The 112,776-nt window shown below is 35.8% G+C and carries 78 protein-coding genes, 1 rRNA gene and 1 riboswitch (1 of these 80 cut by a window edge); of the genes, 45 read left to right on the top strand and 34 right to left on the bottom strand.

Translation table 11 applies throughout. The features are described 5' to 3' along the window. Nucleotides 1–12 precede the first annotated feature (12 nt). Both rrf and E4T88_RS13930 read left to right on the top strand, forming a co-directional pair. Nucleotides 13–123: ribosomal RNA gene (rrf, locus tag E4T88_RS13935) — 5S ribosomal RNA — on the top strand. Between the two features lie 699 nt (nucleotides 124–822). Then, nucleotides 823–1,857 carry a hypothetical protein gene (locus tag E4T88_RS13930; RefSeq protein ID WP_135106444.1) on the top strand — a complete coding sequence of 345 codons (1,035 nt, stop codon included), beginning with the start codon at nucleotides 823–825 and terminating at the stop codon, nucleotides 1,855–1,857. Between the two features lie 96 nt (nucleotides 1,858–1,953). Here E4T88_RS13930 and dnaK read toward each other — a convergent pair whose 3' ends face one another. Next, the gene (gene dnaK / locus E4T88_RS13925; protein WP_135106442.1) at nucleotides 1,954–3,858 is read right to left on the bottom strand and encodes a molecular chaperone DnaK; all 1,905 of its coding nucleotides are present in this window, start codon (nucleotides 3,856–3,858) and stop codon (nucleotides 1,954–1,956) included. 402 nt (nucleotides 3,859–4,260) lie between these two features. On the opposite strand from dnaK, the gene E4T88_RS13920 reads away from it, so the two are divergent. Continuing rightward, the gene (locus E4T88_RS13920) at nucleotides 4,261–5,529 is read left to right on the top strand and encodes a replication-associated recombination protein A (RefSeq protein WP_135106440.1); all 1,269 of its coding nucleotides are present in this window, start codon (nucleotides 4,261–4,263) and stop codon (nucleotides 5,527–5,529) included. A 142-nt stretch (nucleotides 5,530–5,671) separates the two neighbouring features. Further along, a complete protein-coding gene (locus E4T88_RS13915) occupies nucleotides 5,672–6,949 on the top strand; it encodes a type IX secretion system plug protein (RefSeq protein ID WP_228093922.1) in 1,278 nt (425 codons plus the stop codon). A 76-nt stretch (nucleotides 6,950–7,025) separates the two neighbouring features. Here the strand turns inward: E4T88_RS13915 and speA are convergent, their stop codons facing one another. The 12 genes from speA to nusB all read right to left on the bottom strand — a co-directional run bounded on the left by speA (nucleotide 7,026) and on the right by nusB (nucleotide 17,807). Continuing rightward, on the bottom strand, nucleotides 7,026–8,918 hold the full coding sequence (gene speA, locus E4T88_RS13910; RefSeq protein WP_135106438.1) for a biosynthetic arginine decarboxylase: 1,893 nt from the start codon (nucleotides 8,916–8,918) through the stop codon (nucleotides 7,026–7,028). 23 nt (nucleotides 8,919–8,941) lie between these two features. After that, a complete protein-coding gene (locus E4T88_RS13905) occupies nucleotides 8,942–9,409 on the bottom strand; it encodes a GyrI-like domain-containing protein (protein ID WP_135106436.1) in 468 nt (155 codons plus the stop codon). Between the two features lie 2 nt (nucleotides 9,410–9,411). Continuing rightward, on the bottom strand, nucleotides 9,412–9,921 hold the full coding sequence (locus tag E4T88_RS13900; RefSeq protein ID WP_135106435.1) for a flavin reductase: 510 nt from the start codon (nucleotides 9,919–9,921) through the stop codon (nucleotides 9,412–9,414). Nucleotides 9,922–10,041: 120 nt separating this feature from the next. After that, a complete protein-coding gene (lepA, locus tag E4T88_RS13895) occupies nucleotides 10,042–11,829 on the bottom strand; it encodes a translation elongation factor 4 (protein WP_135106433.1) in 1,788 nt (595 codons plus the stop codon). 243 nt (nucleotides 11,830–12,072) lie between these two features. After that, nucleotides 12,073–12,333: a hypothetical protein gene (locus tag E4T88_RS13890; RefSeq protein ID WP_135106431.1), complete on the bottom strand. Its 261-nt coding sequence runs from the start codon at nucleotides 12,331–12,333 to the stop codon at nucleotides 12,073–12,075. A 109-nt stretch (nucleotides 12,334–12,442) separates the two neighbouring features. Continuing rightward, on the bottom strand, nucleotides 12,443–13,228 hold the full coding sequence (locus E4T88_RS13885; RefSeq protein ID WP_135106429.1) for a metal ABC transporter ATP-binding protein: 786 nt from the start codon (nucleotides 13,226–13,228) through the stop codon (nucleotides 12,443–12,445). Nucleotides 13,229–13,231: 3 nt separating this feature from the next. Beyond that, nucleotides 13,232–14,128 (bottom strand): metal ABC transporter solute-binding protein, Zn/Mn family, encoded by an 897-nt coding sequence (locus tag E4T88_RS13880; protein ID WP_135106427.1) that lies wholly within the window; start codon nucleotides 14,126–14,128, stop codon nucleotides 13,232–13,234. Between the two features lie 19 nt (nucleotides 14,129–14,147). Further along, a complete protein-coding gene (locus tag E4T88_RS13875; RefSeq protein WP_135106425.1) occupies nucleotides 14,148–14,798 on the bottom strand; it encodes a carbonic anhydrase in 651 nt (216 codons plus the stop codon). After that, nucleotides 14,799–15,389, bottom strand: a complete 591-nt coding sequence (gene coaE / locus E4T88_RS13870) for a dephospho-CoA kinase (RefSeq protein WP_135106423.1) — start codon at nucleotides 15,387–15,389, stop codon at nucleotides 14,799–14,801. A gap of 11 nt (nucleotides 15,390–15,400) precedes the next feature. Further along, nucleotides 15,401–16,387, bottom strand: coding sequence for a YbbR-like domain-containing protein (locus E4T88_RS13865; protein ID WP_135106421.1), 987 nt, complete (start codon nucleotides 16,385–16,387; stop codon nucleotides 15,401–15,403). A 34-nt stretch (nucleotides 16,388–16,421) separates the two neighbouring features. After that, entirely contained in the window at nucleotides 16,422–16,760 is a 339-nt protein-coding gene (gene yajC, locus E4T88_RS13860) for a preprotein translocase subunit YajC (RefSeq protein ID WP_006844470.1), read from the bottom strand. 120 nt (nucleotides 16,761–16,880) lie between these two features. Next, a complete protein-coding gene (gene nusB / locus E4T88_RS13855; protein ID WP_135106419.1) occupies nucleotides 16,881–17,807 on the bottom strand; it encodes a transcription antitermination factor NusB in 927 nt (308 codons plus the stop codon). Between the two features lie 207 nt (nucleotides 17,808–18,014). On the opposite strand from nusB, the gene cmk reads away from it, so the two are divergent. The 3 genes from cmk to pfkA all read left to right on the top strand — a co-directional run bounded on the left by cmk (nucleotide 18,015) and on the right by pfkA (nucleotide 20,663). Next, on the top strand, nucleotides 18,015–18,707 hold the full coding sequence (cmk, locus tag E4T88_RS13850; RefSeq protein ID WP_135106417.1) for a (d)CMP kinase: 693 nt from the start codon (nucleotides 18,015–18,017) through the stop codon (nucleotides 18,705–18,707). After that, complete coding sequence (locus E4T88_RS13845) at nucleotides 18,708–19,583, top strand: 4-hydroxy-3-methylbut-2-enyl diphosphate reductase (protein WP_006844467.1); 876 nt, start codon at nucleotides 18,708–18,710, stop codon at nucleotides 19,581–19,583. A gap of 99 nt (nucleotides 19,584–19,682) precedes the next feature. Then, nucleotides 19,683–20,663 carry a 6-phosphofructokinase gene (pfkA, locus tag E4T88_RS13840; RefSeq protein WP_135106415.1) on the top strand — a complete coding sequence of 327 codons (981 nt, stop codon included), beginning with the start codon at nucleotides 19,683–19,685 and terminating at the stop codon, nucleotides 20,661–20,663. Between the two features lie 96 nt (nucleotides 20,664–20,759). Here pfkA and E4T88_RS13835 read toward each other — a convergent pair whose 3' ends face one another. Then, nucleotides 20,760–21,692, bottom strand: a complete 933-nt coding sequence (locus E4T88_RS13835) for a cation diffusion facilitator family transporter (protein WP_135106413.1) — start codon at nucleotides 21,690–21,692, stop codon at nucleotides 20,760–20,762. A 95-nt stretch (nucleotides 21,693–21,787) separates the two neighbouring features. Then, a complete protein-coding gene (gene rho, locus E4T88_RS13830) occupies nucleotides 21,788–23,629 on the bottom strand; it encodes a transcription termination factor Rho (protein ID WP_135106411.1) in 1,842 nt (613 codons plus the stop codon). 496 nt (nucleotides 23,630–24,125) lie between these two features. Here rho and E4T88_RS13825 point away from each other — a divergent pair, with 496 nt between their 5' ends. Continuing rightward, complete coding sequence (locus E4T88_RS13825; RefSeq protein WP_135106409.1) at nucleotides 24,126–25,793, top strand: formate--tetrahydrofolate ligase; 1,668 nt, start codon at nucleotides 24,126–24,128, stop codon at nucleotides 25,791–25,793. 82 nt (nucleotides 25,794–25,875) lie between these two features. Here E4T88_RS13825 and E4T88_RS13820 read toward each other — a convergent pair whose 3' ends face one another. Next, on the bottom strand, nucleotides 25,876–28,089 hold the full coding sequence (locus E4T88_RS13820) for a glycoside hydrolase family 3 C-terminal domain-containing protein (RefSeq protein WP_135106407.1): 2,214 nt from the start codon (nucleotides 28,087–28,089) through the stop codon (nucleotides 25,876–25,878). Between the two features lie 81 nt (nucleotides 28,090–28,170). Next, nucleotides 28,171–29,904, bottom strand: a complete 1,734-nt coding sequence (locus tag E4T88_RS13815) for a phosphoenolpyruvate carboxykinase (protein ID WP_135106405.1) — start codon at nucleotides 29,902–29,904, stop codon at nucleotides 28,171–28,173. A 244-nt stretch (nucleotides 29,905–30,148) separates the two neighbouring features. Here E4T88_RS13815 and E4T88_RS13810 point away from each other — a divergent pair, with 244 nt between their 5' ends. Then, nucleotides 30,149–31,207, top strand: a complete 1,059-nt coding sequence (locus E4T88_RS13810) for a class I fructose-bisphosphate aldolase (RefSeq protein ID WP_135106403.1) — start codon at nucleotides 30,149–30,151, stop codon at nucleotides 31,205–31,207. A gap of 132 nt (nucleotides 31,208–31,339) precedes the next feature. On the opposite strand, the gene E4T88_RS13805 is transcribed toward E4T88_RS13810, so the two are convergent. The 7 genes from E4T88_RS13805 to E4T88_RS13775 all read right to left on the bottom strand — a co-directional run bounded on the left by E4T88_RS13805 (nucleotide 31,340) and on the right by E4T88_RS13775 (nucleotide 39,589). Further along, the gene (locus E4T88_RS13805; RefSeq protein WP_135106401.1) at nucleotides 31,340–32,902 is read right to left on the bottom strand and encodes a flotillin family protein; all 1,563 of its coding nucleotides are present in this window, start codon (nucleotides 32,900–32,902) and stop codon (nucleotides 31,340–31,342) included. 53 nt (nucleotides 32,903–32,955) lie between these two features. After that, nucleotides 32,956–33,531 (bottom strand): NfeD family protein, encoded by a 576-nt coding sequence (locus E4T88_RS13800; protein WP_135106399.1) that lies wholly within the window; start codon nucleotides 33,529–33,531, stop codon nucleotides 32,956–32,958. A 164-nt stretch (nucleotides 33,532–33,695) separates the two neighbouring features. After that, entirely contained in the window at nucleotides 33,696–35,177 is a 1,482-nt protein-coding gene (locus E4T88_RS13795; RefSeq protein ID WP_135106397.1) for a TolC family protein, read from the bottom strand. A gap of 24 nt (nucleotides 35,178–35,201) precedes the next feature. Next, complete coding sequence (locus E4T88_RS13790) at nucleotides 35,202–36,317, bottom strand: efflux RND transporter periplasmic adaptor subunit (RefSeq protein WP_135106395.1); 1,116 nt, start codon at nucleotides 36,315–36,317, stop codon at nucleotides 35,202–35,204. 37 nt (nucleotides 36,318–36,354) lie between these two features. Then, nucleotides 36,355–37,611 (bottom strand): ABC transporter permease, encoded by a 1,257-nt coding sequence (locus tag E4T88_RS13785; RefSeq protein WP_135106393.1) that lies wholly within the window; start codon nucleotides 37,609–37,611, stop codon nucleotides 36,355–36,357. Nucleotides 37,612–37,626: 15 nt separating this feature from the next. Then, nucleotides 37,627–38,880: an ABC transporter permease gene (locus E4T88_RS13780; RefSeq protein ID WP_135106391.1), complete on the bottom strand. Its 1,254-nt coding sequence runs from the start codon at nucleotides 38,878–38,880 to the stop codon at nucleotides 37,627–37,629. A 13-nt stretch (nucleotides 38,881–38,893) separates the two neighbouring features. Next, nucleotides 38,894–39,589, bottom strand: coding sequence for an ABC transporter ATP-binding protein (locus E4T88_RS13775; RefSeq protein WP_135106389.1), 696 nt, complete (start codon nucleotides 39,587–39,589; stop codon nucleotides 38,894–38,896). 456 nt (nucleotides 39,590–40,045) lie between these two features. On the opposite strand from E4T88_RS13775, the gene E4T88_RS13770 reads away from it, so the two are divergent. From E4T88_RS13770 to E4T88_RS13720, 11 genes are all read left to right on the top strand, one after another. Next, nucleotides 40,046–40,405 carry a MarR family winged helix-turn-helix transcriptional regulator gene (locus E4T88_RS13770; RefSeq protein ID WP_135106387.1) on the top strand — a complete coding sequence of 120 codons (360 nt, stop codon included), beginning with the start codon at nucleotides 40,046–40,048 and terminating at the stop codon, nucleotides 40,403–40,405. Between the two features lie 47 nt (nucleotides 40,406–40,452). Then, nucleotides 40,453–42,909, top strand: a complete 2,457-nt coding sequence (locus E4T88_RS13765; RefSeq protein WP_135106385.1) for a DsrE/DsrF/DrsH-like family protein — start codon at nucleotides 40,453–40,455, stop codon at nucleotides 42,907–42,909. A 340-nt stretch (nucleotides 42,910–43,249) separates the two neighbouring features. Further along, nucleotides 43,250–44,611: an MATE family efflux transporter gene (locus tag E4T88_RS13760; RefSeq protein WP_135106383.1), complete on the top strand. Its 1,362-nt coding sequence runs from the start codon at nucleotides 43,250–43,252 to the stop codon at nucleotides 44,609–44,611. A gap of 53 nt (nucleotides 44,612–44,664) precedes the next feature. Beyond that, nucleotides 44,665–51,762: a type I polyketide synthase gene (locus E4T88_RS13755; RefSeq protein ID WP_135106381.1), complete on the top strand. Its 7,098-nt coding sequence runs from the start codon at nucleotides 44,665–44,667 to the stop codon at nucleotides 51,760–51,762. A gap of 7 nt (nucleotides 51,763–51,769) precedes the next feature. Beyond that, nucleotides 51,770–56,140, top strand: coding sequence for a type I polyketide synthase (locus tag E4T88_RS13750; RefSeq protein WP_135106379.1), 4,371 nt, complete (start codon nucleotides 51,770–51,772; stop codon nucleotides 56,138–56,140). Continuing rightward, the gene (locus E4T88_RS13745; RefSeq protein WP_135106377.1) at nucleotides 56,128–56,433 is read left to right on the top strand and encodes an acyl carrier protein; all 306 of its coding nucleotides are present in this window, start codon (nucleotides 56,128–56,130) and stop codon (nucleotides 56,431–56,433) included. The genes E4T88_RS13750 and E4T88_RS13745 overlap by 13 nt, the downstream gene beginning before the upstream one ends. Further along, nucleotides 56,411–57,169 carry an alpha/beta fold hydrolase gene (locus tag E4T88_RS13740; protein WP_135106375.1) on the top strand — a complete coding sequence of 253 codons (759 nt, stop codon included), beginning with the start codon at nucleotides 56,411–56,413 and terminating at the stop codon, nucleotides 57,167–57,169. The genes E4T88_RS13745 and E4T88_RS13740 overlap by 23 nt, the downstream gene beginning before the upstream one ends. Further along, nucleotides 57,166–58,365: a glycosyltransferase gene (locus tag E4T88_RS13735; protein ID WP_135106373.1), complete on the top strand. Its 1,200-nt coding sequence runs from the start codon at nucleotides 57,166–57,168 to the stop codon at nucleotides 58,363–58,365. The genes E4T88_RS13740 and E4T88_RS13735 overlap by 4 nt, the downstream gene beginning before the upstream one ends. A 17-nt stretch (nucleotides 58,366–58,382) precedes the next feature. Continuing rightward, the gene (locus E4T88_RS13730; protein ID WP_135106371.1) at nucleotides 58,383–59,576 is read left to right on the top strand and encodes a glycosyltransferase; all 1,194 of its coding nucleotides are present in this window, start codon (nucleotides 58,383–58,385) and stop codon (nucleotides 59,574–59,576) included. A 109-nt stretch (nucleotides 59,577–59,685) separates the two neighbouring features. Next, the gene (locus E4T88_RS13725) at nucleotides 59,686–61,176 is read left to right on the top strand and encodes a glycosyltransferase family protein (protein WP_135106369.1); all 1,491 of its coding nucleotides are present in this window, start codon (nucleotides 59,686–59,688) and stop codon (nucleotides 61,174–61,176) included. Nucleotides 61,177–61,181: 5 nt separating this feature from the next. Further along, complete coding sequence (locus E4T88_RS13720; RefSeq protein ID WP_135106367.1) at nucleotides 61,182–62,063, top strand: 3-hydroxyacyl-CoA dehydrogenase; 882 nt, start codon at nucleotides 61,182–61,184, stop codon at nucleotides 62,061–62,063. A gap of 68 nt (nucleotides 62,064–62,131) precedes the next feature. On the opposite strand, the gene E4T88_RS13715 is transcribed toward E4T88_RS13720, so the two are convergent. The 6 genes from E4T88_RS13715 to E4T88_RS13690 form a co-directional block, all read right to left on the bottom strand. Next, nucleotides 62,132–65,020: a fimbrial protein gene (locus E4T88_RS13715; RefSeq protein ID WP_135106365.1), complete on the bottom strand. Its 2,889-nt coding sequence runs from the start codon at nucleotides 65,018–65,020 to the stop codon at nucleotides 62,132–62,134. Nucleotides 65,021–65,065: 45 nt separating this feature from the next. Further along, nucleotides 65,066–68,167, bottom strand: coding sequence for a fimbrial protein (locus E4T88_RS13710; RefSeq protein WP_135106363.1), 3,102 nt, complete (start codon nucleotides 68,165–68,167; stop codon nucleotides 65,066–65,068). Nucleotides 68,168–68,251: 84 nt separating this feature from the next. Then, the gene (locus tag E4T88_RS13705) at nucleotides 68,252–69,190 is read right to left on the bottom strand and encodes a FimB/Mfa2 family fimbrial subunit (RefSeq protein ID WP_135106361.1); all 939 of its coding nucleotides are present in this window, start codon (nucleotides 69,188–69,190) and stop codon (nucleotides 68,252–68,254) included. 136 nt (nucleotides 69,191–69,326) lie between these two features. Further along, nucleotides 69,327–70,439, bottom strand: coding sequence for a hypothetical protein (locus E4T88_RS13700; protein ID WP_135106359.1), 1,113 nt, complete (start codon nucleotides 70,437–70,439; stop codon nucleotides 69,327–69,329). Between the two features lie 70 nt (nucleotides 70,440–70,509). Beyond that, nucleotides 70,510–71,031, bottom strand: coding sequence for a DUF3575 domain-containing protein (locus E4T88_RS13695; RefSeq protein WP_228093920.1), 522 nt, complete (start codon nucleotides 71,029–71,031; stop codon nucleotides 70,510–70,512). A gap of 460 nt (nucleotides 71,032–71,491) precedes the next feature. Beyond that, nucleotides 71,492–72,370, bottom strand: coding sequence for a helix-turn-helix domain-containing protein (locus E4T88_RS13690; RefSeq protein WP_135106355.1), 879 nt, complete (start codon nucleotides 72,368–72,370; stop codon nucleotides 71,492–71,494). Nucleotides 72,371–72,848: 478 nt separating this feature from the next. Between E4T88_RS13690 and E4T88_RS13685 the strand changes: the two genes are divergently transcribed. The 25 genes from E4T88_RS13685 to cbiD all read left to right on the top strand — a co-directional run bounded on the left by E4T88_RS13685 (nucleotide 72,849) and on the right by cbiD (nucleotide 107,855). Continuing rightward, entirely contained in the window at nucleotides 72,849–73,391 is a 543-nt protein-coding gene (locus E4T88_RS13685) for an RNA polymerase sigma-70 factor (protein ID WP_135106353.1), read from the top strand. Between the two features lie 66 nt (nucleotides 73,392–73,457). After that, a complete protein-coding gene (locus tag E4T88_RS13680) occupies nucleotides 73,458–74,441 on the top strand; it encodes a FecR family protein (RefSeq protein WP_135106351.1) in 984 nt (327 codons plus the stop codon). Between the two features lie 35 nt (nucleotides 74,442–74,476). After that, a complete protein-coding gene (locus tag E4T88_RS13675; protein ID WP_135106349.1) occupies nucleotides 74,477–77,746 on the top strand; it encodes a TonB-dependent receptor in 3,270 nt (1,089 codons plus the stop codon). 12 nt (nucleotides 77,747–77,758) lie between these two features. Next, nucleotides 77,759–79,219: a RagB/SusD family nutrient uptake outer membrane protein gene (locus tag E4T88_RS13670; protein WP_135106348.1), complete on the top strand. Its 1,461-nt coding sequence runs from the start codon at nucleotides 77,759–77,761 to the stop codon at nucleotides 79,217–79,219. 12 nt (nucleotides 79,220–79,231) lie between these two features. Continuing rightward, on the top strand, nucleotides 79,232–80,593 hold the full coding sequence (locus E4T88_RS13665) for a DUF5016 domain-containing protein (RefSeq protein WP_135106346.1): 1,362 nt from the start codon (nucleotides 79,232–79,234) through the stop codon (nucleotides 80,591–80,593). Between the two features lie 76 nt (nucleotides 80,594–80,669). After that, the gene (locus E4T88_RS13660) at nucleotides 80,670–81,641 is read left to right on the top strand and encodes a TolB family protein (protein WP_135106344.1); all 972 of its coding nucleotides are present in this window, start codon (nucleotides 80,670–80,672) and stop codon (nucleotides 81,639–81,641) included. Nucleotides 81,642–81,657: 16 nt separating this feature from the next. Further along, nucleotides 81,658–84,165: a family 20 glycosylhydrolase gene (locus tag E4T88_RS13655; RefSeq protein WP_135106342.1), complete on the top strand. Its 2,508-nt coding sequence runs from the start codon at nucleotides 81,658–81,660 to the stop codon at nucleotides 84,163–84,165. A gap of 1 nt (nucleotide 84,166) precedes the next feature. Next, nucleotides 84,167–85,756, top strand: a complete 1,590-nt coding sequence (locus tag E4T88_RS13650) for a beta-N-acetylhexosaminidase (protein WP_135106340.1) — start codon at nucleotides 84,167–84,169, stop codon at nucleotides 85,754–85,756. 8 nt (nucleotides 85,757–85,764) lie between these two features. Further along, nucleotides 85,765–86,925: an acyltransferase family protein gene (locus E4T88_RS13645; protein WP_135106338.1), complete on the top strand. Its 1,161-nt coding sequence runs from the start codon at nucleotides 85,765–85,767 to the stop codon at nucleotides 86,923–86,925. A gap of 178 nt (nucleotides 86,926–87,103) precedes the next feature. Further along, on the top strand, nucleotides 87,104–87,790 hold the full coding sequence (locus E4T88_RS13640) for a response regulator transcription factor (RefSeq protein WP_135106336.1): 687 nt from the start codon (nucleotides 87,104–87,106) through the stop codon (nucleotides 87,788–87,790). Beyond that, the gene (locus E4T88_RS13635; RefSeq protein ID WP_135106334.1) at nucleotides 87,787–89,133 is read left to right on the top strand and encodes a sensor histidine kinase; all 1,347 of its coding nucleotides are present in this window, start codon (nucleotides 87,787–87,789) and stop codon (nucleotides 89,131–89,133) included. Before E4T88_RS13640 ends, E4T88_RS13635 begins: the two co-directional genes overlap by 4 nt. Before the next feature lie 74 nt (nucleotides 89,134–89,207). Then, complete coding sequence (locus E4T88_RS13630; RefSeq protein WP_135106332.1) at nucleotides 89,208–90,497, top strand: TolC family protein; 1,290 nt, start codon at nucleotides 89,208–89,210, stop codon at nucleotides 90,495–90,497. A 5-nt stretch (nucleotides 90,498–90,502) separates the two neighbouring features. Then, nucleotides 90,503–91,594, top strand: a complete 1,092-nt coding sequence (locus E4T88_RS13625; RefSeq protein WP_135106330.1) for an efflux RND transporter periplasmic adaptor subunit — start codon at nucleotides 90,503–90,505, stop codon at nucleotides 91,592–91,594. Nucleotides 91,595–91,596: 2 nt separating this feature from the next. Beyond that, nucleotides 91,597–94,695: an efflux RND transporter permease subunit gene (locus E4T88_RS13620; RefSeq protein ID WP_135106328.1), complete on the top strand. Its 3,099-nt coding sequence runs from the start codon at nucleotides 91,597–91,599 to the stop codon at nucleotides 94,693–94,695. A 126-nt stretch (nucleotides 94,696–94,821) separates the two neighbouring features. Beyond that, nucleotides 94,822–95,646 carry a helix-turn-helix domain-containing protein gene (locus tag E4T88_RS13615; protein WP_135106326.1) on the top strand — a complete coding sequence of 275 codons (825 nt, stop codon included), beginning with the start codon at nucleotides 94,822–94,824 and terminating at the stop codon, nucleotides 95,644–95,646. A gap of 70 nt (nucleotides 95,647–95,716) precedes the next feature. Beyond that, nucleotides 95,717–96,064: a YciI family protein gene (locus E4T88_RS13610; RefSeq protein WP_135106324.1), complete on the top strand. Its 348-nt coding sequence runs from the start codon at nucleotides 95,717–95,719 to the stop codon at nucleotides 96,062–96,064. 253 nt (nucleotides 96,065–96,317) lie between these two features. Then, nucleotides 96,318–97,646 (top strand): Na+/H+ antiporter NhaA, encoded by a 1,329-nt coding sequence (nhaA, locus tag E4T88_RS13605; protein WP_135106322.1) that lies wholly within the window; start codon nucleotides 96,318–96,320, stop codon nucleotides 97,644–97,646. Nucleotides 97,647–97,788: 142 nt separating this feature from the next. Then, nucleotides 97,789–100,158, top strand: coding sequence for a TonB-dependent receptor (locus E4T88_RS13600; RefSeq protein ID WP_135106320.1), 2,370 nt, complete (start codon nucleotides 97,789–97,791; stop codon nucleotides 100,156–100,158). Between the two features lie 130 nt (nucleotides 100,159–100,288). Next, nucleotides 100,289–101,083, top strand: a complete 795-nt coding sequence (locus E4T88_RS13595) for a DUF6597 domain-containing transcriptional factor (protein WP_135106318.1) — start codon at nucleotides 100,289–100,291, stop codon at nucleotides 101,081–101,083. Nucleotides 101,084–101,254: 171 nt separating this feature from the next. Then, nucleotides 101,255–101,659, top strand: coding sequence for a RidA family protein (locus E4T88_RS13590; protein ID WP_135106316.1), 405 nt, complete (start codon nucleotides 101,255–101,257; stop codon nucleotides 101,657–101,659). Between the two features lie 11 nt (nucleotides 101,660–101,670). Further along, nucleotides 101,671–101,872, top strand: a riboswitch (cobalamin riboswitch). 281 nt (nucleotides 101,873–102,153) lie between these two features. Further along, nucleotides 102,154–102,861, top strand: a complete 708-nt coding sequence (locus E4T88_RS13585) for a precorrin-2 C(20)-methyltransferase (protein ID WP_135106314.1) — start codon at nucleotides 102,154–102,156, stop codon at nucleotides 102,859–102,861. Nucleotides 102,862–102,866: 5 nt separating this feature from the next. Further along, nucleotides 102,867–103,997 (top strand): ABC transporter substrate-binding protein, encoded by a 1,131-nt coding sequence (locus E4T88_RS13580; RefSeq protein ID WP_135106312.1) that lies wholly within the window; start codon nucleotides 102,867–102,869, stop codon nucleotides 103,995–103,997. Beyond that, complete coding sequence (locus tag E4T88_RS13575; RefSeq protein WP_135106309.1) at nucleotides 103,998–105,029, top strand: iron chelate uptake ABC transporter family permease subunit; 1,032 nt, start codon at nucleotides 103,998–104,000, stop codon at nucleotides 105,027–105,029. A gap of 4 nt (nucleotides 105,030–105,033) precedes the next feature. After that, the gene (locus tag E4T88_RS13570) at nucleotides 105,034–106,035 is read left to right on the top strand and encodes an ABC transporter ATP-binding protein (protein ID WP_167755462.1); all 1,002 of its coding nucleotides are present in this window, start codon (nucleotides 105,034–105,036) and stop codon (nucleotides 106,033–106,035) included. Then, the gene (gene cbiD / locus E4T88_RS13565) at nucleotides 106,032–107,855 is read left to right on the top strand and encodes a cobalt-precorrin-5B (C(1))-methyltransferase CbiD (RefSeq protein ID WP_135106306.1); all 1,824 of its coding nucleotides are present in this window, start codon (nucleotides 106,032–106,034) and stop codon (nucleotides 107,853–107,855) included. Before E4T88_RS13570 ends, cbiD begins: the two co-directional genes overlap by 4 nt. 7 nt (nucleotides 107,856–107,862) lie before the next feature. Here the strand turns inward: cbiD and cobM are convergent, their stop codons facing one another. The 4 genes in view from cobM to E4T88_RS13545 are tightly spaced (at most 10 nt apart) and all read right to left on the bottom strand, a layout consistent with a single transcriptional unit that may run on beyond the window. After that, complete coding sequence (cobM, locus tag E4T88_RS13560) at nucleotides 107,863–109,680, bottom strand: precorrin-4 C(11)-methyltransferase (protein WP_135106304.1); 1,818 nt, start codon at nucleotides 109,678–109,680, stop codon at nucleotides 107,863–107,865. After that, nucleotides 109,677–110,870, bottom strand: a complete 1,194-nt coding sequence (gene cbiE / locus E4T88_RS13555) for a precorrin-6y C5,15-methyltransferase (decarboxylating) subunit CbiE (RefSeq protein WP_135106302.1) — start codon at nucleotides 110,868–110,870, stop codon at nucleotides 109,677–109,679. The genes cobM and cbiE overlap by 4 nt, the downstream gene beginning before the upstream one ends. Before the next feature lie 10 nt (nucleotides 110,871–110,880). Further along, nucleotides 110,881–112,290, bottom strand: a complete 1,410-nt coding sequence (gene cobJ / locus E4T88_RS13550; protein WP_135106300.1) for a precorrin-3B C(17)-methyltransferase — start codon at nucleotides 112,288–112,290, stop codon at nucleotides 110,881–110,883. A 1-nt stretch (nucleotide 112,291) separates the two neighbouring features. Continuing rightward, a protein-coding gene (locus E4T88_RS13545; RefSeq protein WP_135106298.1) for a PepSY domain-containing protein crosses the window boundary here: on the bottom strand, nucleotides 112,292–112,776 show its final stretch. The gene runs 1,018 nt beyond the window's last position; 485 of the gene's 1,503 nt are visible here — the last part of the coding sequence; its start codon lies off the right edge, out of view — the gene reads right to left on this strand; it ends in the stop codon at nucleotides 112,292–112,294.

Here is a 112,776-nt window from a genome sequence, read left to right as displayed (position 1 = left end):
CCGTAACGATATTCAGGTGGTTATAACACCGGGGCTCCACCTCTTCCCATTCCGAACAGAGAAGTTAAGCCCGGTCGTGCCGATGGTACTGCGTAAAAGTGGGAGAGTAGGTTACCGCCGTTTTAAATGCAAAGTCCGTATACATCTAATTGTATGCGGACTTTTGCTATTGATACAAGCATACAAAGGATAATAGAAAGATACAAATACATACAAAGTAGAAGGATCTCATAATACCAATGAGATTCTTTATTTAGATGATGGAAATAAATACTAATATATTCATCTTTAAATTATTCTTATGTTACATCCTCTATTTTACCTTTTTTAGAAACCTTAATATAGTTTCAAATAATTAAAAGATAAATTCTCATATTTTTTTCTAACTTTGCACGCTCTGCATTATCATAAATATGCAATAATCAAACTATTAAAAGTTTTATAACGCAAACTAATGAAGCTATATTAAGCTCCAATGAATTTTATGCATATGTTTGATATTGAAAAAATTGTTCAGAAAAGAGGATTTATTGATCATTTTATTGAACAGATAATGTATTGATTATCTTTTTAGGAGGATATACCACCTAATTATAATTTAGACATAAAATAAAAATATTATATATTTTGCTATTTCTGAATATATTAGGATATATCATTGAATAAAGGAGACAGAAAATCAAGCAAAGAAGTATAATATATTGTATATGATTTCAGAGACTTTTACAAGATTATAATAAGACCGATACAAACGAATTAGAAAAGTACAGGAGAACTATACTTATATTTGATCATAAACAAACAACAATAAAGGGTAACAATATGCTTAATCCTATAAAGAAGAGAATGGGTAATTTGGTAGGTAGTAATAAGATATCAATAGCTCATTTGCAACAAACAGAGGGTAATTATGCAGATGCGATTCGTGATTTTAATAGTGGGAGATTTACTAATTTCAGCTATGGTTTATTGCCTCCTAGCAAAGGTGAAAAATCATCATGTGATCTGAAAATCAAAGAAAAAAATGGAGATAAAATAGAAATAGAGTTGAAACAATGTAATGCTATTACCTCTAGAGGTGGTCGTATAGATATAAAGCCTGTTAATCATTCTGACTTTGTGCGACTAGAATATGATTTTAGTCAAGAGATTGAAGATAATAAACATTGGAATGTTGTTTTAGTTGTAGAACCATTTTATAATAAGCGTCAAGGTATTGTAAACACTCAAGAAACATCATCTAATTATAAACAAACCTATAATTTGTCTATACAACCAATAAGACAAATTCCAGAAGAAGAATTCGGTATATATAATCTTATTCTAGGACGGATTATTAAAGAAGATAATAATTACGGTATGGATTCGAACTATATTCCTCCAAGCGTAATGATGAGCAGCCATCCTGATCTCGAAAAATATTATGAACTATTTGGAAAATACCTTAATGAGATCGAAATTTCATCTCAAAGTATTATTCAAAAAATACAAGATAAAGACAGTGATTCTGATCTAACAAATAATATGATATTTCTATGCGAAAAGATACTCATTTATATTGCAGAGATTCGTTTTAACTATACTAATAGAGGACGTTTTTATCAACCTATAGAAATAGCCAATATATTTTCTACTTTTGCTCGTGTGTGCATTGTTTTCATTGATTCTATATCTTCAGAAAAAAAAGAAGAATTGTTAAATTCTTTTCATGAATGGGGCGGTATTCAACCTAATATGTTTTTAGAGCTTCTTTCCAATTTGGGAGAATGCGAATACGACCATCAAAATATAAGAAGTGCAATGGCTCGAATAGAATCATCTTTAGCTTTATTTTCTGAGTTGTGGAGCAAAATTTAATGAATAAAGGGACTCTATATACAATACAAAAAAGCTCATTATACCTAATATAGGATAATGAGCTTTTTAATAAATATACTATCTGTTTCTATTTGCTTATTTCACTTCTTCAAAATCTACATCAGTTACATTATTGTCGCCTCCATTAGATTGGCTACCAGTATTACCTCCGGCTTCTTGTCCCGGATTAGTACCTGCTTGTTGCTGATTGTATATATTTTGACTCAACTCCTGCATTAATTTAGTTAATTCATCCATAGCAGAATCAACAGCCGGAATATCTTGAGCTTTGTGAGCATCTCTTAGCTTATTTAAAGCACCTTCGATAGAAGCTTTCTGATCGGCTGGAATTTTATCTCCAAGATCTTTCAATTGATTTTCTGTTTGGAAAATAACTGAATCTGCCTGATTCAACTTGTCTATCTTTTCTTTTTCTTTCTTATCTGCTTCTGCATTAGCTGCTGCTTCATCCTTCATTCGTTGGATTTCTGCGTCAGTAAGACCCGATGAAGCCTCTATACGAATAGATTGTTCTTTGCCGGTCTTTTTATCTTTTGCCGATACACTAAGAATACCATTGGCATCAATATCAAATGTAACTTCAATTTGAGGCTCACCACGACGTGCAGGTAATATACCGTCTAAGTTGAAGACTCCTATTTGTTTATTATCCCTCGCCATTGGACGTTCTCCTTGAAGTACAACAATCTGTACAGACGGTTGATTGTCGGCAGCGGTAGAGAATGTTTCGCTCTTTTTCGTAGGAATAGTTGTATTAGCATCAATTAGCTTAGTCATCACATTTCCCATTGTTTCTATACCAAGAGAAAGCGGAGTAACATCAAGCAACAATACATCTTTTACTTCTCCTGTTAATACAGCACCTTGTATAGCAGCACCTACAGCAACAACTTCATCAGGGTTTACACCTTTCGATGGTGTCTTTCCGAAGAACTTCTCAACTTCTGCTTGTACAGCAGGTATACGTGTAGAACCTCCGACTAAGATCACTTCATCTATATCGGATGGAGAATATCCTGCATCTTTCAACGATTGACGACATGGTTCGATACACTTACGGATAAGTGAGTCTGCCAATTGCTCAAATTTAGCACGAGTTAGATTTTTTACCAAGTGTTTTGGAATACCATTAACCGGCATAATGTATGGTAAGTTAATTTCAGTAGAAGTTGTGCTTGATAGCTCTATTTTCGCTTTTTCAGCAGCTTCTTTCAAACGCTGTAAAGCCATTGGATCTTTACGTAGATCTAAGCCTTCTTCATTCATGAATTCTTCAGCCAGCCAATTGATAATTACCTGGTCGAAATCATCACCACCAAGGTGAGTATCCCCATTGGTCGACTTAACTTCAAATACACCGTCTCCTAATTCTAGGATAGAGATATCAAATGTACCACCACCAAGGTCGAACACTGCAATTTTCATATCCTTGTGAGCCTTGTCAAGACCATAAGCAAGAGCAGCAGCAGTAGGCTCATTAACGATACGTTGAACTTTAAGACCTGCAATTTCTCCGGCTTCTTTTGTTGCCTGACGTTGCGAGTCGCTAAAGTACGCAGGTACAGTAATAACAGCGTCTGTCACTTCTTGTCCAAGATAGTCTTCAGCTGTCTTCTTCATCTTTTGAAGGATCATCGCCGAAATTTCCTGAGGAGTATAAAGACGTCCGTCAATGTCTATACGTGGTGTATTGTTATCTCCTTTCACGACTTTATAAGGTACACGGGTTACTTCGGTTTGAACTTGATCCCATGTTTCACCCATAAATCTTTTTATGGAGTATATTGTTTTTTCCGGATTTGTGATAGCCTGACGTTTTGCAGGATCACCAATTTTGCGTTCATTTCCCTCAATAAAAGCAACAACAGAAGGTGTTGTTCTTTTTCCTTCGTTGTTTGTGATAACGATAGGTTCGTTACCTTCCAACACGGCAACACAAGAGTTTGTGGTACCTAAGTCAATTCCTATTATTTTTCCCATCTTATTATATTATTATATTGTTTCTAATTAATTTCTATTATTATTTCTTTCAATTCATATTTCAATGACATTAGCCTTTGTTCAAAAGCTATGCCAAAATATAGGATGACAATAAAAAAAATAAAATATGACGATTTGTCAGAATTGATGGTGATTCTATTAGATGTGTTTAATGTTTTTATTTATACGTGTTTATTTGTCTTTTTTCTGTTTTATATATATTTTAGTGACTACTATAAACTACATATAATTATAATATAGCAAGATACAAATAAGAAAATATTTAATAATAACTTAATCAAGCTTTAATACATTTCTGTTCCGTTGGATAGCAATTCGACTTGTTATTAAATCAAACTTTTTGTAGATTTGAGGATATTTAGAGCTTAAACATATATATCAATGAGCCAACCTTTAGCAGAGCGGTTACGTCCGCGTAATCTCGAAGAGTATATAGGACAAAAACATTTAGTAGGAGAGGGTGCTATTCTTCGAAAGATGATAGAATCGGGCAGAGTCCCTTCATTTTTACTATGGGGTCCTCCCGGAGTGGGCAAAACTACATTGGCTCAGATAATAGCGAATACACTTGATACGCCTTTTTATACTCTTAGTGCTATAAACTCCGGTGTAAAAGATGTGCGTGAAGTAATTGAATTGGCTAAAAAGAATCAGTTTTTTAATACCAAAAGCCCCATCTTATTTATTGATGAAATCCATCGCTTTTCCAAATCACAGCAAGACTCTTTGCTCGGAGCTGTAGAAACAGGAGTAATAACATTGATCGGTGCTACTACAGAGAATCCCTCATTTGAGGTTATTCGCCCGCTGTTGTCACGTTGTCAGGTTTATGTCTTGCAATCGTTAGGTAAAGAGGATTTGGAAGAGCTGGCTCATAGGGCTTTAACGCAGGATATAATACTTAAAGATAGGGATATCGAACTTAAAGAAACGGATGCTATATTGCGTTTTTCGGGAGGTGATGCCCGTAAATTATTGAATATACTTGATTTAGTAATTTCTTCCGAAGTAAACGATAAGATCACAATAACCGATAAACTGGTAACAGAACGTTTGCAGGAAAATCCGGCAGCATACGATAAAGGAGGCGAAATGCATTATGACATTATTTCTGCTTTTATAAAGTCGATACGAGGGAGTGATCCTGATGCTGCTATTTATTGGTTGGCACGGATGGTGTCTGGAGGTGAAGATCCGAAATTTATAGCACGGCGTCTTGTTATTTCTGCTGCAGAAGATATTGGATTGGCAAATCCGAATGCTTTATTATTAGCTAATGCTTGTTTCGAGACGTTACATAAAATAGGTTGGCCGGAAGGACGTATTGTCCTGGCTGAAACTACTATATATTTGGCAACATCTCCTAAGAGTAATTCGGCATACATGTCGATAGATGAAGCCATCGCTTTAGTCAACGAAACAGGAAATCTACCTGTACCATTACATTTGCGTAATGCGCCTACAAAGTTGATGAAGGAATTGAATTACGGAAAGGAATACAAATATGCACATAGCTTTGAAAATAATTTTGTACAACAAGATTATGTACCTAAAGAGATAAAGGGGAGACAATTTTGGAAACCCCAGCAGAATGCATCTGAAAGTAAAATAGTGGAATGGCTCAAAAAACTCTGGAAAGATCGATATTAAGAGCTTGCTCAAGTATTATTTTTAAGAATTTAAATTATCTAATAATAGAATTGTAGTTTACTTTTATAGCTAAAGAGTGACATGAAAAAATAGGCAATTACCTGTTACTTTTGTCACTTTTTGAAAAAAAGACTATGCAACAATGAAGTTTAGAATAATGAATAATAATAAACTATTGCTATCTATAATCTTTTACCTAACGAGTATATATACTTTTTCGCAAGCGTATCATACACACGCAATATCTGATGATATATATACGGTACAGGTATATAAAAATAACGATTGGAGTTCATATCCCATCATAGTATTGAATGGTAATGATTATGTACATATTAGTTTCGATCGTATTTCTGAAGACTCAATGAATCGTTTACGTTATCGGATAATCCATTGCGATGCATACTGGAAAAGAAGCAGTGGCATATCCGAGATAGATTATCTAAGTGGATTCAATGATAACCCGATAGATGATTATACCTCCTCTTTAAATACAACCGTAGAATATACCCACTTTGCTATTGATATTCCTAATAATGATGTAAATGTTAAATTATCAGGAAACTATGTTATTGAAGTCTACGAAGATGGTATGCCTGACGAAGTTTTACTTACTGCTTGTTTCTCTGTAGTAGAACCACAAGTAAGTATAGCTCCAAGCATAACATCTAATACGGATATTGATACAAATAAAGGTCATCAGCAGTTGTCCTTTAGTATATTGCATCAGAATCTTAATATAAGAGACCCTTTTATTGAATTGAAAATCTTTGCTTGGCAAAACAACCGCCTTGACACTGAAAGGCATCAAATAAAACCTACTTATGTTAGCTCCGATAGACTAATATATGAGCACAATCGAAATCTGATATTTGAGGCTGGAAATGAATACCGTCGATTTGAAACGTCAAGTTATAGATACAATGGGTTGAATGTAGAGCACATTGAATATAATCGCCCTAATTATACGATGTACATCGTTCCTGATAAAATCAGAGCCGGTAGGTCATATAGTTATGATCAAGATCAAAATGGAAGATTTTATATTAGAAGTAACGATACGAATGATAGTGAGGTACAGTCTGATTATTTTAATACAGTATTTACTCTGCCAATGGACAGCCCGATAGGCGAGGATATTTTTATTAATGGAAATTTTACTGATAATAACTTTACCGACAAATACAGAATGAAATATGATGAAGAGCACAGACAATATTATATAGCTCTGCTTTTAAAGCAAGGTTTGTATAATTATCAATATCTGACTAAGGCGGGAGCCAGTTACTCAACAGCAAAAATAGAAGGTAATTATTTTGAAACAGAAAATGAATATCAGATATTTGTCTACTATCGCCCTTCCGGACAACGTTACGACAGCCTCATTGGCGTACAAAATATTCAATCAAGAAGTAAATAAGGTGATTAACCTAAATAAAAAATCCTCTTTATGCAAATGCGTAAAGAGGATTTTAATATATATGTTTATACTTTAATTATTCAAGGTAAGTGTATCCATAAAGGCCTGAACGATAGTTTGATAGGAATTCTTTTCCTTCTTCTACTGTTATTGTCCCTTGTTTAACACTCGAAGTAACCCATGTTTCAACTGTACGAACAAGCTTCTTCGCGTTGTATTGGGCATAGTCTAATACTTCTGCTACGGTTTCGCCGTCTATCATTTGTTCTATCTTGTATCCGTCTTTATCAACTGATATATGAACCGCATTTGTATCTCCAAACAGGTTATGAAGGTCGCCCAATATCTCCTGATATGCACCCACTAGGAATACTCCGAGGTAATATGATTCGTTCTTTTTCATGCTATGTACCGGCAAGTATGATGACTGATTACCATTAGAGATAAAGTTATCTATCTTTCCGTCAGAGTCACAAGTTACATCCTGTAGTGTTGCTGTTCTATCCGGCTTTTCGTCCAATCTATGAATTGGTATAATCGGGAAAATTTGGTCAATAGCCCAAGAGTCCGGTAATGATTGGAATAGGGAGAAATTACAAAAATATTTGTCCGGTAATAATTTTGATAATTGTTTCAACTCTTCAGGAGCATGTTTTGCTCTGCCTGCAATTTGGAATATTTCGCGGGCAATAGAGAAGTAGAGACGCTCTACCTGCGCTCTCGTTTTCAATGTTAGCATTCCTAAGCTAAATAAGTCAAGAGCCTCTTCACGAATCTGTTGTGCATCATGCCAAGCTTCTAACATACGCGATTGGCTAAGATCGTCCCATATTTGATAAAGCTCTTTAACGAGTTCATGGTCATCTTCTGACAACTCTTTATCTTCATCCCACTCAGGCAAAGTAGCTGTTTCCAATACTTCAAATACCAGAATAGAGTGATGTGCCGTAAGCGATCTACCCGATTCTGTTATAATATTAGGGTGTGGAATGCCATTCTTATCAGCTGCATCTACCATTGTAGCGATAGAGTCATTCACATACTCTTGTATGGAGTAGTTTACACTACTTTCGTTATAAGAAGAACGTGTGCCATCGTAGTCAACGCCCAGTCCTCCGCCAATATCGACAAACTCCACCTTAAAGCCCATTGCATGTAGCTGTACATAGAATTGAGCGGCTTCACGTAAAGCTGTTTTTATGCGGCGAATTTTGGTAATCTGGCTTCCGATATGGAAGTGAATAAGACGTAAAGAATCCTGCATATTTGCTTTTTCAAGATATGCTAAAGCTTCTAACAGCTCACTCGAATTCAATCCGAATTTGCTTCCATCACCACCAGATTCTTCCCATTTACCACTACCCGAGCTAGCTAGTTTGATACGAATACCAATATTAGGTGTTATTTTTAGTCTTTTAGCTATTTTGGCAATTAGCGGTATCTCATTCAGTTTCTCAACTACAATGAATATATGCTTACCCATTTTTTGAGCCAATAAGGCTAACTCAATATAGCTTTCGTCCTTATATCCATTACAGATTATAAGCGAATCAGAATCGGTGTTGATTGCTATAACGGCATGAAGTTCCGGCTTAGAACCGGCTTCCAGTCCGATATTGAATTTTTTCCCATGGCTGATAAGTTCTTCTACTACCGGGCGCATTTGATTTACCTTGATAGGGTATATTATATGGTTTTGCCCTTTATATTCATATTCTTCGGCAGCCTGTTTAAAGCACGTGGAAATTTTCTCGATACGATTATCCAGGATATCCGGAAAACGAATCAAAACAGGAGCTGACACATCGCGAAGCTGCAATTCGTCCATCAGTTCTTTTAAATCAACAGCCACCCCGTCTTTTCTCGGAGTTACAACAACGTTACCTTTCTCATTAACAGAAAAGTAATTAATACCCCAGCCTGCGATGTTATACAACTCAGCTGAGTCTTCGATGCGCCATTTTCTCATTCTTTGTGTAAAGTGAAATTTATTTAAATAGATAAATATGTTGTTATTTTAGCATTTTTAGGGTCTTTCGACTCCTCACCATAGATGTCGAAATCTGCTAAATAACGTCTTTTTATATTAGACTGCCAAATATGTGCCCAAGTTTTACCTATGGCATAAGGCAGTTCACCTTCCGAAAGGTACTTATAATATTTCGATTCCGGTATTTCTTTGAAAGTCAATCCCAAATTTGTAGGTATCCCTTCAACACTGGAAACTTTATAACCTAATACAGTCGTGTATTCTCCTGTATAGTCACTCTCATAATCAGTATAAATGCAATAGATATCGTTAGATACCTTATTCGGCATCAGTTGCTGAATGTAAGCATTACGGAAAAAAACTTCCCATAGTTTTGCAATATCCTCTTGCGATTGATGATTCTGATTCGTAGTACGGACAGATATTCCAACAACCACAAACTTAGTCAGAGTGACTTCTTCACGATTCATCCTTATTTCCTCTTTAAGATATTTGTTACTTCTGCAATATACAAGTAATGAAAATCCTTTTCGGGATACCATCTTTCGATGATGTCTTTCTCTAAAAAAGCATCTTCTTGAATGCGCTGGACAAAGAGCTTTTTGACAAAAATAGCTGTTTCCGCTTCCATAAAATATGGTATATTCTTATCGAAAGCAATATTTAGTCCGGCTTTTGAGATTTTATCTTCATCACGTCCCGATACTTTACCTAAATAACTTAAGTCCTTTAAGTATTTTTTATCAAAGAAAGTAAGAGAAAAAGATTCAGTACTTTCTACAAACTCCCTCGTGTATCTTTGAGGACGTATAACAACAAATACGACCTCCTTGTTCCACATCACACCGTACCCACCCCAACTAGCAGTCATTGTATTCACTGTTCCATCGGGCTTAGATGCAGTAACGAGCATCCATTTGTGTTTTAACCCAAATGAATCGGGAGTAAAATCTTTTATATCTATTTTTTCAAAGGATGTCATGATTTAGCAATTGTCAATATCGTTTTCAATTAAAAAGTAACAAAAGTAACAGTTTTTATACTGTTTCTAGATGTCACTTTTTTATTTCTAAACTAATCTAATGGTCTGTATAAAGATAATTTAATCGAGTTTCAATACAGCTAAGAAGGCTTTTTGAGGAACTTCTACGTTTCCTACCTGCTTCATGCGTTTTTTACCTTCTTTTTGTTTTTCGAGAAGTTTACGCTTACGAGAGATATCACCACCATAACATTTCGCCGTAACATCTTTACGTACGGCCTTGATCGTTTCACGGGCTATAATTTTAGCACCGATAGCAGCCTGTATTGCTATATCAAATTGTTGACGGGGAATAAGTTCTCTCAATTTTTCACACATGCGACGTCCGAAGTTTACGGCATTGTCAACATGAGTTAGTGTAGAGAGGGCATCTACAGATTCACCATTTAATAGTATATCAAGTTTTACAAGCTTCGATTCACGATAGTCGTGCATATGATAATCGAAAGAAGCGTATCCTTTCGAAATACTTTTCAGCTTATCGTAAAAGTCGATAACAATCTCACCTAATGGTATATCATATATAATCTCAACACGATCTCCTGAGATATATTCTTGTTTGATAAGGATACCTCGTTTGCCGAGACATAAAGTCATAATAGCCCCTATATAGGTGGTATTGGTGATTACCGAAGCACGTATATAAGGTTCTTCTATATAATCTATCAGGGTAGGGTCAGGGAGTCCTGCCGGATTGTGAACCTCTTTCGTGTTCCCTTTCTTGTCGTGAACTATATAAGATACGTTCGGAACAGTTGTGATCACATCCATGTTGAATTCCCGGTCGAGGCGTTCCTGTATAATCTCCATATGTAATAGACCTAAGAATCCGCAACGGAAACCAAATCCTAAGGCAACAGATGATTCCGGCTGAAATGTAAGAGAGGCATCATTCAACTGAAGTTTCTCTAACGATGAGCGTAGGTCTTCAAAGTCTTCGCTATCGATAGGATAAACTCCGGCAAAAACCATTGGCTTTACTTCTTCGAAGCCATCAATAGCCTTGTCGCACGCTCCTTTTACATGTGTGATAGTATCTCCTACTTTTACTTCTTTCGAAGTTTTAATCCCTGAAATTATATAACCAACGTCGCCACATCTAACTTCATTGCGCGGAGACATATCCAGTTTTAGTACACCTACTTCATCAGCGTCATATTCTTTACCTGTTGCAAAGAATTTTACGAGATCACCTTTCTTAATTGTTCCATTCACTACTTTATAATAGGCAATGATACCACGGAAAGAGTTAAAAACTGAATCGAAAATAAGTGCTTGCAATGGAGCTTCGGGGTCTCCTTGTGGTTCCGGTATTCGTTCTATAATCGAATCCAGTATGGTATAAACGCCTTCTCCTGTTTTACCACTGGCTCGTATTATATCTTCTTTTTTTATACCTAACAGTTCTATTATCTGATCTTCAACTTCATCAGGCATAGCACTTGGCAGGTCTATTTTGTTCAGAATAGGAATAATCTCAAGATCATGCTCAATTGCCATATACAGGTTTGATATTGTTTGTGCCTGTATACCTTGTGCTGCGTCTACGATCAATAAGGCGCCTTCACATGCTGCTATAGAGCGCGAAACTTCATACGAAAAGTCAACGTGTCCGGGAGTATCTATCAGATTCAGAATATATTTTTCGCCTTTATATACATATTCCATCTGGATAGCATGGCTTTTTATCGTGATGCCACGCTCACGTTCCAGATCCATGTTGTCAAGTACCTGAGCTTGCAAGTCTTTGCCTTCAACAGTCTTTGTATATTCTAAAAGCCTGTCAGCAAGGGTACTTTTACCATGATCAATATGAGCTATAATGCAAAAATTTCGTATTTTATCCATTCTATAATAAATCTTCTTTTTGGTGTATCGATTTGAAGTAAATATACTACCCCAAATTAGGCTGCAAATATACAAAAAAGATATAAAATACAGGGCTATTAGAGAAACAGAATTCTGTGACTTTAAAGAAAGATTAAATCATGAGAAATAAATGCATTATCATTCTTTATATAAACTATGTCCATATATAATAAAAATAGGATGCACCATTGATACATCCTATTCCTTTATTCTGATATAATTTTATTTTTCTGTTTCCTTATACCATTTATTTAGCTGTCCATTAACAAAAACAAAGTACCAGTGGTTTTTAAATTTATCTACATATTCTAAAGTCTGGTCTCCATTACTTCTTTGGTCGACAACTGAATATTTATCACCCATAAGTGAGACGATCTCTCGCTGTGTCATTCCCAGTTCTACTTGTTTTAGTTGTGTATTGTAAACTGGTCCGCAAGCTGCAAGTGTAAATGCAACAAGGCATGCAAAAAATATCTTTTTCATAATATAATTGTTTTATAACCTATTTAACGTTCTAAGCATGTGTTTAGTTCTCAGATATAGAGTAATATCAATTTATAGTCATTTTTAAAAAAAAGGAGATAATGAATTGCTAATCTTCTTTGCAACAGTCACAACCCTCATGTTTCTCTAAAACTCTGTGAGGAAAATCTCCATGTCCAATTATTTCTATAGGACACGAATTGTATGATTTTTCAAGCCAGTCGGTCGAGATATTCGTGCCTGAATGATAATGCAGTCCTTCGTTTACGCATGCTATATTCTTCACGAGTGAAATAACGGTTCCAACATCATGAGATACCAGTATGATAGCCGTATCCAGATTTATCTCTTCGAGCAATTTGTAGAAATTACTTTCAAAACGTTTATCCACATAGGAATTCGGCTCATCAAGAACCAACAAATCGGGGTCATCGATAATTGCCCTTCCTAGTAATGTACGTTGCAACTGTCCCCCTGATAACGCACCTATCGAACGGTGTATAAGCTGTTCCAACCCCATTTTTTCGGCAATGACGCTCACCTTTTCTTTTTGTTCCTTTGTATAAGAAGAGAAAAGGCCTTTTTTTACGGTTAACCCAGACAAGATAACATCAGATACAGATATTGGAAATTTTTTATCAATCTGGTTGATCTGAGGTAAATAACCGATGTTTATTTTATCAACCTTTATATTATTCCTGTAAAAAGATATTTTACCTGAAGTCGGTTTGACCAACCCCATGAGAGTTTTCAGAAGAGTTGTTTTACCTCCTCCGTTTGGGCCGATAATACCAAGAAAATCATTCTTGGTAACGTCCAGATTGACATTCTTCAATACATAAGGATTGCCGTCGTATCCTACAGAAAGATCTTTTATCTCAAGAATTTTACTCATTAATCAATCTTCTAAAGCCATAGCTCTAGCTATTTTAATCATTTCTTCACTCCAATTATAAGACAGCAGATTGATAGGTATAGCTTTTCCGCCAATAGCTTGGGCTACTGTTTCAGCATTCTTTGTGTCAAATTCTTTTTGAATAAAGACAACTTTTAGACTTTCAGTTTTTGCTTTGTCTATCAGTTCTTTCAATTGAGCCGGAGAAGGGTTCTTTCCTTCATGCTCAATGGAATACTGTGTCAGCCCATATTCTTGAGCAAAATAGCTAAGCGCAGGGTGGTAAATGATAAAAGCTTTGCTTGGTGCTTTTTCTAGATACGATTTTATTATACTATCGGTCTTGTCTATTTCAGAGAGAAGTTTATCGTAATTTGCTTTGTAATCAGCTTCATTTACTCTGTCTATTTCAATAAGCCCTTTGTACATGTTTTCTGCAATGATTTTAGCAGAAACGACAGAACTCCATGTATGTGGATCTCCTCCTACATGTCCATGATGACTATGATCATGCCCTTCGTGATGATTGTGGTCTTCACATGTTGATTCTATGCCATCCGAACAATCAATTACTTTAAACGCAGGATTACTTGCCGCAACTTTATTTATCAGAGAGTTCTCTATACCAAGATAACCCACCTTGAAATAAGCTGTACTTTTGTCAAGATTCATCATCTGTGAAGGAGTAAAGTCTGCACTTTCCGGATTCATTCCGGGAGAAATAATGCATTCTACTTTAAAGTGATTCCCGACAAGAGCCTCTAAAAAATACTTCTGCGGTTCTATCGTGACCATCAGTATTTTAGAGTCTTCAGCTTTTGTTGAAGGTTTACAACCTTGTAATAAAGCAAGTGTAAGTATTCCCAAACATAAAGCTATATATGTATGTCTATGTTTCATTATTTAATATAGTCTTATTTTACTTTTCCTTCGTTAGGTCGTATATTTTACGAATGTGATCAAGTTCTTTCTTGAAGTCAATGTTCAGGTCTATCAAAGTGCCATCGTTAAGATCATACACCCAACCTGCTACACGTGGATATCCTGATTCCAAATATGATTTTTGCACTTCTGCTGTTTTTATAACATTCAGACACTGTTCGTATACATTAAGTTCTACCAAGCGATTGTAGCGGTCTTTCATATCAGGAATAGCATCTAGCTCTTTTTCGTGTAAACGATATACATCTCGTACATTTCTTAACCATGGATTCAGGATACCTAAATCTCTCGGCTGCATAGCTGCTTTTATTCCGCCGCAATTATAGTGGCCGCAAACAATTATATACTTTACATTCAAATATTCTACAGCATAGTTAATAACAGACAATACATTCAGATCATTATTTACAACCATATTGGCTATATTGCGATGAACGAATACTTCTCCCGGTTGCAATCCCATTATTTCATTTGCATGTACACGACTATCCGAACATCCTATATATAAATAGTCAGGGTTTTGCTCTTTTACAAGATGGGTAAAGAAATTTGGATTTTCTTTGTTCTTATTCTCAACCCATTTTTTGTTTTCTGCAAAAATTTTCTGATATGATTCTTGTATTTGCATCTAGTTTTTTGAGGTTTTAAGTTCTTGTATTATATTCGTTACCTGTTCGATCAATGATTTTGTGTTATCATTAACAATTACAAAGTCAGAAAGTTTAGCTTTTTCTTCATCCGACATCTGATTTTGTATGCGCTCCATCACCTTTTCTTTAGGGAGGTTGTCTCTTAGCATTGTTCGCTCGATTCTTATGTCTAAAGGTGTATATACCATCAACACCTTATCCATCATTCTGTTAAATCCAGATTCAAAGAGTATAGCAGCTTCATGCGCTACAATGTCACATTGTGCATGTTTTTTAACCCATTCAATAAAATCACGTTCTACTTCGGGGTGAATAATTGCATTTACTGTTTCCAGTTTTTTCTTATCATTAAATATATGAGAAGCAAGCAATGGTTTATTTAGTACTCCACCACTATATAGTTCTTCACCAAATAGATTGATTAGTTTTTTTCGAATTGTAGGAGATGTGGCAACTAACCTTTTACTTTCTATATCAGCAATGTAAACAGGCACACCACTAAGTGAAAATATCTGAGAGACAGTTGATTTTCCACTGCCTATGCCACCGGTTATACCTAGTTTGATCATAATAATTGTTATTATTGTTCGAGTACAAACTCTACCTCTGAAGGTACAGGTGTCATTGTGCGTATATAATCAGGACTATCGGTTATACGTACAGGTATAGTTGCATCTCTCAGCTCTTTTATATCGTTGTAGTCTATAGTAACTTCGAAATTACTACTGGTTATATTATCTGGTCTTCTCTTGCCTACAAAAAATTCAATTTTGACAGCAGACGGAAATAGTTTTATTTCTAAGTTGCTTGGTAAATTGATACAGGTAATAGGTACTTCAACTTCCTTTTTTATAAACTCATCGATTGGAATGTTCAATTCTACTTCACTCGGAACATATTTGACTCCTAGTATAGGCTTCATCTTTATTTTTACCTTCTTTGCCGATTTGATATTCCTTAATGTATCCGATTCCGTATAAGCAAAGAAAATGGTGTCTAATGAAGCTTTACTGCCGTATACCATAACAGAATCCGGCTGAGTTATCAAGTCTCCGTCGAGCATATAACCGGCATCGAGACTTACACTGCCGTTAAAAATAACAGGTAACTTCTTGCTTCGTAATAAGGCATATGAATATGACACCCGAGTGGGAGAGTAGCTAATTAGTTCGGATGTGACGAAAAGCTTAGAACGTATCAATTGCTCAAAATTACGTCCTTGGATAACCTTGTCCGGTGAATTCTTTATAACCTCTCTGACATCAACCACCAGTGAGTCTTTACGTCTGGTCAGGTAATATCGGAATAGGGTAGCACCATCATCTTTGATTCGGGCATAAACCGTAGTTGGCAGTTCATTCTCAAAGACTATACTATCCGGCTCATTTATGTATTTAACAGGTATAGCAAGGGTTGCCTCGTATTTTTGGCGATACACTTGCATCATCCAGAAAATAAAAGATAAAAGCACAAAAAACATGAAGGTCAAAATCTTTTTCCACCGAATTGTCTTGAAAAAAGCTTTGACCTTTTGTGCAAATATTTCCTTATCGTAAGTATCGCTCATAAGCTATACCCGGATATTTACCGTAATAAAAAAATTATTGTTTCTTAGTATCTTCGGCTGAAACATATACAGAAGATTTTTCAATCTTAATTTTTACTCCCTCTGCTATTTCAAGAATAAAATATGTATCACCCACTTCTTTCACTTTTCCGTGAACACCTCCGGCTGTAACCACTTTGTCACCTACCTTAATGGCGTTTCTTGCTTCTTGTAGAGCTTTTTGTTTCTTCTGCTGTGGTCTGATCATAAAGAAGTACATAATTCCGAAGAGCAGTACCATCATTATAATCATGCCGGTACTTCCGCCTAATAAACCTCCGGCAGGAGAAGCTCCACCATCTGCAGCTTGTAACAATACATTTAATAAAGTCATAATTGTTCTTTAATATTGATTTATATTATTCTTACTTCAGTTACTTTTTTTTGAATAAGTTTTTACAAATATAAGTGAATATTTTGAAATAGGCTTTATGCGAAAATATGATAAATGCTATTATTTCTTAATTATCTTTTTTTCTTCTTTCAGCTCTTTTACAATTGCATCCAAAATTCCATTTATAAAAGAAGCACTTTTTATAGTACTATATGACTTCGCTATATCGATATATTCATTTAAGGAAACACTAATTGGGATAGATGAGAATTCGATGATTTCGGCTATTGCAATCTGCATTATAACCATATCCATCAGAGCAATACGTTCCGACTCCCAATTCTTAGTGTATTTATCAATCAGCTCTTTATATTCTTTTCCGTTGAATAAGGACTCTCTCAATAATTTTACTGCAAACTCTTTATCCGTTTCATCCTTAAACATAGGAAGCAACTCTTGTTCTGTTCCTTTGTTTTCTTCAAAGCGTTTAATTGTTTTTAAAACAAAAGATTGGATGATTTCGATATCGTCGTTCCAATAAAGACTTTCATCCTCAAGGATGGAATATAAATCTTCAGTCGTGCATATAATTTGCTTGAAAACTTTACGCCAAAACTCACGATCGTCAGTATATTCTTGAGATTGATTTTCTGTATATTCTTTATATATGTCAGAGTTTAAGATATTATCCAATAGGTTGCGGATAAAAGCATCATGTTCTGCCCATGAGAAAGGCCTATCGTTCAGGTATTTTATCAGTTCTGTGTTTTGACTGAGTTGAGATATGAATTTATTATTCAACAACTTTGTGTTTGGGCTCATATCCTCTTTAGTGGGCAATAGCTTCGATTTACGACTATCTACTCTCTGAGCATAAGTATTAGTCAACTCTACCATCAACGATAACAGATAAAAGTACAAATCATATGATTTTTGTAGGCTAAGCATTAACTCACTTTCTGCCTTTCTCAAATCTGTGGTTTCACTATGACTGCATGAGAACAGTATTTGAACAACCCTGATACGAATAAGAACGCGATTTATCATTTATATATAAAAATGTTTCAGGCTGCAAAAATACACATTTTTTTGTAATACAATAGTTTTTTTCGCCAACATCTTTCTTGTTATAAAACGAAGGAGGATTTAGAATGAAAAATTAGAATTATCTTTGCCGTATCTTTATTAGGAATATAATTTATAACGAATCAACATAAACATTTATATCGCTTAGATGTTTAATAGAAGTAAGTAATGAAAAAAATAGTTATCGCAATAGATGGGTTTTCATCGAATGGTAAGAGTACTATGGCCAAAAGTTTGGCAAGGGAGATAGGGTATGTCTATATAGATAGTGGAGCCATGTATAGGGCTGTAACGCTATATTGCATACAACATAATCTCTTTAATGGCGAAACGCTGGATGAAGAAAAATTGCATAACGAAATAGAAAATATAAAGATACAGTTTCACTTAAACAAAGATACAGGAACTCCTGAGACATACCTGAATGGACAGAATGTTGAAGGTCTGATACGCAGTATGGAAGTATCGTCAAAAGTGAGTATTGTTAGTGCAATTCCTTTTGTACGCCATGCAATGGTGGCCCTCCAACAAGAAATGGGTAAGGCGAAAGGAATTGTAATGGATGGGAGAGATATAGGAACTGTTGTTTTTCCTGATGCCGAGATGAAAGTTTTTGTGACTGCAAAAGCTGAAATTAGAGCACAGAGACGCTTTGATGAATTGCAGTCGAAGGGTGATACGAAAACGACATACGAAGAAGTGCTGGAAAATTTAAGAACCAGAGATAATATGGATCAGACGCGGGCAGAAAGCCCTTTAATCCAAGCGCATGACGCCATTCTTCTGGATAATTCATATATGACCATTGACGATCAGATGCAATGGTTGGTACAAAAGTTCAAACAAATAACTACAAATTAAATGAGTAATATAGAAATAGATGCTAAGTCAGGTTTTTGCTTTGGGGTAGTTAATGCCATAAAGAAAGCAGAAGAAGAATTGGCCAAAGGAGGCATGCTTTATTGTTTAGGAGATATCGTGCACAATAACCTAGAAGTAGACAGGTTGGAAAAACTTGGAATGAAGACTATTAATCATGAAGAGTTTGCAAAACTGAAAAATGCAAGAGTTTTACTTAGGGCTCATGGCGAGCCACCTTCAACCTATCAAACGGCGAAGGAAAACAATATCGAGATCATAGATGCGTCATGTCCTGTTGTTTTACGTCTTCAGAAAAAGATACACGACAAATATGATAGTGAAAGAGATAACAATACACAAATTGTTATTTATGGTAAAAACGGGCATGCCGAAGTGAATGGGCTACTCGGACAAACTGAATCGAGTGCTATTGTTATTGAGAAGAAAGAAGATCTCGAAAAACTCGATTTTTCTAAAAATATTTGTTTATTCTCTCAGACAACAAAACCGCTGGATGGATTTCAAGAGATAATTGATATTATTCAAGGCAGAATGACGGGAGATGCTAAGTTTGAATTTTTTGATACTATTTGTCGTCAAGTGTCAAACCGTATTCCTAACATCAAAGAATTTGCTCTGAATAATGACATCATATTCTTTGTGGCAGGAGAGAAGAGTTCGAATGGAAAGGTCTTATTTGCTGAGTGTAAAAAATATAATCCCAACTCGTATTTTATCACTACACCATCAGATATAAACCCTGATTTAGTAAGCAAAACAGCCTCAATAGGTATTTGTGGTGCAACTTCTACTCCAAAATGGCAAATGGAAGAAGTAGAAGCAAAAATAGAGGAAATAAGATCGGTGTTAATTTAACCAAATTGACATATTGAGATTAGCCTTATCAGTGAATTTATTCTTATTTTTGTAATTCATTTTGAAAAAGGGACTTTAAGAATAAATATAAATAACATTATGGCTAACATTAAGTGTATTGGTATCCTTACTTCCGGAGGCGATGCTCCGGGTATGAATGCTGCTATTCGTGCAGTAACTCGTTCAGCTATCTATAACGGAATAGAAGTTAAAGGTGTTATGCGTGGTTATAAGGGATTGGTATTTGATGAAATTATACCATTCAAAACAAATAGTGTAAGTAATATTATACAGCAAGGAGGTACAATTCTTAAAACAGCTCGTTGTAAAGAGTTTGAAACAACAGAAGGTCGTCAGACAGCATACGAAACACTTCAACGTGAGAATATTGATGCTTTGGTTGTTATAGGTGGAGATGGTTCACTTACTGGAGCCCGTATTTTTGCACAAGAATATAATTTTCCTATAGTTGGTCTACCGGGAACTATCGATAATGACTTGCAAGGAACAGATTTAACGATTGGTTATGATACAGCGTTGAATACAATCATGCAAGCTGTAGATAAAATTCGCGATACAGCCAGTTCGCACGAACGTTTATTTTTTATTGAAGTGATGGGTCGTGAATGCGGTATTCTTGCACTTAACGGAGCGATTGCCTCTGGAGCAGAAGCTGCTATTATCCCTGAGAGATCAATGCAACAAGACCAATTGGCGGATTTGATATCTAATGGATTTCGTAAAAGTAAAAATAGTAGCCTTGTTCTTGTAACAGAGGGTGATATCACCGGTGGTGCAATGGTAATGGCCGAGCGTGTAAAAAAAGAATTTCCTCAGTACGATGTACGAGTAACTATTCTTGGGCATGTACAACGTGGAGGTTCTCCTACTGCAAACGACCGTATACTAGCTAGCCGAATGGGTGCTTCCGCAATTGATGCTCTGCTTGATGGTCAACGCAATGTAATGATTGGTATTCAGAATGATGTGATTGTATATGTTCCATTTTCCAAAGCAATCAAAAAGAATAAACCAATTCAGCCGGATTTAGTAGAAACATTGAAGGTTCTTTCAATTTAGAAATAGAATAAAATATAGATACTAAATAAAAAACGACGAAATCATCATCCGATTTTGTCGTTTTTTTTGTTTGATTATTTCCCTTTGAAAAAAACTTTAATTACAAGAGTCTTCAGACAAACAAATATTCTTTCCTTCTAACTGAATTGTGGCATGCTTAATTCCAAATCTTTCATGAATAGAGCGCTTAGCCTTCTCTAGGATTAGGTCACGATCAACATGTGGTTTTACTATTAGATGAACTGTTAATACCGAAAATTCAGACGTTATCATCCATATATGTAAGTCATGTATATCTTCTATGCCTTCTATTGACTTCAACGCATTTACAACTTCATCAGAATCTATCTCTGATGGTTTAGCTTCCATCAATATGTTAACAGATTCTTTAAGGACGTGCCATCCACTATAAAGAACTAGGAGTGAAACAATCATACTTGCTATTGGGTCGGCTATATACCAGCCAAATAACATGATGAGTATTGCTGCAGCTATAGCCCCAACAGAACCTAACAAATCGCCTATAACGTGCAGAAAAGCACTTCTTATATTTAAGTTTTCTTTGGTCGAGCCTTGTGAATGCAGGATATATGCGACAATAATATTAATAATAAGCCCAATGACTGATATGACCATCATACCCGGGCCTATTACATGAGGCGGTTCTGAAAGTCGATGTATTGCTTCTTTGAATATAAAAACAGAAATCAGGACAAGTACAATGCCATTTAATAACGCAGCTAGGATTTCAAAACGTTTATATCCATACGTTTTGGATGGGGTTGCTGCTCTGGAGCCGAAAATAAGAGCACTTAAACTTAACCCTAGTGCAACGGCATCACTTAACATATGCCCAGCATCAGATATTAAAGCTAAGCTATTCGTTAAATATCCTCCGATGAATTCAACAAACATAAATCCTGCTATCAGAAAGAAGCTAATCGTTAAAGCCTTCTTATTGGCATTATGTGCATGGCTATGCCCGCTATGTGAATGTTCGTGGGTGTTATGATTATGATCGTGTTTCATACGTTCTTATTTAGAATTATTTAAAATAAAAAAGCAAGGGTAAAGTTACTTCTTTTTCCCTTGCTTCTGTTATCTAGAATTATAATTCTTCTTACCTAGTCATTCATTGAGATAAGGAATTCTTCATTATTTATTGTTTTTCTTAATCTTCCGTCAAGGAACTGCATTGCTTCTACAGAGTTCATGTCAGATAAGAAGTTACGAAGAACCCACATTCTGCTTAGTGTATCGTTGCTCAGTAGTAAGTCATCTCTACGAGTACTTGACGCAATAATATCCACTGCTGGGAATATGCGCTTGTTAGACAATTTACGATCGAGCTGAAGTTCCATATTGCCTGTACCTTTAAACTCTTCGAAGATAACATCATCCATTTTAGAGCCGGTCTCAGTCAATGCTGTTGCAATGATTGTTAGAGATCCTCCATTTTCGATATTACGTGCTGCTCCGAAGAAACGTTTTGGCTTATGTAATGCATTTGCGTCAACCCCTCCGGTTAATACTTTTCCTGAAGCCGGTTGCACAGTATTGTATGCACGAGCTAGACGAGTGATGGAATCCAATAGGATAACTACGTCGTGTCCGCACTCTACCATACGTTTTGCTTTATTCAATACTATTTCGGCAATCTTCACATGGCGATCTGCCGGTTCGTCAAATGTAGATGCTATAACTTCAGCATTTACACTACGTTCCATATCGGTAACCTCCTCAGGGCGTTCATCGATCAGAAGAACGATCATGTACACCTCAGGATGGTTATCTGCAATCGCATTTGCTATATCTTTTAGCAATGTTGTTTTACCGGTCTTCGGTTGAGCAACAATCAAACCACGCTGTCCTTTACCAATCGGAGAGAATAGATCTACAACACGGCATGATAGATTGTCATTACGTCCTTTTGTTAGTTTAAATTTCTCATCTGGAAATAGCGGCTTCAAATGATCAAACGGAACGCGGTCACGTACTTCATCCGGTGTGCGTCCATTGATTCTATCTACCTTAACTAAAGGGAAGAATTTTTCAGACTCTTTCGGTGGACGTATTGGTCCTTCCACAATATCCCCGGTTTTTAAGCCGAATAGGCGTATTTGAGATTGGGATATATATATATCATCAGGAGACGACATATAATTATAATCGGATGAACGAAGGAATCCGTAGCCTTCCGACATAATCTCTAAAACACCTGTAGCTGATAATATTCCTTCAAAATCAAAAGATTTTTCCTGATTCTGATTATTTTGTTTTTGATTTTGTTGATTGTTTTGTTGCTGTGCCGGTTTATTTGTTTTAGCTGGTGCTTCAGTAATAATTTCCACAGCCGGAACCTCTGCATCAACTTCTAATGGAGATAGGAGAGGTAATCCCGGAACAGGTTCTTCTGGTTGAGCTTCTCTTACTTTGTTAGAGCGAAAAACCAGTTGAGTCGGCTTTACAGCTGTTGGCTGTTGTTTTACATTGCTGACAGGCTTAGCTTCCTTCTCTTTTTCTTCCACTTTCTTTACCACCTCTTTTTGTGGGGCTTTTTCTTTTTCTTCAATGACTACTTTCGGTTCATTTTTCTTTTCCACAACAGGAGCCTCTTTAGGTGTTACTTTTACCTGAGGTTTTGGCTCTTCTTTTTTAGGGGAGGCATCAGCAGGTTTAGAGTCTTGTTTTTCTGTTTTTTTCGCTTGCGGTTGGTTCTTGGGTCTTTCTAGTTTGTTCTTAGCTGCAGACTGGGATTTTCTTTGTTGTTGTTCTATCCGATCTTCGCTTTGATAGCTCTCAGAGTTTTTGTTTTTTGCTTCTAAGATAGCTTGTTCATCAAGAATTTTATAGATTAACTCATCTTTCTTATAAGCATCAGGACGTCGTATCCCAAGCTCCTTTGCGATGGTTCTAAGTTCGATAGTGAGCTTCTCGTTAAGCTCAAGAATGTTGTATATACGCATGTATATCTATATTAAAATATTGATTTTTGAGAATTTTTAATAAATTAGAGTAAAGCCTTTTCTGTAAAACTTTATAATAATAACTTTAATGGAACTTAACTTTAGGGAGATAATAATTTAAGGTTATTATCTAAGATTTAAATAGTTAGTTTGTTGGCTGGCTATCTGTCGGGATGATATTCAACCCCTAATCTTTTTTGTTTACAAGAGAAAATAATTATTTTATTTTTTTGCTAGACAAAGATAGATTTGCAATAAACCTGTGCAAAGATAATAAAAGAAATCTATTTTACAACATCTATTCTGTTATTGTTTTTTCTATTTCCTTCATAATAAAGACATATAAACTGGTTCTAAATAATGGAATATGAACATATATGTGAGGACGGGTGTTAATTAGGGACTACAGTGTTGAAAAATCTTTATTGATTCTTTAATTTAAAGATTTATCTTTGCTCCCCGTAAAATTATTAATATCATTAAACCCAATAATAACATGATTACAGATATTGAGATTGCAAGAAATATAGAGTTAGAAAATATAAATATTATAGCCAAGAAGCTCGGAATATCTCAAGAGCAACTATATAATTATGGTAAATATATAGCTAAAATACCTGTATCTCTAATCAATGATCAGAAGGTGGCTAATAGTAACCTCATATTAGTTACAGCAATAACTCCCACTAAAGCAGGAATAGGGAAAACAACAACTTCTATTGGATTAGCTTTGGGTTTAAACAAAATAGGTAAAAAAACAGTTGTTGCATTGAGAGAACCATCATTAGGGCCTTGCTTTGGAATGAAAGGAGGTGCTACCGGGGGAGGTCATGCTCAGGTTTTGCCTATGGAAGATATTAATCTGCATTTTACAGGTGATTTTCACGCAATAACATCTGCGCATAATATGATAACCGCTTTACTTGATAACTATTTGTATAGAAGTAAGGGCACAAAAGGTTTTTTGAAGGAAATAACATGGAAGAGGGTACTGGATGTAAATGATAGGAGCTTAAGATATATCGTCACTGGATTGAATGGAACAACAAATGGTATCCCCACTGAGTCCGGATTTGAAATTACTCCGGCTTCAGAAATAATGGCTATTCTATGTTTATCGAAAGATATTGATGATTTAAAGCGAAGAATAGGAAATATCATTCTGGGATATACCGTCGAAAATAATGCTTTTACAGTTAATGATCTCGGTGTTTCAGGTGCTATTGCTGTTTTATTGAAAAATGCGATAAACCCCAATTTGGTACAAACTACAGAACATTCTGCGGCTATTATACACGGTGGGCCTTTTGCAAATATAGCTCATGGTTGTAACTCTGTAATTGCTACCAAAATGGCAATGTCTCATGCTGATTATGTAATAACTGAGGCCGGCTTTGGTGCAGATCTGGGTGCTGAAAAGTTCTTTAATATTAAATGTCGTAAGGCCGGTATAACACCTAAGCTTACAATAATAGTGATCACTACTCAGGCATTGAAAATGCATGGAGGAGTAGCATTGGAAGATATTAAGAAGAAAAATATAGATGGGCTGCTGAAAGGTTTTGAAAATTTGAACAAGCATATCGAAAATATGAAATCTTTCGGACAGACCGTTCTTGTATCTTTAAATAGATATGGTTTCGATTCTGATGAAGAAATTTCATTGATAGAGAAATGTTGTGATAAAATGGGAGTTGGATTTGCCTTGAATGATTCTTATGTAAAAGGAGGCGAAGGAGCTATAGCATTAGCGAAGAAAGTTGTCGAACAAATTGACTTAAATCCTTCCAGAAGTTTAACTTTTACATACGATGATGAAGATGCTATTGATACTAAGATAGATAAAGTTGCAAAGAAAATATATGGTGCAGCCTCTGTTGTATTTAGCAATAAAGCTAAAAGAAAACTGGATACGATTAAGAAAATGGGCATAACTCATTATCCGATTTGTATCGCAAAAACGCAATATTCTTTTTCTGACGATGCCAGCCTGTATGGCACTCCCAAAGATTTTGAATTTACAATAAATGATATTGTGATTAACAATGGTGCTGAATTTATTGTTGCTATAGCCGGAGATATCATGCGAATGCCGGGGTTACCCGCAGAGCCGCAAGCAAAGCATATTGATATTGTAAATGGTATGATTGAAGGACTTAGTTGATAGGTATTTCATGATTTAAAATAAACAAAAAAGCCTCTGAATATTTCTTCAGAGGCTTTTTTTATAATCAATCTAATCAAACTTATTCTACAATAAAATCACTTCCTTTTATATCAAAATCTTTCTCAACGAGTGGAAGTTTTTCTGAATGGGTTGGGGTAGGAGAGCTTCCTCCGATAAATATCTTTCTTTTTCCCGCACTAACTTTTAATATGCCAGCATCATCTACTAAACCGAGCTCTCTTGGCGATAGATTGAATTCTACAGTTTTAGATTCTCCAGCTTTGAGTGATACCCTATTGAAGCCTTTTAAAGCATATAAAGGTTTCTGTCCTTTCGTATCAGGGTAAGAGATATAAAGCTGTACAACCTCTTCTCCTTCTACTTTTCCTGTATTCTTAATGCTGACAGATACTTTAGCATTGTTTCCTGTATCTATTGTTGACGGTACTTGGATCGGTGAATATTCAAATTTAGTATAACTTAAGCCATATCCAAACGGATATAAAACTTCTCCGTTGAAATATCTATATGTCCTGTTTTTCATTTCATATGAATTGAAGGCAGGCAAATCACTATCTTTTGCATAGAATGTAACAGGAAGCTTTCCTGAAGGATTATAGTCTCCAAATAGTACATCAGCAATAGCTGTACCTGCATCCTGGCCACCATACCATGCGTTGACAATGGCTGGAATGCTTTGTGATTCCCATTCTGTTGCAATTGCGCTACCTGTCATCATTACAAACACTGTAGGGATTTTTTCAGCAACAAGGGCTTTCATAAAATCTGTTTGTATTTTAGGTAGCTTGATAGAAGTTCTGTCACCCCCGGTAAAGCCTTCAATTTTAACAGGCATTTCTTCTCCTTCTAACTCGGGAGTGATTCCACCTACAAAAATAACTATATCTACACCTTTAAGACGTTTTAATAATGTAGAAACTTCTTCTTGACTGTTTGCTGAAGGAGTAACAAAGTCTATTCCTTTTTCATAAATAACTTCTGCCCCTTTCAATTTTTGTTTTATAGCTTCGTATGGCGTTACTATCTCGGTTGGGAAACCATTATAATTACCCAAAACAGAAACTTCATTATTTGCGTTAGGGCCTACAACTGCTACTTTCTTTAGCTTTTTACTTAGAGGTAATGTATTATTCTCATTTTTTAGAAGTACAATAGATTCCCTTGTTATTTTCAATGCTAAATCTTTATGTTTCTGAGATTCAAGAACAGATGTCGATATCTGAGAGTATTTAACATTTTCGGCAGGATCAAACATGCCTAGTCTGAATCTTATCGTAAACAAGCGTTTAAGAGATATATCTATTTGCTTTTCTGTAATTATACCGGCCTTTACAGCATCTACAAGAGCCTTATAGGCTTCGTTACCACAATCTATATCCGTTCCGTTGTATACGGCATCAGCTGCTGCATATTTGGCATCAGGATGCGTTTTGTGATGTTGATAGAAATCGTCAATTGCACCACAATCCGATGTTACATAGCCCGTGAAGTTCCATTTCTCGCGTAGTATCTCTTGCATCAGAAAATTATTACCACAGCAAGGTTCTCCATTATATGCATTGTATGCACACATCACTCCTGCAACTTTGGCATCCACTACTAAATTCCGAAATGCAGGAAGGTAAGTATCCCATAAATCATAGTCAGTAACAAATGTATTGAATGTATGACGTGTATTTTCGGGGCCGCTATGTACAGCATAATGTTTGGCACAAGCAGCAGCTTTTAGATATTTAGTATCGTCTCCTTGCAATCCGGCAACAAAAGACTTTCCCAATGCCCCGGTTAAGAAGGGATCTTCGCCATAAGTCTCTTGTCCACGTCCCCAACGAGGATCTCTAAATATGTTAATATTAGGAGTCCAATATGTTAATCCGTAATATATTTCTCTATTGTCTTTTGATGTGGCATCATTATATATAGCACGTCCTTCGTCTGATATAGCAGAAGCAACCTCTTTCATCAACTCTTTATTCCAAGCTGCGGCCATACCTATAGCCTGCGGAAAAACCGTTACTTTATAATCTGTTCTGCCTATTCCATGCAGACATTCGTTCCACCAATTGTATGCCGGAATATTGAGCCGCTCTATTGCAGGTGTATTATTTAACATCTGGGCAACCTTCTCTTCTAATGTTAATTTTGACACTAAGTCGTTGACTCGTTCATCAATAGAGAGGTTGGTGTTTTGGAAAGGGTAATTTTGTCCAAGCAGTGAAAAACAGGATAAAACATAGATAGAAAGGATCAACGTTAACTTCAGTTTTTTCATGATTTCTTTTTGATTCTGAATTATAAAATATACACAAAGCCTCTGATAATGAGTCAAGAGGCTTTGTAAATATATAATTTATTATTCATTAATCAAAGAGAAAAGCTCTTCGGCTGCCTCGCGCGGGCCATCTTTTGCTTTACCTTCAATTGCCAGAGACGTGTGTATTTCGCCGATTTTAACTCCGGCTTTTTTCATATCACTAAAATATAAGCGTACAAGCTTTTCGGTCGCTTCTCGTTCTTGAACCGGTCCAAATGGATTTGCAAAATAAGATTTTACAAGTCCTTTTTCTGTTGTCGTTCCTTTTGCTTTACGTGCTCCATCTTCAAATATTGGAATAGCTTTATCCAAATCGTTATACAAGAGGATTTTCTTTTCGGCCTCATTGTAATTATTGGCATATAGGAAATAATCTATCGGATATCCTCTGGATATAATTTCATATGTCGATATCGGAATTGTAACACGAGCATTTACTCTATCCATATTGGTATAAACACCTCTATCCAATTGAGCGAAGGCATAAGCCGGATCGAGATCATCTACCCTTACAAAGGCTCCAATCTCGGTTCCATATGCTTTGATAGTACCATCTTCTTCTTTCTTAAGATAACCCATATCATCAAAAATGACACGCATATGACGGATATAGTTTTCATTTAAAGTTCTGAAAGCCTCAAGGCTTTCAGATTTTCCCGCACCACTGTCACCCATGATGATTATATTGGATTCTTTTCCATTACGAAGAACAATGTTCACCATAGCGCCGTGTATAGGTAGTCTTTCATTCTCAATTTGCTTCACATTATGCAATGTAAGAAGCATTTTCTTCATATATCCGAAATAATCTATATCGTCGCAATAGTTTGCATATCCAATCAGTATATCATTCTTTTTATCTTTGTAATAGAAAGTACGTTTTTCTTCATGACCATCAGGATAACCGAATATGTAGATCATATCTGGTTTTTTTCCTATATATTCATTTTCTGTCGCTATTTCAAAAAGATTAGAGAGCCCTACACCATGTACCATAAAATCTTTATGGAAATAAACGAAGGTCAACATGTTACCCACTTTAGCAGGAAATACGAACCAGTCGTCTTCGTTTAACACAAGATTTTCAATCGGATTTTGTTGATGCTCTTGGAAAATGCCATCACGTGTATTTCTCTTAGTATAAGAAATATATGGAGGATGGAATACTACTGTACTAATAAAAGGTATTGATGTTAACCCTTTATATTCGATCGGACAATTCCAGTTTACATCGTTTAATGTCAGGCCGGCATTAGCTCCGGCTATAGATTGACGAAAAATACGGGATTCCCTTCCTACTACTGTCGTTTGTATTCTACGCCCTGTTGATAATATGAGATCGTTAAACATATCATTGGCCTGAATAAAACGAACATTTTGCAGACCTTCACCCAGCCTGTTATTTCTTACGATTGTATATCTCTCAAGTCTTTTCCAATATTCAAAAAGCAATTCTGTAACTTCTATAAATAAGTCTTTATCTTCAAAGAATTTTGAATACTTGTTATCCACAGCTACAACTTCTTCAATTTCAAATACAGTAAGTAGTTTAAATACTTCGATAAAAGCATCTACAAGATTGTCTTCTGAGCCAAAATGTTCAATATAATAATCGAAAATCACAACCTCTTCTTTCTTAAGAAATTGTTTTATAAAAGAATCAACTACTCGTCGAAAACCATAGCTATTAAGAAGTTTTTGCTTTGTGTCGCAATATTTTAATGTAAAATTGATCATTGCTCTTCCTCTGGAAAGCGTAAATTCATGTAGCATAATGTTTTATATATGGTTAAATTAATACAAAAAGAGAGTGTTTCTTGATACGAAACAAACAAAGATAAAGATTAAATTTAAGTTTTTAGTTAATATGATAAGGTAGATATGGTTTATGTATGTTAAATAATCTTTTGATACGGTATACATATGTGTCGCATTTTTAAACATAATCTCAATCGGGTTGTTCTATATAAAGTAACATGATTGATTATTCATAATCTAAATACAAAACTTATATATTATGGCTAATTCAAAAATTATAAACATTTTAGGCGATCAAAGTGAGTTTCTTCTTGGGCATGTAAGCAAGACAGTTGACAAATCTCTTATACATGCGCCAAGTCCAAATGCGATAGATAATGTTTGGATAGATTCGGATCGTAACATTCCTACATTAAACAGTTTGCAAAGACTATTCAGTCATGGCAGGCTTGCTAATACGGGTTATTTGTCTATTTTGCCGGTAGATCAGGATATTGAACATACGGCAGGGGCTTCATTTGCTCCAAATCCTATTTATTTTGATTCGGAGAATATAGTAAAACTTGCTATAGAATCGGGATGTAGTGCTGTGGCTTCTACCTATGGAGTATTAGGGTCAGTAGCCCGAAAATATGCGCATAAAATACCGTTTGTGGTAAAAATTAATCATAATGAACTGCTAACATATCCCAATACATACGACCAAGTGCTTTTTGGTACGATAAAAGAAGCATGGAATATGGGAGCTACAGCTGTAGGCGCGACAATATACTTTGGTTCGGAAGAAAGCCGCAGACAAATAGTAGATATTTCTAAAGCCTTTGAGTATGCACACGAATTGGGTATGGCAACCATCCTTTGGTGCTATCTTAGAAATAGCTCTTTCAAGAAAGATGGTGTTGATTATCACAGTGCTGCAGATTTATCATCTCAGGCTAACCATATAGGAGTTACGATAAAAGCAGATATCGTTAAGCAAAAACTTCCAACGAATAACGGTGGATTCAAAGCCATTAACTTTGCGAAGTGGGACGAACGTATGTATACCGAGTTGTCTAGCGATCATCCTATCGATTTATGCCGTTATCAAGTTATAAATGGCTACATGGGACGCGTTGGTCTAATTAACTCCGGTGGTGAATCGCATGGAGCGTCAGACCTTAAAGATGCAGTCTATACAGCAGTAGTTAATAAGCGAGCAGGGGGTATGGGCTTAATTTGTGGTCGTAAAGCTTTTCAGCGTCCAATGAAAGAAGGTATTGAATTGATAAATACAATACAAGATGTATACTTGGATAAAGAAATAACTTTAGCGTGAGCTAAAATCTAGTGTTTTTTATTATAGTTGCTAAGCAGCCCTTATGTATATAAAGCACAGGGCTTCTTTTTTAGAATAATAGATTAAAAAATAAAGACCATTCTATGATTTAAGAATGGTCTTTATTTATTTTTATTTCTTCGTATCTTCCTTTTCGTTCTTGTTTTCATCTTCTATAGGATGCGCAAGAGGGATGGTAATTCCGGCTTTCTCTGCATCGCCTTTCAGATACGAAGGAAGATTCATTCCGGCCATCTTGAATAAATCATTGAGTGGAGGAACAGACTTCATAAGACCTGAAACAAAATTAGCTGTAGTTGTTTGACCATTGCTATTGTTACCTGACGAATCCCAAACAGTAATCTTATCAATTTTAAGATTCTTGATCGCTTCAACCTGAGTTTTCACCAGTTCAGGAAGCTTTTCTATCAGTAGTAACTGATATGCTGCTACAGGATCGCCTCCGGCTGCATTTACAACACCTTTATAACCTTCCGCTTGTTTAGATAGTATTTCATACAATCCTCGAGCTTCTGCATCCATTTTGGCAAATATAGCATCAGCCTCACCTCGAGCTTGTTCTCTCAACTGTTCAGCCTTAGCTTGAGCTTCAATAATGATTTTTTGTTTCTCTATCTCAGCAGGAATTACAACGTTAGCTATTTGAGTAGAACGTTCTCTTTCAGAACGAGCCAACTCGGCTCTTTGTTCTGCCTGATACGCTTCTTCCAAAGCTTTTGCTTCTTGTACTTTTTCGGACGAAACAGCAAGTCTCAAGGCTTCTGCTTCCTTTTCACGACGAAGAGCATCGGAGCCTGCAATTTCTATTTTTGCAATATTCTCTCCTTTTACTGCTACAGCATTTGCTTCAGCCGTTTTTACACGAGTATCTCTCGTTGCTTCAGCTTTACCAATCGACTCATCTCTGAATGCTCCGGCAATGCTAACCTCTTTGTCCTTCTGAGCTATAGCTATCTGCACATCTCTATCCCGATGTGTTTCGGCTATTTGTACATCACGAAGTCTATCGGCTACAGCCTTTCCTGTTTCACCCATTTTTTCTTGTTCAGCTACACTCACTTTCGCCTCATTGATGGCTTTAGCAGCAGCTTCTTTCCCTAGAGCTTCTATATACCCTGATTCATCATTGATATCAGTTACGTTTACGTTGATTAACTTAAGACCAATTTTACGTAATTCGGTATCTACATTTTTAGAAATATTATCCAGAAATTTATCACGATCCGAGTTGATTTCTTCAATCATCATTGTGGCAATCACCAAACGAAGCTGACCGAATAAGATATCTTTCGCCAATTCTTGTATTTGCGAAGTGGTCAAGCCTAATAATCTCTCTGCCGCATTATTCATATTCTCCTTCTCTGTAGAAATCGCAATAGTAAATCGACATGGTACATCGACTCTAATGTTCTGTTTACTCAATGCACTAGTCAGATTGGCCTCGATAGATATCGGCTTCAAGTCTAAATAAGCAAAATCTTGTACTACCGGCCAGATAAAAGCACCTCCACCGTGTATACATTTGGCTGAAGCTCCTCCTGTTTTGCCATATACAACTAATATTTTGTCCGACGGACAACGCTTGTACCTAGATACCATTGTCATAATGAGGACAAATATTACAATTATAGCCACTACAAAAAGAACTCCTGTTCCTTCAAATAATCCTTCCATAATAAGAGTTTTATTTTAAAATTTATTGTATTTGTTCAATCAAAGAATAGTTGTTAGAGAGTTAAAGGAGTAACAATTAATATATCTCCTTCTATACCTACAACCTTCACTAATGAGCCGTTTTTGATTTCATCAACGCTGTTGGTGATAGCTGAAAGTTCATGAGTAGAACCCCTAACACTAATAAAGACCTTACCTTTTCCTGTTTTTGCCGCAGGAATAGAAAGATAAACATCTGCGGTTTTACCTATTGTATCTTCTATTTTAAAGCTATTATCTTCTGATAGTTTTAGTAACGCTCGCATGATAAAGAAAAAGAATGCAATGAAGAGTACTCCTACCAGAAACGCGACAATAGCTAAAAGAATATTGTTTTCTATAACATTGTAAAGTGATACTCCAGCCCATCCAAATCCGAGAAGAAAATTAATTAGGTTTCGAAGAGAAAAAAGCTGAAAAGGAGAATCTCCGCCATCTAGATTTCCATCAAAATCTGCATCAACACCTGTATCCGCATCGGCTCCAACAAAGGTCATTATTGTTTGTATAATAAATATTACACTCGCTCCGATGGCTATATACCAATAAAACTGTTGAGTGCCATCCATATTAGCAAAAAACTCTTTCATTATAGGTTTTAGTTAATGGTGTTAATTATATTTAAGCTTTATACAAATATATAATTTTTTCGCTAGAGAATTGACTCTAAAGGCATGTTTTTAAAATAAAAATTCCGTGAAACTTAAGATAATTTCACGGAATCTGATAACACTTGATTCTACATTAAACTCAATTATTCCAAATGTATAGGCTTTCCTTGGTAGAAATCTAATATTTTACTTCTAAAAAGGAAATCATACTTCGCCTGAATCTGTTCTGATCTACTTGTCAATAATTTAGTTTTCGCTTCATTAAATTCAAAAACAGTAGATTTTCCTATTTCATATCTTTCTTGTGCATACTTGAAAGATTCTTCCGCTGCATCGTAGGCCTTATCTGTAGAGCCGTATTTAGCCTGAGCAGCGACAGCACTCTGATATGCTTGTTGTATTTCCTTGTATAGAGCAAGTTTTACATTGTCTAAAGCTAGAGTTTGGTTTTCTATGCTTAATCGCGCGCTACGCACTTGATTACGTGTTTGGAAGCGATTGAAGATCGGGATATTCAGAGAGAATCCTATATATTTAGTCTGATTTTGACTAAGTTGTTTAGATATGCTTTCCTGATCTACCCCTTTTTTATAAATACGATCAAATCCCGTACCATAGCGCATAGTCATATCTAAAGTAGGATAGTATCCTGACTGAGCAACCTTTAATAATTTCTGAGAGCTTCCTAGCTTATATTGAGCCTCTTTAACATGGGGTTTTGTTTCTAATGCCATAGTGTAAACCTGATCGGGTGGTATTATACTAGAAATATTATCATATACAACATCTCCTAAATTAGGTTCTTCTATGTCAAAATCTTTAGTTGTTGGCAAATTTAGTGATTGTAACAGATTTAGAAGAGATAAATCAAGGTCGTTATTTGCCATAGTCACATTCAGTTCATCTTTAGCTAACTGCGCTTTGATATCGTACAATTGTGATGACGGAACCTTTCCAGCTTCAAGTAACAACTGTGTGCGCTCTACTTGCTGAGAACTATAAGATACTTGGTCTTTATATGCCTTTAGGATTTCTTTTTTGAAAAGTACATCTAGATATAACGATACTACTTGTAGTTCTAGATTTTCTTTTGCTTTTTTCAATCCTTCGACTGCAGCTTGCAAATTCAATTCATCCGATTTGATTTGATTTGGAATACGGAATCCTGTAAATAGAGGTACAGATGTTGATATACCAAAGCTGGTAGACCCTGTATTTCCTGTTCCTACAGCATTTGTTGTGGTTCTGATAGAACGACCAAAGTTAAAATCTTGTCCAATATTTCCGTTTAAATTTGGAAGGCGACTATTCTTTGATGTGCTCAAATCTATTTCTGCACTTTTTACATTCAGAGATTGTTGTCGAAGGTCAATATTATTCTCTACTGCATAATCAACACACTGTTTCAATGTCCACTTCCCGGTTCCTTGAGAAAAAAGTGGAGTTTTTACTTGTACAGGTTCTACCGAGCGTTCTTCTGATATTTTAGTTGAATCTGCCGTCTCATCTAAGGTCTTTTCAGAACGAGGTTCAGCCTTTTCTACATATGTCCTTTTTCTTACCGTTTGTGCTTGTATTGTAAAACAGAAACTTAATAGGACACAGAGTGTTATTGTTTTTTTCATAATTGTATATATTATCCTATCGGTCTATTTTTGAGCCGTTTTTTTAGATTTATCTGAAATTTCGTTTCCTCTGATCTTATCTCCCTTCTTCAACCCGGATTTTACTTCTACTTTTATTCCGTCAGATAATCCTGTAGTAATTAGTTTTTTATCAAATAATTGTTCTATAGAATCTTTTAGCACATAAACATACGCAGAGTCATTACTGAATGTTATTGTACTTTCCGGTATAGATAATACTTTCTCAGCCTTAGATAATACGATTTCAGCATTTGCACTGTATCCGGCACGAATAAGTACTGTATCAGGTATACGAGCAGCAGCTTTTATTTCAAACAAAATCGCTCCGTTTTCTTCAACTCCTTTTGGTGCAATATATTCCAGAACAGCATCAAATTTTTTGTTTTCTATAGCACCTACAGATAGTTTCATGGGCATACCCGTATGTATACGTCCGACTTCGGTTTCGTCTACTTTTCCAATAAAGATCATATCGTTCATGTTGGCTACACTAGCTATAGTAGTACCATCATTAAATGTATTGGCCTGAATAACAGAGTTTCCGACTTTAATAGGAACATCTAGTATCATACCAGTAATAGTAGATCTGATCTGAGTATTACTATATTGTGCTGTTTTTTTAGAAATCCCATTTTTTACAATATCTAAATTATCTTTAGAGTTATCGAGTTCTTCTACAGCTTTTTTGTAGTCTGCCTCCGATTTATCCATCTCTTCCTTGGCTATTACACCTTTACCAAAAAGCTGTTTCTGTCTGTCGTATTCCGCTTTTATCTGGTTCAGGTTGATGCGAGCAACATTAACTCTCGATTCTGCACTATTCAACTGAGAAACCTCTGGTATTACTTTTACCGTAGCGATAATTTCCCCTTCTTTTACAAAATCACCGGCTTCTTTCAGCACCTCCGATACAATCCCGGAAATCTGAGGCTTGATAAGAATTTCATCACGGGGTGATACCTTACCTGTTGCTACAGTAGTGTTTTCTATATCTCCCGATTCTACAGTTGATATTTCATAAACAATCTTCTTCGGTTGTGATTTTCTAAAAAGAAAATATAATGTACCAACGAAAATTAATCCGATAAGTACTAGTCCAATAATTTTTAAAGCTTTCATATTATTTAATTTTCTATTTTTTATTCTTTACAGTAAATTATTCTTCTCTGATAGCATCGATTGCTTTTATGCGCAGTGCTCTCATTGCAGGCATCAATCCCGAAAGTATACCCGATACGATCAATACTCCTAATGCAGCTATTGCTGTCCAGAATGAAACTAGCGGTGGTATGAGAAATACGTCATCACTTATATTTTTGCTCATGACGTAGCTGATGATTTCTATGAGTGCTATTCCTGCAAAGAAGCCTGCAAATCCGGCGATTGTCGTTAAAACAAAGCTTTCACTTAAAATTTGCTTCACTATTGTTATTGGCTTCGCTCCGATAGCACGTCGCACTCCAATTTCGCGGGTTCGTTCACGTACTGTTACCAGCATAATATTACTGATACCTATAATGCCGGATAACAAAGCTCCTATTCCCACAAACCATATAAGGAAATCAATACCTAAAAATAAGTTGTTGAAAATCTGAAACTGTTTTTCTATATTAAAGCTACCTACGGCTTTTTCATCGGTAGGAGATATGTCATGTGCTGTTTTTATTATCGCTGTAACCTCTTCTTCTACCACAGAGGCTGGATAACCTGGTTTAGCCGTACATGCCATAAAATATACTTTGTCTCCTTGGTTAAAGGCCTGTTGCATTGTAGAGAATGGAATAAAAACCGTTGATTCTACATCTCCGCCGATCGACATGTTCGACTTAGGACGAATCACTCCAATTACTTGAAAGTATATTCCATTTACTCTAATATATTGTCCTTCGGGATTTTCCCCCGGCTGAAATAATGTTTCATAAACCTCTCGTCCGATTACGCATACTTTGCGAGTGCCCGCTATATCCAATTCGTTGAATACCCGTCCCATGAGTATGTGCTGTTGTTCTATATTGAAATGATCGGGATATATACCTCTTGTTCCATACGATCCTGATTTTCGTCCACGTACAACATTTTTATCTCCGCTATTTCCAAAGAGTACAGGAGAAATATATTCCACAGATTGGGCTTTCTCTCTGATCAGCGTAACATCTTTTCTGTTCATCGACCAGAAACGTCCTTTACGGAATCCTTTATACGGTTCACTGGTGACATCTGTCCAAAAGAAGCAGGAGTTGGATGCAAATCCGCTTACGTTTTTCATGATACCACCTTGAAAGCTATATCCGATACCTATAAGGATAATAAGCATAAAAATACCCCACGAAACGCCTATGCAAGTAAGAAAACTTCGAAGCTTATTTCGAGTGATCGTTACCCATATTTCTTGTAAATTATCTAAATCAAACATGTTCTGGTTTTTTTATTATTCGGCTCTCATCGCTTCTATTGGACTCACTTTTGTCGCTTTCAGGGCAGGTATAAGACCAGCAATTGTTCCTGCGACAATCAGAACCACTGTTGCCCATATTACAGTGGATAAATCTACTGTAGGATCTTTGAATATTGAAGGACCATCCGATGGTGCGTTTGCCATAATTGTACTAATTCCTTCTGTTATACCAACCCCAATGACTATACCAATATAGCCTGCTACGGTAGTGATCAGTATAGATTCAAAGATAATGAGCTTGAGTACAGAGAAAGGAGTAGCTCCTATTGCCTTTCGAATACCGATTTCTTTAGTTCGTTCTTTTACCGTTATAAGCATGATATTTCCTACACCAACAATTCCCGCTAATAATGAAGCAATTCCGATGACAATGATAAAAGCAGTGATAATAAAGAATATACTTTGTGCTTCCAACATGTCTTCTGCCGTATTGCGAACATACAATGCAGATCTGTCGGCCGCGTCAAAATTATGGAGTGTTCCCATTCGTTGGCGGAGCCTTTCTACAAATTTCTCGTTTGCTTCTTTGGTTGGCAATCCGACTACGGTAAAATCAATCCTGCGAAAACCATAACCTTTGTTATATAGCATCTGGGCTGTTGTGAAAGGAATATAGCCCGGAGGGTTGTTGTCATAGATATCTTCATTATCGTAAACCCCAATCACCTGATAAGCTATATTATTATCAGCAATCACATATTGGTCTATAGGATCTTTATCTTTAAATAATACCTTTTTCATATCGGGGCTGAGAACTATCACTTTGCGGCGATTGTCAACATCCATTTTATTGAGAAATCGGCCATTTCCATTTGCAACTTTCAGATTATTGATAATAGAAGCATCCTGTGACACGCCGTCTATATCCCACGAACCATACTCTTTTTCATAAGATAGAGTTACTCTTTGGCTCAACCTAACAGAGACATATTCTACCTCTGGTATCTTATTTCGTATTAGATCATAATCTTTTTGATCAAATTTTATTTGTCTATTCGTCGGAAGGCCCTTGTAAGCCATTGAAGTCCATCCGGGCCACAATGTAACAGAGTTTTGTGCCCTGCGTGAAAAGTTTGAAGTAACACCATTTTTCAACCCATTACCTGCAGCCAATAAGATTATAAGCATAAAAATACCCCATGCTACAGCAAAACTGGTCAAAAAAGTGCGTAACTTATTTTTGCCGATTGTAGAAAATATTTCGCGTATAGAATCAAAATCAAACATAAGTAATCCGGGTTTACATTGCTATTATTGGGTTCTCATTTACTTCTATCGAACCTATAATTCCATCCTTTATATGGATAACTCGATCTGTAGCATCAGCCACAGATTGCTCATGGGTTACAATAAGCATGGTTATACCGTCGTCGTTATTGATCTGTCGAAGTAATTGCATTACATCTCTTGAGGTCTTACTATCCAAGGCTCCTGTAGGTTCATCGGCCAGTATTATCTGGGGTTGGGCTATTAGAGCCCGGGCAATTGCGACACGCTGTTTTTGTCCTCCTGAGAGTTCATTAGGCATATGGCTCGCATGTGACGCTAGTCCCATCTTATCCAGATATTCCATAGCTATACTATTACGTTTTTTTCGAGAAACTCCCTGATAATATAGCGGTAACGCTACGTTTTCTACAGCATTTTTGAATGTAATCAGGTTGAAGGACTGGAATATAAAACCAATCTTCTTATTTCTCAACTCAGCTGCTTGGGTTTCACTCAAATTTTTGATTAGGACATTATCTAAATAATATTCACCGGTATCATAGGTATCCAGAATGCCGAGAATATTAAGCAAGGTGGATTTCCCGGAACCGGAAGCTCCCATTATAGAGACTAACTCACCTCTTTCCACATCCATATTAATCCCTTTCAATACATGTAAAGGCGATTTTCCCCAATAAGTTTTGTTTAAACTATTTATTCTTATCACGTTCGCTGTTGTTTATTATATTTGAAGAACCTACTGCCACACAGAATTAACTTTTGATAAAGTTTCACGACATTGTATCTAGAAACATTTACTATATATGTCGTTAAAAATTAAAAAAGGTTACACCTTTTTGATATTTTAACATTAAAAAATTATATAATTCTGTAATTAGATGATATAAAGATGAATAATTAAATTTAGAAAATACAACTTTTGCTTATAAATTTATTTTTTTGATATGCTTAGGGAGCCTTGTATTGCTAATTTTTTTCAGAAGAAAGCATATTTGAAATAAATCATAGAATCATATATTAAATAGAAAGATAGCAGGCATGGTATGCGATAAAATTGGAGTATTTTCATCTTTTAAAAAATCTAGAATATTATTCATATACATTTTGTCAATAGAAAAATATTATTTTTCTTTGCAAATATTTTCCAATAGCAAATATTTTAATGGAGTCAATTTGTAAACTAAAAAACATATATAAGTCTCTTTATACTTTTGAGAAAGAGTTTGCCGAAAAGAATAATATAACCATTAACGAAGGGATGGTTTTATGTTGCATGAAGGATGAGAAGCCAAGAACAGCAAATGAGATTTGTGAATTTGTGGGGTTGTCTAATTCCAGAGTATCACGTATAATAAATACTGTAGAAACAAAAGGGTATATATTGCGAGAAATGGGTTCTATAGATAAAAGGCAAATGATTTTTTCCTTGACAGAGGAAGGGAGAAAGAAAATAAAAGAAATGATGAAACATGAAATTAATTTATCTGCATTGATAAAAGAACTGGTAGAAATATCAGCATAATTTTTTAATCACATAATTGCTAATAACAAATATTTACAATATAAATTATGAAAATACTTATAATTGGAGGTGTGGCAGGTGGTGCAACAGCAGCTGCACGACTCAGAAGAATGGACGAAAATGCTCAGATTATACTCTTCGAAAGAGGAGAGTACGTATCGTATGCCAACTGTGGACTTCCTTATTATATTGGCGGTACAATTAGTGAACGAGACAGGTTGTTTGTACAAACAGTAGATGGTTTCATCAATCGTTTTAATATAGATATCCGTGTAAGATCCGAAGTGACAAGTTTCGACCTGAAAGATAAAACAGTAAAAGTCCATGATATTGCAGCCAATAGAGATTATACAGAAAGTTATGACAAACTAATAATATCTACAGGAGCAGAACCTATCAAACCTCCAATGCCGGGCATAGAAGACAGTCGTATATTCTCCTTAAGGAATGTACCTGATATGGATAAAATAAAAAGCTATATAAACCAACATAAGCCCCGAAGGGTTGTGGTAATAGGCGGTGGTTTTATAGGCTTGGAAATGGTAGAAAATCTACATGATGCAGGATTAGATATAACGTTGATTGAAAAGAGTAACCAAGTAATGGCTCCAATCGATTTTTCTATGGCTTCTATTGTACACCGGCACCTTATTCAAAAAAATGTATCTCTTTTGCTCGAGGAGGGTGTTGCACAGTTCGAATCAATTGAGCATGGTATAAACGTCGTATTGGAAAGTGGAGGAAGTGTTACTGCAGACATGGTTATATTAAGCATCGGAGTTCGTCCCGAAGTAAAATTAGCTAAAGACGCAGGCTTGCAACTTGGCTCTATGGGAGGCATCAAAGTTGATGACTATATGCAGACGTCAGATAGTAGCGTATATGCTCTAGGTGACGCTACTGAAGTGTTTAATCCGATTATTAATAAACATACTTTAGTTCCGCTAGCCGGTCCGGCAAATAAACAAGCTCGTATAGTGGCCGATAATATTTTAGAAGGGAATAAGTATATATATAAGGGTACTATAGGAACTTCTATCGCTAAGGTTTTTGATCTGACTGTCGCAGCAGCAGGAGCTTCTTCAAAATTACTAAACAGAGAGAAAATAGAGCATATATCATCATATACGCACGGAAGTTCGCATGCAGGCTATTATCCGGAAGCACTACCATTATCGATCAAAATAATTTTTTCTCCTAAAGATGGCAAATTGCTGGGAACTCAAGTGGTCGGTTATGATGGTGTTGATAAACGTATTGACCTATTTGCTCAGATTATAAAAAAAGGAGGTACAATTTATGATCTTCAGGAGATAGAACACGCTTACGCTCCTCCATACTCGTCAGCCAAAGACCCCGTAAATATGGCCGGATTTGTAGCAGAGAATATTTTAAAAGGGAAAGTAAATATTATACAATGGCGTGACATCCTCAACGTAGATAAAACAGAAGCTATGATCATAGATTCACGTACAAAGGAAGAATATGATTTTGGACATATTGAAGGTGCAATTAATATACCAGTCGATGAGATTAGAAGTCGTCTAAATGAAATGCCGAGAGATAAAAAGATTATAGTTTATTGCGCTGTTGGATTACGTGGGTATATTGCCTCGCGGATTCTTATGCAGCACGGTTATACAGACGTTTATAACCTTTCGGGAGGATATCGAACTTACTCTTGTGCTATTGCTGATAATACAACGAGTGAAGGTCTTTGTGATACACTTATTAAAGATGATGGAGAGATGGAAAATAAAGAAAGTGCAATGATTAAAACAATCAAAATAGATGCTTGTGGATTACAATGTCCTGGTCCGATTATGCAATTGAAGAAAAATTACGATGAAATAAATTTAGGCGACCGCCTCGAAATCAGCGTTACAGATCAGGCTTTTGGTGAAGACTTAAATGGCTGGTGCCGTATGGTTGGCGCAAAACTAGTAAGTATGAATAACTCCGGTGGGGTAATAACTGCTATTGTAGAAAAGATAGCAAAAGAAAATGCTTCTTACACCACACCAGCTATCGCTAGAGATAATAAAACGCTCATAGTATTTAGTGACGATTTGGATAGAGCTCTAGCTTCATTTGTGATAGCTAATGGTGCAGCAGCTACGGGTAAAAAAGTAAGTATCTTCTTTACATTCTGGGGTCTTAATGTAATAAAAAAGGAGAAAAAGCCTACTGTAAGAAAAGACTTTATGGGAAAAATGTTTGGCATGATGTTGCCATCCAGCAGCAAAAAACTAGGCCTATCTCAAATGAATATGGGAGGGATCGGTAGTAAAATGATGCGTAGTATCATGAAAAATAAAAACGTAGATAGCCTTGAAAGTCTTATGCAACAGGCTTTAGATAATGGTGTCGAATTTATTGCATGTTCTATGTCGATGGATGTAATGAGTATAAAAAAAGAGGAATTAATAGATAATATTACGATTGGTGGTGTTGCCGCTTATCTCGATAGAGCAGAAAATGCAAATGTAAATCTATTCATTTAATATTTTTATATATATAAGACAAAACCCGAATTGCTCTTCTCTCACCTGATCTATTTATTCTGGTGAGAGGGGAGTTCTTTTTATGTTTTTGCACCTATACAAAAAGAAAGTAGATATAATATCCTTAAATTAAAAAACAATAAATTTCATAGATTTAGATTCCTTCTCAGATAATTTGTAGGGGCTTTATTCTTTGTTCAATAATTATTTTTATTTGTTTAGTATAATATATTTATATAAGTTTGTGGCTTGAGACTATAAATATATTTTTTCTTTAACATTGACTTTACATACATTACTAATGTTTTGCCTGGATAACATTTAGTAATCAGATAAAATAATGGGGTCTATACTAAATAGATTAGAATCAGAACAAACGACAAAACTACTGAGAGAATATTCCATTTCGGCTATTATCGGTTCCTTAGTTGTTGCCATCTACAATATTGTGGATAGTATCTATATTGGACATGGGCCTAATTTAGGAGATCATGCAATTGGTGGGCTAGGAATCGTTTTTCCTATAATGACATTCTTTACTGCATTAGGAGCATTCGTCGGTACAGGTGCTGCCACTCGTTTTGCTATTTATATGGGTGAAGGTTGCAAAGATAAGATGGATAGAGCACTAGGTAATGCTCTGGTTTTGATAATACTATTAACAGGATTCTTCGTTCTTTTGACCTATATCTTTATCGATCCACTATTACATATAATCGGAGCAACACAAGACACTTATCATTTTGCTCGCGAGTTTTTAATCTATTATCTACCGTGTTGTATCTTTCTTAATTTAGGGTTCGTATTGAGCAGTGTTATGCGTGCTTCGGGTTATCCTCAAAAAGCAATGTATATTATGCTGCTTGGTGTTATTCTAAATATCATCCTTGCACCTATTTTCATTTTTATATTCGAATGGGGGATGAGAGGTGCTGCAATTGCCACTTCAATAGCAGCGTTTATCTCCTTCGTTATCTTTATGATTCATTTTCTTGAAAGAAATAACACATTAACACTACATAAGCATAAGTTAAATCTAGATAAAAAAATTGTATGGGCTATAATGAGTATTGGTGTCTCTCCATTTCTTATGCAAGTAGCAGCTTCCATTGTTGTCTTTTTTATAAATAACAGATTAAGTACTTATGGAGACAGCATTGCCATAGAAGCATATGCCATAGCCAATAGATTAAATCTTATTATTGTACTTATTATTGTTGGTTTGACACAGGGGATGCAACCTATAGTTGGGTACAATTATGGAGCTAAAAAGATAGAAAGAGTTATATCTACAGTAAATCAGGCCATAAAAGCCGGCGTCGGTATCGGATTTCTCGGTTTGATAGGTGGATTATTCTTTTCAGATATTGCAGTCAGGCCATTTAACCCTACTTCTGCATTGGCGAGTAAAGCTTCCGGAGTTTTAAAAATAATAACGATTGTATTACCTCTTAGTGGGTTACAAATGGTCATTTCTAATTTTTTCCAATCTATAGGAATGCCCACGAAAGCAATCATGCTAAGTCTAACACGGCAATTTCTTTTTCTAGTACCGTTGTTGTTTATTTTACCTCTTTTTTTTCAATTGGATGGGGTCTGGATTTCAATACCATTAGCTGATGTTGCATCAACAATATTAGCTGTTATTATTTATATTGGGCAAATACATAAACTTAAAGAAAAATATATATATATGCAATAGATTAGATAATAAAACAAGAAAGACAAACAAAAACAAACTACAACTATTTAATAATGCAACATTACAAAGAGCTACTTATCGTATCTCCTTTCGAGATACCGAATACTACTTTAGCTTTAGATACGATCAAGACCGGTGCATATCCCGTATTGCATCTTGGTCGGAATCTGCAAAAAGCACAAGAATCCTTAGATATTATGAGTGAATCTACAACAGAATCTTTTGGGGTTTGTTTTGTAGATGATACTACATTAAAATTAGACCTTCCACCGAATGTAAGCAGAGTGATTTTTCCTGCTGGTATGGATATATCTGTAAGCGAAAATATAGAAAAATTATGTCAGGTACATTCTTTAGATGAAGCTGCAAGAGTAATAGATAGCGGTATCAGTAATATTATCGTAAAAGGAAATGAAGGAGCGGGAAAAGTGTCAGCGCAGTCCGCATTCATCCTTTTCCAAAGTATAGCGAATAAATATTTAAAAAAAGGAATAAATATTTATATACAAGGAGGAGTCGGTATACATACTTCTGCCGCTTGTTTAGCTTTAGGAGCGAAGGGGGTTATTCTGGATAGTCAGATTTCCTTATTTCCTGAATGTGGATTAACCAAAGATCAGAAAAATATTTTTAGTAAACTGAGTGGGAGTGAGACTACTGTAATTGACAATTTCAGAATATTGTTGAGGAAAAATTCTCCTAAATTACCTGTCAACACTAAATATTCGGATATTATACCATTATTGGGAGGATTAGATATTAATAAGAATATCTTACCTATGGGACAAGATATTTCATTATCTATTGACTTTGTAGAAAAATATAAAAACCTTAACACTTTCGTTTCTAGTTTCTATGAGGCTATATACGGTCATATACAGCAAGCAAAAAGACTGCAAACAATCAAATCAGATAGTAAACTCGCAAAAAGTTTAGGTATAAAATACCCAATAGCACAAGGTCCAATGGCCAGAGTAAGCGATGTCCCTGAATTTGCTTGTAGTGTAGCTGATGCGGGAGCATTACCTTTTATAGCCATGAGTATGACGACCGGAGATGCTGCCCGCAGCCTGATAGCAGAATCTAGTCGGTTACTCAACGATAAAGTCTGGGGCGTGGGGCTACTCGGCTTTATTCCTACAAAACAACGCGAAGAGCAAACGAAATATATATTGGAGTACAGACCACCCGTGGTACTTATCGCCGGAGGAAGCCAAGCTTTGGCAAAACCATTTGAAAAAGAAGGTATCAAAGCTTTTATTCATGTTCCATCTCAAACATTGTTGGATATATTTCTTAAGGAAGGGGCGAAGAACTTTGTATTCGAAGGACGTGAAAGTGGGGGACATATAGGCCCTCTTTCCAGCTTTATCTTATGGGAAAGACAGATATACAGATTACTAAAAGAAGATAATCTGTCTGCATTTAGTGTCTTTTTTGCGGGTGGGATACATAATGCATTTTCTTCTGCGTTCGTATCTATAATGTCTGCCACACTCGATGCTAAAGGTGCTAAAATAGGGGTGTTAATGGGGTCTTCATATCTTTATACAAAAGAAGCCGTAGAGACAAAAGCCATCCTCCCTGAATTCCAAAAGTTGGCGATTGAAGAAAATGCAACAGTTATTCTGCAAGCTGCCCCCGGACAAGAAACACAATCTCTAAAATCTCCATTTACAGAATATTTCGGTAAGGAAAAAGAAAAACTACAACGGCAAAACCTAGATAGTAAAGAAATTTGGATCAGATTAGAGGAGCTTAATCTTGGTCGTTCAAGAATTGCAACCAAAGGCATTGAACGTATAGGGACTGATCTTGTAAAATTGAACGAGGAAGAGCAAAAAGAAAAAGGTCTTTACATGATAGGACAAATAGCAGCTCTCAATCAAAAAGAAATGACTCTGTATGAATTGCATAAGCATGTAGCTGTAGATAATAACGAGCTACTTTCTCAACTGCCCGATATTGCTTTGCCAACATCAAATACACAACCATTAGATATAGCGATTGTCGGAATTTCGGGTATTTTCCCCGATGCGCATAATATTGAAGAATATTGGAGAAATATCGTTCTTGGCAAAAATTGTATCACAGAGGTTCCCGATAGCCGCTGGAATAAAGATCTATATTATGATTCAAATTCTACTGATACAGATAAAGTGGTCTCGAAATGGGGCGGATTTATCCCATCGATAGATTTTGATCCTCTTGAGTTCGGAATGACACCTCAATCACTTGCGTCTATAGAACCGACACAATTACTGAGCCTTTTGGTGGCTAAGCAAGCATTAACAGATGCAGGATATGAAAACCTGTCCGAAATTGATTTAGAAAACACTTCCGTTATATTCGGTGCAGAAGGAGCAACAGAACTAGCGGCAAGTTATGGTTTCAGAGCCTATGCAAAACAGGTTTTTGGAGAATTACCAGATGTATTGAAAAATTCCCTACCTCGCCTTAATGAAGATTCTTTTGCAGGAGTATTATCAAATGTAATATCTGGTAGAATAGCCAATCGCTTAAATCTGGGGGGACGTAACTATACAGTAGATGCAGCCTGCGCTTCTTCTCTTGCAGCATTGGATCTGGGCTGTCAGGAGTTATTCTCCAATCGCTCTGATATGGTACTTTTAGGTGGAGCCGACTTACATAACGGAATCAACGACTTCTTAATGTTTTCATGTACGCATGCATTATCCCGTAAAGGTTACTCTGCCTCATTCGATGCAGATTCGGATGGTATTGCCTTGGGAGAAGGCATTGGCGTTTTAGTGCTGAAACGGTTAGCTGATGCTGAGTGTGATGGAAATAAGATATACGCTGTTATCAAAGGAATGGGAGGTAGTAGTGATGGAAAAAGCCTGGGAATGACCGCTCCAAACAGAAAAGGACAGATAAAGGCATTACAAAGAGCTTATCAGAATGCAGGAATTTTACCATCACAGGTAGAAATGATAGAGGCTCATGGCACGGGAACAGTAGTAGGAGACCGAACAGAACTGCGAGCATTAACAGATATGTTTCTTGAATCAGGCGCCATTAAAGGTCAAACATTACTAGGTTCTGTAAAGACACAAATAGGACATGCTAAATGTGCTGCAGGTATTGCTGGCGTTATCAAAGCAGCCCTGTCTATCTACTATAAAGTTCAACCGCCGACATTGCACCTGAATAAACCAAATCCTTATTATGATAAGGACAGCAGTCCTTTTGTGTTTAATTCTCACTCGGGATATTGGGACAGTGAAAAAAGAATTGCAGGAGTTAGTGCTTTTGGTTTTGGCGGAACCAATTTCCATGTAGTGATGGAAAATCATAAAAAAGAGGAAGAACATAATAGCAGTTTACCTCTATGGTCATCAGAACTATTTGTATTTCGCGGGGATTCACTAATAGAAGCTAAACAACAATTACAGAAAATAAAAGAACTGCTAAGCTACAATGATACAATCAATATTAAAAATATCGCTTACAGTTTGGCTGTAAACAGCAAGAAAGAAGTTCAAGTATCTATAATTGCTAGTGATTGTAAAGAATTACAAAATAGAATTGATGCAGCACTTGCCGCAAAAGAAGAATATGGGATTTATTTTAAAAATGCGAAAGAAGGAAAGATTGCATTTATGTTTTCCGGACAAGGTAGCCAAAGAGTAAATATGGCTCGGGATATGTTTGTTGTCTTTCCCGCAATGCGTCGCTTACTTACTAAACATAAAGAATATGAGAAGATACTATTTCCATACTCAGCCTTCGATGAAGAAACGCGTAAAGAGCAAGAGGAAGTTATCACCGATACACGAAATGCCCAGCCATTATTGGGTATTGTAGATTTTGCTTTTGCTGAGTTTCTTAAATCACTAGGTATTATTCCTGATATGGTAGCAGGTCATAGCTATGGAGAATTGGCGGCTTTATGTTTTGCCGGTGCTTTTGATGCAGAAGAGCTAGTACCATTAAGTCATAAAAGAGCTTTATCTATATTAGATGCAATAGAAGAAGACAAAGGAAAGATGATAGCCGTTAGTCTTCCCGAAACAGAGATAATTACGCTACTGGATGGTGAAAAGGATGTATGGGCTGTGAACTTCAATTCTCCGAAACAAATAGTCCTAGCCGGTTCTACCGAAGGAATCAATTCTTTTATGCGAAAACTAAGTAATAAAAATATTGCGTATAAAGAACTTAATGTTGCATGTGCATTTCATAGTCCTCTTTTGCATAAATCAAGAGAGTTGTATGCCGATGTGTTACAGAAGGTTGACTTTAAGACTCTAAATATACCTGTATGGTCTAATACAACAGCAGAGTATTACCCTACAGGAAAACAAGAAATAAAAAACCGATTATCGGAGCATCTTATTAAACCTGTACTTTTTACCCGGCAAGTTGAAAATATGTACAATGAAGGAGCACGTATATTTATTGAAGTTGGACCGGGTAGAGTTCTTACTGGACTTGTACAATCCATCTTAGGGGATAAAGTCTCTGCTTTTGAAACAGAAAATAAAAGTTTCAATGGAGTAACTTTCATCTTGCATACTATTGCAAAATATTTGTCGACAGGAAGATCTGTTGACGTTGAAAAACTCTTTGAAAAGCGCAATACATCGATAGTAAACATTGATAAGCCTGAACAATATAAGAAGAGTCCTATTGTTTGGCATATTAATGGTCATAATGCTATACCTACTGATGGACGAATGCCTTCAACAGGAGCATATCCGATAACACAACCTATAATGAACTTAGAAAACATGACGAATAATCTAAATAATAATTCCACTTCAGGACTTTCATCCTCTGATCAAGTAATATTAGAGTATCTGAATAGTATGAGAATGATGCTGCAAAGCCAGCGTGATGTTATGCTGGGCTATTTAGGTCATACTCCCAATAATATATCAACTCCAATACAAACGAACTCTGTACAACAAGTACAAGTGTTACCGATGAACACTTCTTCACAACAGGTAGAGCAGAGACAAGAACCTGTGGGCATAAATACTTCTTCTTCTAAATCGGCTGGAACATCAACACAAGCCTTATTTATAGACGATATTAAAGGTCTATTACTCGAGACCGTTAGCGAAAAAACGGGCTATCCGATCGAAATGTTAGGTCTTGACTTAGACTTAGAAGCAGATCTGAGTATAGACTCTATCAAACGAATGGAAATTATTGGATCATTGAGAGAAAAACTTAATATATCAGGGAGCATGGAAGATGCTGAAGATACAGTAGAAAAGCTTGCCTCTGTAAAAACTCTTAATGGTTTGATCGATTGGATTAAGGAATTAGCCAATCCAAGTATCAGTCAGACACAAGGTGCAATTATACCAGATGTAGTTCATTCTGTTGCTCCTATTCAAACTCAAGCCGTGACAATTGATGACATTAAGACTTTGCTTCTTGAAACCGTTAGTGAAAAAACTGGTTATCCAGCCGATATGCTTGGTTTGGATTTGGATTTGGAAGCTGATCTAAGTATTGATTCTATCAAACGTATGGAGATTATAGGCTCATTGAGAGAAAAACTAAATATATCCGGTAGTATTGAGGATGCTGATGATACAATTGAAAAACTAGCTTCAGTAAAAACTCTTAATGGATTAATTGATTGGATAAGAGAGTTGGCTAATGGTGTTGAGAATAAAGATTCTATATCCCAGTCTCAAATAGAACAGATAGCAGTAAAAGAAAGTGATACCATTGAGGGTGAATTGATAAGAATGAGTTTTGAACTTGAAGAAACAACCCTAAACTCCGAAAATAATAAAATACAAGGAAAACGGTTTGCCCTTACTGATGATGGTTGTGGATATGCTCAAAATATAAAAGCATCAATAGAGGGAAATGGAGCTATTGTTGACTTGATACAAGGAGATGAGAATCTTACTCAGTATGATGGCCTGTTGATATTCAACTCTTCGACATCACCTCGAAAATACAGTATCAAAGAAGTGTTTAGTATGATCAAGAATGTAGATCTTGCTAGGATTAAATGGGTGTATACATTCAGTGATGTACTTGGTAATATTAAAATGACCGAAGGGGTATCTAAGTTGAAAGAAATTCAAGGCTTCCCAGGACTGATAAAGAGCCTTGATCATGAGTTCCCAACAATTAATTTCCGGGCAATAGTATCACATTCTATATTCGAACCAAATCTTCTATCTCAAATTGCTGTAGATGAATTATTAACACAAGATGATGCTTATACAGAAATAATCTATAAGGATAATAAGAGATATTTTGCAAAACCTAAACCTGTCACTCTTGTCAAAAATGGAAGCTCTCATTTTTCTCTCGACAAAGATGCTGTAGTTGTTGTGTTTGGCGGGGCACAAGGGATTACGCCGGAGTTGATTAGCGAACTATCAAAAGAATATCCCTGTAACTATATTCTTGTAGGACGTTCAGATGTTCCTACAGAAGAGTTTGATAAGTATAAATCATTGGACTCGAAGGATAAGATACGCAGATATCTGATCACTGAAGAAAATATGAAATCTCCCGGCGAAATAGAGAAGAAAGTACAAAAGATATTCAAGACTAATCAGATAAATCAAAATGTTGCAAAAATAGAACAAAACGGAGCGAAAGTAAAATATATATCCTTAGATATAAAAAATGAAGAAGAACTGAGAGATTTTATCAAAAAAACATATGATACCTATAACAGAATAGACGGAATATTTCATGCTGCAGGTTTGTTGGACGATAAATTATTTATACATAAAACCTTTGAATCTTTCTATAAAGTGTATTCTACCAAAATTACTCCACTGCATGTCTTATTGGATGAACTACGTTCCGACCTGAAACTTTTTGTAATGTTTAGTAGCGTTGCATCAGCTTATGGAAACAAGGGACAATCGGATTATGCTTCAGCAAATAGTGTTTTCGATCATATTGCTCCGATCTTGAATGATAAAATTGAAGCCAGGATACTAACTATCAATTGGGGACCTTGGAAAGGAACCGGGATGGTGAATGAAACACTAGAAGTTGAATTCAAGAAGCGTGGTGTTTCGTTGATCCCTCTCAAGAAAGGAGCTGAATATTTTGTAAATGAGCTTAAATATGGAAAAGAGAGCCATATACTGGTAATGGGTGGAGCAGATGATGTAAAAAGCTTTTTAAATAATTGACTCAGAAGTGGAAAATAAAAAAGATATAGCAATAGTAGGAATGTCTTGTTTTGCTCCTGAAGCAAGTAATTACACTGAGTATTGGAACAATCTTATCAATGGGGTAGACTGTATTAAGGATGTTCCTGCAGATAGATTGGATCCTAGATATTTTGATGAGACAAAGACTCCGGCTGTAGATCGATTCTACTGCAAACGAGGAGGTTTTATTCCGGATATATTATTTGATCCCATGCAGTTTTCTATTCTACCATTGGCTGTAGAAGGAATGGATACGGCGCATCTTTTAGCATTAAAAAGTGTTTATGAAGCGTTGGAAGATGCATCGGTCTTTGAAAAAAATATATCCTTAAAGAAATGCGCATTGGTAATAGGAAAAGGAGCGTATGTGGGATCTGCTATATGGCGAGCTATGGATATTGTTCATGTCAGTCATCAAATAACAGAAGCAGTAAAAAAAGCATTACCCGATTTGTCTGATGAAGAACTCGACAAAATAAAAGAACAGTATCAAGCGTCACGAGGGCGTTATCAGGCGGATTCTATGCCCGGGCTTATACCCAATCTGATAGCATCCCTTATTTCTAATAAGTTAGATATGCAGGGACCGTCATATGTAGTTGATGCAGCTTGTGCCAGCTCTTTGATTGCATTGGATCATTGTGTGAAAGAATTAGAAAGTGGAAGATGTGATATTGCAGTTGCAGGGGGAGTTCATGTTGGTCATAATGCTCCGTTTTGGAGTATTTTCTCACAACTTGGAGCTCTATCTCATAAACAACAGATCTGTCCATTCAGCGAAAATGCGGATGGTCTACTGATTGGTGAAGGTAGCGGTTTCGTTGTTCTAAAAACGCTGGATAAGGCTATTGCAGACAAAGATCGTATTTATGCAGTCATCAAAGCGGTAGGAGTGAGTAGTGATGGATCAGGAGTTGCCGTAATGGCTCCATCAGTAAACGGACAAAAACTTGCTATAGAAACAGCCTGGGCTAATAGAGATTTAGACAAATCTAAAATTGGTTATTTAGAAGCACATGGCACTGCTACAATGATAGGGGATAAGACAGAGTTACAAACTTTATCAGAAGTGTTTCCAAAAGAAGAATGTGACAAAGATGTACTGATCGGTTCTGTAAAATCTAATATTGGTCATGCTATGCCTGCCGCAGGTATTCTTGGTCTGATTAAAACAGTTTTAGCTTTATATACTAGAAAAATTCCTTCAACATTACATTGTGAGCATCCATTAAAAGGGATAGAAAATACCCGTTTCAGACCTGTACAGCAACTACAGGATTGGGATGAAAATAATTACCCATTAGTTGCTGGGGTAAATGCTTTTGGTTTTGGAGGAATAAATGCACATGTGATCTTAGAAGCATATGGAGATAAACGATCTTTAGACGATGATGTTGAGAAAAGCCCATTTCATGATAAAGTAATAGCGATTAGCTCTACCTCCAAAGAAGAGTTAATAAAGACTTTACGTAATGGACAAACAGCATCTTTTAATCAAGACGGTGACTACCGTTTGGTTCTATTCAACCCAACACCTGATAGGATAGAAAAAGCTATAAAGTTTATTGAAAAAGATTTAATATGGAAAGGGCGTCAAGATATTTGGTTTACAAATAAACCACTTATAAAGAATGGAGGAAAGATTGCTTTTATGTATCCGGGTTATGATCCCGGAGTGAATCCTGAAATAGAGAGCCTGATTAACTATTTTAAATTTTCTTTACCTGAAGAGGAATACAAATCAACAGAAAGTAAAATTATAGACAATGTCTTAAGATTGTATCGTATCAACAAAGCGATGGATATGTCGTTGAAGGTATTAAATATAAAATCAGATATGAATGTCGGACACAGCTTAGGTGAATGGTTCGGCGTGGAAGCATCAGGTATGGTATCAGGTAAATCAATCAAAAAACTTATCAACTGCTTAGATGCGAGTCAATATAAAATAGATGGTGTTTTCTTTATTGCTGTCAGTGTAGGGCGGGAGAGGGTTAAGAAGTATCTAGACTCAATACCTAATCTTTACTTGTCTAATGATAATTGTCCGAATCAAGTATTATTATGCGCTACCGAAGATGCTCTTAATAAGTTGTCCGAATCTCTTAGACAGGAAAAGATTTTCTTTCAGGTTTTACCATATCAATCTGGATTTCACACTCCTTTCATAAAAGACAGGCTTGATCTGCTTGAGGATTCGTTTAAACATCTCGAATTCCTTGATCCGAGTGTGCCAATGTGGTCATCGAATACATTGGAACCTTATCCAACCGAATCTCATTATATTAAAGCATTATCAGTCAAACATCTTATAGAAAGTGTAAGATTTAGAGAGCTTATTGAAAAACTCTATGATGAGGAAAATGTGCGCGTATTTATTCAGGTCGGAGGAGGAAGCCTTGTCGGATTTGTTGATGATATATTGGTAAACAAACCCTATAGTTCTATATCTGAGGTCAGCACACAAAGAACTACATTAGAGCAATTGAGACGCGTGATGGCATTGCTTTATATAGAAGGTCGGAATGTTGATATGTCTTTTCTTAATGTAGAGAAACTGAATAAGAAAAAACAGAAAAAAGGAATGAATCTACAAATGCTCATGGGCTTTCAATCAGACTTTCCTCTTTTGAGTGGACATGTCCGAAATCGTCTACAAAAAACGACTTCTGTTGATTTTGACTCATTAGCAATGGAAACTTCTCATCCGATAATGTCAGCTCTGAATGAGAATATCAAAGAGATGGCACAAATGCAGATGGAACTAGCCGGACTATTAAAGGAAAGGAATATAAACTATAAAAATATCTCTGCTAATACTCAATCTCAAGTCACGAATACCATTTCTCCTGTTATCGAAAAAGATTTAAAACCTACCATTATAAGAAATGGGGCCAAGACAGGATCAACATTTGAAGAAGATTTATACGTATCATTAGATACACACCCTACACTAATAGGGCACTCATTAGTTAAGCAACCGGCAAATTGGAACTATGTGGAAGACTTAAACCCTGTAATTCCAATGACTATGACCTTTGAGTTGATAGCTGAAGCTGCACATAGACAGGATTTGTCAAAAAAGATTGTAAGAATTGGACCTATCAGTGTTTATCAGTGGATGGAAGTTCATACACCCTTTGTCCAGAAAATAAATGGTGTGTGGAAGTCTGATGAATTACTTTCTTTAAACATCAAGCATTATGCATCGGGCGAGGTTACATTAAGAAACTCATTTTCTAAGCCTGATTCATATTATGAAGATTATATTGATCTGGGAGAAGATATCAGACCATTACCTACACCAGAGCAAATATATGAAAAGTATATGTTTCATGGAATTGAATATCAGGGAATAGAAATGGTTACAAATGTCACAGAAAAAGGTATAAGATCTTATATAAGAAAAAAGGCAGGCAAAGGATCTCTCCTTGATAATATGGGGCAAACTTATGGTTTGTATTTACATCTTATTCTGGATATAAACTATATAACCTTTCCTGTAAAAGTTCAGGAAATTACTTTTTATCAAGATATGCGTGATCAAGAAGGATTATTTGAATGTATCTGTTTGAGTAAAACTATTGATAAAGACTTTACGACAGCAGAAATGATACTGAAAAGAGAAAGTAAAGTATGGTGTATTGTCAAAGGCTGGCAAAACAGACGATTTGAGTTTGATAGTTTGCTATGGGAGATGACTTTGAATCCTGGAAAAAATTTTATATCGCAACAAATCGCACCTGGAGTATTTTTATCGGAAAGTATATATAATAAAACAGGTGTTTTAGAATTTCTTAGAAAAAGATACTTAAATCAGCCCGAAAAGAAACGACAAGCTTCTCTGCCTCTAAATAAGCGGAAAGATTATCTTACTAGCAGGATTGCTCTTAAAGATAGTTTAAGGTGGTATGTTCAGAATAAGAGTGGTAAATTAACATACCCAATTGAATACTTTATAAAATATGATGATTATGGCAAGCCTTATGTGTATGGTCTAGAAGAAACAAAAGGATTAGAGATTTCTTTAGCTCACAAAAATGGAGCCAGTGTGAGCATTGTTTCAGAAAAATCTGTTGGTATTGATATTGAAACAATAGAGGAACGTACAAAAGACTTTTTGGAAATTTCATTCACCCCTTACGAACTCGAATTGATTAAAGATAAGGATATCACAGAATGGAGCACTCGTTTTTGGGTAGCAAAAGAAGCTTATGGAAAAATGTTAGGCGTGGGACTTCAAGGGAACCCTAAACGATATGAAGTAAAAAGAATAAATGAAGACATTCTTTTTATTGAAGATTGTGAAATAAAGATATTTAAATATAAAAACTACATAATAGGATGGACACAATAATCGTAAAAGAAGAAAAAGATCTGGTATTTGAAGTTTTGCATCAGTTTATTTCAGATATAATAGGTGCAGATATAGCAGAAGAACTTGATATAACTCAAAATAGTAAATTTACAAAAGATCTGGAGATGGATAGTATTGAGCTTGTGGCTTTTGCTGAGAAAGTTAGAATTAAATACGGGACGGATATAGACTTTACAAAATGGTTGTTAGCAATGGATCTTGATCAGATTGTAAAGTTGAATATAGGAGATATTGTAAACTTTATTGTTGATGGCAATCATTCAGATAAATAACAAGAAAATCCATGTATTGGAAATGAATCGTGAAGCATCTCAGGCTATTGTGATGATTCATGGTATGTTTACCAATATGTCAGTATTCTACTTTAACATAGCCCCCGAACTGGCTAAACATTTTCATGTTGTATTATATGATTTGCAAAGTCACGGTCTGAGTGAACGTGTTGACTGTGGATATAATCTTGAGGCGATGTCTGATGACTTGATAGCTCTACTTGATGTTCTGAACTTAAAGAAAGTACACTTGATTGGATACAGCTATGGTGGTCTTATAGCCTTAAAAACGGTAATGCTTTACTCTGATAGGGTGGAAAAACTAAGCCTGATAGAGTCTCCCAAGCCGGACGAAGGTGATGCTCCTGAAGTACTCCAAAAATATGGGAATAAATTTATAGATCAGTATTTGAATAACTATGCTGAGTCCACATCTTTACAGCCCGGAAAAAGGCAGATTGAAAAGAATAAAAAACTCTATGAATACTTATTCAACCATACTTCAATTAAGGAAGATTTTGATATAGATAATAATTTGTTTGATATATTATCTACCAATTCTATTAAAGTGCCAACCTTATTATTATATGGCTCTGATTCGGATTGTTTATTAGCCGGAAATCTATTGAAAGAAATTATTCCAAATTCTTATTTATTAGAAGGTAGTGGCGATCATAACTTGCCTATTCAAAAACCACAATGGATTATTGAGAAACTATTAGAATTTATCAAATGAAAGGCAGATTTTTATTTATAGTTCCGCCACTTACAGGTCACGTTAATCCTACCTTAGGTTTGGGGACTGAATTGCTTAAAAATAAACATGATGTGGCATGGATAAGCATTGATCCTCAATTAGAAGAAAGAATACCCAACGGCGGCACATTTCTTTTACTCGATGCTGATATAAGTGAAGCCGATAAAGAACAGATAAAAAATGAAATTCTGAAGCTAGGCAAAAAAGCTGTTTATGGTCTTGATAGCTTGAAGTTCCTCTATGATGAGGTATTAATTCCAATGAATGCGGGCATGCTTGATGGCATAAAAAAACTTATTGATGCTTATAAACCTGACATCATTATTAATGATCATCAGATATTTGCTGCAGCAGTAGCTGCAATACAAAAGAATATACCTTATGTAACATCTGTAACTGCTCCGGCGGCAATAAAGGTAAACGAAGCTTTACCGACGATTCATGAATGGGAAGGAGATCAGATTATAAAGTTTCAAAAGAGTGTAGGGCTTAATAGCGATAAGCGTTTAGATTGCTCCAAATTACTTACAATTGTATATACTTCTAAAAAATTATTTGGAGAATCTAACTTAGATAATTATTACCAATTCGTAGGTCCAGTAATCAATAGAGGAGATTTGACCGATGATTTTGATTGGCATAAACTTCAATCAATGAATGATCTTCCTAAAATACTAGTCACAATAGGAACAACATTTGATCACAACCTCAAACGACAATTTCTAAGGAAAGTGACAGAGGCTTTCGAGAATGATATGATAGGAATCGTAATTGTTTCCGATCCTGAGTTGTTTGACTATATGCCTCAAAATTTTATAGTATGTAGACGCATTCCACAACTTAAACTTATCCCTCTAATGGATGTTTTAGTATGCCACGGAGGACACAATACTGTTTGTGAATCATTGTCATATGCCAAACCTTTGGTTGTTTTACCTATTGCCTATGACCAATCCTATGTTGCAAGCACAGTTGTAGATAGCGGATCAGGAATACGATTAAACTTCAATCGATTTAAGGCACAGCAATTGAAAGATGCTGTCAACGAAATTCTCCATGACAAGAAATATTCAGAAAATGCCCAGGCAATACAAAAATCATTTGAAGAAGCGGGAGGCGTTGCTAAAGCAGTAAAATTATTAGAAAATATACTTACAAAACAAATAGGTCTATAACCTTAAAATAGAATTAAATGTCTAAATTTTTATTTGTAATTCCTCCTTTCTGGGGGCATATAAACCCCACATTAAGTATAGGAGGCACTCTCTTAGAAAGAGGCCATGATGTTGCTTGGGCGGGTATGACCAAACTCAATATGAAACTCTTTCCTTTAGGAGCAAAATACTTCTATATGGAAAAAACAGAGAGTAAAAACAAAAAAGAGATAGAACGAATAATCTTGCTGCAAAATAAGGGCGCTAATATGCCGGCACTTGAAGCTCTTAAGTTAGGATTGGAAGATACCTATATTCCTTTTGCTAGGATGATGATAGACGAGTTTAATGAGATTGTAGAGCAATATAAACCCGATGTAATAGTGAATGATTGTATTACTTTTGTTGGTGGACTGTCCGCTCAATTAAAAAATATTCCATTTGCCACTATAACGCCTATTACACCTAATGCTCTGAACGACCCTCAAAGTGCACCTAAAGTTACAGAATGGGTACATAAATCAATCATTGATTTACAACGTTTTGTTGGAATAGATGGGGATGAAGAGTTTGTGCAGTCTAAGCTATTGAATATGTACTATACCTCACAGCTATTTTGCGGTTTAGATAATGCTTCTGTACCACCCTATATGAAGTTTATAGGGGCATTGACAGGTAGACCGGATAATACTCCATTCGATTGGAAAAAGCTTGAGGCAATGGGTGACCACCCTAAGATATACATTTCGATAGGAACAGTATTGGTCCAAAGTCGGAAAGATTTCTTTAGCCGCATGATTGACGCGTTAAAAGATAAGCCTGTTACTGTTATAGCGGCTGCAGATCCTAACATATTGGATGAATGGCCTGAGAACTTTATAGTGCAAGGATATGTTCCTCAATCGGAATTATTGAAACATATAGATGTTGTAATCGGGCATGGTGGGTTAAATACAACTTGCGATACTTTTATGAATGGTATACCTATGCTCATTATTCCGATGGCCTTCGATCAATCGCATACAGCACAACTAATTCAAAACTACGGCTGTGGTATTCGCATCAAATATAGTCGTATGCGCGTTAAAGACATCGAACATGCTGTAGATGAGCTATTATACAATCCTACATATAAAAAAGCGGCTAAAGAGATTCAACAATCTTTTATAGAAGCAGGTGGCAATAAAAGAGCTGCCGAATTATTGGAAGAAATTATAACTGTAAAACAGTAATTAAAAAGAATATAATTTGAGCATGAGCGTTTTTAACTCACTGACCGAAAGTAAAATAATAATACTTCTCGGTTGTTATGTCTTTTTTCTATTAATCATCTGTTCTCACATGTCTCCTTTGTATTATTCAAATGAATGGGCAGATGTAAATATTTACTTTAATGTAGCAAAAGCTATGTTTAATGGCAGAACCCTTTATACTGAAACTTTTGATCATAAAGGGCCTCTTATTTTCTTTATATATGGTCTGGGATATCTTATATCAAATAATTCTTTCTTCGGAATGTTTCTGATTCAATGGACTGCATGGTTTATAATGGTTTATTATATCTATAAGCTATCTAAATTATATTTGGATAATGCTTTTGCATATATAGTAGCTATTATTTTCCCTGTCTTTATACTGAAAATAATGAAAGCGGGAGGATCAGCAGAAGAGTTTATTCTTGTTTTCGAATGTATTAGTTTATATTACTTTGTCAGATATTTTAAAGGAAAAGGTGTATCTATCCATAAGCCGTCAGTAATGTTTATACATGGAATTATGTGTTCTATGGTACTTTTCATAAAACTCAATTTGTTGGCTTTTTGGTTCTTTCCTTTAGCTGCTATATTTTTTAATCTTTTACGGAAGAGAGCGTTCAAAAATTTTGCAGTAAATATGGTTGCATATATTGCAGGACTTTTGATTATTGCAACTCCTATTCTTTTGTACCTCTATGTTAATGACGCACTCCAAGAAGCATACTCTATTTATATTGAATTGAATAGAAAATATGCTGAATTACAGACGATAAGCAGTTCTGTACAATTAGTATTGCTCCGTGTTGTATACCTGTTTATGGATCCTTTTGCACTTTTCTTTATGGCACTTATTGGAGTTTTCTATTTTCCAGTAAAACATATTAAGTATACTTTAGGTAAATATGCTTTACTATTATCCGGAGTCGCTCTTTACATTATTATATTTATGTCTCCGGTTTTTCAAATGTATTATCCTGTTGTATTTCTTATTTTTAGCTTATTGGGCGTACTAAGTTTGTTTATATACATATCCGGTTTTATAACGATAGTAAAATATATTACATCTGCTTTTTTACTTATCATTACAAGTTGTATGATATATATAGGCTATAGTCAGACTGATTTGGGGAATAGTAAGATCGCCGGGACTACAGTTTCTTTGAAGCCGGGATTACTTACACAGAAAATTCATGATGAAATTGTTAAGGAACCAAAACCAACACTCCTAAATGTTGGTTTTGGTCTGGGTAATAGTTTATTTACAACATGTAAAATCGTTCCTAATATTCGTTATTTTGTTTCACCGAATCTAACATATGAGTCATATCCTCAAATGCGTGATGAACAGACAAGGTATATTGAAAATAAAGAAATCAAGTTTATAGTTATGCCCTTGCCTCTATTGGATATAGATGGAAGCACAAAAGTGCAGAAGAGACGGAAAATTGGAAATCAAGAATATTTTTTAAATCTGCGTGCTTTCAAAGAAAATTACACTTTAATTTTAACAGACACGATTATCAATACGATAGATGAAAAAAATATAGAGATACTTCAACTATACAAACTAAAATAAGGAAGATGAATAAAATGTCCAATGTAACTATTCTAGGGGGAGGTAATATGGGCTCTCAAATTGCATTTCAGACAGCTTTTAAAGGATTCAATGTCACGATATATGACATCAATGTTGACTTATACAGTCAAGGGATTGAAAACCTTGAGTTACTAAGGAACATATATCTGAGAGAGGCTCATGCTACCGAAGAAGAAATGGATGCCGCTTTTAATAATATTTCGTATTCTTTTAATCTTTCTGAAGCTGTTCAAGATGCTGATCTTACAATAGAAGCTATACCCGAGAATATCGAAATAAAACAAAAATTATACACAGAGCTAGGAAGAGTTGCTCCTGCAAAGACAATTTTCACCACTAATTCATCAACAATGTTACCCAGCGATCTGATGGAGTTTACAGGACGTCCTCATAAATTTATGGCATTACATTTTTCAAATTTATTATTTCACTGCAATATTGCTGAAATTATGAAATCTTCAGAGACTGATGCTGATTCGTATAATACTGTTATAGAATTTGCAAAAGCGATTGGAATGATTCCTATCCTTGTAAAGCAAGAGCAACGTGGTTATATCTTAAATTCATTGTTAATGCCTTTTATGGCAGCTGCTACCGAACTCTACCTAAAGGGTGTTGGCGATATTGAAACCATCGATAAAACATGGCGTATCGCAACAGGCTCACCTGTTGGTCCTTTTGAAATATATGATATAGTTGGTATAAATACAGTATATAATATAGCCGCTAATGGAGATCTGAAAGCAAAATTATTTGCACAATATCTAAAAGACAATTTTATAAAACAAGGAAAACTGGGATATCTCTCAGGAGAAGGATTTTATAAATATCCAAAAGAAATAAACATCACTAAAATAAAGAAATGACAAAAGGGATAGATATGTAGGATTAAAGCCTATATATCTTCCCTTCAAGTTATAACTGTTTTTAAAAGTTATTCTTCTACTACACAACGCACACAAAAGCCTAAAGTACGAAAAAGTTCATAATTGGTTGTTATCAAATTGCCATTAGCAAAAGTCATGGCATAGTTATTGGCTCCGTTAGCGGATGAAGACCAATACATTCCATTTGTTCCGATTTGAACAAGACTATTATTTGTATCTCGATATCCTGATGCTGGGAAAAATGGAGAACCTGTATCTAACTTATTATATCCTCTGTCGAAAGACTGAGTTCCATCAGCTAGGGTAGAGGTATATGATACAAACGGACCCACTATTGAATAACTCGATACATCATTAAATTCGTTAGAAGTAGGCATTCGCCATTTTTTACCCGGAGGCGCCCATCCTTTTTCCGTTAAGTATCTGCAAATATCGCCAACTCCTGTAGATGCATTCGTTATTTCATAGAGGTATGCACGGTCAAGATTTGTTTTTCCCGAAGGAGGATTACTGTTTACATTAGTTATAGGATATGGAATTGCAGACCATTCTATATTTGATGTCGTTCCCCCCAAAGGAGGATATAATACTGTTGCCAAAGAATAAATACCTATCGGTGAAATAGCATATAAGCTACCTCCTTGAAAGTATACTCCCTGATAAGTCTTGTGTGTGGTTACACCGACATCATCGAAAGTCAAATGCCCTGAAACAAGATCGTAATATATATTACTGCCAGCCCATCCTTTATGAGCTTTAGGATAATATTCATTAGTTATATTTAATACAAGAGTTGCATCATTGAACTTTTTGGGAGAGTCGGTACTTTCAAAAACTACTGTTACCTGTCCTGCAATACTTATGGCATTCCCTACTACTCTAAAATTAACAGCAGTACCTGTTCCTGTATTAGCGGAACCAACTGCTCCAACCTTTAAGTTGTCTGAAGCTTGCAGATTCAAAAGAGAACCACTACCTGTCGTTATATTTTCAGTGATGGCTTTTATACGCCAACCGGCATTACTTCTCACATTAAACGTATATGTATTTCCATTTGTCCAGTACGAACTGCTAACATTGCTGAACACAATGTTGTAAGTTGATTGCCTTAAGAATATACTCTCAGTTATATTATTAGTACCATTGGATACAGTGAAATCTATTTTTGATATTTTCACAAGAAACGGATTATCTAAAAGCTCGGAATCAGAAATGCCTGGGGGTTGTATTGTAAATAATATCTCTCCTGATGGATCACTTATACTAGACTGCAAACCAACGGAAGGCAAACCTGAAGAAACGTCTAACGAGAGCCCTGTACTACCTATCACATAATGAGTTGCTGTAACAGATGAAGATTCTGGAACCCACTTTATTTTAAATTGTTGGGCATCTGGTTGAGTATTTATTGGTGCTGCAAATATCAATTCTGTGATTTTTCGAGTTCCTGCAGTATTTTTTATACTTAATGCTATAGCTGCATTTATATCTTGCGTCACTTTGATTATATAAGTAAGTCGCCCTGCTTTCAAATGGATAAAACCAATACGGACTAAGCCACTTACATTTTCCGTCAGACCAACTTTAAGGTTGGAAATTACACCCGAAGAACCAGATGAAACAGAAGTTCCTGATGTGGATAACAAACTTACCCAATTAATATTGTTGCCTTGCGCATCTACTATTTTATCTACAGTCCACCCTGAAGGATTATCAGTTGTAACTGCAAGCGTATTGTTTTCATCACTAGCTGTTTGAATATCTCTGGGAAAAGAGAATTCTCCGGCGGAAACTCCGAGCATGTATTGTCCGTCAAAAACAACGTCACTCATCAGAGCATCATTCCATTGGATAATTTCAGCTTTAATATTAACCGGACGAGAATTGAAAGCATCTGTTGGAGTCGCCAATCCAGAACCGCTAATTTCAGATATATTTACTTTATAATGATGATTTCTGAGTAAAGCAAGATAGGTGGTAACGCCTGAAGATGTTTGTGTAAAATCGATCCGATAATAAGTCGGTTGGGCGTCGCCCGTATAAGTTCCGCCGATAACCAGGCAGGTATTATCTTGTAAAGATGATGAACTTCCGGCTAATGCTTCAAAAGTGTAGATTTCTCCTATGCTAGAAATCCCCGGTGTTGTAATGGCATCTTCATCATACACAAGTGGGTTCAGTGACGCATTTGCAGGTTTCTGTGCAGAAGCAGGAACCGAAGGGGATGTTACTTTTCCTTGTAATGCATTCCAATTTGACGATACAGGAGCAATTCCACCTTTATTATTATAGTTATAAAGGCGTATGCTTTCCAGTACAAATTTACTTGTGGCATCTACATGAGTAAGTGCTACATCTATTTTGGAAACCATACGAACCAGATTGACCGGATTATTAATGACTGTATTGCCATCTACAGAGAGTGATGTCAATTCTCCCCACATTGGTATGGGAACGTATCCTCCGGATAGAGGATCGGTGTTCCATTTTCCCGCATTCGACAATAGTAATTTTTCCATAACCGAAGATTTTTCCTCACCGTCACTTATGCTGCTTAAAGCATTAGCCAGGCTCTGTCTGGAATTTGCCAGAATTACTACATTATAATTTCCTTCCGGAATTTTTACAGAAAAAGTCTTAACCTTACTGTCTGTAGGATTAGTATTTATAACATTACTATACAAAGGTTGATATGTGTATTTTCCGTCTAGGTCGAACAACAAAACTTCTATACTTCGCACATCATTCTCATCATCTTCACCCAAAGAAGATTTAAGACCCGATGAACCTGGAACTACTACTGAAAATAACATATCCATGACATTCTTATTTTCTGTCGATACATATTCGGTATCACTGCATGAAGGCATAGAGATGCCTAATAATAACAAAACAAGTATAGCTCCATATATAATCAATTTGATAATTACTTTCATAATTTATTCGTGTTTATAATTTCTAAGCCGATACCTCTAGGCTATTTATTGTTCGGATACGCATCGAATACAAAAACCTCCGGCACGGTAAGTTGGTTGCCCAATCCATAAATTTGTACTATTAAATTTCATATTGAATCCGTATACACCAGTAGCTGTGGCAGCCCAATATATTCCGTTGTAACTAACGTTTGTCAAACTTCCACTTCCATCCGTCCGATAACCTGCCGCAGGATACCAGTTTCCGTAGCCAGTCCATGTCATTCCCGAGGTATCCCATGTAGTACCATTTTGTCCCATAGTAAAATTACTACTGCCCCATGTTCCTTGTTGAGGTACACGCCATCCAACAGGGCATGGATCATAAACTGTTTTAGTTGCTGGTCCCCAAAGAGCATTGTTTTGCGCTGTTCCATTAGTATACCAATCAAAATTGGGTGTTGCGCCATAGTAGAAAGTTAATGGATATGCTATAGAATTGGCCAAGTTGTTGGATTCTGCTACCTGTATTTTAGATACTGATGTGGTGCCTGATGACGTATATAGAATAGGTTCATCGGTTCCTGTTAATGTTGACGAATTCGGGAACGGATCTTTACGTCCCCATTGATATAATAGACCTTTTGCTTCCACTGTGTTTGAGGTGTTCCCCAAGGCTCCAAGGTTACGATCCATAAATTTGCCGGTACCTAAGGCTGACGGAGTATAGTTAGTTACCCATATATGCCATGACCAAAGTGTTTTGTTTGAAGCATTTTTAATCTCTACAACTGCATTTCCTTGGATACTTCCCGGTTTCACTAGAACATAGCCCGATGCACCTGTGCCAACAGCCTGAAGGATGCTTATATTTGAATTAGATGCTATTTTATTTGTATTATCAGTCCAAAGAAGTCCCGCCGTAAAACTATCTGATGTACCAAGTTGAATGCCGGCAGCAGATTCGTTAGCTCTACTTACAGGGATTAGTATTCCTGTACCTCCCGGACTTACAATATAGGAATTTGATTTAGGCTGTATGATACCGGCATAGCAAGGCAAAGTAATATCTGTATCTGCGAAACGTCCTTGTGGGCTCTTAATTGTCAGCACTACATCTCTATTATAAAGTGTAGGATTCGTTATATCATTGATTATGTTGAAATATACTCTCGTCCCATTCGTATTGCCCCCTCCAGAGGTGGTTGTTAAAGTTTGTAATACATTATCAGGGTTACTTTTGATTTCAACAGTGAAATTTGTATTAGACTTAATGGTAAAATACTTCTGAGTCCCATCCATCAGATAATATGTATCTTTTTCTGTAGAGATATTGTATTTTACCTGTCTAAGAAAAATACTTGCAGTTAAAAAAGTGTATGGGTCACCTATTCTGAAATCGACAACAGATACTTTTTCCAGAAAAGGATTTGTTGCATATTCAGCAGACGTAATAGCTGTAGGGCGTACTGTAAAAGTTTTTTCGCCTGAAGCATCATTGATCAAGGTAAATGCTCCCGAACCAGGCTGATCTGATGACCCATCGAATGAAAAGCCCACATTATAAAGATCAGTACGACTTGATGAAACTGTGAATACCGAAGGATTCCATTTGAGTTTGAATTGTTGTGCTGCCGGCTGAACATCAGCAGATGAGATAAATACCAGCTCGGAAATTTCTTTTCCAGACATATCAGTAATCGTAAGTTCCAGGTTTAGTTCGGCTTTTTGAGTTATCTTTACAGTGTGAGTCAACCGCCCTGCACTAAGATGAATAAAGGCAATGCGATCTAATCCGCTAGTATTTTCTGTCATATTAAGCTTAAGATCACTTACATTGCCCGAAGTTCCTGCCGTTACCGGAGTTCCTATCATAGACACTACACTTAGCCAACTTATAGAGCTTCCTCCTGCATCGGTTATTTTTTCGATCTTCCATCCCGAAGGAAAATCTGTTGTTATAGAAAATGTATTATCTGTACTCGAAATAGTTCGTACTTTACGGGTAAAGGTCATTTCTCTTTGTGACACTCCCAGCATATATTGTCCATCAAAAACTATATCACCTATTTTTGCATTATCCCACATAATGACATTAGCCTCTATATTTACCGGCAGAGAATTGAACGCATCGGTTGGGGTTGTCCAACCGCGTCCACTAACTTTCGTTATATTCACTTTATAATAATGGTTTCTGAGTAGAGGTAGGTAAGTGGTGACCGATGAAGAAGTACGGGCAAAGTCTACACGGTAATATGTTGGTTGACTATCACCGGTATATGTACCTCCTATTACCAGACAGGTCGCATCTTGCATCGATGACGAGTTTGCTCTGATAGCCTCAAATGTATATATTTCACCTGATGATGCTGTCTGATCTAGATTAATAGCTGTATCATCGTATACCAAAGGTACTTGTGTAAGAGTAGAGCCTGCAGGGATACTGGCATCTGTAACAATACTCTGAGCCTGATCCCAATTACTCGAAACCGGGGCAATATATCCTTTATTATTATAATTATAGAGACGTATACTTTCTAGGGTAAAATTATCCGTAGCATCAGTATTAGTAAGTGCCACATCGATTTTTGATACCATACGCACCAAATTAACGGGCGTGTTATTTGATAATCCTGCATTTACGGTGATAGATGGTATTTCTCCGAACATCGGAATAGGAGCGTATCCTGTAGATACCGGATCGGTATTCCATTTTCCATTATTGGAAATAACAAGCTTGTCTAATACTGAAGTTTTGGAATCTCCTTCTTCAATGCTGCTGATAATTCCTGATATCGCCTCCCGGGCATTCGCAAAAATCAGCATATTATATGTTCCTTCGGGAACTTTTATAGTGAAGGTTTTAATGTTGATGTCATTTTCATCTGTATTGATAACATTACTATATATTGGTTGATAAGTATATTCCCCATTATTATCGAATAAAAGCACTTCAATGCTCCGAACTTCATTTTCATTATTTTCAGTCAGCGATTTTGTTTTAGGTAGCGACGTTCCGGGAATCTTTACCGAAAAGGTTACTTCTTTTGTTTCCACACCAAAAATCGGTGCAAACTCATTGTCACGACACGAATTGAATAATATTCCTGCTAAAAATAATAATACAATGATGCTTTTTTGTCTCGTATCAATTTTTCTGATTCCCATATACTAAATACTAATCTTATTTCTATATTATGATGTACGCAAGCTGAAAAGCGCCCTAATACTCCACTTGTGCAATAATATCTTCTATAATTCTGGTGTCACCGGTATTTGCCACCATTCTGGAACACTTATTTCAACAGAGGCTTCTTTATATTCTACCAGTATCGGTATCACAGCCTCTTCTTTACCTTCTACTGTTATATTATTTTTTTTCATAAAGTCAGTCAGGCCAATTGAGGTAACCGTACTCCCGTCTGAGCTCTTTTTTATTTGTATATTAATTGGATTATCATCCTTAAAGCGAAGTGTATTAAATGTTATAGATGCGATTTGTTCCCCCGAAATATTCTCAAATACAGATGTATTAAGGTAACGTATAGGGGTGCCTATAGCCTGCATCTCGAAGTTATAAGTACTGGGTACCTCTGTCATTTCTACTATCGGCGCAAGAAGATTTCCCTGAGGGTCTTTATCTACAAGCCCCTTTACATATACTTGTACTTTTATGAATGCCCGGCGAAAATCGAGTATCCGTTCTATTATCGTTTCGGATACAGTCGTAACTTTTAAAGATGGGGATAATACAGTATTATCCAATGCATAATATAATGTATCTCCATCTATCGCTGAAGTTCCATTTCGGAGGGACATATTACAAACAAAAGCATCTTTCATGAGACTGTTTGTGCTCAGTGGACTAACAAAACTTTTACCAGAAGCGTTTCCCCAACATACTATACGATAGTTGCCTGGTTCTAAGTTCAAGCTAACTCCGGCAAAATTAGTTAATGCATCTATATTTGCATCTTGTGACATTACATACTCTCCGTTTTCCCTAAAAACAAATACATCAACTTTTTTTATCTTTTTTATAAAAAGCTCTCCGGATTCATTGCTTACATAACGGAACTTAATCACAAAATTGTTTTCGATATCAATTGGGCAATCCTCATAGTCATCATCTATACAGCCATTGAATGCCAAGACAGAAAATAATCCAAAAAACAAATAAAACAACCTCATATATAAGACCTTTAGATTAGGTATTAAGCTACAGATTTCTATTGTAGCTTGTGTTATTTTTAGCCAAAGCTTTTGTTAGATTACAAAATGATTCTTTGGAGGAAGAATATTCTTTCTCCAAAGAATACTATATCAATTAAAGTTCAGGTGTCACACCTACTACAGACCAAGTTGCCAAACTAACAGTTACTTCTACATCAATTGGGCTTAAGTTAGGTATCGATGATAAATCTGTTTCTTTAAAAGTAAGTGCTCCTGCAGCAATATTATAGATTTCACCCGATTTGATACTCGTTAGAGATGCTCCACCGGAAACAGCTTTAAAGCCTCTAATCGTAACAAACTGAGGACTAGTATATATGGAGAGGTCATTTGTTTGTATATCACTCAAGCGGATAATTATGCGAGGAACCGTACTACCGGTAGAAGATGCAAATAAATTATATGCCCATATTGTGCCAATAACAGGCTTAGCAACCTTTGAAACAGCAGTCAGTGCCGGATCATAAAAATCATAAATAGCAGGTTTTAGTCCGGCTGGGTATTCAGCGCTTTCATCTGCAAAAGGTGCTGCAAAGGCTCCATTTTCAACAAAATCGGCAACATCTACATTTCCATCTACAACAGCTTGCTTGTAATAATTATCGATGAAGATTCCATCTACCTTGAAACTTGTAATAACACCTGAAGCTGTAATATCAGTTAATTCGACCCGGGCCACAGTTGGATTAAGATCGATTTCAGATGTATAAAATGTATTAGGCAGCACAGGAGGGGTAAGCGTGTTAGTTCCGTATAGGTTCACGTCTTCTATGTCATCCTGTGATGCCACTTGTAATAAATATTCCTTTACTGCAGAAATATTTCCCGATGAAGGAAGACCGGAAGTATTACCTACAACATACACAGCAAAAGTGTTTCCGGGCAGGTTTGTTATTAATGCTCCACTTTCGGCATCTGTAATATTAATATTCGTCGCACTAGCAGCAGTAGTTGTAAGTGTATAATGTTTTAATATGGCTCCTGATGAATTTACAAAATATAAATTTCCTGATTGAAGGACGACATCATCCCCATCTCCAACAGGAGTACCCACAGAACGGAGAGAAGAGCCACTTTTACCTAGTTTTAGGAATACGCTTTTAGGTTGTTTATCTACATCCTCTGTATCATCACCATTGGAACAGCCGTTAAAGCTCATTAATAGAGCCAAAATTGATAAAGTTAAATAACTGATTTTCGTTTTCATACGCTCTTGAATTTTTAATTAAATTGAATGTGATTAATAGTGTGAATTGTAAAAGAATTATTTATACCGATTATTTAAGAATGTAAATAAGTGAGAGTCCTATTTTAGTAGGGCCAAAATAATTTTTATGTCCATTACCGAGTTCTTGCCCGCATGTCTCGCAATCATAGCGTGCATAATCGAAATAAATGTATCCGACTCCTATAGTTGCCTCTAAATTCCATCCTGGAAAAAGAGGCCATTGATACCCATAGGATATACCTAATCCGTACCCATCTCCCTGATAACGATAATTATTTAAGGACCCGAATGGCAGATTCCCGACATTATAATGGCTATAGAGAATATGCCCTCCTACAAAATGCTTGTTGTATGGTTTGTTGATCCAGTAACGTAATTCGGGCTGGAAAAGAATGTGCTTTAATTTTTTATTTTTAGAGAATGTCCAAGGGTTGTAGTTTATCGAAAAATCAAAACTTAGATAATCCAAAAATCGATATTCAATACCGATATTTAGAGTTGTTGTGATATCATAAACCAAATTAGATTTGAGTCCAAGAATGTCTTGAGACCATTCAGTTTTATCTGACATAGCTTGACTATTGCCCTGCAAAAAGTTCACACTAATAATAAGTGTGAAAAATATTATTTTCTTAGTCATCGGATGTTATTGAGTAGTTACATCATTGGTTTTGTAGAAACCAATCTGATTTTCACGTTTTTATCCTTTTTATAAAAGTTTTTGTCTTCTTTAGAGTTGATGATTGCAGGCTTATTGCCTACCAAGATGATATTACTTTCTAAGGAGGAGTAATTCTCCTTAGGTCTCTATTATTTGAATTTAAAAGTTTTTAGACTATCAAAGTGTAGAATTTGTATTCTATCTTTTATTATTAAATGTATTATATTTGCTTTTCAATTTCCGCCTACTCTTAGTTAATAGACTATGCGATTGAGTGATTAAATTGATTTAAGTTTTGCCTTCTTAACCGTTGCTCACAAAAATAAATTATGTTTTATTAAAAAAGCTCATATATTTTTTCCTTTTTTTGTTACTTTTTCACCTTTTTTATATCATCTTCCTCTATTAGTGTTTGTTTACGTATATATCCGGGAGATAATCCGAACTTTGATTTACAAAATTTGTGAAAATGAGACATCGATGAAAAGCTATAATCAAAACAAATTTGTTTAATACTTTTACGGCTCCGACGTATTTCATGATAAATATCCGCTGCTTTTCGCAATGTAATCCAATGTGAAGCGGGTACTCCAAATATTTTACGAAAACGTTTTTCAAAACCTGAACGGCTATAACAAGAAAGACTCGCTAGTTCACTAATTGATTTTACTTCTCTGTAATTTTGGTATATAAAATCAGAGAAACTATTATCTCTCGAGGCCAATGACTGAAAAAAGAGGCTTCTTTCCTGAAGAGTATAGCAGATAGACATGAGATAAAAAAGCTCTCGTATTTTTATACAGATATATAGAGCATCTCTGAAGTTCATGTTAAGAAACCATTTTAAAGATTCAGCATAGACTGATATAATTGGAGTAAAGCTCAAGATTACAGGTTTATTTGATGATAATTCCTTCGGAGAAGAGAATTGGCTGTAATTTGAATAATTGTATAAATTTAAAATCAATCCCGGTTTCAGGCAGATTGCAGAAGCCCCTTCTGTTGTACTTATAAGGCAGCGACTTCCTATAGATATAAATATCATTTGCCCTGCTTTAATATTTTCATCAGTATATCCCGATAAAAGACATGTCAGATGGCCACTCGTTACAAGCACAATCTTATGCTCTTTCGCTATAAATTCAAGATGTTGATCTTTATTTAAGGTCCAGATTTCTAAAGATACAGAAGCTTCTTCTACTTCTTTAACACACTTTTCATTTAAGACATCTGGTGTTTTAGTCTTCATTAGGATAAAGATATCAAGTTAATAAGAGTTTGTTAAATATATTAAATTCTATAATTCTAGGGCTTTAGAGGAATGTAATCATCAATAATTCAACGAATAACTTTTTCTTATGTTCAATTTATAGTGCATTTTTTTTTATTAAAATATTATTCTAATAGTTTATATAATGAATATTTAAAGAATAAAAGTTAACAACTTTTTATGTGCGGAAAAGAAGAATTATAGGACGGTATGAAAGAGTCTTGTGATATATCCTTGTCTTAAAAAGAGTCTATTTTTATATATGGGAAATATATTTAAGCCATTACTTTTTCTGAATTGAAAAACGAGAAAAAGACTAGCCTTAAGAGCAAATATAAGTTGTTAATTAATTTTAGTTGTTATGTTGTAAACATAAAACTTACTAGCTTTGTGCCGATAGATAGTTATTGTCATTTCTATATATCCCAGATTTCGTTTTTCATCTATTCTAGATCGTATGGACATAGAAAAAGAGTATCTTTTAAATATTTCGAAAGGAAATACAAAAGCTTTCGATTCTCTTTTTATTCTTCATTATCCTCGAGTGAAAAATTTTATAATGAGCTTAGTCAAGAATGAAGAAGATGCTCGAGATTTATCTCAAGATATATTTCTTAAAATATGGAATAATAGAGAGAAACTCCCCGAAATTCAATATTTCAGAACATATTTATTCCAAATGTCCAAAAATGCGGTCTTCGATTTTTTTAAGGAGAATACACTCTTTGATGATTACGATGGGGGATATAAAATAAAAGACTTCGATTCATTGGAAGAGTCAATTGAGGCTCGTGATTTGGAAATGCTTATTGATACATTAGTTGAATCAATGCCTGAGCAACGAAAGAAAATATATAAAATGAGCCGTAAAGAAGGGTTCACAAACGAGGAAATTTCTATAAAGTTAGAAATTAGCAAAAGAACGGTAGAGACCCACATTTCCAGTGCATTAAAAGATATTAGAAAACTACTCATGAACATAGTTTTATTTTTTTACTAAAAAAAATAGAATTACCGACTACGTGTTTATTTCCTTATTACAGTCTAAGTAATAAAAGCCAAAGAAATGCATAAAAAGCACATCGATCTACTTATAAGAAGATATACAGAGAATATTCTTCCCAAGAATATCCAGTATAAATTCAGACAATGGCTGATAAATTCAGACAATGTTGAAGATAAAAATGCATCTCTTGAAAATATATGGAATAATATAAATGCAGAGGCTGATGAATCTACAATAAGAGATTTAGATCTGTTGCATCAAAAAATGAATGCAGGACACAGAATTAAGCGAATCAATTACTCTTACATTGTTCGTATTGCCGCCATGATTATGATTCCTATACTATGTTCATATCTTACATATTTCCTGACACAGAAATATTCGGTTAAAAATGTGAATATGGTAGAATGCTTTGTTCCTTATGGCGAAAAAAAATTAATTGTTTTACCAGATAGCAGCGAGGTATGGGTGAATTCAGGATCAATAATAATATATCCCGAAAAATTTGTAGGAGATACACGCACTATTTATCTCAATGGTGAAGCTAATTTCTCCGTAACTAAAAATCCGGCTAAACGTTTTATCGTAAGTACAAACAATTTGGATATTGAAGCATTGGGCACAATATTTAATGTTAGGGCTTATTTAGACTTACCAAAAATAACAGCAACATTAGAAGAGGGTAAGATAAAAGTAGAAACAAAAACGGGCCCTGTACAATCTATGATATTGAAACCGAATGAGCAAATTATATATGATAATAAAACTCAATATTTATCGAAACAAATTGTGGATGCAAAGAGAGTAGCAATGTGGAAAGATGGATATTTAATATTTCAGGAAGCCTCCTTTGGGGATATTCTGCATGCTATAGAAAAACGCTATGATGTAGTTATACACTTTGATGCGGGTAAATATGAAGGAAGGACATTTACGGTACGTTTCTCTCCAGAAGAAACCCTGCCGGAAACACTTGACATACTAAAAGAAATTATCCGGGACTTCAATTATAAGATAAAAAGCAATACTATATATATATATTGAAAAGCAATTAATTAACCTTTAAAATTTATACTCTAATGTTGAAAAGAAAGCATGTTTATACATGGCTTACAGTACTTCTATTGTCTTGTTTGAGCCATGTTTGGGCGCAGTCCAACATTAATATTGTGAATAATAATATCACAATCAGGGCTGCATTGTATGAAATAGAAAAACAAAGTGGCTATTCGGTCGGATTTGATGAAACGGATCTTGATGTGGAAAAAAAACTCTCGATATCAATCCGTAATTTATCTTTGGAAGACGCTCTTAAACAGGTTCTGAAAAATGAGAATTGTAGCTATACAATTAAGCAGAAACATATAATCATTGTTTCGAAACAAAAAAAGGACTCTGACCTTACTCAGCATAGCATTGTGGCACAGGGAAAAACAGTACAGGGAACAGTTATTGACAATCAAGGAGAGCCTTTGATTGGAGTAAGTGTAGTGCTAGAAGGAACAAATAATGGAACAATCACTGATTTGGATGGTAGTTTCTCTATCTCGGTAAAAGACGAAAAATCTGTATTATTGATCTCTTATGTGGGATATGCATCACAACGTATTACTGTTGGTAAAAACTCGCATATACAAGTCAAACTACAAGAGAATAATAAGGAGTTGGAAGAAGTAGTTGTTATAGGTTATAATACGGTAAAAAAGAAGGACTTGACGACTGCTGTTGCTGTAGTATCTACGGAAGATATTTCAGAGCGTCCAATTATTTCAGCAGCTCAGGCTATACAAGGAAGAGCTGCCGGAGTACAGGTTGTTCAACCCTCAGGTCAGCCGGGGTCTGAACTATCTATCAGAGTCAGAGGTGCAACATCGATACAAGCAGGCAATGAGCCGCTATATGTAGTGGATGGCACTCCAATGACGACTATTTCGAATCTTAGTGCGAATGATATAGAAAGTATGCAAATACTTAAAGATGCTTCATCTGCTGCTATCTATGGAGCAAGAGCTGCTAATGGTGTTGTGCTTATTACTACTAAAAGAGGGAAGGCTGGCGTACGTTCTGTGAGCTTTAGTTCGTATGTTGGATTTTCGAAGCTGGGAAATAAAATAAATGCATTGAACACTGAACAGTATAAAGATTATATCAAAGATCTAAACAAGTACACAGATACACCTGTCTCTATCCCTGATGAAGAAACTCGTTATACAAATTGGACTGATGCATTTTACGGAACTGGTAGTAATCAAAATTATCAATTGTCATTAACCAGTGGAACTGATAAACTTCAGTATTTTGCATCTGCGGGTTATTTGGATGAACAAGGTATTGTTAAAAAGTCAAATTTTAAACGTTATAATTTCAGAACGAACATTGATAATCAGCAAACAGACTGGCTTAAAATGGGACTAAACCTTGCCTATACAAAAACAAAAGGAAGCAAGGTCTATGAAAACAGAAGTGCAATGAGAGCCGGATCAATCCTTTCGGTAATAAATACTCCTCCTTATATTCAAAAGTGGGATTCTGATAATCCTGGACAATATGATGAATTTGCATATGGAGCACGTATATTAAGTCCATTTGCTGCTAATGCTGCAGATCAGACTTACGACAGAAGCCGTCTGATTGGGTCTCTCAACCTCGACTTTACTCTTGCAAAAAACTTGCATTACAAAACAAGTTTTGGAATAGACGAAACGAACTCTAGAGGCTTATATTTTCTAGACCCTACATCCAACTCTGACGGACGATCTACTAAAGGTCGTGTAGAGGAAGAAAGTTCTAAGGATTTTGAATGGCTATGGGAAAACCTTGTAACATACCAAAACAAATTTAAGAACAAGCACAATTTATCAATTCTTGGAGGAGCCACACTACAAAAAGCTAAATCGGAAGAAGGAAATCTTGCCGGATACGATTTACTTAGTTCTTATCCTAATATTCGCTCTTTCTCTGCTGCTAACATCATTGACAAAGATGCTACATGGAGCTATGCATCGGAGTGGACTCTTGCCTCGTTTCTTGGACGTGTGGCATACGATTACGAAAGCAAATATCTGATAAGTGCTAATATGCGAGCCGATGGCTCCTCTAAGTTTGCACCCGGAAAGAGATGGGGTGTTTTCCCTTCATTTTCTGCCGGATGGCGTATTTCTAGTGAGTCATTTATGGCCGGTACAGCAGATGTCATTTCAGACTTGAAGCTCAGAGCAGGGTGGGGGCTTAATGGTAATCAGGAAGGAATTGGCAATTATTCATGGCGAGCACAATATGCAGCAGGAAGAATACCTCCGACTACTGATAATTCATTACCTGGTTTGTCTCTTTATTTGAAAACTCCTGGCAACAGAGAATTGACATGGGAAAAAACGACTCAAACGAACGTAGGTATTGATCTCAGCATGTTTAATTCGAGACTCATCTTCACCTTTGATGCATACTATAAATATACAAAAGACATGTTGTTAACTGTTTATCTACCTAGTTATGCCAATATACCCGGAGGAATTGCTCGCAATGATGCTGAAATGAAAAATAAAGGTCTTGAAATAGCTGTATCTGCGCGAAGCATAGATGCGAAGAACTTTAAATGGAATACTGATTTTAATATTTCATTCAACAAGAATGAAGTAACCAAGCTTGGTTTAAACAAAGTGTACTATTATGCCACTACTTATACTACCGAACAACCTGCTATTATATTAAAGGAAGGAAATTCATTGGGAACATTTTACGGATATGTATCAAAAGGAGTAGATCCGGAAACCGGTAATATCATCTACGAAGATAGAAATGAGAACGGAATAATAGATCCTGAAGACCGAACTAAAATAGGAGATGCACAGCCCTTATTTGTTTTTGGTCTGACAAACACTTTCTCGTATGCAAACTTTAACTTATCTGTATTCTTTCAAGGATCATACGGAAATGATATTTTCAACGCATCAAAGATTGATATGACAGGTATGATGGACTTTCGTAATCAATCTACTGATGTCTTAAAGAGATGGAAACGTCCCGGTATGGTAACAGAAGTACCTCGTCCTGGAAATATAGAGAATATCTATAACTCTTCCCGCTTTGTTGAAGATGGCTCATATCTGCGACTGAAGAATATAACACTATCTTATGATTTTAGCCCGAAGTTCAACTTTCTGAAAAAAGCAGGAATCAGAAAACTTCAACCATATATAACAGCTCAAAATCTATGGACATGGACAAAATATAGCGGATACGATCCTGAAGTAAATGCTTATGATGCAAGTGCAGTCGAATTAGGTGTCGATTATGGAACATATCCTCAAAATAAATCCGTAATATTTGGTCTTAATGTAGAATTCTAAAAATATAAAGCAATGAAAACAAATATAAAATTATTAGCCTTTATATCATGTCTATTTATCACCTATTCCTGTGGCGATTTTCTAGACAATGAACCTTTATCTGATTTTACAGGAGATCCGCAGAGTTCTTCTAATCTGGAATCTAAATATACATCAGTAACGGATGCTGAAGCCGAACTAAACGGTGCTTATAATAAATTTAAACAAGATATTTTTCAATTTGAGAATTTCAGTTATGGGGATATCCAGTCAGACAATTGCTATGCCGGAGGTGATGGAGTTCCGGGTGAAGAAGTGGACGGTATCAGGGTAACATCTATGAACTCGAAAACCAAACTGATGTGGGCTCAATATTATGAAATGGGAGGAGCAGCAACAAGTGTAATAGAAAATACACGTTTGATGAAAACAAATATTGATGATGCTACTCGCAAACGAATTATTGCCGAAGCTAAGTTTATAAGGGCTTATGCATATTTCGATATTGTAAGAATATGGGGCGATGCCCCTCTGATGATAGAATTGATACCTGCTATTACGGCCGAGAATTTAGAAGAACTATACCCTAAACTATATCCTGCACGTACTCTTTCAGACGATATCTATACACAGATAATTAAAGATTTGGAAGAAGCTATTCCAGATTTGGGTAGCATGTCTCAAGGTGCATTTAAAGCGACCAAAGGAGCGGCAAATGGTTTGTTGGCAAAAGTATACGCTACTCGAGGAGAAAAGTCTGGACGTAACTATTCTAAAGTTGTAGAACTATGTGATAAAGTGATTGCAGATGGTTATAAATTAGTGACAAACTATGATGATTTATGGAATCCGGCAAATAAATATACAACAGAAAGCATCTTTGAAGTATATTATGATGCTACCTCACCCAACTGGGCATATTGGGTATTGTACAGTGAAGAAGATGGTTCTATTACATGGCGCCGCTACTGTACACCGACACATGATCTGATCTCTAAATTCAACCCTGATGACAAACGCTTTGGATCAACAATTGTTTATAAAGAAGTACCATATGATACCTACTTCCCGTCAAGCAATTATCCTATTGCAAATAAAATCCGCCAAAAAGATTCAGAGATTATATTAATGCGATTAGCAGACATACTTCTCCTTAAAGCTGAAGCATTAGTTGAATTAAATAAGATTAGCGAAGCTATGAATATTGTAAATACGATTCGCGATCGTGCCGGATTAAAGAAATTATCAACAACTTTATCTCAAGGAGATGCTCGTTTATCCGTTGAACAAGAACGTCAATTTGAGCTTGCTTTGGAAGGACAACGCTGGTATGATCTGTTACGCAATGACAGAATGGTGGAAGTTATGCGTCAACATAAAGACAAAAATGGAAAATTACTTTTCCCAAACCTAGAAGAATTTCATAAGCTATGGCCTGTGCCTCAGACAGAGAAAGATTCAAATCCCAACCTAACACAAAATCCGGGTTATTAAAAAATAAATATTATGAAGACATTTAAAATATTATTTTTATTGATTTTTATATCTGCCATTTTCGTATCATGTAGTGACAATGATGATAGTTCTACAATCGTAGTCCCAGTTATCGAGTCGCTGGCAATAAAGGGTAACGAAAATATTAATTTAGGCGATTCTATTTATTTTGATGCGAAAGTGAGCGATGCAGTTCGTCCTCTTTCTACTCTCGAGGTGGAATTAGTGGCCAACGATGTTGTTATCAGTAGTAAGTCTATACGAACAAAAGGTAATTCTGTATCGCTAGATAATATTTCTTTGTTTGTGCCATTTACTTCCAATATTGCTACAGGAGATGAGCTGAAAGTCAATTTCACTTTGATAAATGTGGATGGAGGTGAAACTAAAGAGCAAAAAACACTTAAAGCTATCCGGCCCGAGTTACCAGAGACTCTCTATCTTATATTAAGTGATAAATCTGTAATAGAGTTGCATGCAAAAGAAAATACTCCATACATCTATGAATCGGAAGAAGGAGGATATCCAAGTACTTTCAGTACTAAAATAGCAACATCTGAAGACCTTGCACAAGCCAACTATGTATGGAATGCAGGTATTGATGATAATGTAGCATCTATTGGAGATAGATTTGGTAGCGATATTAAATTTTCATATAGTAACTGGCTTGTTAAAAAAATTATATTCGATGCGTTTTCTTTCAATTTTGATATAGAAGGCTTGAGACTGGTCATCAAGGTAAATAATGTACAGATGATGGCCTCCGGAAATTACTTATATGCAAGTGTAGACTTTACCAAAGGACAAGAATTTTCTATATCAGGTATTGATAATATAGAACAAGCTTACAATAGAGACTTTTTCGAATATAATGCTGAAACAAAAACATACAAATTTATAGGTGAATCCGGCAAGTGGGATGTGTATTATTCATTGGAGTATAATTATATATGGGTTAACAGGATGACAGATGTGGCTCCGGTTACATATTGGATCATTGGACATGGATTTACTTCATCTCCTACTTGGAATAGTGCATTTAATTCTATAGGATGGGATCTCAATGATGTGAAACAGTTAGCTTACATGCGCCTTTTAGAACCAAATAAGTACCAGGCAACTGTTTATCTGTCAGATCAGCATGATTGGGGAGGGTTTGATATCCAAATATTTAGTAATCGTACATGGGATGCCCAATTCGCTGTTTTTTCGAATGACTTATTTACCGGAGATTCATCCGGAGTGAGTGCAGCAGGCGGAAGCATGGCAGATTTGGTCGGAGGAGAAGGTTTTATTCCTGGTTATTACCGTATTACACTAGATGTTTCTGACGGTTTGAACAAATCTAAAGTTGATTTTAAAAGACTTCCTTGATAATAATAACAGTGGCTCTGATCATGATGCAAATGAAATTCTGTCATCAGAGCCACTAAAATAAAAATATAATACAATGAATACATATTGGTTAAAATCTCTGATAATATGCAGTTTAGGGCTCTCTCTATTTAGCTGCAATGATAACGATGATAATAACAAAACAGAGACACCTCCTGTTATAACCGAGGCCCCAACCTTAAAAGGCAAACTAGTATATCACAATTATACAACCTATGACACTGAAGATTCTAAAATGTACATTTATGATTTTGGTACAAATGAATTGAAATGTATAAGTGAAAACTGGAAAATACGCAACGCTATGAATGCGCATTTTTCTCCCGATGGTAAACAGATCACTTTTATGGGAATAGGAGAAGATACAAATACATGGGATATCTTTTTATACGATCTTTCGGGAACAACACAGCCTGTAAATCTTACAACATATGACGGAACAAGAGATGAAGATCCTAAATTTTCCCCTGATGGGAAACGTATAGCTTTCAAACAAGATTTTAGGGTTGCCGAACTCAATTTGGAAACAGGGAAAGTAACAAAACTTAGTCCTGTAGATTATTCGATGCCTTACTATAATGCCGATGGGACAAAGCTTATTTGTTCGAAAGGCGATGGAGCAACATCTTCTATTGCTGTAATCGATATTAAAAGTAAATCTATAAAAACACTTTATGATGCACCTAAAGTTCAGGATTATTATCCTATAAATGCGGATGAAACATCATTCTATTATTCTGTGGGATATTCCGAAACAAACCGTGTAGATCAAGTATATCGTGGATTTTGGAGCGGATTGAAAAGTAAACGCCTCCCTTTTAATAATACAGACGGAGATTATTCTGATGCTTATCCGGTAAACAATGATTGGGTTATTATCTGTAGCACACGTACCGGAAGCCTTGGAGGATATGATCTATATATTGCAAATGTTGTATCGGGAGAAATTTTTCCGATGACAGACTATAATAAAAATATAAACACTCCGAAAAATGAATTAGGACCGTGTGTCTATATTCAAAAATAAAGAAAGTTTTTAAGACATGAAATACATCATTTATCTGATTACTTCTATGTTTATAATGTCGGCATGTATAAATCAGAAGAATCTAAACAAATCCCCTGTCTCATTAATGTGGGAAATGGGTAGAAATGGAATAGAGCCCGGATATTATGAAAATACATTTTATCTTATTAATCATAGCAATGATTCCTTACGGGGAAATTGGATTATCTACTATAATCAAATGCCGGCAGCTGTAAAGCCAGACCCGACATCACCTGTCATTGTGCAGCAAATCAGTTCTACTTATTACAAGATCGCTCCATCAACCTCATATCGTCCTTTAGCTTCGGGTGATACTTTAAAGATAACATTTCGTTGTGCAGGAAGTATTCTGAAAAATGCAGGAGTACCGGAAGGCGCATACATTGTTATGCTCGATGAAAAAGGAAAAGAGTCTGTACCGTATAGTGTTGCGATCAATTCCAAACCTTTTCTTCATGATTATCAATGGTCAAGAGTAGGAGAGAGTGAGTTGCCATATCCTGATGGAAAAATGGTTTATGAAAGTAATTTAATTTTTTCAGAGCAAGTACCTTTAAAGAAAACGGATATCTTCCCATCGCTGAAACATCTGAAGGAGAATGGCGGAGAATTTTCCTTTACAAAAGATGTTAGCCTGAAATATGATCCAGCGTTTGCGAATGAAGCAAATCTATTGAAAGAAAAGCTTGAAAAACTATATGGCTGTAATATTGTAGATAAGGCTGCTGTAACTATAAATCTGAGAAAAGAATCGTATGTAGGCAAAAATAAAGAATACTATCAAATGGAACTGAATAATGGCTCCATTGAAATTACTGGAAATACACCTCATGCAATTTTTAACGGGGTTCAAACACTTTTAGCATTTATACATAGTAAAGATTTACCATATAGCTTACCGAATGTAAGTATATCTGATTATCCCGATCTCGAGTACCGAGGTCAAATGTTAGACGTTGCTCGTAACTTTTCTTCTAAAGAAAATATATTGAAGCTTATAGATATTTTATCAATGTATAAAATGAGCGTTTTACATTTACATTTGACAGATGATGAAGGTTGGCGGATAGAAATTCCCGGTTTAGAGGAACTGACAACAGTTGGAGCTCGCAGAGGTCATACTCTTGACGAGAAGGAATGTCTATATCCTGCCTATGGAAGTGGATGGAATGCTAATGATGAAAATTCGATAGGAAATGGTTATTTTACTAGAAGCGACTTTATAGAAATCCTTAAATATGCACAGAAGCATCATATTAGAGTTATCCCCGAAATAGATCTACCCGGGCATGCACGAGCAGCGATTAAGGCTATGAGTGCTCGCTATTATAAATATATAAAATCTGATAAGAAGAAGGCAGAAGAATATTTACTTACTGATTTTGCAGATACATCACGTTATATCTCGGCGCAAAGTTATACTGATAATGTTATCAATGTAGCTCTACCATCAGTATATAGCTTTGTGAAAAAGGTTGTAAACGAAGTAGATTTGATGTATAAAGATGCCGGAATGGAATTATCTGTTTTACATCTGGGGGGTGATGAAGTTCCCCATGGAGCTTGGGAAGGTTCGGATATTGCAATGGCATTTATGAAGGAGAAAGGCTTCAAGGAAACGAGAGAGTTGAAGGACTATTTTATTGAACAGATCATCCCTTTCTTTAAAGAAAAGAATATACAACTAGGCGCATGGCAGGAAGTTGGTTTATTACCTGATGAAACGGTAAATAAGAAGTTTTCCGGAGATAATGTTTTAAGTTATTGCTGGAATACAGTTCCAGAGTGGAATGGAGATGAGATTCCTTATAGATTGGCTAATGCAGGTTATCCTATTATTTTATGCAATGTTTCCAATTTGTATTTTGACTTATCATATAACAAACACGAAAATGAACCCGGAGCTTATTGGGGCGGTTTTGTAAATGAGTATAATTCGTTTAATGTTGTACCATATGATATATATAAGTCTGTACGATCAGATATGAGTGGTAATCGGATAGATATAACAAAGGTATCTAACAAAAAAATAGCTTTATCGCCAAATGCCTATAACGAAATAAAAGGCATGCAAGGACAATTATGGGCAGAAACCATACGCAATTTTGATATGGTTGAATACTATTTGTTTCCTAAGATGTTTGGTCTTATAGAGAGAGCTTGGAATACTCATCCTGAATGGGAGAAAGAGCTGTTAAGCGATAAATATACAGATGCATTGCGCCTATATAACAGAAAGATAACTGAGTACGAGTTGCCTCGCCTTAATCTTCTGGATATTAAATTTCGTATTGCTCATCCCGGCATAGAGATGATCGATGGCAAATTACATGTAAATACATCTATTCCTAATGCTGAAATCAGGTATACAATAGATGGATCGGAACCTACAGTTAATTCTACTCTTTGGACTGAACCTATAACTTGTAATGCAAAAGAAATAAGGGCGAAAGCTTTTTATTGTGGACGAGAAAGTGTAACCACATTATACAAATACAAATAAGATGAAGTTTAGAATATTCCTCTTGTGTCTGTGTTTTATTATACAGACACAGGGCGGGTTTTCTCAGAAATTAAATTGTGAAACCCCTCAATTGATACCAAAGCCTCAAAAAGAGATATACTCTAATCTATTTCTACGTTTGCCATCGGTAATAACGATAAGCAACGATATAGATATGAATGCCAAAAGCATACTTGAAAAAGCATTATTGGAATCTTTGAACATAGAGGTCTCTTATAACTCGAATGAAAATAGCCTAATACGTTTCTTTGTAGATAAACAACTACCTGATGAAGCATATCATATTAAGATAGACACAGTACATATTGATATCCATGCATCCGGTTCCGCCGGAAGCCTTTGGGCGATACAAACTTTGCATCAGATGATAGAATCTATTTCTCTCACATCTGCAGGTCAAATCAAACAATTACCTGTTACAGAAATAGAAGATTATCCTCGATATAAGTGGCGAGGGTTTCATTTGGATGTGGCTCGACATTTCTTTACCAAAGAGTATTTATTAAAAACGATAGAACGCTTATCATTTTATAAAATAAACAAGCTGCATTTGCACTTAAACGATGATCAGGGATGGCGAATCGAAATAGATAAATATCCACTATTAACAGAAATCGGTGCATGGAGATCTTTTGATAAATATGACTCGATCTGTATACGTCAATCGGAATATAACCCGGATATGCAAATAGATAAACGTTTTATTCGAAATGACTCTAAGTATGGCGGATTTTACACTAAAGCTGATATGCGGGAAATCATCGCACATGCACAAAAGTATGGCATAGAAATTATACCAGAAATAGATATGCCGGGACACATGTCTGCTGCGATCAGAGCATATCCGTGGCTGTCTTGCACCGGAAATACAGGCTGGGGTAAAGAGTTTTCGTATCCTATATGTCCGTGTGATCCTAAAGTGATAGATTTTGCAAAAGACATATATTCTGAAATAGCAGAACTATTTCCTTCACCTTTTGTACATATTGGAGCTGATGAAGTAGAAAGAGATACTTGGGAATTGAATGCTGATTGTAAAAGACAAATGAAAAAGCACAAAATGAAATCATCAGCCGATTTGCAGACTTTCTTTGTAAATGAAATTCAAAAGTCGCTAAAGGAAAAAGGGAAAAAGACTATCGTATGGGACGATGCAGCTGTCGATGATATCGAAAATGAGGTATATGTGACTTTCTGGCGCGATTGGATGAATGAAAATGCGAACATGATTGTAGAGAAAGGAAATCCGATGATTTTTATGACATGGAGCCATTTCTATCTAAGTGCGAGACCTTCATTTAAACAATGGAAAGAATTATATGAATTTGATATAACAAAGGATTATCCCAACATGACAGAATCTAAAGTAATCGGTTATCAGGCCTGTGTATGGACAGAAGAAATTCCAAATGAGATAAAACTAGAAGAACATGTATACCCTGCTTTACAAGCTTATAGTGAGCTGATATGGAGTAATAAACGAAACTGGCAGGATTTTTTGCAACGCATGAGTTTACACAACCGTATTATGGATAGAGAAGGAATACATTATCGCTCTTATACTTATTAAAAAATATAATGGAAGTAAAAATTAGCAGTCGCCTTTTATCTCTCGATGTTTTGAGAGGTATCACCATCGCCGGAATGATACTTGTGAACAACCCCGGATCATGGGGGCATATATATGCTCCGTTGAGACATGCCGAGTGGAATGGATTAACTCCCACAGACCTTATCTTTCCGTTTTTCATGTTCATTATGGGTATTTCTACCTTTATCTCGTTACGGAAATTCAACTTTGAGTTTTCTGTGCCCACGCTAAGAAAAATACTAAAACGTACATTCGTTATATTTCTTATCGGTCTGGGACTTTCTTGGTTGGGTGTTTCATTCGGTACATATCATGGCTTAGCTGCCGATAATCTGGAATTTTGGGAACGGTTGGGCAGATCCGTCACCAATTTTGAACATCTGCGTATTCTAGGTGTGATGCAACGCTTGGCACTTACGTATGGAATAACATCTCTGATCGCTATCTTTATAAAACATAAGTATATACCGTATATAATTGTAGTCGGGCTGATTGGTTATTTCTTGCTTTTACTTTTCGGAAATGGCTTTGCTACGGAAGGATACAATATCCTAGCAGTGACAGATCAGAGTATTCTTGGACTAAATCATATGTACACAGAGTTCGGTCTCGATCCCGAAGGTATTTTGAGTACAATCCCTGCTGTGTGTCATGTATTGATCGGTTTTTATTGTGGGAAAATACTGATGGAAATAAAAGATAACCAACAAAGGATGCTTCACCTGTTTATTATAGGTGCAATACTTACCTTCTCTGGCTTTCTGTTGAGTTACGGCTGTCCTATAAATAAGAAGATATGGTCTCCGACATTTGTTCTGACTACATGTGGATTGGGTGCTACCTTCTTATCGCTGCTTATATGGATCATCGATGTGAAGGGGTATAAAAAGTGGTCGGTATTTTTCGAATCGTTTGGGGTGAATCCTTTGTTTATATATGTCCTAGCTGGCGTTATGGCGACTATCATTGAAAGTATTCATTTGAATTGTCAAGAAGTAATGAGTATTAAGGATTGTTTTTATACTCAAATTTTGAAATCTATTTGTGGAGATTATTTCGGGTCATTAATCTATGCCTTATGTTTCATCTCTATTCTTTGGATAATTGGCAACATATTATATAAGAAGAAAATATTCATAAAGATTTAATATAGAATAACTAAAAGAAAAGTTGGCTATTAAAAGAAGCCCATAAAATAAATATTTTATGGGCTTCTTTTAATAAATGTTCATGTTGCTATCTCTTATTTTCAAATAACTTAAGGTTAAACATACTAGAATTTTTAAACATCCTTTATATTTGTATTTAAAAGCTACCCTTTTTAAGATGAAAATACTGATTGTAGAAGACGAGCAGAATATCAGTTCGTTTATTGAGCGAGGTTTAAATATAAGCGGATTTGAAACAGAGATATGTAATGACGGATTACATGCATGGGAAAAATTACAAATCACAGATTATGATTTAATCATTATGGATATAATAATGCCTTTTATGTCAGGATTGGAGCTTTGTAAGGCTTATCGGCAAAAATTTGGCTATACCACCCCTGTAATCCTACTTACAGCATTATCTACAACCGAGGATATTGTAAGAGGCCTTAATGCCGGAGCCGATGATTATATCATCAAGCCGTTTAAGCTGGTTGAACTTGAAGCTCGGATTAATGCATTGTTAAGGCGTTCGAAAGTCAGTGCGGAAATACAAGATGATAAAATTTTACAAATTTCTAATTTAAAATTAGATACAAATACGAAGGAGGCTATTCGTGATGGTAATATAATTTATCTCACAGCTAAAGAATATTTATTGCTCGAGTATTTCATGAAAAATCCCAATAGAGTGCTTTCGCGTCAAACTCTATTAGAAAACGTATGGGATATTAATTTCGACACGAATACAAATATCGTAGATGTATATGTTAACTATATACGAAATAAGATTCAGCCTGAAGGAACGGATAAGCTAATTCATACAGTTATTGGATTAGGATATATATTAAAAGAAGAATGAAGATAAAAACTAAACTTGCCCTTTTATATACATCTATCACTGTCGTGATCTTGATGGTTGTTTTTATTTTTGTCTATCTACTTACTTCAAAAAATATTGATAGTAATTATTATACGCTTTTACTTGATAAAGCACTTATTACGGCTCAAAAGCATTTTGAAAAAGATGAACTGAGTCAACAAGCCTATCAAAAAGTACTTGACGCATATCAAAGATTATTACCTGAGACTTCCGAAAGGATAATTGTAGCCAATAATAGACATGATGCTACTGTAGAGCTTGATTCTTTCTTGAATGAAAGGCAAATAGACGAATTGTTCCGAACAGAACAATTAAAATTCGAGATTGATAACCTAAGCGGAGTTGGTATATATTACCCCGACAATGAAGGAAATTTTATCATTATTGTTACAGCTAAGAATATTCAAGGAGATTACCTGAAAAATCTGCTGAAGCATATCCTGTTAATAGTGTTATTCGTAAGCAGTATTATTATTTTTGGTCTACTCTGGTGGAATGCAAAAATGATAACTAAGCCTCTACAGGATATGGTTTCCAGAATGCAAGAAATAACACCCAAAGACCTACACCTTCGGCTGATAGAGAGAAAGGGAAATGACGAACTAGCTCAAGTTATCAGTTATTTCAACCAGATGATTGAACGCTTAGAAATAAGCTTCAACTCCCAGAAGACATTTATTGCGAATGCATCACACGAACTAAAAAACCCATTAACAGCGATTATGGGCGAGTGTGAAGTTATACAACTAAAAGAGTTTACTCCGGATGAATACAAAGGTTCTATCAAACGGATTGAAAATGAGATCGAGCGTTTAAACATATTAGTAAATAACCTTTTTCAATTAGCTCAAACCGATTTGGAAATATCAGAATCAGATGTTGAGCAATTAGATGTAGTAGGAGAGTTGCAATTCGTTATTCATTATTTAGAGCAATCTAAATATAAAGGACGAATTTCGTTCGTAAAAAATGAGAATTCATTCTATATTCGGTCAAATAGTCATTTGTTATTTGTTGCCCTACAAAATATAATTGATAATGCTTGTAAGTATTCAAATGGTGAGGTTAAAGTTGAAATCATCAAAAACAAATTCCACTTTCATCTTTTAGTCTCGGATAAAGGTATTGGCATACCTGCAAAAGAAAAAGATAAAATATTCGACACCTTTTACCGAGCACAAAATACACATTCATATAAGGGGGCTGGAATAGGCTTATCTCTTGCACATAAAATATTAAAACTTTCAGGAGCTGATATTAGTATCTCATCTATGGAAAATAAAGGGACAACTGTTACAATTACCTGGGATATCAATTTCTAATCCTATTCTAATCTCGGTTTAATCTCTTTCTAATTTCAAGAGTCTAGTTTTGCATCTAAAATTAGATTTTGAAGATGAGGAAGTTACTGCTATCAACTCTGCCCTGTCTTATATTGACATTTTTCGGATTACCGGTCTTTGCACAAGAGTTTCAAGTACTCAAGTATACTCCTATGGAAATTGAGGCTTTGTTCCTAAAACAAAACCTACAGCTATTAGCCGAAAAGATGAACATCACTCTTGCCGAGGCAGAAATTGCACAATCAAAACTATGGGATAATCCACAATTATCTATCGGTTCGATGAATTTATGGAGCACTGCCAAACAAAGAGAAGAACTTGGGGCTGAAACCTTTCCCAGAAATACACAGTTTAGTATAGAACTGAGTCAACTGATTTTAACTGCCAATAAACGAAACAAGCTTATCAACAGCCAAAAAGTTTCAAGAGAAATTGCTGTTTTAAATTTTGAAGATGTACTGAGAGGTTTGAAAACTGAGCTTCGGAAATTAATTTACGAAACAGAATACCTTCAATCATACAAAGATGTTTTATCTGTTCAACAAGAGTCTCTTGAGCTACTTATTTCTGCCTACAAAAGACAAGCCGAACTAAACAATATCGCAAAAAATGAATTGCTTAGGCTTCAATCAGGCTTAATAGAACTTAAAAATGAAATAAATGAGACGGAAGCAGCTTTGAATGAACAACAAAAAAATCTGAAATCGTTACTTAATATCTCACCTTTTTATATCATAAAAGTAGAAAACACAAACTTCAATTATATTGATCCCAATCAGGTCTCACTCGTGTCTTTACTCGAAAAAGCGCACGAGTTACGTCCTGATATAAAACGTGAACAACAGCAAACTTTGTTTTATGAAAAATCATTGATCTACGAAAAATCACAACGAATTCCGGATATAACACTAAGTGCCTCTTATGATCGGTATGGAGGCGTATGGAAAGATTTTATAGGATTTGGGATTAGTTTCGATTTACCCTTTTTGAATAGGAATCAAGGGAATATTAAAGCTGCTAAAATAAATATTGAGCAAAACAAACTTATTGCTTTGCAGCTACAAAACATTGCTGAACATGAAATAACTGAGGCTTTCTCCAATTATAGTCGCACGTACAAATTTTATAAAGAAATAGAGAATAATGATTTGTTAACAGAGTTGGATGAGATGCTTGGTATATATACAAAAAATTTCCTAAATAGAAATATCAGCATGCTCGAATACCTCGATTTTATGGAATCTTATAAAAGCAACAAACAAATAGTTCTTTTATCTCGAAAAAACATCTACAATTCATTTGTAGAGTTTCAATATGCAGTTGGCACTGAAATAAATAAGTAACCATTATGATAACAAAGAAAATTCTATTATTTACATTAACGATTCTTTTTTTATCGCTTGTTTCCTGTACAGGGAATGGAGAAGCTAATTCCGATAAACAAGCAGAAATTGTTCCGGCTTTCTATTCGTCAGTAAAGACTGTAAAGGCAGCATACGAAACGAGGATAGAAATGTTGACTCTTACAGGACAAGTAGAATATGATTCAGATAAAGTAATCAATTATTATCCTCTAACTGAGGGAGTAGCTGGCAGGGTTTATTTTTCACTCGGAGATAAAGTTGAAAAAGGACAAGCACTGTTAGATATTCATAGTAAGGATTTATCTGAGTTACAAAGTGAGCAAAGCTCTCTACAGGCTGAAATACGTATCATAGAGCGTGAACTTAAATCTGCCAGGGAGATGTTTAAAGACAAGATGCTTTCGGAAAAAGAGTTGTTGGAAATAGAAACTAAACTCAAACAAACACAGACTTCCTTATCAAAAGTAAAAAATGATATGCAGCTATTCGGCTCAGACAAGGGAAATGGGATCTTTTCTATAAAAGCTCCTATGTCCGGATATATTGTATCCAAAAACGTAACATCAGGAAGTACATTATCTTCCGATAACGGCACTCTTTTTACGATTGCCGATCTATCCACAGTGTGGGTAGTGGTTAATGTATATGCCGGTAACCTACAGCTGGTAAAGGAGGGAATGGATGTAAATTTTACAACATTGTCTTATCCTAATGAAACATTCGAAGGTAAGATCAACTTGATGTCACAAGTTTTTGACCCTGAAGATAAAGTCTTGAAGGCAAGAATTATTATATCGAATAAAGACCTGAAGTTGAAACCCGGAATGTCTACTATTGTTTATCTGAAAAATGAAGTTGGAGAGAAAAATATAGCTATCCCTTCTGATGCATTAATATTCGATAAAGACCACTATTTTCTTATAATAAAAAATACCGATGGTAATTTTCAGATAAGAGAGGTCTTTTTAAAAGGGCATAGCGGACAGGTATCTTATATAAAATCAGGATTATCTGAAGGAGAAGAAGTTGTGACCTCAAACCATTTACTAATATATTCAGGGCTTAACAATAAATAATTATGCACAAATTTGTTGAGAATATTATTGCATTTGCACTACGTAACCACATATTAGTACTTTTTCTAACGTGTATACTCGCAATAGCAGGAGTTATTTGCTTCCAAAACACCCCTATAGAAGCATATCCGGACGTCACTAACACACGCGTGAAATTAATCGCTCAATGGCCAGGGCGAAGTGCCGAAGAAGTTGAAAAATTTGTCACTTTACCTATCATGCAGCAACTAAATACCATCCCTCGTAAAACAGATGTACGTTCGACTTCCCTTTTTGGCTTGTCTGTAATTACTGTTCTATTCGAAGATGGGGTTGATGATTTCTTTGCCCAACAATATGCGTCTAATAGGATGCAAGATCTCGACCTCCCTGAAGGTGTAGAATTATCAATAGAGCCACCTTCGGGTGCTACAGGTGAAATTTTTCGTTATGTTCTCAAGAGTGATTTGCCTGTACGCGAGGTAGCTGCTATCAACTCTTGGGTCGTAGAGCGTGAATTATTATCTGTGTCGGGAGTAGCAACAATAGCCAGCTTTGGTGGAGAAGAAAAAATTCTAGAGGTGAAAGTAAATCCTGCTGAGCTTGCAAACTATAACCTTTCCCCTTTGGATGTATATGAAGCCGTTGAGCGAAGTAATATAAATGTTGGTGGTGATGTAATACAAAAAGGAAGCCAAGCATTTGTTGTTAGGGGGATAGGCTTGCTTGAAAGTATAGAAGATATTGAGAATATACTCATTGAAGTAAAAGGCAGCTCACCTATACGTGTAAAACAGGTTGCCGAAGTGGGTATATCCTCTAAACCGCGTTTAGGACAAGTCGGTCTAAATGACGACGACGATGTGGTACAAGGTATTGTAATTATGTTGCGAGGGCAAAACCCCAGTGAGGTGATTGTTCATCTGAAAGAAAAAATAGCAGAGCTTAACGAGCGTATCCTGCCTGATAACGTGAAGATAGAGCCTTTTCTTGACCGTACTAACCTTGTGAATGCAACCGTGCATACCGTTCTTCGCAACCTACTCGAAGGTATTTTGTTAGTATCACTCGTGGTCTTCATATTTCTTTTCAACTGGCGTACATCACTCATTGTGGCATCCGTCATCCCATTATCATTCTTGTTTGCCATTATCATGCTGCGTATACAAGGTTTGCCTGCAAATCTCATATCGATGGGAGCCCTAGATTTCGGGCTGTTACTGGAAGGAACACTGGTTATTGTCGAAAGTGTATATGTCGCAATGGAAAAGCGATCGCATGATCTGGGTAGCCGTTTTAATCCGATGCTGAAAGGTGGATTGATCCGCAAAAGCGCCGGAAGTGTAGCTTCATACATCTTTTTTGCACAGATAATATTGGTAGTTGCACTATTCCCTATATTTTCGTTTCAGAAGGTTGAAGGAAAAATGTTTCAGCCGCTGGCCTTTACCTTAGGTTATGCGCTATTAGGTTCACTTATTTTGTCATTAACGTATGTGCCGGTTATGTGTAAATTATTATTGACAAAATCGGTAAAAGAGAAAACCAATTTCGTAAGTCGTTTCTTTACCCGAGTTTTATACAATATGTTTGCGTTTGCAAGTAGACATCGTATACAGACTATAGTGGTATTTTTAGTAATACTAACCACTTGCGTTATTCGTTTTTCATTCTGGGGCACTGAATTCATTCCTCAGATGAACGAAGGTGCAATATATGTGCGAGCTACGCTACCCAACAGTATTAATTTGGATGAATCGGTACGCATAACAAAAGAAATGAAAAAGAAACTTAAAAGCTTTGAAGAAGTTGATTTTATTTTAACGCAAACGGGACGTCCAAACGATGGAACTGATGCTACCGGATTTTTCAATATAGAATTTCACACAGAACTGAAACCTGAAAAAGAGTGGAAACACAAAATAAGTAAAGATGATCTGATAGCACAAATGCAAGACTCATTAAATATCTATCCGGGTGTTGTATTGGCATTCAGCCAACCCATACAAGACAATGTAGAAGAATATGTTGCCGGTGTAAAGAGCTCTTTGGTTATAAAAATATTCGGCTCAGACCTACGTCAGCTTGAAGATTTAGCTGATCAAACAGCAGCAACGATCAAAAACATACGAGGGATAGAAGATGTTAATGTATTTCATAGTATTGGACTGCCCGAACTCCGCATAAAGTTAGAAGAATCGCATATGGCACGTTATGCTGTATCTATGAAAGATGTACAAACGGTTGTTGAAATGGCGATAGGTGGTAAGGCTGCGACATCTTTCTATGAGAACGAACGTACATTTGATGTGATGGTGCGTTTTCAAAAAGAGTTTAGGGACAATGAAGATAAAATAGGGAATATTCTTATCCCGACAATGGATGGCAAACAAGTCCCGCTGAAAGAAATAGCTAGTATTGATTTTATTACCGGACCTGCATTTATCTACCGTGAAGGTAGCAGCCGTTATGTAGGAGTTGGTTTTAGTATACGAGACAGGGATTTGGGATCGACTATAGACGAAGCTCAAAAAGCTGTTGGACAAAATATAAAGCTTAAATCTGAAAATAAAATGGTATGGGCTGGCGAATTTGAAAGCCAACAACGCGCCACAAAACGTTTGACATTTATTATTCCGGCTGCACTTTTGATGATTATATTTCTATTATATATGAACTTCATGACAGTGAAAGATACGCTGATAGCCGTAAGTGCTATGCCATTTGCATTTATCGGCGGTTTTGTATCTTTATGGTTAACAGGTACAGTCTTCGGTATATCGGCAGGCATCGGATTTATTATCTTGTTCGGTATCGTTTCTATAGATAGCATCTTGTTGGTAACACTCATGAAGAAAAAAGTACAACAAACGCATAACCTCCGCACAGCAATCAATGAAGCCGTATCTCAACGTGTACGACCGGTTCTGATGATTGCCCTAATGGGGTCGATGGGGCTACTTCCCGCAGCTTTATCTACCGATATGGGTTCTGAGATTCAACGCCCGTTAGCTATAATGATTGTAGGTGGAATAATTATATGCATGATTCTTTCTTTTACAGTATTACCTCAAGTATTTTATTTTGCTTATAGAAGGGATAAAAGACTACGAAAAGAATAGAAGTATTTAATAAAAGAAAATTGCAATAATTGTGTAAATTTGCTGCTATAGGCAGTCTATAATTAGACTCTTATAATTCATATAGTATTAAATAAACAGAGCATATTCCTGTATAAACAATCACGTATGATAAAAGAATACTCTATGGCAGATGCTCTTCCTGATAATGCCTTATCAAAATCATTTTTTATAAGGCATTTCGAATCAGGGGAGAATGTAGAGATCGAATGGCCTCATAGCCACTCTTTTTTTTCTTTTGTTTGGTTTACTCATGGAAGTGGATTTTATGTGATTGATTCTGAAGAATACACAATAAAACCACAGAGAGTATTTTACGTTGCTCCTAAGCAGATTCATAATTGGAGCTTCTATGATAATGTACAAGGATATATTATTTTTATAGACCAATTAGCCGGGTTAGATATGAATTTGAGCTATAGCTCTCCTTATATTGATATCGATAATATTGATGTGTCACTTCATTTATCTATTCTTGAAGATATTAATAAAGAGTTGCTTTATAAAGATGATGCATCAGAAGAAAATATAAAAGCCGGGCTCTTGTACTATTCTCGCTTATTATATAGGATAGCCAAAAGGAAGCAGGTAAAAACATATCAAAGTAATACACTAATAGAGCAATTTAAAGAGTTAATTCTATCCGATTATTCGAAATTATATACAATCTCTCATTATGCAAACAAACTAAATGTACGAGAAGAGAAATTGAATGAAACATGTAAAAGAATACTAGGTATCTCATCCAAGCAATATCTACTTAATCTTAAAATAACTGAGGCTAAACGGCTATTGATATACTCCGACTACAATATAAGTGAAATCACTTATCTGATCGGATTTGATGATTCTTCATATTTTGCCCGAATTTTTAAGAAAAAAACAGGACTTTCTCCTAGTACTTTTCTTAAAAAGTACCGAAAACAGCCCTAAAAGTGCTGATATATTTCTTATTGACATCTTTATATTTGTATTTGTTTTAAATATTAATAAATTGTATGATATGAAAGATTTTCTATTGATATTCAGATTAAATAAAGATTCGGAGATAAAACCATCTCCAGAACAAGTGAAAGAAAGAATGGAATGGTTCAGTAGTCTAATGAAGCAGAATAAAGTATCCGATAAAGGAAATACCTTATCCCCCTTAGGAGCAAAAACAATTCATTCGAATGGAAATATTGCAAATAGTGCTCACTCAGAAGGCACAGAGATTGTAACAGGATATGTAGTCATAAATGCAGAAACAATTGATGAGGCAGTAGAGATTGCCAAAGCGAATCCTATTTTTAAAATTGGCGGTAGTGTGGAAGTTCGAGAAGTTGCCAAATTCATAAAAGGGAACGATTAATTTATAATTAGATTATATAACTAACAAAGTCGTGATTTATAATATGAATCACGACTTTTTGTCTATTGGTTAGTCTTATCAGAGAAGATAAATTCATTTAGAAAAGGGAACGTAAACATTAAAGATCTTAAATGTCGATAAATGTTAAAAAATATATGAAGTAGAAAAATATTTTTATTTTTGACTTTTACTTAAGTTTACAACTAAGGTACATTTTATTGTAGATAAAACATTCTCATAAAAAACTATATCGATGACAGAAGAAAAAAAAGAACCCATAGACAAGGTTGTTCAGCCCATTCAAAAATTTATATTACAGGAAAAGGCAGGAGGGATCGTTCTTGGGCTAAGTGTTATAATTGCAATGATTCTTGCTAATTCTTCTTGGTCGGAAGATTATTTTCATTTTTTAGAACATAAATTAGGATTTGTATTTAATGGAATTCCTTTTTTTGAATATAATATCCATCATTGGATCAACGATGGCCTGATGGCCGTATTTTTCTTTGTTGTTGGGCTAGAACTTAAACGGGAAATAGTAGGAGGGGAGCTGTCCAATCCTCGTAAAGCTCTTTTACCAATTGGAGCAGCAATAGGAGGCATGCTTGTTCCCGCACTCATCTATATAAGTCTTAATCCATCAGGAGAAGTCCATCATGGCTGGGGTATTCCGATGGCTACTGATATTGCTTTTGCCCTGGGTATTTTGTATCTGTTGGGGAACAAAATACCTATATCGTTGAAAGTCTTCCTTACGGCTCTCGCCATTGTTGATGATTTGGGAGCTGTTTTGGTTATTGCATTTTTTTATACCTCCGATATCTCTTTTATAAGCCTTGCCACAGGTTTCGGCTTTACTTTTATCATGTTTGTTGGCAATAAAATGGGAGTCAGAAGTATTTTGTTTTATGCTATATTGGGAATTCTTGGGGTATGGACATCATTCTTGTTATCGGGTGTTCATGCTACAATAGCTTCTGTTATTGCAGCTTTCATGATTCCTGCCGATGTCAAAATAAGAGAAAATCTATTTGTTGAACGAATAAAGAAATACCTGAATAAATTTAGAGAAGTCGATCCAAAAAGTGAAATTCCGACACTTACAAATGATCAGTTACATCTACTCGAAGAAATAAAAATAGATACGAATAAAGCAATTCCTCCGTTGCAACGCTTAGAGCACAGAATGCATCCTTTAGTGACTTTCGTTATAATTCCGATATTTGCTTTAGCGAATGCGGGAGTTTCCCTAAACATTGATATAGAGCAGCTATTCAGCACAAATATAGCTTTAGGTGTGGCACTAGGTCTGTTATTAGGGAAAGTGTTGGGAGTTGTAGGTTTTACGCTTTTACTTATTAAATTAAAGGTTGCTCCTTTTCCAGAAGGAATGAATGTGCATAACCTACTAGGTATAAGCCTACTCGCATCTATCGGTTTTACCATGTCATTATTTATCACATCACTCGCATTCACCCATCCTGAATATATGGTACAAGCAAAAATTGGTATTTTTGCAGCTTCTATTATAGGCGGAATGTTAGGGTATATGACATTAAGTCGTTCCATAAAACGGAAATAATACCGTTCCGTATTATACTTATATGAATTTATCAAGAGAATGCTTGTAACAAAAGACTCTCATAGTAGTATAAATTGTGAACTAATTTCTTTATCTAAATGTTGAATTTGTGGGTTTTAATTAATTCGCTCACTAAATATTTATGAAAACGATTTTATTTGTATTTATATCACTCTTTAGTATTAGTGTATTCTCTCAGCAGAAGCATTCATTAAAGGGAACAGTCATAGACAAAGGAGACAGAAGCCCTATTCCTTATGCCAGTATAATAGTAAAGGGTACGACTATTGGTACACAGACAGATGAAGAAGGGCGTTTTTCTATTGAAAATCTATTACCCGGACCTTATACCCTTCTAGTATCATTTGTTGGGTATAAAGCTGAACAAACCCCTGAATATTTATTGACAGTAAAAGATTTACAAATAACCGTTGAATTAGAAGAAAATACGAATGAGTTAGCCGATGTAAATGTCTATCCGATGCCTTTCAGGCGTTCTATTGAAAGCCCGGTTGGATTACATGTTATAAGTACACAGGAAATAGAGAAAAGCCCTGGAGCTAACCGCGATATATCGCGCATTGTACAATCTTATCCGGGTGTAGCTTTCTCGCCAGGAGGTTATCGAAACGATTTAATTGTAAGAGGTGGTGGGCCTTCCGAAAACAGTTTCTTTCTGGATGGTATAGAAATACCTAACATTAATCATTTTAGTACACAAGGAGCTTCTGGAGGGCCTGTAAGTATCATAAGTGCAGATTTGATCAAGGAAGTAAACTTCTATACAGCAGCTTTTCCATCGTACAGTAGTGATGCATTAAGCTCTGTCGTAAGTTTCAAATTAGCTGATGGGAATCCTGAAAAGCAATCTTTCAAAGGAACTTTAGGTGCATCGGAAGCTTCTGCAACAGCCAATGGACCTTTAAGTAAAAAGACAACATATACCGTATCTATAAGGCGATCTTATCTGCAACTTCTTTTCGATCTCATAGGACTCCCTTTCTTGCCAACATACAATGATGCCCTGTTCAAGATAAAAACTCAATTGTCACCTACTAACGAGCTTACATTCATAGGTGTTGGTGCAATAGATGATATGAAGCTAAATAATAAAGCTACTACCGAAGATGCCGAATACATACTGGGTTATTTGCCGACTATAAAGCAGGAAACTTTTACCTTGGGGGCAGTTTATAAGCATTACAACAAACGTAATAGACAGACTCTAGCTCTCAGCCATAGTTACCTGAATAACCGTAATACGAAATATCAGGACAACTTGAATAACGACCCTGATATGCTAAGGTTAAAATACAAATCATTGGAACAAGAATCGAAACTTAGATTCGAGAACCTTACGCCGCTTGGTAAATGGAAAATTAATACAGGACTAAATATAGATTATGTGCAATATAGCAATAATAGTTTTCAGGTATTTTTTAATAATGATGAAGAAACGTCTCTCCAATATGATACACAACTAAGCTTTTTCAAATGGGGTCTATTCTCGAATATAGATTATGTCTCAACAAATGAGAGATTCAAATCATCTTTTGGAATAAGGTTAGATGCAGCTTCCTATTCACATAATACCAAGCAAATATTCAATCAGGTTTCGCCCCGTCTGTCTTTATCATATAGGCTTATAGCTAATTTGAATGCCAACGCTAATATCGGACGTTACTTCCAGCTTCCACCTCTTACAGCAATGGGATTGAAAGATAACAATGGTATGTTTGTAAACAAGGGATTGGATTATATGCGTGTTGATCAGGTATCGGCAGGCTTCAATTATCAGTCGATAAAGAATTTCGAAATATCTTTAGAAGGTTTTTATAAATATTACAACAATATGCCTTTATCTGTGAAAGACGGCATTCCTTTGATGAGTAAGGGGGACGATTACGGAGCGATAGGGAACGAACTGCTTGTATCGGATGCAAGAGGTAAAAGCTATGGTGTGGAATTATTAGCAAGATGGGTAGTCGCTCGTAAAGTAAATGTTTTATCTTCATTTACTTTATTCAAAAGTCAATTTGCAAAAAAAGAAGGCAAGTATCTTCCTTCGGCTTGGGATAATGGATATATATTTAATCTTACAGGAACCTATTATTTTAATTCAAATTGGAGTCTAGGAGCAAAGATAAAGTCGATAGGTGGAGCACCTTTTACTCCTTACGATAAAGACAAATCCTCGCTGGTTTTGGCTTGGAATGCTTCGGGAAAACCTTATCTCGACTATACTCAATACAATACTTTGCGTAACCCTTCATATACTCAGCTAGACTTGAGAGTAGATAAAATTTTTTATCTGAAGAAGTATATGCTTGGTCTTTACCTCGATTTACAGAATGTAACACGAAGTTCGTTCAGAAGACAAGATGTAATTGTAAGTACGGGAAATATCATAAATCCGCAAGCACCAATAGAAGAACAACGTTACGAGATGAAAAACTTGAAACGTTCGAGTGCATCTATAATCCCTACCATTGGAGTGACATTTGAATTCTAAAAATTAGTAAGATTAATTCATTTTAAAAAATTTATCTTTGTAATATAAAATAGCCTTCTCTTAGCATTGATATGTATTGTGAAACATTCACTCATGTTTTAGATTATCTATTTTACATATATAAAGATAAATGTTTTATAAAAAAATTATTCCAATAAAGGCTCTACAAGATTACATCCAATATTTTTGGATATTGGAGGACTTTAAGAATAATTCTAGTGATAAATGTTTTAAGATTATCCCGGATGGACTACCGGCATTAATATTCCAACAAGAACCAAACTTGTTTTTTGATAAAAAGGGGCATGCGTTACCTCAATTGTATTTATATGGGCAATATTCTAAATATACGGAGCATACAGTTAGTGGATACTTTAGCGTTATTGGCGTATATTTGCAACCAACGGCTTTAAAAACAATTTTTGGATTAGATGCTTTTGAGTTAAATCATCAAAATATTTCACTTGAAGACATTGTGAGGGATGCTATTCTTGAGCAACTTGTTAACGCAATTTCTTTAGAAGAAAAAATAAGCCTAATCTCTTCTTTCTTCCTTAAGCAAATAGAAAGAGTCAAAAATAATCATAAAAAGTTGGTGCATGCTTCGACATTATTACAAAATGGAAAAACTCTTAAAGAAATCCAATTAGAAATGAATTTGTCGGAGCGAACATTAGAAAGAATTATAAAACAGTCTGTTGGATTATCACCAAAGATATTTTCACGGATTATGCGTTTTCAAGACGGTTTAAATTGTTTGCGTCAGACAAATTTTGAAAATTTTACAGAACTTGCTTATCAATATGATTATTTTGATCAATCGCACTATAACAGAGAATTTAAAGAATTTACAGGAACTAATCCTAGAAACTTCATACTAAACTCAAAAGAGTATTTAGCTAACTTTCCTCAATGGCTTATCTAGAATTTGCTAGCGATGTATTCTTTCTACAATTCAATTTACGAGAACTATTGTATTTCTTTTTCTGAGAGTTGTCGGTTTTATCCAATTTCAAATAATACACTACCTATACTTTTGCATTACAAAAGAAATACCGCTTTGGTATTAGGATTGTTTATTTAAAGAAAAATTGAAATGAATAGTGATAAAATCAAAAGAGTCGTCAGATTAAATCCTGAAAATATTTCAAAGCCTGTTGGAAAATATTCACATGTGACTATAATTCCTAAAAATTCAACTCTATACACTTTCTCCGGACAGATTGGAACTGATAATTATGGAGTTATTCCTGATAGTATGAATGAACAGGTATACAATACTTTTAGGAATATTGAACAAATTCTGGAAAGTCAGAATTTAACTTCCGACGATGTTATAAAAGTCAATATCTGGGCTACAGAAGATATTGATTGGGATTTTTTTGACGCAAGATGGGGAAATTTATTTGGTACAATATACCCATCTATGACTATTGCTTATGTGAAGGCATTGGGTTTACCAGAGCTTAAAATTGAAGTTGAAATTTGGGCTTCAAAATAAAAAATATTAATACCTTTGCAGTCAGATTTCGGTATTGCAATTTCAAAATCGTGAAGTTGTAATAAAAGGGAACCCGGTGTGAATCCGGGGCTGTACCTGCAGCTGTAATTTCTCATAAAATCGGTTGAAAATTCCATGCCACTGTTTCGAAAGAAATGGGAAGGCTTTTAACCGGAGGATAGCCAGAAGACCTGCCAGATCTGACAAATAAACACCAAGCTTCCAGGGATAGGAGTGGTTGTGCAATACATCTTGTATTCATTGCTATTTTATTAATTTTCAGGAAACTCGTTGTTTTATTTTATTAGTTTTTTACAATGATAAAATAAGATATGAGACATTACATGTTTTTGAAGGCAGTATTGGTATGCTGCGAATATACGAACATACAAAATCCCTATCTCTAAACATATTTATTGTAACTACTACAGGTATTCAGTTGCTTACCTTTTGTTGAATTAAGCAGATTGTAACTATAATAATTTAAAATAAATATGTCTGATTTCGTTACATTTGTATCTCTTGGGCCAGGTGATGCCGAACTTATAAGCCTAAAAGCCTTAAAAGCTTTGCAACAAGCAGATATTATTCTCTGCCCCTCGACTGTTTCACCAGTCGGAAATATATTATCCCGTAGCCGTGATATTTTATTGGAACTGAATATTGATGATTCCGTTATTTCTCTTTTTGATGTACCTATGAGTAAAGATCGATCGCATGCTATACTCTGCTATAAGGAAGTTGCTGAGCTTATAGAAAAGCATTATGAGAAAAGATTAAAAATAGCTGTAGTAGCAGAAGGAGATGCAGGATTTTACTCTTCAACTCATTATATATCAGATAATCTAATATCAAAAAATATTCCGACAGAACGTATTGCCGGCATTCCGGCGTTTATTGCCTCTGCAGCCCTTGCCAATATCCATATAGCCAAACAAGAAGAAGAATTGCATATCATTCCCGGGATAATATCATCCAATGATTTAAAGAAAAGAATAGAAGCTGGAAACTCCATCGTGATAATGAAACCTTCTCAATCGGAACAGGCTATTAAGCAGGCTATGTCTTCAATAAATAAAGTGGGAATACATTATTTTGAGAATGTAGGAATTAAAGAAAAAGAATTCTATACGCAGGATATACATAAAATAATAGATCGCAAATTTCCTTATTTCTCACTATTAATAATTACAAAAGAATAATCTGGATGAAAAAACTACTTTTTATCTTATTTACTCTGGTTATTACATTTTCGGGCTGTAATCAAAATAAGAATGCAAAAACTATCGGAGATCGAAACTCTGCAGATTCTATGAATATTAAATATGCCAAAGGTTTCAAAGTGATTAGTTCCGCAAACTATAAATTAGTTGATATAACCGATCCATCCGGGGAGAGCGATATGCATTACAAATACGCTCTGGTCAATAGAGGGAGCAACAAAGAGGGCATACCTGCTGATTATCAGACTATAGAAATACCTGTCTGCAGTGTAATTTGCATGACCACACTGCAACTATCAAACTTTATTAAGCTCAATGCTTTGAATAAAGTTGTAGGGATAACTAGTACTCGCTTTCTTTTTAATGAACAGATGAATAGACAGATCAAAGAAGGCAAGACCAGTAAAATTGGTATAGAAGGTGAATTTGATAATGAGGCAATTCTCGCCCTAAATCCGGATATTATACTTGTTTCACCATTCAAAAAAGGGGGATACGATGCGATTCGAAACCTGGATATACCATTAATTAGTTTTTTAGGATATAAAGAAAGTTCTCCTTTGGGACAGGCAGAATGGATTAAGTTCATTGCTATGCTATTAGGAATAGAAGAACAAGCCAATAAACAGTTTGACGATATAGAAAACAAGTATAATAAATTAAAAGTATTGTCTGCTTCTGTCTCAGAACGTCCCACAGTGTTGAGCGGTGAATTACATTCGGGTAACTGGTATGTAGTTGGAGGAAACAGCTATCTGGCACAACTATTCAGAGATGCAGGAGCCGATTATTTTATGAAAAATGATAACGAATCCGGAGGTTTTTATGTCGATTTCGAAACTGTTTATTCGCAGGGAGCAAATACTGACTATTGGCGGATGGTGAATAGCCACGATGGAACATTCACTTACGATGCTTTGAAACAAAGTGATGCTCGGTATGCAGATTTTAAAGCTTTTAAGGATAAAAAGCTTATATATTGTAATCTGCGAGAGAAACCTTTCTATGAAAATACTCCTGTTGAGCCCGAAGTAGTTTTAGCCGATTTGATAAAAATATTTCATCCGTCATTGTTACCCGAATATGTTCCTGTTTATTACGAATTACTTAAATAAATGAAACGTCCCCTGATAGTTTTTGCACTGATTTCTACCTCTATACTAGTTTTCTTCATTCTGAATCTGGTATTGGGCACAATTTCCATACCGGTGGGTTCCGTTTGGAATATTCTATTCGGAATAAAGGAAGAGTCTATAATCTGGGAGAATATTATCTGGAAATCTCGTTTTCCTCAAACTATTACAGCCTTAGTGGCTGGTGCCGGACTATCTATTAGTGGATTACAGATGCAGACTCTATTTCGAAATCCATTAGCCGGACCTTCCGAACTTGGAATTAGCTCAGGTGCAAGTCTGGGGGTAGCTTTTATTATCCTACTTTCAGGTAGTGTTGGAGGAACAGCACTGATCAAGATGGGATTGTTTGGCGAGATAGCAATATCTATAGCGGCAGTAGTAGGTGCTTTGACTATAATGATTATCATTATAACTATTTCTCGGTTTGTAAGAGGAAACGTTATCCTGCTTATTATCGGCGTTATGATAGGATATATTTCAACAGCTATCATTGGTGTTTTGAAATTCTTTAGTAACGATGAAGATGTAAGAGCTTATGTAATCTGGGGGTTGGGTAGTTTTTCTAAAGTTTCAGGTAATCAAGTGTATACTTTTGTGGGCATTATGATTGTATTAATACCTCTTTCATTCCTATTGATAAAGACTCTCAATCTGATGCTTTTAGGCGAAGGTTATGCACGTAACCTTGGATTGAATGTAAAACAAGCCCGGCTCTATGTTATTGTTTGTTCGTGCATCATTACTGCTATTGTAACAGCTTACTGCGGGCCTATTGTTTTTTTGGGGCTGGCTGTACCTCACTTGTGCAGAACTATTTTTGTTTCATCCGACCATCGGATATTGATGCCTGCTGTAACTCTTACTGGTGCTTCTCTGGCTCTGTTTTGTAATTTGGTGGCCCGTATGCCGGGATTCGAAGGCGCATTACCTATCAATTCGGTAACAGCATTGATTGGCGCACCTATCGTTATTTCCGTCTTATTCGGTAAACGCAAAAATGAAGTCGGTTAGAGTTATGCATAAGAAAGAAAAGACAATAGAGCTAAAAGAGCTTGCTATAGGTTATTCATCACAAAAGAATATAAAGGTGATAGCCGAATATATCACTTCTGATATATGCAGCGGAGAGCTTACCTGTCTGCTGGGTGCAAATGGTATTGGCAAATCTACTTTGTTAAGGACATTAACCGCCTTTCAGCCTAAATTGTCTGGAGATATTGTTATTCATGGGAAAAAAATAGAGAAGTATTCAGAAAAAGAGCTAGCTACGTTAATTGGAGTCGTATTGACTGAAAAGTTCGAAATAAAGAATATGACATCCTATCAACTAATTGGCTTAGGACGCAGTCCATATACCGGATTTTGGGGAAAGTTAACTCTAGATGATAAAGAGAAAATAGAAGGGGCCATTTCACTCGTAAAAATAGAAAATCTATCTGAGCGAATGGTTGACACACTAAGTGACGGAGAGCGCCAAAAAGTAATGATTGCTAAAGCTCTGGCACAGGAGACTCCGATTATTCTTCTGGATGAACCTACTGCATTTCTGGATTTTCCGAGCAAAGTAGAACTGATGCAATTATTACATCAGTTATCTCGCAAAACAAATAAAACAATCTTCTTATCTACCCACGATCTTGATCTGGCTTTGCAGATAGCAGACAAAATATGGTTGATGGACAATGAACATGGTATTCAGATAGGTACTCCCGAAGACTTATCTTTAGATGGAAACCTGAGCAACTTCTTTGCTCGAAAAGGCATTGTATTTGACCAATATACAGGCTTGTTTAGAGTAGAGAATGATTTTAACAAGCAGATAAAGGTTACAGGAGATGGACAAATATATGCTATGATCCGTAAAGCTTTTTTACGAAATGGGATTTTAGCTTCACGCGATATTGAGTCTGACTTCTCTGTCGAAATTAAGGAGAACCGCATTTTACTGTACAAGCCGGATCAATCGCCTATAGCTATTACAAGTATAGAAGAACTCTTAAACCATATCATAATATGATACTCATATTCGGAGGAACGACAGAAGGTCGTAAAGTTGTTGCCGTTTGTGAAAGTGCAGCAAAGCATTTTTATTATTCAACTAAAGCCAAATCACAGAAAATAGAAACAGCATATGGCACTCATATTACAGGAGGTTTAGATGAGAAAGATATAATAGATTTTTGCAAAGAGAAAACTATAAAGCTAATTATAGATGCAGCCCATCCTTTTGCAGAAGTATTGCATCAGAATATAGCACAAGCTTCTAGTGAATTAAATATCCCAGTTGTCAGATATGAACGTAACTATCCCGATCAGGAAAATGATTTGCTTTGGTTCGAGTCTTATAAGGAAGCTATTGAACACCTAGAAAAAAACAATATTGATAATTTGCTTGCCCTAACCGGCGTAAATACTGTTGCTAAACTAAAACCTTACTGGCAGAAGCATAATTGCTGGTTCAGAATATTAGATAGAGACGAATCACGCTCTATCATACAACAAGAGAATTTCCCAATAGAACAGGTTTTATATTATCAACAAGGTGAAGATGAAACCTTACTCTTTGAGAAGCTCAAACCTCAGGCAATCATAACAAAAGAGAGCGGCGAATCCGGTGGGTTCAATGAGAAGGTTATAGCAGCCCGAAAACTGAATATTCCCGTTCTTGTAGTGAAACGTCCGACTTTATCTCCTGATTTTATTTCTGTATATGGTGAGAATGGATTAAGAAAGCAGATCGAAAAGCTTCTGCCTGAATTTTTTGATCTTAAAACGGGATATACTACCGGCACGTATGCTACGGCTGCAACTAAAGCCGCTTTATCGGCATTATTGACTAGGGAAAATCAAACCGAAATCAGCATAACTCTTCCAAATGGAGAATGGATAAAGCTTCCCATTCATTCGACTATATTAGAAGGCAAGCTTGCGAGTTGCTCTGTGATAAAGGATGCCGGAGATGACCCGGATGTAACTAACGGACACGAGATAGTATCTACTGTACGATTAACTCATGAACACAAAGGAGTTCGCTTTCTGCAAGGAAAAGGAGTTGGAGTAGTTACTTTACCCGGTTTAGGTCTTGAAATAGGAGGGCCTGCTATTAATAAGACTCCCCGAATGATGATGAAGCGCGAGCTCTTCAAAGTTATGCGTCATTATCAGGATAAATTGCCGGAACAAAATTTAAAGACAGGAATAGACGTCTCTATATCTGTACCGAAAGGTGAAGAAATTGCATTAAAGACTTTTAATCCGAAACTCGGAATAACGGGAGGTATATCCATTATCGGAACATCGGGTATTGTAAAACCCTTTTCTTCGGAAGCATTTATAGCCTCAATCCGTCGCGAAATGCAGGTTGCCAAAGCATTAGGATGTAAGAATGTGGTTGTCAATTCGGGTGCTAAAAGCGAACGATTTGTGAAACAACAATATCCCAATTTGCCTCCACAGGCTTTTATTCATTATGGTAACTTTATAGGTGAAACTATTATTGCAGCTTCAGAATTAGGCTTCGAGCGTCTTACAATGGGAATAATGATAGGTAAAGCCGTGAAATTAGCTGAAGGTTCATTAGATACCCATAGTAAAAAGGTGATTATGAATAAGGAGTTTATTTCGACATTAGCGAAAGAAGCCCGTTGTTCAGAGACTACAATAGACGCTATACAACAAATAACCATGGCACGACAGTTATGGGATGTTATTCCCGAAACAGAAGCTACATTCTTTTCACTGATAGTAAGAAGATGCCATCAGGTATGTATTCCTTTATTTCCCAATGGCACATTAGATATCTTATTAATTGATGAGTTCGGTAATATCAGGCAATGAGCTTTATCTAAGACCGAAACAAGTGTTTGAACTGATGTGAATAAAGTTTAGACAATCCCTGGCGATTTCCGATAGCTTCTCCTACAACTATCATTGTTGTCAAGGTTAGTTCATTTTCTTTGACAATTTTAGCTAAGTCTTTTAATTCTCCACGGTATATTTTTTCGTCTTTCCATGTCAGCTTATAACAAGCCGCAACAGGGGTCTCTGGTGGATAATGTTCCATAAGCTCTTGCTGAACCTGATCTACAACTGATGCACTCAAGAAAATACACATTGTACTTTGTGAACGTGCCAACAAATGTAACTTTTCTTTTTCCGGCATAGAAGTTCGTCCTTCTCCTCTTGTCAAAATGATTGTCTGTACTTTTTCCGGTATAGTAAATTGAGATTCTAAGGCAGCGGCAGCAGCTAGAAAAGAAGATATGCCTGGTGTAATATGGTAGGACATATTATACTTATCGAAGAAAGCCATTTGCTCTTGAATAGCACCATAGATACACGGATCTCCCGTATGTAAACGGACAACGAGTTTACCTTTATCATAGAACTCTTTCATTATCTCAAACTGCTCTTCTAAATCCATAGAAGCAGAACTCCGCACTGTCGCTCCCTGCTTAGCACAATAAGTCAGTTCTACAGGTACAAGGCTTCCCGCATATAAAATCAAGTCGGCTGCTTCCAAGAAATGACGTCCTTTTACTGAAATTAAATCAGGATCACCCGGACCTGCTCCAACAATTTCAATATGTCCCTGACGAATAGCCTTTCTATCTATTGCTATAGCAAATGTGAAGTCATTTCCATCGCTTAGTTTTCCCTTTTGTTTTTCTAATATAAGAGAGCCTCCGCCTGCACTTTTTATAGCCGAAGATTCAGCTACACCTGCCACTGTTGTTACTTCTTCAACCTTTTTGGAAGGATTAGCAACTTCAATATCCCTCAATTCATTTGCTGTGTAAATATTTACAGGAATATTTTTAAAATGAGATTGAAGTACTTTCAGCAAAGGTTCATCTTTCTTTATATCTATCGATGAAATATCTTTAATAGAAGCTATAGTTATATTGTTTTTATTTAAGGCTTCAGTTATATATTCACTGATACCGATAGGATTACATTCCTTACGGCAACCTACACCGAGGTGTAAAACTTTCGGATGATAATAAATTGTCTGAATATCTGTTTGCGGGTAGAGATAAGGTGTAACGGCGATTAGAAGCTGAAATTCAGATAGATTAATATCCTTATAGTTGTAATATAACTTTACATGTTCAGGGACTGTGCGTTCAAGATATTGAGTTCCTTCATCATTTATATCCAGTAGAAGAGCTGTCGTTTTTTTATTGACAAAAGTAATCAATGGCTTATTGAAATCAGCGGTATTTGATACTGTTGTCCATCCATATTTTTTGCCAAGGGTATCTAATGACCACAAGTTGGTATTATCGCTCTGAGTAGTAATAATAGTCTCAGCCCCCAATATATGAGCAATACGTTGAGTCAGATCATTTGCTCCTCCCACATGACCTGAAAGAACAGAGATAACATATTTTCCGGTACTATCTATATTTACAATGGCAGGGTCGGTATGCTTATCTTTTATATATGGAGCAATACTCCGCACACAGATTCCCATTGCTCCGATAAAAAGAATTGATTCTACTTTATCGAAAATATCACTTATACAACCACTTATAGATGATATCTGAATTGTTCCTTTAATATCGGATTTGGTGAATATTACAGTTTTATCTAGTTCGTTTTGAATAGTTCTGGCTATTTGCAAACTACTTTCTGATGTTAATATTATAGCATTCTTCATTTTGATATTTTTTTAGCTTTCATTACTTCTATCGTATTAAAGTCGTCAACCTTGATGGCAATACATTGTTCCAATTGCAGATTGTTATTTTCTATAGCTTGAAGAAACATCTCTTTACTATCTACCGATACGGAGTTAAAAACAATCACTCCTTCAGGGTTGAGAACAGTAGATACCCCTCTCATTATCTCATTCATCTTGCCACCATGACCTCCTATAAATACCGCATCGGGTGTTGGCAGAGCTGTAATATCCATATCTGTAAAGTCTCCTATAAAAGATTGAATACCAGGAGTACCAAATTTGCAGGAGTTATTTTCTATCAAGACCTTGCCTTCCTTTCTCTTCTCAAAAGCTAATACTTTAAGGTGTGGAAACTGCATCTTTACTTCGATAGAGACAGAACCTGTACAAAATCCGATATCCCAAAAGACAGATCTATCTCTCAAGTCCAACAGACTAAGAGACAACAAGCGTATAGGCATTTTGGTTATCATTTTTGCGCGTCCATCCAAAAGATAGAAATCATTTTCAGGAATACCCAAAGGACGGTAATGGCTGGTTGTCTTTTGTAGAATAAGATTGTTAGGAAATGAAAATTTTTTATCTAAAATATCTTTTAGTTCCCATGTTGTAGCCTTCTCTTTTTCTTTATTTCCCAACAATTCCCCAATACTAACCATATAGTTGTCATAACCATAGTCAAGCATTCGTTGAATAATCGCAGATGGAGTATGTTCTTTATTATCTGTCAGTACACCTATCTTATCGCATCCCAGAATTAGGGCTTCATCGAATTTATCCCATGCTCGGCCTGTTAGTGAGACAATATGCATATCCTGATAAGGTATCAGTAAACGGTGTGCCAACAATTGCAAGGAATTGAAAAACGGATGAATAACAATCTCGGCATCCGGCATCTCCCGTTGAATTGTATTTGCAAAGCCAAAAAACAAGGGATCTCCTGAAGCGAAAACTACAATTTCTTTATATTTACTGTATTGTTCAAAAACAGTAGATAAAGGTATTGTTATATTTATCCAGGATGAGTCTTCGGGCAAAAGAGACTTAACAATCTCATAATGTCTTGCCCCTCCTGAAAAAACAGAATGGTTATTAATAATGTCCAGTATATCAGGATTGAAATATTGGCTTTGATTATCATCTATACCTATTACATAGAATTTCATAACTATCTCTTTATAGGTCTCTTCCCGGTTTTAATTGTTCCGCATCATCAAAAGTGAGAATGGCGTTTACTAATGTTGCAGCCAGATTACTTCCTCCTTTACGCCCTTCAATTATTAGCTTGGGCACATCAATAAAAGGCTTGACCATATGCTTTGATTCACATACATTGACGAAGCCAACTGGAGCAGCTATTATTCCCGCAGGCTTTGCCTTATCTTTTCGTATTAGTTCGCATAGTTCCATCAGCGCAGTAGGTGCATTTCCGAATACAAAGAGAGCATTAGGATATTCTTCCACAGCCAAACGAATACCTGCTTGTGTACGAGTTATATCTTTCAGCTTAGCCAATTCAGCCACTCGTTCGTCATGCAGATAACATTTTACATCTATACTTAATCGCTCCAAAGCCCCTCTGCGAATCCCCGAGGCAACCATCGTAACATCAGTAATAATAGTCTTTACGTTACCATTCACAAATTCAGAATGAAGCTTTCCAACCGCTCTTTCATCCGTATATAGGATATTTTCCATATCAAAATCAGCTGTCGTATGAATAGCATGAAGTAAAGCCCATTTCTTACCTAATGAGATGTTCTTACTCTTCAATTCACCTTCAATAGTACGGAAACTACGTATCATTATATCCTGTCCGATGCCTACATCTTCGTTCTTTTCTTCTCTGTAATATCCACGGGGTGTTACAATGTGATTTTCACCGAAAATATAAGACTGAGAATTGCCGATAATGACAATGGTAAACATATCTATTTCTTGGGGATCAAACTCACCCAGAGTCGTCACATTAATTTGCTGTTCGTCACGTCCGGCCTGACGAATATAGCCAATTGGTGTTTCGAGCGAACGCTCCTTTCTGAATAATTCTATCAGGCGGTTTATCTGCCAGTAGCGTCCATTACTCTTAGGATTATAGATTGCTGTAACAAAGTCAGCAGAAGCTGCCGCTATAATTCTTTTTTCTATCCTATCCCAGGGCGTCATTAGGTCGGATAGTGAAATGATGCAGAAATCGTGTCCTATAGGAGCTCCTAATAAGGCGGCGGCTTTTTGGAAAGCACTAATACCCGGCAAGACTTCAATCTCTATCGAGCTTTGTTTCTCTTTCTTCATCTCATAAACAAGCGGAGCCATTCCGTAAATGCCTGCATCTCCCGAACTGATTACACAGACCGTTTTGCCTTGCTCTGCATATAGGAAAGCTTCTTTAGCCCGTTCCTTTTCTTTCTTCATACCTGTATCGATACAGAGGCTGTCGGGCTTAATAATATCTTCTATAAACTGAAAATAGTATTTATAACCTACAATCACATCCGATATACGAATGGCATCCAATACAGCCGGAGTTATATCTTCCTTCGACCCCGGACCTATCCCTGCAACTATTATTTTTCCTGTAAACATATTAAAATGATTTATCTTCTGTTTCTTTGATACAAAGAGATTTCTTCAACTTCCTTACTTTTCTTATAATATATTTTATCCCCAGCCATACCCCCGTAATAGAAACGAATGTACCGCCTATCAATGTTATCCACATTGCGATATTCCATAGGATAGGATACTTTGCGAAGAATCCGGTTTTGTAACTATGCAATGCCTGATAAGTCCATTTGTGAACCTTACTGTTGGTATTAAAATATCGAATATTCCCATTTTTAGGATTAATATAATAAGTACTTTTATCAGCATCAGCAATCTCCACTTTGTATACAGGTAATGTTAGATGGTCTGTTAAGCCAACGTAATAGTTATCATATTTGCTCATTAATGATATTTTCATCGGCTCACTGTGCGTCTGAACTATATAACCTTTTATATCTACTTCTTTAAGATTTAAAAGTTTAAGACTATCTTCCGAAGCATCTATTGTTAACAGTTTCTTTCCTA

Origin of the sequence: Dysgonomonas mossii, assembly GCF_004569505.1 — a bacterium.
GTDB lineage: Bacteria > Bacteroidota > Bacteroidia > Bacteroidales > Dysgonomonadaceae > Dysgonomonas.
This window is presented reverse-complemented; position numbering and strand designations above follow the sequence as displayed.

Coding starts and splice junctions, on each gene's coding strand:
- E4T88_RS13930 (WP_135106444.1), top strand. CDS start 823: ATGCTTAATCCTATAAAGAAGAGAATGGGTAATTTGGTAGGTAGTAAT.
- dnaK (WP_135106442.1), bottom strand. CDS start 3,858: ATGGGAAAAATAATAGGAATTGACTTAGGTACCACAAACTCTTGTGTT.
- E4T88_RS13920 (WP_135106440.1), top strand. CDS start 4,261: ATGAGCCAACCTTTAGCAGAGCGGTTACGTCCGCGTAATCTCGAAGAG.
- E4T88_RS13915 (WP_228093922.1), top strand. CDS start 5,672: ATGAAGTTTAGAATAATGAATAATAATAAACTATTGCTATCTATAATC.
- speA (WP_135106438.1), bottom strand. CDS start 8,918: ATGAGAAAATGGCGCATCGAAGACTCAGCTGAGTTGTATAACATCGCA.
- E4T88_RS13905 (WP_135106436.1), bottom strand. CDS start 9,409: ATGAATCGTGAAGAAGTCACTCTGACTAAGTTTGTGGTTGTTGGAATA.
- E4T88_RS13900 (WP_135106435.1), bottom strand. CDS start 9,921: ATGACATCCTTTGAAAAAATAGATATAAAAGATTTTACTCCCGATTCA.
- lepA (WP_135106433.1), bottom strand. CDS start 11,829: ATGGATAAAATACGAAATTTTTGCATTATAGCTCATATTGATCATGGT.
- E4T88_RS13890 (WP_135106431.1), bottom strand. CDS start 12,333: ATGAAAAAGATATTTTTTGCATGCCTTGTTGCATTTACACTTGCAGCT.
- E4T88_RS13885 (WP_135106429.1), bottom strand. CDS start 13,228: ATGAGTAAAATTCTTGAGATAAAAGATCTTTCTGTAGGATACGACGGC.
- E4T88_RS13880 (WP_135106427.1), bottom strand. CDS start 14,128: ATGAAACATAGACATACATATATAGCTTTATGTTTGGGAATACTTACA.
- E4T88_RS13875 (WP_135106425.1), bottom strand. CDS start 14,798: ATGCAAATACAAGAATCATATCAGAAAATTTTTGCAGAAAACAAAAAA.
- coaE (WP_135106423.1), bottom strand. CDS start 15,389: ATGATCAAACTAGGTATAACCGGTGGCATAGGCAGTGGAAAATCAACT.
- E4T88_RS13865 (WP_135106421.1), bottom strand. CDS start 16,387: ATGAGCGATACTTACGATAAGGAAATATTTGCACAAAAGGTCAAAGCT.
- yajC (WP_006844470.1), bottom strand. CDS start 16,760: ATGACTTTATTAAATGTATTGTTACAAGCTGCAGATGGTGGAGCTTCT.
- nusB (WP_135106419.1), bottom strand. CDS start 17,807: ATGATAAATCGCGTTCTTATTCGTATCAGGGTTGTTCAAATACTGTTC.
- cmk (WP_135106417.1), top strand. CDS start 18,015: ATGAAAAAAATAGTTATCGCAATAGATGGGTTTTCATCGAATGGTAAG.
- E4T88_RS13845 (WP_006844467.1), top strand. CDS start 18,708: ATGAGTAATATAGAAATAGATGCTAAGTCAGGTTTTTGCTTTGGGGTA.
- pfkA (WP_135106415.1), top strand. CDS start 19,683: ATGGCTAACATTAAGTGTATTGGTATCCTTACTTCCGGAGGCGATGCT.
- E4T88_RS13835 (WP_135106413.1), bottom strand. CDS start 21,692: ATGAAACACGATCATAATCATAACACCCACGAACATTCACATAGCGGG.
- rho (WP_135106411.1), bottom strand. CDS start 23,629: ATGCGTATATACAACATTCTTGAGCTTAACGAGAAGCTCACTATCGAA.
- E4T88_RS13825 (WP_135106409.1), top strand. CDS start 24,126: ATGATTACAGATATTGAGATTGCAAGAAATATAGAGTTAGAAAATATA.
- E4T88_RS13820 (WP_135106407.1), bottom strand. CDS start 28,089: ATGAAAAAACTGAAGTTAACGTTGATCCTTTCTATCTATGTTTTATCC.
- E4T88_RS13815 (WP_135106405.1), bottom strand. CDS start 29,904: ATGCTACATGAATTTACGCTTTCCAGAGGAAGAGCAATGATCAATTTT.
- E4T88_RS13810 (WP_135106403.1), top strand. CDS start 30,149: ATGGCTAATTCAAAAATTATAAACATTTTAGGCGATCAAAGTGAGTTT.
- E4T88_RS13805 (WP_135106401.1), bottom strand. CDS start 32,902: ATGGAAGGATTATTTGAAGGAACAGGAGTTCTTTTTGTAGTGGCTATA.
- E4T88_RS13800 (WP_135106399.1), bottom strand. CDS start 33,531: ATGAAAGAGTTTTTTGCTAATATGGATGGCACTCAACAGTTTTATTGG.
- E4T88_RS13795 (WP_135106397.1), bottom strand. CDS start 35,177: ATGAAAAAAACAATAACACTCTGTGTCCTATTAAGTTTCTGTTTTACA.
- E4T88_RS13790 (WP_135106395.1), bottom strand. CDS start 36,317: ATGAAAGCTTTAAAAATTATTGGACTAGTACTTATCGGATTAATTTTC.
- E4T88_RS13785 (WP_135106393.1), bottom strand. CDS start 37,611: ATGTTTGATTTAGATAATTTACAAGAAATATGGGTAACGATCACTCGA.
- E4T88_RS13780 (WP_135106391.1), bottom strand. CDS start 38,880: ATGTTTGATTTTGATTCTATACGCGAAATATTTTCTACAATCGGCAAA.
- E4T88_RS13770 (WP_135106387.1), top strand. CDS start 40,046: ATGGAGTCAATTTGTAAACTAAAAAACATATATAAGTCTCTTTATACT.
- E4T88_RS13765 (WP_135106385.1), top strand. CDS start 40,453: ATGAAAATACTTATAATTGGAGGTGTGGCAGGTGGTGCAACAGCAGCT.
- E4T88_RS13760 (WP_135106383.1), top strand. CDS start 43,250: ATGGGGTCTATACTAAATAGATTAGAATCAGAACAAACGACAAAACTA.
- E4T88_RS13755 (WP_135106381.1), top strand. CDS start 44,665: ATGCAACATTACAAAGAGCTACTTATCGTATCTCCTTTCGAGATACCG.
- E4T88_RS13745 (WP_135106377.1), top strand. CDS start 56,128: ATGGACACAATAATCGTAAAAGAAGAAAAAGATCTGGTATTTGAAGTT.
- E4T88_RS13740 (WP_135106375.1), top strand. CDS start 56,411: ATGGCAATCATTCAGATAAATAACAAGAAAATCCATGTATTGGAAATG.
- E4T88_RS13735 (WP_135106373.1), top strand. CDS start 57,166: ATGAAAGGCAGATTTTTATTTATAGTTCCGCCACTTACAGGTCACGTT.
- E4T88_RS13730 (WP_135106371.1), top strand. CDS start 58,383: ATGTCTAAATTTTTATTTGTAATTCCTCCTTTCTGGGGGCATATAAAC.
- E4T88_RS13725 (WP_135106369.1), top strand. CDS start 59,686: ATGTCTCCTTTGTATTATTCAAATGAATGGGCAGATGTAAATATTTAC.
- E4T88_RS13720 (WP_135106367.1), top strand. CDS start 61,182: ATGAATAAAATGTCCAATGTAACTATTCTAGGGGGAGGTAATATGGGC.
- E4T88_RS13715 (WP_135106365.1), bottom strand. CDS start 65,020: ATGAAAGTAATTATCAAATTGATTATATATGGAGCTATACTTGTTTTG.
- E4T88_RS13710 (WP_135106363.1), bottom strand. CDS start 68,167: ATGGGAATCAGAAAAATTGATACGAGACAAAAAAGCATCATTGTATTA.
- E4T88_RS13705 (WP_135106361.1), bottom strand. CDS start 69,190: ATGAGGTTGTTTTATTTGTTTTTTGGATTATTTTCTGTCTTGGCATTC.
- E4T88_RS13700 (WP_135106359.1), bottom strand. CDS start 70,439: ATGAAAACGAAAATCAGTTATTTAACTTTATCAATTTTGGCTCTATTA.
- E4T88_RS13695 (WP_228093920.1), bottom strand. CDS start 71,031: ATGTCAGATAAAACTGAATGGTCTCAAGACATTCTTGGACTCAAATCT.
- E4T88_RS13690 (WP_135106355.1), bottom strand. CDS start 72,370: ATGAAGACTAAAACACCAGATGTCTTAAATGAAAAGTGTGTTAAAGAA.
- E4T88_RS13685 (WP_135106353.1), top strand. CDS start 72,849: ATGGACATAGAAAAAGAGTATCTTTTAAATATTTCGAAAGGAAATACA.
- E4T88_RS13680 (WP_135106351.1), top strand. CDS start 73,458: ATGCATAAAAAGCACATCGATCTACTTATAAGAAGATATACAGAGAAT.
- E4T88_RS13675 (WP_135106349.1), top strand. CDS start 74,477: ATGTTGAAAAGAAAGCATGTTTATACATGGCTTACAGTACTTCTATTG.
- E4T88_RS13670 (WP_135106348.1), top strand. CDS start 77,759: ATGAAAACAAATATAAAATTATTAGCCTTTATATCATGTCTATTTATC.
- E4T88_RS13665 (WP_135106346.1), top strand. CDS start 79,232: ATGAAGACATTTAAAATATTATTTTTATTGATTTTTATATCTGCCATT.
- E4T88_RS13660 (WP_135106344.1), top strand. CDS start 80,670: ATGAATACATATTGGTTAAAATCTCTGATAATATGCAGTTTAGGGCTC.
- E4T88_RS13655 (WP_135106342.1), top strand. CDS start 81,658: ATGAAATACATCATTTATCTGATTACTTCTATGTTTATAATGTCGGCA.
- E4T88_RS13650 (WP_135106340.1), top strand. CDS start 84,167: ATGAAGTTTAGAATATTCCTCTTGTGTCTGTGTTTTATTATACAGACA.
- E4T88_RS13645 (WP_135106338.1), top strand. CDS start 85,765: ATGGAAGTAAAAATTAGCAGTCGCCTTTTATCTCTCGATGTTTTGAGA.
- E4T88_RS13640 (WP_135106336.1), top strand. CDS start 87,104: ATGAAAATACTGATTGTAGAAGACGAGCAGAATATCAGTTCGTTTATT.
- E4T88_RS13635 (WP_135106334.1), top strand. CDS start 87,787: ATGAAGATAAAAACTAAACTTGCCCTTTTATATACATCTATCACTGTC.
- E4T88_RS13630 (WP_135106332.1), top strand. CDS start 89,208: ATGAGGAAGTTACTGCTATCAACTCTGCCCTGTCTTATATTGACATTT.
- E4T88_RS13625 (WP_135106330.1), top strand. CDS start 90,503: ATGATAACAAAGAAAATTCTATTATTTACATTAACGATTCTTTTTTTA.
- E4T88_RS13620 (WP_135106328.1), top strand. CDS start 91,597: ATGCACAAATTTGTTGAGAATATTATTGCATTTGCACTACGTAACCAC.
- E4T88_RS13615 (WP_135106326.1), top strand. CDS start 94,822: ATGATAAAAGAATACTCTATGGCAGATGCTCTTCCTGATAATGCCTTA.
- E4T88_RS13610 (WP_135106324.1), top strand. CDS start 95,717: ATGAAAGATTTTCTATTGATATTCAGATTAAATAAAGATTCGGAGATA.
- nhaA (WP_135106322.1), top strand. CDS start 96,318: ATGACAGAAGAAAAAAAAGAACCCATAGACAAGGTTGTTCAGCCCATT.
- E4T88_RS13600 (WP_135106320.1), top strand. CDS start 97,789: ATGAAAACGATTTTATTTGTATTTATATCACTCTTTAGTATTAGTGTA.
- E4T88_RS13595 (WP_135106318.1), top strand. CDS start 100,289: ATGTTTTATAAAAAAATTATTCCAATAAAGGCTCTACAAGATTACATC.
- E4T88_RS13590 (WP_135106316.1), top strand. CDS start 101,255: ATGAATAGTGATAAAATCAAAAGAGTCGTCAGATTAAATCCTGAAAAT.
- E4T88_RS13585 (WP_135106314.1), top strand. CDS start 102,154: ATGTCTGATTTCGTTACATTTGTATCTCTTGGGCCAGGTGATGCCGAA.
- E4T88_RS13580 (WP_135106312.1), top strand. CDS start 102,867: ATGAAAAAACTACTTTTTATCTTATTTACTCTGGTTATTACATTTTCG.
- E4T88_RS13575 (WP_135106309.1), top strand. CDS start 103,998: ATGAAACGTCCCCTGATAGTTTTTGCACTGATTTCTACCTCTATACTA.
- E4T88_RS13570 (WP_167755462.1), top strand. CDS start 105,034: ATGCATAAGAAAGAAAAGACAATAGAGCTAAAAGAGCTTGCTATAGGT.
- cbiD (WP_135106306.1), top strand. CDS start 106,032: ATGATACTCATATTCGGAGGAACGACAGAAGGTCGTAAAGTTGTTGCC.
- cobM (WP_135106304.1), bottom strand. CDS start 109,680: ATGAAGAATGCTATAATATTAACATCAGAAAGTAGTTTGCAAATAGCC.
- cbiE (WP_135106302.1), bottom strand. CDS start 110,870: ATGAAATTCTATGTAATAGGTATAGATGATAATCAAAGCCAATATTTC.
- cobJ (WP_135106300.1), bottom strand. CDS start 112,290: ATGTTTACAGGAAAAATAATAGTTGCAGGGATAGGTCCGGGGTCGAAG.